Here is a 114,070-nt window from a genome sequence, read left to right on the forward strand (position 1 = left end):
TCAAAAATGCCGAAGCTGACCAGTTGATGCATCCGATTGAGGCGCTGACCGTGCCACCCGAAGAGGGAACCACCACCTCGGGTACACCGATCTACAATCTGCAATGGCACTACTATGAGGCGACGGCGGGGATGAACGCGAAGTCCGCCTGGTTGCAGCTCGACAGCACAGACCCGGTGGTGAATGTCGCGGTGCTGGATACCGGTATCCTGCCCCATCCTGATCTGACGGGTAACTACAGCGGTGGTGCCGATATGATCGCTGATACTTATATCTCCAACGATGGCGATGGCCGGGACAGCGACCCTTCTGATCCGGGTGACTGGAATGCGGTTAACTATTGTGGTGGTGGCTCACGTGCTAACGACAGCAGTTGGCATGGTACCCATGTTGCTGGCACCATCAATGCGGCTACTCATAACCAGCAGGGCGTGGCCGGGGTTGGCTACAATCACCTGAACGTAGTGCCGGTCAGGGTGCTGGGGCAGTGCGGTGGTTATGTGTCGGATATAGCCGATGGCATCATCTGGGCTGCGCAGGGGTTAAATGGCTGGCCAAATCCCAATCCGGCGAAAGTCATCAATATGAGTCTCGGCGGAAGCGGTGCGTGTGGTTCTACTTACCAGCAGGCGATCGATACTGCGGTCGCAGCAGGAACCACCGTCGTAGTAGCTGCAGGCAACTCCGGTACTGACGCCGGGGGATTCCGTCCTGCTAACTGTGACAATGTGATTACCGTAGCAGCCACCGGACGCAGTGGTTCCCGGGCGTATTATTCCAATTACGGTGATGTGGTAGATCTGGCTGCGCCGGGTGGTGAGATGAATACTTCCGGTGCGAACGGCGTGCTTTCTACCCTGAATGACGGGACGACTGATCCCGGTAATCATATCTACGCCTATTCTCAGGGAACCAGCATGGCGACCCCGCATGTAGCTGCGGCGGCTGGCCTGCTTTATGTGAAAGACCCTAATCTGACACCGGCGGAGGTGGAAACACTGCTGACCGGAACGGCCCGTAGCTTCCCCGGAACCTGCACCAACTGCGGTAGCGGTTTGCTCGATGCCGGAGCTGCTTTAGCGGCTCTGGACGGGGGAACGCCTCCGCCACCGCCGGTTGAAGAGACTGTGCCGGATGCCCCCGGAAGCTTCAGCGGAACAGCCGGGGCCGGTGTAATCGATCTGACGTGGCTGGATAACAGCGACAATGAAACCAGTTTTTACATCGAACGACGCAAGAAAAACCGTAAAAAATGGTCTGGCTTTGGTTCCGGAATCAGCGTAGCGGCGGACGCTACCAGTTATCAGGATACCGGCCTCGACGGTACCTACCAGTATCGGATTCGCTCCCAGAACAGCGCAGGCGTTTCTGCCTGGGTAGTCAGTGGTGAAATTGCCGTGAGCAGCGGAGGTGACTCTGGCGGCGGTGATCCGGGTGGTTGTAAAGGCGGCTGGAAGAAATGTGGCAGTTAGTCGCTTGAATACGCTGGCCTGACAGCCGGAAGAAGATATCAGAAAGCCCCGTTTTTACGGGGCTTTTTGGTGTCGTTTATTGGTGCCATACCATCATCACTGACGGATCCTTGCGGATGAATCAGTAGTGGGTCAGATCATACAGTTCTTCAGGTGCGCAGCTTATCTGTCCGTGGCGATGATTTTTCATCAGCGCCTGAAACTGCTCCCGTTTCAGGTGGATAAGGCTGCGGTGATCGCCGGCTTCAATGTAGAGATCCTCATCTTCATTCAACGCGTCATCCCAGATTACATCCAGCCCATAGGCCTGTCCCAGCGCAGGAACGGCACCGGTTTCACAATCGCCAAAGATACGCTTAATTTCGGATTCCTTCGCCAGCACCGTACGGCAGCCGGTTATCTGCTCAAGCTGAGGCAGCATCACTTTATTCATCGCCGGCACTGCGGCCAGCATATAGTGGTTGTGATCGTGTACCACTACAGCTTTGACCATCTGTTTCATCGGCACCGCAGAGAGCAGCGCGGCTTCGCTGGCTGTGGAAGAAAAGGTATGACTGAGCGTATCGTAGGCACAGGATTTATTTTGTAGATAGCTGTTTAAGGTTGCAGGTACTGACATAGCCGAGCCCTCCGAATGCATTCATACTCTAAGTTTAGCCGTGCCTGCCAGGCTTAACTTGAAAACATCGCAACCCGGGGCGAGAACCGTTCTGTCTGGATAGCCCGAACGATCAACCCGGACAGAGCTGCTTCTGTTCAACTTCGCTTCATCTTTCCTGCGTCATACTGATGCAGGCAATCAGATTAAGAAACAGCGGGAGATCGGGTAATGGAGAGAATGATCGTGGTGCTGCTGGCCGGATTGTTATTGCTCTGCAGTTATCAGTTACACGCCTCACCCTCGGGGGTCGATGATTCCCGGCGACAGAGTTACCGCCACCTGCCTCAGAGTGCGATCGCCGTTAAACTGAATGGTATTCACTTCTGGCTGGTGAATGGTTTTTACTATCGCCACTCCGGGGATCGTTATGTGGCGGTTCGTTTCCCCGCAGGCAGTCGGATTCCGGCTCTACCCTCCGGCAGTACGCGGGTGGTCATTCAGGGTGAGGACTACTATCGCCATGGTGGCGTTTTCTACCGCTGGTTGCCACGGCTGCGTGCTTATCAGGTCGTGAACCTGAAACCGGAGCATGACAACCGGGTGCGCAGAAAGGTGTTGCAGCATGGCTGGGTCGGCAAGGAAAGAGGTCCGGTGTATCTGCAGTCAGAACAGGGCCATGAGTGGAACAATGGTGTCAGCCGCATTCGGGTAGGGAAGACGACTCTGACACCGATTACTTACCCAGGGCGAGCCAGAGACCGACACCGATCATCAGACTACCGGCGATCCTATTCATCAGACGTACGTTGTTTCGCTCCATCAAAAGATGCCGCAGTAACTTGCCGCCACTGGCATAAATAATCAGGCAGATAAATTCCAGCAGCAGAATCATGGCGACCAGCATCGCCAGTTGCGGTGCCATAGGCAGGCTCTGATCAATAAACGGGGGCAGTAGTGTGACAAAAAATGCCCAGCCTTTGGGGTTGGCGACAGCCGTCATAAAACCGTTCATTGCTAACTGCAGTGCAGAGACTTCGGTTTCGGTTTCACCGGGCTCCGTTATCACCAGTTTGCCCCGGGAGCGAAACATCTCATATCCCAGCCAGCACAGATAAGCCCCGCCTGCGAGTTTTAGAATCACAAAAGCTTCCGGGTACTGCAACATCAGGGTGGCAACCCCCAGTGCGGCTGCCGAAGCCACCAGACCCACGCCGATCAGTTCACCCCACATCATATGCAGACTGCGTTTAACCCCGATGGAGATACCCAGACTCAGAGCCAGGGTCATGCACATGCCCGGCGTAATTGAGACGATAAAAAAGGTGGGGATAAACAGCGAGAGCAGGGTTAACGACATGGCAGATACTCGGCTCGACTCATTCTGAAAAAGGGCAAACAGAATTACTACAGAGCGTTGTGCTTTGGCAAATAAAATGTTTCGTTGTGGGCAGTTATCAGATTGGGGATAAAAAACAACCAGTCTCTGCATGGCCAGTAAATACGGGGTTTGTGGCGGATACCCATAATCAATCTACAATCTTATCCACAGAATGCGGGGGTAAGTTTTTTCCGTATAGTGAGCAAAAAAAGATCAAATTGGTATAAAAAACAGACAAAAAAATAATTATCCACTTTTTCCGCGAAAGGGGTTGATTTATGCCTGTGAACAGTTATCCGGTGGACAAGGTTAAAAATTGAGCGCATTTCTGAAACCCTTTGTTTATCGGGCTCAGGGGAGATGTTAATAATAAATGCACAGGCTTATGCACAGAAACTGGGGAGAACGATCAGAATCCACAGGCAGGAGCTCCAGCGGGTTGCAGAGGGCGGGTTTCAAGTACCATGGATCAGCAGACGGAGCTCGTGCAGGGGGCGAGAAGTTCTGATTCTCTGAGCTGTCAGTTTACTGAACTGACTCAGGAGCTGAATCAGAAACCTGCTGTTTCGTGACCTGATAGCTATCCTGTGTGAACCAGAGCAAAAAGCAGCCAGTTGCTGCAACGTCAGCAGTGACGGGCGCTGCCTTAGCTACCCAGAATCAATATACAGAGTTGCCCACAGAATATGGGGACAACTTTTCGTGATGAGGAATTATGCGGATCGCTACAGGTCTAACCGACAACCGAGCGTGTAAGGGGGGACGATGATGGGCAGGTGGTCAAGTGTGTATGTGTTGTTACTCGGGTTGAGTCTGGCTGCCTGTGATAATCGCTTTCGGCAACAGATTGATCAGCAATTCTATCTGCTGGATACCCAACGTGGTCTGCTGTGTCTTGAGCAGAGTACCGATTGCTACCCGCTGAGTCTGGTGGAGCCCTCGTTTGCAGAGGCGATCATTGCCAGAGGGTATGGTCTGACGGGAGGAGCGTATAGCTGGAGCGCGGCGGAGCTGCAAAACCTGATGCTTAACCCGCCGGATGAGCTCTACCCGATAGAGCCTCTGGCGAAGGGCGTCTATCGCCTGCCACCGGTGTTTGCAGTGCACAGTGTCTGGGATGTACTGGCGAATGAGCATTATCAGCTTTATGACCGCGATGATGACCGGTACGGCACCCCGGGTATCAGTAAACCGCTACAGCGACGCTACTGAGCGGCTTTAGTCAGAAAAGTTACTGAGCAGTTTCAGCGCATTGCCCTCAAAATCTTCTTCGCGCAACTGTTTGAGTGCCTTATCAAAATCGGTTTTCCGGTTGACCCAGCCCGAATTGGAGGACAGGCCGACAAACAGGTCGACCTGGTTGCCGGGCTTAAACAGGGCTTTGTCGATCTGGTTGTTCAGCCCGCGGCTACTGAGTTCGTAGTCGGCCTGACAGTCAGTGCCAATAAAGCTGTCGATGCGCCCTTCAAGCAACAGGTTAGGCAGTACTGCTTCCTGCTTGGCTGATTTTTTGTTGATCATCGAATCCTGATCAAAGTCCGGATAATAGGCCGAACCGCCTACCATGCCTATGTTCATACCATGCAGGTCGCGGTGTCTGGTAATCCGCCGTGACATGCCTTTCAGGACATAAAGCCGGGTGCTGCAGCTATAGTAGTGCGGTGCGGTGTAGGTAATATATTCCGCCCGCTCGGCTCGCCAGGCAAGGCCGCTCATCGCGTCTATCTTGCCGGATTCCATCATTTTCAGGCAGCGCTTCCAGGGGCAGCGCAGATACTCGACTTTGAACCCCATACGTTGGCTGAGCAGAGTCCATAGCTCATGGTCAATGCCTGACACAGAGGTTTCGGTGACAAACCGGAAAGGGGGCCAGGCATCCACTCCCACGATCAGCGTCTCAGCCCGGGGCGTGGTGGCGATACACAGTGGCAGAAGCAGCAGGAGTAATTTAGCCCGGATAGTGTTGATCAAAATGTATGCCCTAAATAACGGGGAACATTCCCTTGCTCCGGTGGATTTCTTTTACAGTATAGAAATAACTTCGGGGCATTTAAAACTCAACTCAGTTGGGTCTGGAAAAACTCCAGCGTTCTGCTCCATGCCAGCTCAGCGGCAGCTTCGTTGTAGCGGCCGGTTGAGTCGTTATGGAAGCCGTGATTGACCCCCGGATACATATGCATGGTGAATTTCTGGCCGTTGGCCCGCAGATCCGCTTCATACTCCGGCCAGGTGGCGTTTACACGTTTATCCAGCTCGGCGAGGTGGATCAGCAACGGGGCTTTAATATGGGCACGGATCTCCCTGGCTGGGGGGGTACCGTAAAAAGGCACACCGGCATTAACCAGATCCGGCACAGCCGCACTGAGCATATTGGTGATATAACCGCCAAAACAGAACCCGACAACGCCCAGCTTACCGCTGCTCATCGTGTGATTTTTCAGGAACTGAGCCGCAGCGATGAAGTCCTGCTCTATCTTGCTGCGATCCATAGATTTCTGCATCGCCCGGCCTTTGTCATCGTTGCCGGGGTAGCCGCCCAGAGGGTAAAGGGCATCGGGAGCGAAGGCAATAAAGCCCGCCTTAGCCGCGCGCCGGGCCACATCTTCGATATAGGGATTGAGGCCACGGTTTTCATGCACCACCAGAACGACCGGAGCGGTGCCTTGCAGCCCTTTGGGGATCACCAGATAGCCGCGCCCTTCACCATGACCTTCAGGCGAAGGGAAGGTTAGGTACTCGGCGCTGATCTCCGGGTCATTAAATGAAACCTGTTCGGCCAGTGCATAGTCAGGCGTCAGGGCGGCGGTCAGGGCGCTCATGCTCACGCCGACCGCTGTCAGGGTTGCGAGGCGGGCGAGAAACTCCCGACGGGTTATGTCGCCGTGGGCGTATTCGTCGTACCAGTCAAAGGCTTCCTGGGGGATCGGGTGTTGTGGTTGATTCGGCATGGCTCGCACTCCTGCTTTGATATGACTACTGATACGTCAGCAGCAGGATTCAGACTAGTTCAGCTCAGAATAAACACAACATGGCAGCGGCGCTTTTCAAGGGACTACATTGGGCTGAGGGATACCACGAATCAGATGGTTGATTGTAACCTGACGGAAAAACTCATCAGCGGCGTTCCATTCTTCCTGATACTTAAGAAAGGTCAGTAAAGTGGATTCGGTCAGCATGGTATTGATCCTGGCGATCACTTTCTGGCCGAAGTCGGTATTCCGGCAGGAAACGTAGATCTGTTTATAGAGGTTATGTTCCTGCAGGCGGTAACTGATAAATTCATCAGGCAGGTTCTGAATACGTTTCTGTGAAGTGATGGTGTTGGGGTAGCCGAGGGTATAGTCGGCCCGGCCCCGTTTCAGCAGTTGCAGGTTAATTTCATTGCGTGAACCTTCGTACTGCACCAGATTAGGTTTGCCGATGTAGGGTTTAAGGTAGGTATGAAGCACCGGATAACGCGAGTGCTTTTCATTTTTCCCGATATAGACTGGCACGGTCAGTAAGCGTAGCTGCGGATCTTGTAACAGCGTTTGCAGGGAGAGTACAGAGCCCGGCACCCCCAGACGTGGCTGCATCCGCTGATGTGCTATCAGTACATGGGGCGCCGTGAATGTGTAGGGTCGGGAGAGCAGGCTGGTGTCTTTAAAGAAATCTCCCCAGACATGAGGCGTGCAGTGATTCGGGCGTTGTGATTCCACATTCCAGCGATTGACGTTGGTCCAGACAATTTCATGTTTATATTCGGGCATACGCTCTATGAAAAACGCCAGAAACTTATCGGCATAGCCCTGCCCTTTGAGCGGGCCCTGGGGGATGAATTCCGGACTCAGTTCCCAGACCAGCCAACGCAGGGTTGGTTTTTCGGAGATCTCATCAGCGATCGCTGCTGTTGCCATCGCCGTACTGAGAAGGAGTGTTAAAAATAGCCGGCATATCATCAGGGAGTCTGCATCCGGAAAAGGCCAGAGTAAGTGGAAAGACCCTATGATAGACAAATGCCGGCCCTAAATGTACCGCGAAGTCGTCCCCCTGACCCGATTTCAGGAGAGCCCTCGGGTCGGGGGGAATCCGGGAGCCTGATCAGTCCAGACTGGCCAGCAGGGTATCGGTCTGGGTGACTTCGGCATAGCCGAACTGCAGCGCAGCCATAAAACAGGCATGCACATCTTCCGCAGCCACTTTGCGGCCGTTAAACTCCTGATCCAGCGTGGTGCAGGCATCCTCGGCAACGGAAACCGTGTAACCCATATCGGCAGCGGCGCGTACCACGGCATCGATACAGATATGGCTCATCGCACCGACCACCACCAGATCCGTAATTTCCAGCTCATCCAGTACCTGTCTGAGGTTAGTATCTCGGAAAGAGTTGATCTGATTTTTCAGGATCACTGTCTCGCTTTCCAGAGGCGCTACGGAGCTGTGGATATGGGCACCTTCAGAGCCCGGCGCAAAAAAAGGGGCATCGGCTGAGGCCGCTTCATGCCGGACATGAATCACGGTCCTGGCCTGATCACGGAATTTTGCCAGCAGTTTTGCTGCATTGGCAGCCGCTTTATCGGTGTTACGCAGAACCCATTTTCCGCCTTCAAAATAATCGTTTTGCAGGTCGATCAGCAGCAGGGCTGTTTTACTCATCTGTATGACTCCTGTTTAGTGATGAACTCTGCTGACTATTATTTTCCAGTCTGGCCGATTACACTAAGGGCGGAAATGGCATAAAAGAGGGTGTAACTGACAATGAGCAGGCTAAAGATCGGTATTGTTCACTATCCGGGCTCATTGCTTTCGGCGGTTCAGGGGCTGTCAGAACAGTTTTATCTGGCCAACCACATCTGTCAGCAGCAAGGTATGGAAGCAGTTTTCAGCACCCAGATCTGCGACAGCCAGAGTATTCCGGGCTGGTGTGAGGATGGGCTCAACGGGCTGAATGTAGTGATCCTGCCGCCCTGTCTTGATGACAGCTATTATGCAAACCCGGACCCGGCCCTGTTGGGGTGGTTGCAGGCGCAGCACCGGCAGGGAGCCATTATCTGTTCGGTCTGCGCCGGTGCTTTTGTCCTCGCCTGTGCGGGCCTGCTGGATGGACGGAAAGTGACAACGCACTGGGCGCTGAGTGATCGTTTTGTGTCGGCATTTCCTCAAATTGAACTGGATACCAATAAACTGCTGATCAACGATGGCGATATCATCACGGCCGGAGGCCTGATGAGCTGGGTTGATCTCGGACTGGAGCTGGTGGCGCAGTTCAGTAACAGCCAGATTATGCGCAAGCTGGGACGTTATCTGATTGTTGATACCGGCCCGCGGGAGCAGAGCTATTACCAGAGCTTTACCCCGAAACTGGACCATGGCGATCAGGCGATTCTCAAAGCCCAGCACCAGTTGCAGCGGGAGTTCCAGCAAACCGTGGTAATCCGCCATCTGGCGGAACTGACTCATCTGACTGAGCGAACTTTCCTGCGCCGTTTTGTTAAAGCCACCGGGCTGAAACCGACCCAGTATCTGCAGCAGCTACGCATCCGCAAAGCCTGCGAACTGATCGAAAGCGGCAGCGGCTCCATGGAGAAAATAGCCAGCGAAGTGGGCTATGAAGACCTCAGTGCGTTCCGCAAAACCTTCCATAAAATTACCGGCCAGACCCCGCGGGAGTTTAAGAAACGCTTTGTTCGATAGGGGTGAAGTGCCTGTGGCTGTAGGTTGCCAGAGCGCTTCGCTGCTGGAAAGGGCTTGTGGTTTGAAGGCAGCCGGTAGGGTGCAATAGCTCCGCGTATTGCACCAATCTCCCTGCGTATTGCATCAATCCCTCTAACCTACCTTCCTGCGGTATTCATCCGGGGTCATATCCAGCAGGCGGCGGAACATGGCGATAAACGCCGATGCGGTGCTGTATCCCAGATCCAGCGCGATCGTTTCTACTGTAGCGCCCGCCTGCAACTGCTGCATGGCACGAATCACTTTCAGGCGCTGGCGCCATTCACTCAGGGGCATGCCGAGGTCGCGCTGGGCTTTTCGCGCCAGAGTGCGTTCTGTGCTGCCGAACTGTTCGGCCAGTTGTTTTAAGGGCTGGTTATTACCGGGATTCTGTTCCAGAAAAGCCAGCAGATTGGCGAGTTGCGGATCGGCAGAGTCAGGCAGATAACTGCCGGCGCTGGGGGCTGTGATCAACTGATCGAGCATCACCTCCAGTAGCCGGCTTTCTTCTGCTGAGTAGGGGGGGCGGGGCGGGCTCAGCCGCAGATGATTGAGCATCGCCCGTAACATTGTGTTGATTGTCAGGGCGCAGGTACTGGCAGGCATCCCCTTTGTGCGAGCCAGTTCAGCATCGATATACAGCGAACAATGGAAAGAGGCATAACGGTTAACCCCTTTATGTTCGGTTTCAGGCGGTAGCCAGAGGCCGAAGTTAGGCGGCACCCTGAATTCAGCGCCTTCAGCCTGAAGTTCCAGTACGCCGCTGAAGGAATAGACAAACTCCCCCCAGTGGTGCCCATGGGGTGGGTAGATTGTATCCTCAGGCATGGTCCGTTCCAGATAAAAAACCGGTTCCGGGAGGTGCGTCATGGACAAAGGGGTGTGAATAAAAGGTTGGCGACTCATCTCTGGCTGACGGATCTGTGCTATCGATTGTCTGATTGTAGCTATATGTATTGATTCAGACAAAAGATAATGTCTGGCTTTCTGATTCTAGCTGAGGAGCCGGTATGGGAACCCGTCAATCACTCGATCTGTTTGCCTTCGGCTGTATGCTGCTGTTCTGTCTGGTTATGGCCTCCCAGCAGGTGGTGCTGAAAGCGGTGGTTGAGGATATCGCTCCGGTGTTCCAGATCGCCCTGCGCTACGGTATCGCAGCTACCCTGCTGTTACTGCTGATCCGCAGTAAGCGCTCAGAGGTGCGTCTGGCGCCGGAAAACCGTATGCCGGCGTTGTGGATCGGTATTCTGTTTACGCTGGAGTTTTTGTTTCTGGGGGAAGCGTTGCGTTTTACCAGTGCTTCCCACGCAACGGTTTTCCTTTACACCTCACCCATCTTCGCCGCGATTGGCCTGCACATTAAGATCCCGAACGAGCGTATGGCGCGTTTGCAATGGCTTGGTATTACACTGGCTTTTGGCGGAATGGCGCTGGCGTTTCTCGGCGGAGAGCCGGGTGCTGAACTGAACAGCGCTGTACTCTGGGGTGACTTTCTGGCCCTGCTGGCCGGCGCTTCCTGGGGGGCGACAACCGTGGTTGTGCGGGCCACCGGATTAGCCGCACTACCCGCTAAACAGACGCTGCTCTATCAGCTGTTAGTTGCTTTTGTGGTGCTCGGCGTATGGTCCCTGTGGAGTGGGCAGGCGCGGATCAATCCGACCCCTGAGGTAATGGCCAGTCTGGCCTTCCACGGTATTGGTGTCGCCTTTCTCGCGTTTCTGCTCTGGTTTTGGCTGCTGACCCGCTATAAAGCCTCGCAACTGGGTATCCTCTCCTTTATGACTCCGGTATTCGGCGTGCTGATGGGGAGCTGGTGGCTGGGCGAGCAGATTGATGCCAACTTTATTCTTGGCGCCTGTCTGATAATGGCGGGAGTGCTGCTGGTGAGCTGTCACGGCTGGCTGGTTTCCGTGTGCAAAGGGCGGGGGAGGATCAGAAACCCTGCCTGTGAGGAATGATGACTGCTCGTTTTACAAAAAAAAGCCCGGCACACAGTCCGGGCTTTTTACTGTCCCTTTCTGGTCACTCGCAGCGACGGAGTCGCGTGCTAGCGAGTGAAACGACCTAGTCGCTGGAAATCAAAGCGCTTACAGCGCTTCGATTTTCCCATACTGCTCTTTCAGTTTATCAAATGCAGCTTTGGAACCTGCCAGCTTCTCACGCTCTTTAGCGATAACGGCTTCCGGTGCGTTGGATACGAATTTCTCGTTGCCCAGCTTACCTTCAACGCGGCCGATCTCTTTCTGCAGTTTATCCAGCTCTTTCTGCAGACGGCTCAGTTCGGCGTCTTTATCGATCAGGCCGGCCATCGGTACCAGTACTTCCATATCGCCAACCAGCTGAGTTGCCGACATCGGTGCTTCATCGCCGGCATTGAGCCAGGTGATGCTGCTCAGGGAGGCCAGTTTGGAGAGGAAGTTGCGGTTCGCTTCCAGACGCTGCTGGTCCTGTACGTTGCCGTTCTGGAACAGTACGTCCAGTTCCTTCGCCGGGGAGATACCCATCTCGCCGCGGATGTTACGCACGCCGGTGATCACACCCTGCAGCCAGACGATATCGGCTTCGGCTTCGGCATCCAGCTTGTCGTTGTTGGCGATCGGGTAAGCCTGAGTCATGATGGTGTCGCCTTCAACACCGGCCAGCCCTTTCACCTGCTGCCAGATCTCTTCGGTGATGTACGGCATAATCGGGTGGGCCAGACGCAGGATCACTTCCAGCACGCGAACCAGTGTGCGACGGGTGCCGCGCTTGGCTTCAGCGGAGGCGTTGTCGTCCCAGAGTACCGGCTTGGACAGCTCAAGGTACCATGCACAGTAATCGTTCCAGATGAAGTCATAGAGTGTTTTGGACGCCATATCGAAACGGTATTCGTCGAAGTGTCTGGTGACTTCGGTTTCTACGCGCTGCAGTTTGCTGGCGATCCAGCGGTCTGCCAGAGACAGTTCGACCTCGCTTCCGTTCTGGCCGCAGTCTTCGCCTTCGGTATTCATCAGCACGTAACGTGCAGCGTTCCAGATTTTGTTACAGAAGTTACGGTAACCTTCCAGACGCTTCATGTCCCAGTTGATGTCGCGACCGGTGGATGCCAGCGCTGCCAGAGTGAAACGCAGGGCGTCGGTACCGTGGGCGGAGATCCCTTCAGGGAACTCTTTCTGGGTCCGTTTACCGATCTTTTCAGCCAGTTGCGGCTGCATCATGTTACCGGTACGTTTCTCCAGCAAATCTTCCAGCGCGATGCCGTCGATCATATCCAGCGGGTCGAGTACGTTACCCTTGGATTTGGACATCTTGTCACCGTTTTCATCACGGATCAGACCGGTCACGTAAACGGTGTGGAACGGTACCTGCGGTTTGTCGTTTTCATCTTTGCAGAAGTGCATGGTCATCATGATCATGCGCGCGACCCAGAAGAAGATGATGTCGAAACCGGTCACCAGTACATCGGTCGGGTGGAAGGTTTTCAGACGCTCAGTGTTTTCCGGCCAGCCCAGAGTACCAAAGGTCCACAGGGCGGAGCTGAACCAGGTGTCGAGTACGTCGTCGTCCTGACGCAGTTCCAGTTCAGGGTCCAGACCGTACTTGCTGCGGGCGGTGTCTTTATCGGCTGCAACGTAAACATTGCCTTCGTTATCGTAGAAGGCCGGGATGCGGTGACCCCACCACAACTGACGGGAGATACACCAGTCCTGGATATCGCGCATCCAGGCGAAGTACATGTTTTCGTACTGCTGAGGAACAAATTTGATGTCGCCGTTTTCGACCGCTTCAATCGCCGGTTTTGCCAGCGTTTTGGCATCGGCAAACCACTGATCGGTCAGCATTGGCTCGATGACCACGCCGCCACGGTCACCGTAAGGCACGGTCATATCGTTCTCTTCGATCTTAACCAGCAGACCGGCTTCTTCCATATCGGCAACGATCGCTTTACGCGCGGCAAAACGTTCCATGCCACGGTATTTTTCCGGGATAAAACCGCTGATCTCGTTGTTGACACTGCCATCGGTGTTGAAGGTCTGTGCTTCATCACGGATATCGGCGTTCAGGGTCAGGACGTTGATCATTGGCAGGTTGCAACGCTTGCCTACTTCGTTATCGTTGAAGTCGTGCGCCGGGGTGATTTTTACACAGCCGGTGCCTTTCTCCATGTCGGCGTGCTCGTCGCCAACGATCGGGATACGACGACCTACCAGCGGCAGCTCGATAAACTTACCAATCAGGTCTTTGTAGCGCTCATCTTCCGGGTTGACTGCCACACCGGTGTCACCCAGCATGGTTTCCGGACGGGTGGTACCGACAACGATGTGGTCATCACCTGCTGCGGTAGTCTGGCCGTCTGCCAGCGGATAGCGCAGGTACCACATTTTGCCCTTAACCTCTTTGTTCTCTACTTCGAGGTCAGAGATGGCGGTGTGCAGTTTCGGGTCCCAGTTGACCAGACGCTTACCACGATAGACCAGACCATCATCGTACAGGCGGATAAAGACTTCCTGTACCGCTTTGTAAAAGCCTGAGTCCATGGTGAAGCGTTCGTTGGCCCAGTCTACGGAGTTGCCCAGACGGCGCATCTGGCGGGTAATCGTGCCGCCGGATTCCTCTTTCCACTCCCAGATCTTTTCGATGAACGCATCGCGGCCCAGATCGTGGCGGGATTGCTGTTGTTCTGCAGCCAGTTTGCGCTCAACCACCATCTGGGTGGCGATACCGGCGTGGTCGGTGCCGACCTGCCACAGGGTGTTTTTACCCTGCATGCGTTTGTAACGGGTCAGGGCGTCCATGATGGTGTGCTGGAACGCATGGCCCATGTGCAGGCTGCCGGTGACGTTCGGCGGCGGAATCATGATGCAGTATGAGTCACCTTCGCCATTCGGGGCGAAGTAGTTGTTTTCTTCCCAGGTTTTGTACCAGGACTTCTCAATCTCATGCGGCTGGTAAGTGGTTTCCATTGCGCTCTCTGTCACCGAATTCTTGTCAAAAATACTGGCTGCCCGGGCTATTGGGGCAACGCGGATAAACCGGGAATTATACAGCTTTTCGGCTACGGCTGGCGAGTAGTTTACTCGCCGGATTCAGCAGCGGGTGAGTTCCTCAGAGCTGCAGGAAACTGAACGAACTGTTGGCTTTGTTGTCTACCGGAGTCTGGCGGGCTAAGTGGACATGTAACTATGCTGATAAAGGAGTTTATCCCATGAAAGCGAATACTGTAGCGACAGCAACGCTTATTGTTTCCCTTCTGCTTATTCAGGGTTGTTCCGCCGTGGTGGTGGCCGGTGCGGGTGCAGCCGCAGGCTATCTGGCCCATGAAAATGGTTACCGGGTGCAAACTCCGGTTAAAAAATCTGGCGAGTAAACGATTCCTTCCCGCTGTTGCGGGCTGACGTCCTATCCGGAAGGTTCGGCCCGCACCCTCCAGCAGATCATCACTATACTGAGTGATATCTCTGTATACGGAGGGGCGAACATGAAACTCTGTTACGCCAACCGCGGTTTTTTGCCTTGTGTTGATCCTGCCACTGAACTGGAGCTGGGTGAATCGTACCGGGTACTGGACCGCCTCGGCCATATGTTGCCAAGCCTGCTGCTGGAGCCGGATGCACGGAACTACCTGCGCGGGGCTCATATTCCTGAATGGCCCTACGTGAATATTCCCGGCGACCTCTGGCCTCAGGCATGCCTCTATTATCTGCGCCTGGGGTTTATCGCATCGGGTTATATTAATCAGATTGGTCAGCCGTCCTGTCACTCTCTGCCTGCCAATCTGGCACGTCCGCTGTGTAAAATCGCTGCTTTGCTGGAGCGTCCGCCGATACTCAGCTACGACGGTTATGCCCTGTATAACTGGCGTCGGTTTGATCCGCAGAAGCCGGTGGCGCTGGGAAATATCGATACGCTGCAGAACTTTGTCCATCTTTACGATGAGCACTGGTTTATTCTGGTGCATGTAGAGATTGAAGCGAAAGCTGCGCAGATTTTAAAAGCGGTGCTGGAATTGGGGGGTAAGCCCGGGCCGTTTCAGGTGGATGAGGCACTGGATCAGATCGCTTCAGCGCTGGGTGAGATCATTCAGGTTCTTGAGCGAATACCGGAGAAAATGTCGGATGAGCTGTATTTCTCCCGCTTTCGTCCCTATATCGGCCAGTTTCATGATGTGGTTTACGAGAGTGTAAAGATGGAGCCGATCAGCTTTCGGGGAGAAACCGGCGCGCAAAGCTCAGTCATGCCGTTGCTTACGGAGCTGATGAAAATTCCGCATCAGGATAACCGGCTCACCCGCCATCTGCTGGATATGCGTCAGTATATGCCGAAGCCGCATCGGTTATTGCTGGAGCAGGTCAAGGCCATGCCGGATCTCCGACCGATTGCTAAAGCGCAAAAGTATGATGCCGTACTGGAGCTGATGGCAAACTTCCGTGAAGTGCATTATCACTGGGCCATTAAATACATAGCAAGGCGCAGTAATGATCAGCAGGGTACCGGTGGCACGCCTTATCTGCGTTGGCTGAAGTTCCTGATTGATGAAACCCGGGGGTATAAGAAAGAAAGGGGCTAGAGCGCCTTCGGCTGCTGGGGGCCAGACGCTTCGCTTGCTAGAGTGCCGGTCTGCCGGTGGATTGGGGCTTGGATTGGGTACAAGGAGGTGCCTGTGAGTTATGAAAATCTGGAAGTATGGAAACGCTCCTGTCGGCTAAGTTGTCAGTTGTATCTGGAGTTGGCTCATTGTCGGGATTACGGTTTTAAGGATCAGGTAACCCGCAGTGGTTTATCGATTCCCAGTAATATTGCGGAGGGATATGAGCGAGGAGGTCGCAAAGAAAAGCGGCAATTTCTGCTGTACGCCCGAGGTTCAGGAGCAGAACTGAAAACTCAAATACAGATAGGTAAGCGGGTTGGGTTTATCCCGGATGAGACGGCAGGCTTATGGCTTGAAGAGATTACTCAGATTCAAAAAATGTTGGGTGCCCTTATAAAGCGAGTGTCAGGGTAGATGCAGACTTGCCAGGAGCCAGACGCTTCGCTGGCCAGAACATGCTTATGGCTTCAAGGCCGTTCACACAGACTGTTAGCCCCTGGCCCGTAGGGTGCAATAGCGCAGCGTATTGCACCGCCCCCACTCCCAGGCTATCGCTTACGCATATCGTGCATATCGACGGGGATATTCTGGCTCTGATAGCGTTTGTAGTTAGCACGGGTGGCGCTGAGTACGTCGTCTGTCTGCACAACGACTTCGAGAATCCGGTCGAACTGCAGAGCATCTTCGGGGATTTCGAGGTTGAGATTTACAAACACATCCTGATGCGAAGGGCGTTGTTCGGCCCAGCCGATCTCTACTTCTGCGGCCGGCTGTTCCCCCACCATTGCGTGGGGGATGAACGCATCCGGTCGAAACTCCCAGAGCAACTGATCCAGTCGTCTGGCTTCCGGTTCATCGGCTGCCTGGATGTAAATCTTATGTTCCAGTGCACGAATCCTCTCTACCAGTCGGCAGAGAAAGCGACCCCGGGCATCGGGATCGCTGGAAGGCAGAACGTAGAAGTCAGCTTTACTGGTCACGCCTGATTATTCCTCTTCAGCGGCCTGATTCAGCAGGTACTGGGTCAGCATCGGTACGCAGCGACCGGTGGCGCCTTTCTCTTTACCACCGCTGTTCCAGGCAACGCCGGCAATATCCAGATGCGCCCAGCGGTACTCTTTGGTGAAACGGGAGAGGAAGCAGGCTGCGGTAATGGTGCCGGCCGGGCGACCGCCGATGTTGGCGATGTCGGCAAAGTTGGAATCCAACTGTTCCTGGAACTCATCCCACAGCGGTAGCTGCCAGCCTTTATCTTCGGCCTGCTCGCCAGCCTGAATCAGTTCTGCTGCCAGCTCGTCATTGTTGGCAAGGATGCCGGTTGCATGATGACCCAGTGCGATAATGCAGGCGCCGGTGAGGGTCGCGATATCCACAACAGAAGCCGGTTCAAATTTGCCGGCATAGGTGAGGGCGTCGCAGAGTACCAGACGGCCTTCGGCGTCAGTGTTGAGGATCTCAACTGTCTGACCGGACATGGTAGTCACAATGTCGCCCGGCTTGGTGGCGTGGCCGCTTGGCATGTTTTCCGCAGCGGCTACGATGCCGACCACGTTGATTGGCAGGGCCATTTCACAGATAGCGGTCATGGCGCCAAACACGCTGGCGGCACCGCACATGTCATACTTCATCTCGTCCATGCCGGCACCCGGTTTCAGCGAGATGCCGCCGGTGTCAAAGGTGATCCCTTTACCGACCAGTACGTGGGGTTTGTCACCTTCTTCGCCGCCTTTGTACTCCATAACGATCAGCTTAGATGGCTGTTCGCTGCCGTTGCCTACGGAGAGCAGGCAGTGCATACCCAGCTCAGCCATCTCCTCTTCGTCAACGATGGTGGTGGTCAGATCGTCGAACTCGTCATCCAGTTCCAGTGCCTGCTCAGCCAGATAGGTCGGGGTGCAGATGTTGCCGGGCAGGTTCCCCAGATCACGGGCAATGCTGGTGCCATTAACAATGGCGGTGCCGTCCAGTAGGGCGGTTTCGGCGAGGTCTGAATCGTTTTCGCTGACATGAATCGCAATCTGTTCCAGTTTCAGCGGATCCGCTTTTTTACTTTTAGTTTCGTCGTAGTTGTAGAGTTCGTTACCGGACCACTCCACCAGATGACGCAGTTCACGGTACAGATCGGCATCGTCTGTCAGGCGCGCGTCCAGAGCAAAAGTGACGCTGCTGATACCGGTGCTTTTAACCACGCCCATCGCAGACTTGATGATTTTGCGGAAGTTGCGGTTGTTACGGTCGTCCTCTTTACCGACGCCGAGCAGCAGTACCCGTTTTGCTGTCAGTCCCGGTACCTTGTGCAGTAGCAGAGTCTGAGCGGTTTTACCGCTGATATCGCCGCCATTGAGAATTTCACTGAGGTAGCCGTTACTGGCTTGATCCGCAGCGGTTGCGGCCGGGGACAACGCACCATCCGCTTCGATGGCTACTACCAGACATTCAGTTTCCAGAGAGGGAATATCACCGCTGACGATTTCAAAATCCATGTTAGCTCCAAACTCGGGCCCGTGGCCCTATAAACGAGACAAAGGTGGCGGATTCAAGGATAATGCCGGTATGTTTTATGTCGATATAACCCGGCACCTGGTTTTACACTGGCTGATCCGCTGTAAGGCTGAATAATATAAACCATTTTGCTGCCGGTAACAGTTTTCGCAAGGATATAGTGTGATCGTTTTTCGCTATTTAGCGCGGGAAGTCCTGCTCAGTATGCTGGCAGTGAGTTCGGTGTTGCTGGTCATCATTATGAGCGGCCGTTTTGTTAAATACCTCAGTCAGGCTGCCGCGGGTGAACTCGACCCGAATGTGCTGATGGCCATTATGGGCTACCGCCTGCCGGGGTTTCTTGAGCTGATCCTGCCACTGGGTCTGTTTCTCGGGTTTCTGCTGGGTTACGGCCGTCTCTACCTCGAGAGTGAGATGACGGTGCTGGAAGCCTGCGGCATGAGTCAGAAACGTTTGCTGGCTTATTCCATGGGGCCGGCCCTGCTGGTGGCGATCGTGGTAGGGATACTGTCGGTTTACCTCGCACCCTATGGCGCGGCCCAGACCAATCTGATTTTTGATCAGCAGGAAAGTCGCAGTGAGCTTGAAAGTCTGGTGCCGGGGCGCTTTCAGCAAAAAGAGAATAGCTCCCGTGTCACCTATACCGATGAGGTCAGTGCCGGTGGTCAGTTGGGGCTGGTGTTTATGGCGGATCGGAATAAATCCACGAAGCGTCTGCAGATTACTCTGGCTGAAACGGGCTCTACCATGCTGGATACTGAGCGTGAGCAGCGCTTTCTGGTACTGGAAAACGGCTACCGGTACGAAGGTGTTCCGGGGCTGGCGGACTATCAGGAACTGGGCTTTGAACGCTACGGCACTGAAATTGAGCGGCGTAATCAGGCGATTCGCTATGACAAGATTGAAGCACTGCCCACCGCGGCGCTCTGGGTCTCTGATCAGCCAGGTCACCGGGCGCAGTTGAACTGGCGTTTGTCATTGCCGGTGCTGGCGCTGGTGGTGACGCTGCTGGCGGTGCCGCTGAGCCGGGTCAATCCACGGCAGGGGCGCTTTGCCCGGCTGGTGCCTTCTATCTTGATCTACCTCACCTACCTGACGCTGCTGAGTAATACCACCAGTCAGGTCAGTGAGGGGGAGAGTTCGCCCATGGCGATCTGGATGATACATCTGCTGTTTGCCGCGCTGGCGGTCAATATGATTCTGTTCGGGCGTTTCTGGAGCCGCCTCTATAACCAGATTCCTATGCCGACCTTACGGCTGCGACTGCCGGGGAGAAAGTCCTCATGAAGCTGCTTGATCTTTATGTTGCCCGTCATGTACTCGGCGGTTTTCTGGTGGTTCTGCTGGTGGTGGCAGGGCTGGATATGCTGTTTGCGCTGGTTGAAGAACTTAAAGATGTGCAGGGCGATTACACCTTTGCTGCTGCGGTTAAATATGTACTGCTGACACTGCCACGCCGGCTGTATGAATTTATTCCTCTGTCGAGCCTGATCGGTTGTCTGCTGGGGCTGGGGATTCTGGCTTCCAGTTCTGAGTTAACGGTGATGCGGGCCGCGGGTGTGTCGACGCTGGGCATCGTGGTGTCTGTGATGAAACCGGTGCTGCTGATTATCGTTCTGGCTCTGGGGCTGGGGGAGTTTGTGGTACCTCACACCGAACAACAGGCACAGAGTCATCGTCAGGTGATGCGAACCGGGAATGCCGCGATCCACAATGCGAGTAAGGTCTGGCATCGGGATAATATGACCTTCCTGCATATCAATGCGGTGATACCGGATGGTTCAGTGCGGGGTATCACCCGTTATGAGTTTAATGAGGATCTGAGTCTGGCGCGTTCCAGCTTTGCTCGCAGTGGACATTACGAAAATGGTGAGTGGGTGCTTACTGATATTCGTGAAACCCGTTTCCCTGAAGTGCGTGGGGCGGCGGATCCGGCGGCAGAGGCGATCCGCACGGCTCAGGTTGAGCGTGAAGTCTGGCAGAGTGGTCTGACACCGGAGTTGCTGCGGGTGGTGATGGTTAAGCCCGGTAATCTCTCAATCAGCGGTTTGCTGGCGTACAGTGATTATCTGACTGAGCAGGGGCTGGCATCGGCTCAGTACCGGGTCGCATTCTGGACCAAGGTGCTGTTGCCGCTGGCGATTTTTGCGCTGGTGCTGGTGGCCGTTTCCTTTATTTTCGGTCCGTTGCGCAGTGTAACCCTGGGGCAGCGTCTGATTACCGGGATTATTGTCGGACTGGCATTCAAACTCAGTCAGGATATTCTCGGGCCGACCAGTACCGTATTCGGCTTCTCACCTTTTATTGCGGTGTTGATTCCGATACTCGTCTGTATCGGGGTCGGGTTCTGGTTACTCAATCGTGCCCGGTAATATGTGAGTCATAAAAAAGCCCCTCTGAGAGGGGTTTTTTTATTCAAGAATCTTAGCGTTTTTGGGTAGTTGCACGACGTGAGTACCTGAGGCCCGGTCATGCCAGGTCATCTTCTGCTTATCAATAAACATCCAGAGAAAGCCGGCAGCACAGGGGATCAGCGAAATAATGCCGACCAGATAACGCAGCAGGCACTGGGTGAAGTTCAGGCGCTGTCCTTCCGTGGTCTGCACCCGCAAACGCCACGCCAGCATGCCCAGCGTCTGCCCATTACGCATCCAGAAATAGGCAAGGTATAGGTAGACCAGAATAAAAAGAGCGGACTGATACAGTGCAAAGTAGCCGCTTTTATCCATCGCTTCGCCATCATTCAGGGTCAGCATCAACCCGGAGGAGACCATCAGCAGGGCGATGATCAGTAACATGTCATAAACAAAGGCACCGACACGACGCAGTGGGGAAGCAATCTGGATATCGTCGTAGGTTTCTTTAAAGGATCGGTTCATAGGTAACAAGGTTTTCAGTCGGGGTTTGGGTGAATATCAGCACGGCAGGCCGGTTATCTGACCCTCGGTTATCTGAACCGGGGTGTTTGCTGTCGGGCGTTCAGTTAAGTGCTGAATCGGATGCTGTGCAGGGCCGATATTACTATCAAACACGGAGTTAACGCCAGAATCGCGAGATCTGTCCGGCCGGGCAACAAAAAAGGCGACCTGATGATCGCCTTTAGTAAGCTGATGCTGCTGGATTACTGGCCAACGTAAGTCTGGCGGTACTCCTCAGCCAGTGCTTTGGCGCTGTCCAACTGAGCCGCGTCGAGTTTCATGACCAGCCGCTTCTCGATGGCAATGGCGGTTGGGTTACCCAGCAGGGCGGCATTGTGCATCCACGCATAAGCGAGGATGTTGGTGTCCTGATCTTGCTGGCTGCCATGGTTGTTGGAATAGAGTGTGCCGAGGAAGAACATGGCATCGGTATGACCTTTTTTGGCGGCCTTACGGTACCACTCTTCAGCAGCGCTGAAATCCTGTGCTACGCCAGTGCCGAAGTTGTAGCAGCGGCCGATGTTGTGCTCAGCAGCAACGTATCCCTGCTCTGCGGCTTTCTGGTACCACTGGAAAGCCTGATTCGGGTCACGCTGCATGCCGTAACCGAATTCAGCCATCTCGCCAAGACGGTTCTGTGCCTGAGCGTCGCCGGATTCGGCGGCCGGGCGCACGGTTTCCAGTTCAACCCTGTAGCCTTTGTCTTTATAAACACGGAGACTGTTTACGCTGCCTAAATGACCCATGGACGCGCCACGGTTATAGAAACGAACCGCTTTTTCCTCATCTTTATCAACGCCCCAGCCATTTTCGTACATCTGCCCGACCAGGTTCAGCGCATCCGGATCACCCTCTTTTGCCAGTGGGTTCAGCTCTTTAAATGCGGTGGCATAATCCTGTTTATCGAAGGCGGCACTACCTTTTCCCAGATTAGCGGCCATCAGGTTGGTTGCGCTGACGCTGAGCATCAGGCTTGCTGCAAAAAGAATCTGTTTCTTCATCGAGTAACGCCCATTAAATGAGTTAGGGTTCGAGAGAGGCCGACGATTATAACTAAATCGGACGATAAATGTTCACTCTCTGAACGATTAATCCGCAGTATCAGAAGGTTTGTTTATCTTGTTAATTTAGGTTTATCTAAATTAGCAGTTTCATTCTATCCGATGTGCCGGTGCCGGCACTAGCCAATGTCCGCTTCTTTTGCGGTGGGTCAATTTTACATAAGATGCATAATAAATACACCTATTGCCCCGCCATCGCGGGGCGGGGCATGAGTCAGGCTTTGGGGCGTGGATCGGGATTGACCTGGTACCAGTCGATCTGGCGGGTGGCGAGCATGCACAGGGTCAGACAGGAGAAGATCAGGAAAGATCCCATCAGCAGAGCAAACCCTTCGGCAGAGATGATCATATAAAGCAGGCCATACAGGGCGGCCAGACCTGTTGCAAAGCCGCAGCCACGCCACAGGCTCTTCAGCACTGCGCTCAGATAGACCGCCAGCAATCCGCAGCAGGCCAGCGTTGCGATCAGGTAAGCCTGATAAAACGCAATGTGTTCGCTCAGCGAGATCAGGAGCAGGTAGAACAGGGCCAGCGCCAGCCCCACCATGCCGTACTGGATGGGGTGGATCGGCAGTTTTTTTAGTACCTCAAAAAGAAAGAACAACATAAAGCTGACGGCAATAAACAGCAGTCCGTATTTTAGTGAGCGCTCAGCCTGCGCATACATATCCACAGGGTCGATGAACTCAGCTCCGACCGACTGGCTGCTGAGGTCGCAATAGTTCTCCTGGGAGCAAGCGTTCAGCACGCTGCGCAGGTCAGCGGAAAAAGGTGATGTTTGCCACAGGGCTGTGAAGCCATTGTCGTCAACTTCATAAGATTCGGGCAGATGGCGTCCGCTAAAACTGGGGTGAGGCCAGTCTGATTGCATCTTAATGGTGCTGTTTGCCGCCGTAGGGGTCAGCAGAAGCTGTTCCATTCCGCGCAGAGACAGGCTCAGTTCCAGCTCTCCGGTCAGATCGGTAACCGGTAGTTCGGTATGAATACCCTGTGTGGCGGCTTTCATCCCGCTGCCCGCGCTGAACTGCAAGGGGGTGCCTTGCCAGGTAGCCGTGGGCTGGCTGGTGATGCCTCGCATATCGGAGATCAGCAACAACAGTTCTGGCGTCCCCCAGGTAAGCTGGCCCTGATATTTCTTCTCAAGTTGTGCCTGATGTTGCTGTAGTTCGGCAGCGGAAAAGGCCGCACTCATCTGCACATCTCCGCGGTATACCGGTATCTGATAAATACCGCGGTGGCGGGTGCTGTTGCTGATCACGGCTTCGCTGCTGAGCTGTTCAGGCAGCAGCAGGTACTGGCCATGCAGGGTTTTCCGGTGCTGCAGGTTCTGTTGGTTTTTGTCATCCCAGCTGGTTTCAAGATAACTGAGCTGCCAGGGGATCCGGATGACCGGGCCGGAAAGGGTCTGCTGACCGGTCCATTTGCTGGCGATATCCCGGGTCACCTGAGCGCGATAATCCATGCGCTCATAGATTACATTCTGCACCAGTAGCAGAGGTATCCAGAGGAACAGGGCAAGGATGCCGATGAGGATAAGTTTCAGTGTGATACGTTTTGACATAAGCGGGCTCCAATCGAATTTCCTTCAGGCTAACCCGCGATTGTGTGTGCTCAGTGTGGTGAATGTGTGTTTTCTGTGTGAAATTGCAGACAGGCCTGAACGCCACCGCCGGGCTGGTTCCTGAGGCTGATATCGGCACTGTGAAGTTGTGCAATCTGCTGTACGAAGCTCAGTCCGAGCCCGGTACTTTTCTGTCCGCTATCCGGACGAGGCAGTGAGTAAAAGCGTTGCCAGATGCGAGGCAGGGCATAATCCGGAATGCCACTGCCCTGATCACTGATGATCAGTTGCGGGCCCTGATCGTTCTGTTTCAGTTGCAACTGAATTTCACTGTGCCGGGGGCTGAAGTCCAGCGCATTCTCAAGCAGGCTCCGGATCGCCTGAGCCAGCAGCAGCGGATCACCCTGAACGGGCCTGACCGGGCTCAGGCTCTGTTGCAGGCGGATCGCTTGCTGCTGTAAACGGATGCTCAGTTGCTCAGACTCCTGTCGCACGAGCGTCTCCAGTTGAATCGGCACCGCTTGCTGCAGGCGGTGCTGGTTTTCCAGCCGGGCCAGCGCCAGAACCTGATCTACCAGTGCCCGTAAGCGTTCCGTTTGTTGCTGAATATTGCTGGCCAGTTGCTGGCGCATAGGTTCATCTGTGGCGAGTGTGATCAGTTCGGCAGCGCCCTGAAGCGCGGTCAGGGGGCTTTTCAGCTCATGGGTCAGGGTCAGGGTGTAATCTTCAATATACTCTTTTCCGTCGAGGGCCCGACGCATCTCCTCCATGGCGCTGGCCAGTCGGGCCAGATCAGGGTCGCTAAGTTTCGGGGCTTTGCCGGGGTCACCGCGACTCACCTTGCGGGCATACTCCACCAGACGATGAATGTTCAGGCTAAGCCAGGTGGCCAAAAGCGCACCGGCGATGGCAGCAATCAACAGCAGCCATAACCCTTTTGAGCGCAGGTTATCCCGCGCCAGTTGCCAGAACGGTTCAACACTCACATTGGGTTTGCCGACACTGAGAACCCCGACCAGTGTTTTCTGGCCATCCTGCTGGCTGTATATCGGGGCTCCTATATACATGACGGTGCTGAACTTATTATTCGGGTCTTCCTGCGTGCTGCGTGCTCCGTACTGCCCCTTCAGGGTGAGGTACACATCGTTCCATTGGGAGTAATCCGCGCCGGGATCGCGGTTTTCAGAATCGTAGATCACCCGGCCGAGGCGATTGGTGATATAGATCCGCAGCTCTGTCTGTTGCTGCTTGTGACTCCAGATGGTGGCGTTGATTGGGCGCTGCAGGGTATTGCTGACCGCAGGCTGTAACCGTTCTATCCGGATCGGCTGGTCGGCACTCGGTGGGGCTACCAGTTCGGCCAGCAGGTTTGCACTGTCGATCAGGGCGGTTTCCATCGATTGCCGCAGAACCGGTTTGATCTCCAGCAGCATAGAGTTAAGAAAAAAATAGACACCGAGGCCGAGGATGGCGAAGTAGGCGAGAAATAGCTTCAGGCCGAATTTCACTCCGGTTGCTCCAGGCTGTAACCCAGACCGCGATGGGTTTTGATCGGCGACTGTTCAGGGATAACGGCTTTAAGTTTGGCGCGCAGGGCTTTTATATGGGTATCGACTGCCCGCTCCAGACTGTGCTCCGGGTGATCCCAGGCTGCACGCATCAGTTGTTCACGGCTGAATACCTGTTCAGGGTGTCTGATCATCAGGCTCAGCAACAGGTATTCGATCCGGGTCAGATCGAGTTTTTGCTGATGGTAATAAATGCCTGCCCGACGTGGGTCATGCCATAAGGCGCCCCGGCCAGCGGGATTTCCGTTACTGCCGACCCGTCGCAAAATGGCTTTTACCCGGGTGCTGAGTTCCCTTGGACTGAACGGCTTGGTGACATAGTCATCGGCGCCGAGTTCCAGCCCCAGAATGCGGTCTACTTCGTCACCCCTTGCGGTAAGGAAAATAATCGGAATATCTGAAAACTGGCGAATCTGGCGGCACAGATCAAAGCCACTGAAATCCGGCAGGCCGACATCAATAATAGCCAGATCGGCCGGCTGCTGTCTCAGAGCGTTCAGTGCGTCAGCAGCGAGCAGGTGATGCTGGCTGCTGAAGCCGTCAAGCTGAAGCGCGAAAACGATATTGTCGGCAATACTGGGTTCGTCTTCGACCACCAGAATATGGCCTTGCGAGTGAGACACGTCGCTTAATCGTTGCGCTTGGTGCCGAGCAGTTCGATCATATAACCGTCCGGGTCTTTAACAAAAGCGAGCACGGTGTTGCCATGTTTCATTGGGCCGGCTTCACGTACCACTTCGCCGTTCTTTGCTTTGATCGCATCACAGGCGGCGTAGACGTCGTCTACCTCGATGGCGATATGGCCATACGCATTGCCGAGATCATAATGATCAGTGTCCCAGTTGTGGGTCAGCTCCAGAGCGGTGTTTTCTGATTCGTCACCGTAACCCAGAAAAGCCAGAGTGAAGCGGCCTTCCGGATAGTCTTTACGTCGCAGCAGTTGCATGCCCATGAGCTGGGTATAAAACTCAATCGATTGCTCCAGGTCAGTCACGCGAAGCATTGTGTGTAAAAGGCGCATCTTTAAGCATCCTTGGAATCAGTTTTTGGTATCATTGCGTTCTGCTTTGCCATTGCCGTGGCAGCGTGCTCTATTATAATGATACTGATCAAGAAATCCTGCAGATGCCCGGAAATGAGTCGGGTGGAGATCCCGGGTGCGAGGGAAGGTGGTGACTATGTTCCAAGATATGAATAAAAAAATAACGGATTCTATGGGGCCTTTCAAAGAGCTGGTAAATATTCAGACCAAGATGCTGGAGGAGCTGACGCGACAGCAGATGGCGTGTACAAAATCCTGCATTGAAGCGACCATTCAGCAGACCAAAGAGATGCAGAAGTGCCAGTCCGCGAGTGATCTGATTGAGCTGCAGCGCAGCTATGCCAAAGAGCTGGAAGATACCCTGAAAAATACCAGTGAACAGAATTTAAAAGCGTTGCAGGATGCGCGGGCGGAGATTGAAGATATGGCTCACTCCACCTTCGATGCATTTAATAAGTAAGTATCATGTTTGTTAAAAAGCAGCCGGTGGCTGCTTTTTTTTGTGTCTCTGGAATTGTGGAATGATTGCACCAATAGGTTTGTTTTATGGCTCGACAACGGGGAATACGGAAGCCGTTGGCGAGCTGATTGCCGAAAAGATCGGCTTTGACCGGGTACAGCGAATCGATGTTGCGGCCGATGGTGTCGGCGATATTGAGAGTTATGATTACCTGATCCTCGGTATTCCGACCTGGGACTTTGGCGAGTTGCAGGAAGATTGGGCGGATCTCTGGGATCAGTTGGATCAACTGGATTTGCAGGGCAAGCCTTGTGCGCTGTTCGGTCTGGGAGACCAGATTGGCTATGCCGAGTGGTTTCTGGATGCGATGGGGCTGTTGCACGATAAACTGCAGGCCCGTGGTGCTCAGCTTAAAGGCTACTGGCCGGTTGCGGGCTACAATTTTGAAGCGTCCAAAGCGCTGACGGCGGACCATCAGCAGTTTGTGGGTCTGGCGATCGACGAAGATTGTCAGCGTAGCGAAACAGATGAGCGGGTTGAAAAATGGTGTCAGCAGGTGATGCAGGAGTTTGGTATTAATTGACCGTACTTCCCGGTGTGACCTGTTGAGGTGGCGATGCCCGCGGCTGACTTCGGGCATCAGTGGCCGGGCCCTGAGCCGTTTTATCTTGCTCAGTTGAAAACGCTACTCTCTTTTACTTACCTTCAGACACCTTAAGGCGCCCTCAGGCAACCGCGATTGCCTCCACCCCGGGAGGCTGAAAGGCGGCGCTGCAATCCGTGAATTCTGAATGTTTTCTGATCCATCCGTGTCTGGTCGGCCCCTTCTGTAATGAGCCCCTTTGCCGGAATCTGCGGCACGGAATTAACTCAGGATATCTGGTTAAACTGGTAGTGTTATGGGCGTAATTTCGCTAAAATACTGCCCTTTTTCTAACAGCCAGCTACCGATCTTATATCATGGAAATTAATCCGATTCTCAACGCCCTGAAAGACATCAGTGAGCGCACCGAAGCACTACGTGGTTTTCTCGATTACGAAGGCAAGCAGGAACGCCTCGAAGAGGTGACCCGAGAGCTGGAAGATCCGGCTGTCTGGGATAACCCTGAATATGCACAGCAACTGGGTAAAGAACGCTCCACACTGGAGGGCGTTGTCGGCACGATTGATGAGCTGACCGCCGGGGTTGAAGACACTCGTGACCTGCTGGATATGGCGGTGGAAGAGGACGATGCCGACACCGTAGCCGAGGTGGAAGCGGATGTGGCGAAAATGGTCGAGAAGCTTCAGCAGCTCGAGTTCCGTCGCATGTTTGCCGGCGAAGCGGATCCGAACAATGCGTTTCTGGATATTCAGGCGGGTTCCGGCGGTACTGAGGCACAGGACTGGGCCGAGATGATGCTGCGTATGTATCTGCGCTGGGGTGAAAGCAAAGGTTTCAAAACCGAGCTGCTGGAATGTTCAGCCGGTGATGTGGCGGGTATTAAATCAGCAACGATCCGGTTTGAAGGTGAGTACGCGTTTGGCTGGTTACGCACTGAGACCGGGGTTCACCGTCTGGTACGTAAATCACCGTTTGACTCAGGTGGTCGTCGTCATACCTCCTTCTCTTCCGTGTTTGTCTCTCCAGAGATCGATGACAACGTTGAGATCGAGATCAACCCGGCGGATCTGCGTGTCGATGTTTACCGTGCTTCCGGTGCCGGTGGTCAGCACGTCAACCGAACCGAATCTGCGGTACGTATTACCCATGAGCCGTCCGGCATTGTGGTGCAGAGTCAGAGTCAGCGTTCTCAGCATCAGAACAAAGATACCTGTATGAAGCAACTGCGCGCGAAACTCTATGAGATGGAGATGCTGAAGCGCAGCGAAGCGGCACAGGAGCTGGAAGATTCTAAAGCTGATATTGGTTGGGGCAGCCAGATTCGTTCCTACGTTCTGGACGATCAGCGGATCAAGGATCTGCGTACCAATGTGCAGAGCTCCAACTGCGATAAGGTTCTGGATGGCGATCTGGACCTGTTTATTGAGGCCAGCCTGAAAGCGGGCCTGTAAGAATTTCACAAACTAAAGGTTTACCACACCGATGTCTGATAACACTCAGAAACAAGATGATAACCGCCTGATTGCGGAGCGCCGGGAAAAACTGAGCGCCCTGCGTGAAGAGGGTAACGCGTTCCCGAATACTTTCCGTCGTGACAGCTATGCCCAGGACCTGCAGGCAGAATATGGCGATAAGAGTAAGGAAGAGCTGGAAGCTGCGGCTATCAAGGTAAGCATCGCCGGACGTGTGATGCTGAACCGCGGTGCCTTTGGTGTCATTCAGGATATGACCGGCCGGGTTCAGTTCTATGTGAACAAAGAAGCGCGCAAGTTTGCGAAAAGCCTGGATCTGGGCGATATCATCGGTGTTACCGGTGTGCTGCACAAGTCCGGCAAAGGCGACCTGTACGTTGATATGGGTGAATACCAGCTACTGACCAAAAACCTGCGCCCGCTGCCAGATAAGCATAAGGGTCTGCAGGACACTGAGATCCGTTATCGCCAGCGTTATGTTGATCTGATCACCAATGACGAATCACGTAAGGTTTTTGAAACCCGTTCCCGGATTGTCTCCGGTATTCGCAGCTACCTGACTGAGCGTCGCTTCATCGAGGCAGAAACCCCGATGCTGCAGGTGATTCCCGGTGGTGCATCTGCGCGTCCGTTTATCACTCACCACAATGCGCTGGACCGCGATATGTACCTGCGTATTGCGCCTGAGCTGTACCTGAAGCGTCTTGTGGTCGGTGGCTTTGAGCGCGTGTTCGAGATCAACCGTAACTTCCGTAATGAAGGTTTGTCGACTCGTCACAATCCTGAGTTTACGATGATCGAGTTCTACCAGGCTTACGCCGATTACCGTGATCTGATGGATCTGACCGAAGATATGCTGCGCACGGTTGCACAGGATGTTCTGGGTACCACTACGATCGTTAACACCGTGCGTAACGAAGCGGGCGATGTGCTGGAAACCTTCGAATACGATCTTTCTAAGCCGTTCCTGCGTCTGAGTGTGTTCGATTCTATTCTTCACTTTAACGAAGATATCACGGCTGAAGCACTGGCTGATGAGCACGCCGCGCGACAGATTGCGCAACGTCTGGATATCGATGTTAAGGATAGCTGGGGGCTGGGCAAGGTGCAGATTGAGATCTTCGAGAAGACCGTTGAGCATCGTCTGCAGCAGCCGACTTTTATCACCGAATACCCGACCGAAGTCTCTCCGCTGGCGCGTCGCAGCGACGATAACCCGTTCGTAACTGACCGCTTTGAGTTCTTTGTTGGTGGTCGTGAACTGGCGAACGGTTTCTCCGAGTTGAACGACTCTGAAGATCAGGCGGAACGTTTCCAGCAGCAGGTTGCTGAAAAGGATGCGGGTGATGATGAAGCGATGCACTACGATGCCGACTACATCAACGCACTGGAATACGGTCTGCCACCGACCGCTGGTGAAGGTATTGGTATCGACCGTCTGGTAATGCTGTTTACTGATTCTCCGTCGATCCGTGACGTCATTCTGTTCCCGGCGATGCGCCCGCGCGGTTAATCCGCCATTTACTCTCGTCGCCCCGTCGGGGCGGCGAGCGTTCCAACCGATCATCCTCTCCTCGATTCATCTTTCCCTTTTCGGGTAAATCTGTTTCTTTTTTGTTCATATCTTCAAATTTATCTCTCTGAATTTATTAATTTTTATATCTGTTTGGTACCAAACAGGGCTTGTTCTTTGTTTGAAAATTGCAGGGAAGGAGTAGACATACCTAATACAAGGACTATAATTTTTTGCAGTTATTTGGCTTTTGTTTTTAATGGCTGCGCCAACAATCCATTAAGTCAGATAGTAAAAGTTGTTTATCTGAGGTAACTGGCTTATGTCTCAACTCCTGCCTTCTACGGAATCTTATGAAGCTCAAAGACTGATCGAGTTACAGCGTCTTGAAATACTCGATACCCCGCCTGAAGAGTGCTTCGATAATCTCACTGAACTGGCCTCAGGCATCTTTGATATGCCAACTGCGCTGGTGTCTCTGGTTGATGATGACCGGCTCTGGTTTAAGTCGCGTTTTGGTCTGGAGATCAGTCAGGCGGGGCGACATCTCTCGTTCTGTTCCTATGTGGTGGCGACCGCTGAACCATTGATTGTAGAGAATGCGCAACTTGACTGGCGCTTCAGGGATAGCTCACTGGTAACGGATGAGCCCTGCATACGCTTTTATGCAGGTATACCCCTTTGCTCACCTAAAGGGTATGTGCTGGGAACCTTGAATGTTATTGATTACCAGCCGCGGACTCTGTCTGATGCAGCGCTGGAGCACCTGAAGATGCTGGCAAAGCAAGCCGAGCAGATGTTGTTGATGCATGGACAGAGGCAGCAGTTATTGAAGGATATGGAGGGTAAATTTCGCAGCAGTGCCCGGTATAGGGCGATTATTGAAGGGGCCGGTGCGGGAATTATCAGGACGAACTTTGCGGGGATTATGCTGGAGGTCAACCCGTCGGTTGAGACGCTGCTGGGGTACAAACCCGAAGAGCTGATCGGGCGCCGAATAGAGATGCTCATGCCTGAAAAGTGGGCCTGTGAGCACGCCCGTTATATGAACAGTTATATGAAAACCGGCCGGGCCCGGGTTATCGGGAAAGGTCGGGAGGTTTCTGCGCTGCATCGGGAAGGGTATGAAATACCGGTGCATCTGGCGGTGAGTGAGGTGGTGTACCCGAGTGGGCAGAAGCAGAAGGAGAGCCGGGAATTTATCGGCATTCTGTCAGATCTCCGGGATGTATACAGCGCCCGCGAGCGGGAGCATAAGGAGCGTGCCCTGCTGCGTGTGCTGCATCAGGGACTGACAGATTATCATGCGTTGTTGTCAGGAAACACTTTATGGGGGTTTCTTAAAAATGCGCTGGTCGAACTGACTGGTAGTCAGTATGCCCTGATCGGCGAAGTGCAGAGCAGGGAGGGGCAGCCGACTCTGAAGGTTCATGCAGTGACTGATCTGTCATGGAATGAGGAATCCAAACAGCTTATGGCGAAGCTGGTGAGCGGTGATATGCAGCTTACCAATCCGGAGAGCATGCTGGGACGGGTCTTTGCCGGTGGTGAGGTGGTTCTGAGCAATGACCTGCTGAATGACGCCAAACAGGGTGATATGCCGCCGGGCCATCCCGTGTTAAACCGCTATATCGGGGTGCCGATCATTGATCGTGGCGAGGTGATTGGGATGTATGCAGTGGCCAACGCAGATGAGGATTATGACCTTTCAATGGTGGAGTGGTTGCAACCGTTTACATCGACCTGTGCACTGCTGATCAATCTTTATCGGCAGTTAAATCATCAGGCTGAATTTATGCAGGGTCTCGAGGGAGCGCGTGAACAGGCTGAGCAGGCGAATAAGGCGAAAACCGAGTTTCTTTCCTCCATGAGCCATGAGTTGCGTACACCCCTGAACTCGATTCTTGGTTTTGCGCAGTTGCTGCAGTTTGGCAAAGACCCCCTTGCGCAGCCGCAGCTATGTCAGGTTGAGCAGATCCGGCAAAGCGGGCAGCACCTGCTGGATCTGATTAATGAAGTGCTGGATCTGGCCTCAATTGAGTCAGGTTATATGCATCTGTCTCCGCAGTCGATCGAGGTCAACAAGATCTGTGCCGAAGTCTGTGAGCTGCTGCAGCCCATGGCAGAGCAGTATCAGGTAACGCTGGTTGCTCACCCGTGCCTGAACGAACGGCTGATATTTGCGGATTACATCCGGGTTAAGCAGATACTCCTGAATCTGGGGAGCAACGGGATCAAATATAACCGCCTCGGCGGGGAGGTGAGCTTCTCCTGCGAAGAGAGGGGTAAACAGCTCAGGATTAAGGTTCAGGATACTGGTGTGGGAATACCCGAGGAAAAGCTCAATCTGCTTTTTCAGCCCTTTAATCGTCTTGGCGCGGAGTCCGGCCCGATCGAGGGCACGGGCGTCGGGCTGGCCCTGACTCATAAACTGGTAACCCTGATGGGCGGTGATATTGGCGTTAAAGCGAACCCGGAAGGGGGCAGTGAGTTCTGGTTTGAACTGCCGGGGACGGATCATCTGTGTGCCCTGCAGGAAGCTGCGGAGATGCCGGAAAGTGCGCTGACTGCAGATGTAGAAGGCGTACACCGGGTTCTGTATATCGAAGATAATCCTGCCAACCGAAGCCTGATGGAGGCAGTGTTTGCCGAGCTGGATTATTGCGCATTGTGCTGTGCCCCTGACGCGGAGCAGGGAATTGAAAAGGCGCTGGAACAGCCGCCTGCGCTGATATTAATGGATATTGATCTGCCGGGTATGTGTGGAATCAGCGCGCAAACGATCCTGAAAAATAACCCTTTGACTGAGCATGTGCCCATTGTTGCCGTGACTGCAGGCGTAACAGAACAGGAGCGCCGGCAGGCCAGTACGGCAGGTTTTGCCGCGTACCTGACTAAGCCGCTGGATATCACCCGGTTGACCCGGACCATCCGCCACCTGTTATCCGGGAGCGCGCAGCAATGAACGTTACGGCTTCAACCTGCATGACTGCCGCCATTATGATCGTGGACGATAATCCGGTTAATGTGCAGTTGTTGCAGGTATTACTGGAAGATGAGGGGTACCGGAAGATCGAAGGGATCACCCAGCCTCTGCAGGTGGAACAGCGGGTGATTGAAAACCGGCCGGATCTGATCCTGCTGGATGTGCGGATGCCGCGGCTCAATGGTCTGGAACTGATGAAAAGGTTAATGCAGTCACTGGGTGCTGATATGCCGCCGGTGATCTTTCTGACGGCCCAGATAGATGAGGATACCCGTCATCAGGCTCTGTCTCTGGGGGCGCATGACTTTCTGACGAAACCGTTTAATCATCAGGAAGTGATGCAGCGCATCCGGAATATACTTCAGCGGAATTCGCTGAAAATGGAATACCGGGCGCGGGCTGAACTGATGGAGACGCTAGTACGCCAGCGCACGGTGGAGCTGGAGAAGCTTTCACGGCAGGATCCTGCAACGGCCTTACCCAATCGGCGGGCGCTGCTCGAAATGCTGCAACAGACCCGGCAGAACCGGCAACCTGTCGTTGTCTACATGATCTCGGTGCAGGGGGTGGAACAGGCCGCCATGTTGCATGGGCTTTCAGCCGCGGAGGAGCTGGTCAACCTGATCTCTGAGCGCCTGAACCGGCAGGTGAACGGGAGTGATCTGCTTGGGGTCTGGAGTAGTTCAGATTGGGTGCTGGTCGATCAGAGCCAGGTGAATGGTGACGCTGAGCAACGTTCGCAGCAGTTACTGCAGCAGTTTAATAAACCCTTCTGGGTGCAGAGCCGGCAACTGCATGTTCAGGTCAAAATTGGTATCGCTCATTCCCGTGGTGATCATTCTCCGGAGCAACTGATGAGAATGGCTGCCCTGGCTTTGCCTGAACAGCAGGGGCGCAGCCGGGAATATGCACTGGAAATTGATCATGCCTTAACCCGCTCAGGGCGGGTGCATGAAGCCCTGAAGCAGGCGGTGGCCCGGCGGGAACTGAGCCTGATGTTTCAGCCTAAGGTGGATCTGAACAGTGGCTATATGGTTGGGGCAGAGGTGTTACTGCGTTGGAACAGCGCCGAGTTTAGCTGGGTTTCACCGGCTGAGTTTATTCCTCTGGCAGAATCCGGTGGCGAGATTATTGAGCTGGGAAATTGGGTCATTCAGCAGGCATTGGGTTGCCTGAGCCGTTGGCGCAGTAAGCGTTTGGTTCCCGAGGATTTTTCACTGGCCATTAATGTGTCTGCCAATCAACTGATGCAGGAGGATTTTGCAATCCGCCTAGAAGAACAGATCGTTCGCTTCGGAATACCCGCTGAAAGGGTTGAAGTTGAGGTGACCGAATCCGGTCTGATGAAAAACATGCAGATGGCCTCTGACCAGTTGAGCCAGCTCAATCGCGCGGGAGTCGGCATCGCCATTGATGATTTTGGTACAGGCTACTCTTCCCTGTCGTACCTGAAAGCGTTGCCGGTCTCGGTGTTGAAGATAGACCGGTCGTTTGTGCGTGAATTGCATAACAGTTTGCAGGATCAGCGTCTGGTCGAAACCGTAATATCTATGGCCGGTCATTTTGGCTTTAAAACGGTCGCCGAAGGGGTTGAGCAAGCCGCTCAGCTGGAGCTTCTGCGGCGGATCGGTTGTCACCTGATTCAGGGGTACTTCCTCTCGCCCCCGCTGGTCGAAGATGAACTGCATAATCGGGTTTTTACGCCGTTATACAGCTCTTTGGTCAGTTAACCGAACCGCGCATGGTTGTTGGACATCATTTGTCGCTACAATAGGGTGATGAATAGGTTGTTCACTATCGAAAAGCGCGAGATACCTCATAAACGCTGGTTGAGTATCAGCCTGCGCACGCTTCACCTGATCGGCATGGCTGGCCTCGCGGGTGCGCACCTCTATAAGCAACCGCCGGAGAGCTGGTTGCCCTTCCTTCTGCTGACGATTATCAGCGGGTTGCTGATGGCTGCCATGGAGATTTACAGTCATCCGATATGGTTAATTCAGATGCGTGGCACCGCGATCGGCATCAAATTGCTGCTGCTGTCGACGCTGATCTGGTGGTTTGATCAGCCCAATGCGGTGATCTATCTTCTGGCGATTATCATTTCCGCTATCGTCTCCCATGCCCCGGGCCGACTGAGGTATTATTCCCTCTGGCATCGCCGGGTAATTCTCGATCCTGTTGAGTTAATGCCCGGTGAAATAAAGGATTGTGGCGGATAAGGTCAACGATGGCACTAGAACACGCACCCGACTGGCAGGCAGCGCTGGCGGAACAGTTTGAGCAGCCCTACATGCAGCAGCTCGAGGCTTTTCTGCAACAGCAGAAAGCAGAGCGCAAGATTATTTATCCGCCCTCGGATAACTGGTTTCGTGCACTGGAAGTAACACCGCTGGATCAGGTCAGGGTGGTCATTCTTGGGCAGGATCCCTATCACCAGCCGGGGCAGGCACATGGTTTGTGCTTCTCGGTGTTGCCCGGGATAAAAGTTCCCCCCTCGCTGGTTAATATCTACAAAGAGCTTAAAGCTGATCTGGATATTGAACCGGTCAGTCACGGTTATCTGGAGAGCTGGGCAAGGCAGGGCGTGTTGCTGCTGAACAGTGTGCTTACCGTTGAGCAGAGTCAGGCCGGGTCACATCAGGGTAAAGGCTGGGAGCTGTTTACCGATCAGGTGATCAGTCTGATTAACCGGCATTGTGAGCATGTGGTGTTTATGCTCTGGGGGAGTTACGCCCAGAAAAAAGGCGCCACGATCGACGCTGACCGGCATCTGGTTCTGAAAGCTCCGCACCCCTCTCCGTTATCCGCGCATCGTGGTTTTTTGGGCTGTCAGCACTTCAGTCAGGCTAATCAGTACCTGCAAAGTGTCGGCCGGGAACCGATTCAGTGGCAGTTACCCGCGCAGCCTGATTCTGAATAGCTCAGTAGGGAAAAGCAGAGCTGAATACCGGCACAGTGACTACAGCGCCGGTATTCTGTGGTGCTCGATTATTTCGGCTCAAACAGTTTGGGGTCGAGCGGGTAGGGCAGGGTTTGCAGTTCCAGCGCGGCGCTGCCAATCTGCAGATCACCTGCTTCTGCCAGTGTCTTGGTGATGACCGCCAGCAGGCGATAACGATTTTCTCCGCAGGGAGCTGCCATGACGACCAGACCGGCGTTGGGTTTGTCCGGGCTGCTGATGGCTGTGCCGGGTAACGGGCGTTTGTCGCTGCTGATCTCTGCCAGATACATCGGTTTCTTGAGCTGGCCACGATGCTGCAGCCGGGTCACAATCTCCTGACCGGTATAGCAGCCCTTATTGAAGCTGACACCACGCAGCGCCTGGAAGTTGGTCATCTGCGGGATAAACGCTTCCTGAGTCGCGCTGTAGAGATCGGGAATTGCCGCATCGATTTCGCTCAGCAGCCAGTTATCCGTAGCGCCGATGGCGACTTCGTCAGGCAGGTGTCTGAGGATTTCGCAAAGGCTTTCGCTCTCCATCCAGATTTCAAACCGATTGCCCGGAACCCGGACTACCCGGCCATTGCTCAGTGAAAGGGTGCCATCATCTTCACTGGGGGCCCGGTCGAACAGTTTCTCGATTAAGGCTTCTGCACCCGGGCCGGTAATGCCTACGCCGCTGAGTGTGTCGGAGACTTCAGTTGCTTCGGCTTTGGAGAAGATAATGTACTTCTTCAGGTTGTTAACCGCTGTGTCAAAGATCTCGTGGTTCATACGTAGCCAGACGGCATCGTCAGCGGCTTTGATTACACGGAACAGGCTCAGCATATGGCCCTTAATATTACAGTGGGCGCCAAGGCAGCTGCCACGGCTGAATACCTGCTGCATATCGCAGGTCAACTGACCCTGAAGAAATTTCTCCGTATCGGGGCCTTTTACAGAAAGTACGCGCTGGTGAATCAGCGGGATGACCTGAGTGGTGCGGTTGCTGTGGCTCAGCACTGCGTTTTTTTCAGGGTTGAGGGTAATACCTTGTTCTTCTAGCAGGTTAATCAGAGTGCTCATTGTTTTTCTTCGTACCTACTTCAGGGATCCGCAGGGCGACGGTATCGCCCGGCGGACAGTATGAGGTTATCAGTCAGCAGAGGTCGGGGTGGTGGCCGGGCTGGCAATCGACTCACCCAGACGGACCGGACTGCAGGCTTGTAACTGATCGTCCCAGTTAATCCGGTTGTTCGCAAACAACAGAATAACCGTAGAGCCCAGTTTAAAGCGACCCATTTCAGCGCCCTTCTCTAACACGACGGGCTCGGCTGTCTGATTATTAAATGGGGTGTGAATCGGTTTTTTCAAGCGCGGAGCTTCTTGTCCGCCCCAGACGGTTTCAATACCGGCAACGATCATGGCACCGACCAGAATCATGGCCATGGGGCCGTGTTCGGTATCGAAGTAGGCAATCAGACGTTCGTTACGCGCAAACAACTGCTCAACGCCCTCTGCCGTGGTCTGGTTCACGGAGAATAGATCGCCGGGAACGTAGGTGGTATGGGTCAGGGTGCCCGTCAGTGGCATATGAACCCGGTGGTAATCACGCGGTGACAGATAGATGGTGGCAAAATTACCGTTGATGAACTGAGTTGCCCGCTCCTGATCGCCACCGAGCAGTGTACTGAGTCCGTAGCCACGGCTTTTTGCCTGGAAAACGCGGCCGTGTTCAATCGCGCCTAACTGGCTGATTGCACCATCGGCCGGGCTGACAACGGCGCCGGGTGTGTTGCAGACAGGGCGTGCATCATCCTTCAGCTCGCGGGTGAAAAAGGCGTTGAAGCTCGGGTAGTTGGTCGCAATGGGTTCCCGGGCTTCAGTCATGTTGATCTGATACTTTTTGGCGAACCAGCGAATAAATGTGTTTTTTACCCAGGGGTTAGTGCAGTCTGCGATCCGTCCTACCAGACGGGAAAGCAGGTGCTGCGGAACCATATGCTGGAACAGGATAAACAGGTTGTCTTTAACGTTTTTCATTATTTCTCTACCGGCGTATCGGGCAGGTTGCCCCACTCAAACCAGGAACCGTCATAGCAACGGATATCTTCGAAGCCCAGATGACGGGCGACCAGATAGGTAAGCCCGGAGCGTCTGTGGGTCTGGCAGTGGGTGATGGTCAGTTTTTCCGGGTTGAGGCCGGACTGTTTCAGCGCTTCGAGCAGATCCTCCGCAGGCTTCAGGCGCAGGTCATCTTCGCTGATCAGGCAGTCGGTCCATTCCAGCAACCGGGCGCCGGGGATGTGCCCGCCTTTCCGGGCGTTGATAATCTTCTCACCCCGGTACTCTTCCGGGCTGCGGGCGTCCCAGATCTGAACCTGAGGATCCTGCAGGTGTTGCTGAATAAAGTCGGCATCAGCTACGTAGCGTGTATCGATGGATACTTCATAGTTGCCCGGGGTGGCGGTGTTAGCCTGTTGCTCCAGAGGCAGGCCGGCGTTGCGCCAGGCGTTAAGTTGTCCGTTGAGTACGGAGCAGCGGTCGAAGCCAGCGATATTCAGGCTCCAAAGCAGTCGTCCCGCCCAGGGGCCTTTCTGATCATCGTAGGCAACAACCTGACTGTTTTCGGTTAAGCCAATATCGCGACAAAGGTCAGCCAACTGCTCATCAGTAGGGCGCTTATTCGGAATGGGAGCCTGACCACAAAGAAGGCGGCTGGCGGGGAGATGAATCGCTCCCGGGATATGCCCCTTCAGGTAATTCTCTTCACTGGACAGATCGATGATGATCAGGTCCGGGTTCTGAAGCTGTTGTTTCAGTTCGGCTGCTTCTATCAGCAGGGGTAACGTCATTGGATGAGCTCCGGGGAATACAGGTTGGCAGATGATACTGGGTTCTTAAGTGGCTGTAAAAACTGCCTGAGCGCTTACCTGATCATGGTTTGGTCAGTTTTTTCAGTCCCAGACTGGCCGCAGAACAGAGGTAACGGAAGCGCTCATGGTGAAACTCACTGATCTCGCTGCCGTGGCTGCCGTAATCGGCATGGATGATCGCAATCGGGGTTTTACCGAGAAACAGCGACATCAGCAGGTAGCCGTTTTCGCAGCACCAGTTCTGGTAGATCTCCGGCAGCATGTGCTGCATCTGTTCCTGATTGGCGGGTTTAACCCAGATGCAGCCGGGCCGCTCACGCAGTTTTTTGAACAGGCTGGGTATTTCCAGATCATATTCAAACTGAATAATGGGGTGGGTCTCTTCAAAGCCAGCGGAAAAAGCGGTCTTCATCCGATGACTCTTGCCATTAATCAGGTACATGCAAACCCGCTCAAAGCCGAGGCCGCGATTGAGGCCCTGAATCAGCCCCTGCAGCACATGCTTAGGACGGGTATAGAGGTTGTAACCTTTCAGGAAGCGCTCCGAGATCTGATCAAACAGGGCCTGATCCAGATAATCCGGCTTGATTTCAGCGGGTGGGGTTTCGTCTGCTTCCTCGGGTTCGATAACTGGGGCGATTATCTGGACCGGTTTCTCCACCGCCGGGTGTTTGTCTTGTAGCTGGGCCCGCTCTTTTTCCGAGAGTTTGAAGTTGATCATCAACTCGGAGGGGAGCATCAGCATCTCGGCGGCCGGGGCCAGAGTGCCGGCCACGTGGAAGCTGCGCGAGGCGCTGGCACAATTCACGTGCAGCATGGCGATGGTTTCAGAGATCTCGCCTTTGAGAAAATCATTGATAATATCGATGATCTTCATGGTCTTAGTCTGTTGCCAGCCAAGGTTGGCGGTCAGGGCGATCCAGTTGGCCAGTTTGACCGGGAAAAACTTTTCCTGAACCAGATGGTTGATCTCGCGAAGGTCCTGATCACTCAGGCGTGGATCTCCCAGCGCCCGCTGATGTAGCTGGGATAACGTTTTTTTGTTGGGTGAGGTCTCATGTTCCAGACTGACGACGGCGAGTTCGGATATGCCCCAGTCCGCGATCAACCGTTGTGAGATCTCCTGAACCGTGCAGCCTAGTACATCATTTTCGGCCAGGACTACATCGGTCTGCTGTTCGCGAATTTTACTTTGGATCTCGCTCATGTGCAGGGCGGCATGCTGCCACAGCAGCCAATGCCCGACACCATAAAACAGGGTGGCAAGATAGGTCTCATCAATAAAGGGAGCCTTGCGCTTCTGTAGCCAGTCGGTTGCCTGAACCGCCGCATGATGACTGACCGAGATATAACGGAAGTACATTTTCTGGGCTACGCTGGACGGGTTCAGGCGTAACGGAGTGGCTTCCTTGAGCACCGCCTGAATGTTGTCGAGGCCAAGGGAATTAATGGCGTGGTCGATGCTTTTAACTTTGGAATCAAACTTGTCGTGCAGCTCGGAGGCTTTACGCACCACATGCAGGCTGAGAACCGGGTCGGATTGTATGGTGCGGTTCAGAGAACGCAGCGGAACATTAGGGTCCTGTAACTGCTTCTGCAGTCGGCGAAGAACGCTGTTGCGCACCGGCAGGGGCCGCTCTTTTAAGTATTCTACCCAAGCCTCCACGCCATAGATGGGGGAGTTACTCTGTTCTTCGACTGCTTGCATCGTTAGTGACTTCAGCCTTTATCTGTTAACTGTTCTGCTCTTCTATGGAGCAGAGAATATGTTTGTAGCTCAGCCAGCGTTGCTCGCTGATGCTGCCCTCTTCTACGGCGCTTTTCAGGGCGCAGCCCGGTTCCTGTTCATGCTGACAGTCACGGAACCGGCATAAACCGGCAAGGGGCTGTAACTCTTTGAATCCTTTAATAACATCCTCTGGGGCAATATGCCATAGCCCAAATTCCCTGATCCCCGGTGAGTCGATGAGATCGCCGCCATCGGGAAAGTGAAACAGACGTGCCGTTGTAGTAGTGTGTCGGCCTTTTCGCGTTTGAGTTGAGAGTTCGCCTACTTTCAGGTCAACACCGGGTAGCAGGGCATTGATCAGGGAGGATTTGCCAACCCCCGACTGACCGACAAAAACGCTGATACGTTGATCCAGCAGGGCCTTCAGGTCCGCCAGTCCCTCCTCCGACTCGCTGGAGGCAAGCAGCACCTGATAGCCGATCTCCCGATAACGCGTCAGCATAGTGTCAATCGTTTCCCGGTTGTCGTCGTTCAACAGGTCTGTTTTGTTGAGCAGAATCACCGGTTCGATGCCGCTGATCTCGGAGGCAACAAGGTAGCGGTCTATCAGGTTGGCGTGCGGGGTTGGTTCTACCGCCACTGTGATGACGATGAAATCGATATTGGCAGCGACCGGTTTCATGTCGCCATAAGGGTTCGGCCGGAGCAGTTCACTTTTTCGCTCCAGTTTGGCAACCACTACGCCACTCTCTTTACCGCGTCGCCAGATAACCCGGTCTCCGGTGACCAACTGACCAAGGTTGGTGCGCATATGGCAGCGAATGATCTCGCCGGCTTCGCTTCCATCGGTAGCTTCCACGTCGACGCTGCGGCCATAGTGGGAGATGATCAGGCCGTGTTCTTCCGGGCCCAGATCACTGCTGTCGAGCTGCTGCTCGATGGCGGCATCTTTTTTCGACGCACGGGCCGTGCGCTCTTCCTGAATTTTCTGAATGCGCCAGTTTTGACGGCGGGTCAGTTTACGTTTCGCCATAGTTTGTGAGCGAAGGCCTGAGCTATCGCCGGTTATCCCCGTTATTATCGAAGCAAGATGGATGCAGGTAGGGTATTCTAAGGGAAATAGTAGTGCCTGCGTCAAATTTGGAGGGCAGAAGTGGTAAATAAAGATAATTTAATCTGGCTTGATCTGGAAATGACCGGTCTGGAGCCGGAAACAGATTTGATTATTGAGATTGCAACCATCGTTACCGATAAGGATCTGAACGTGCTTGCTGAGGGCCCCAGTATGGTGGTTCATCAGAGTGACGCTGCGTTGGATGCGATGGATGAATGGTGCACCAATCAACATGGTAAATCCGGCCTGACGCAGCGGGTAAAAGAGAGTGTGATTACTGAGGCTGAGGCCGAACAGGCGACACTGGCCTTTGTGCGTCAGTATCTGGAGCCGGGCGCATCGCCGATGTGCGGTAACAGTATTGGCCAGGATCGACGTTTCCTGCACAAATATATGCCCGAACTGGAAGCGTTCTTTCACTACCGGAATCTGGATGTGAGTACGCTGAAAGAGCTGGCAAAACGCTGGAAACCAGAGGTAGCAGCCGGCGTGGTTAAACAGGGTTCGCATCTTGCGCTGGATGATATTCGTGATTCCATCAACGAACTGAAACATTATCGCGAGCACTTCATAAAGCTCTGATCAGAACTGTATTTTTCTCCGGCGAGGGTGCTGCTGTATCGGCAGCGTCGCTTGTTGTCCACGGGAGAGGTTGTCCAGTGCCCACTGGCAATGCTCTCTGACCAGCTCTGAAGGATGTTGCAGCTTCTCCTTCAGGGCGTTTTCCACCGCTTCGCCGCCACGGCTGTTCCCCAGCGCAACCGCTATATTGCGCAGCCAGCCTTCATGGCCGGTACGACGTATCGCCGAGCCGGCGGTCTTTTCCAGAAACGTCTCTTCACTCCACGAAAACAGCGTCAGCAGATCGGCCCGGTCCAGCTTCCGGCGCGGATGAAAGTCTGCTTCGGCGGTGATCTTTGCGAAACGGTTCCAGGGGCAGATCAGTTGGCAATCATCACAGCCGAAAATTCGGTTGCCCATCAGTGGGCGTAACTCAACAGGAATCGCGCCTTTCAGTTCAATCGTCAGGTAGGAGATACAGCGCCGTGCGTCCAGCAGGTGAGGTTGTGGAAACGCTTGCGTCGGGCAGACATCGATACAGGCGGTACATTTGCCACAGTGCTCCTCGTCGGTCGGCGGATCAACCGGTAGTGGCAGATCAATAAACAGTTCGCCAAGAAAGAACAGCGAACCGGCCTCACGGTTCAGCACCAGCGTGTGTTTCCCGCGCCAGCCAATACCGGCCTTCTCGGCGAGAGGGCGTTCCAGTACCGGAGCACTGTCGACAAACGCGCGAAATACCCGTTCGCCGGTTTCAGCGTTGATGCGATCACCCAGTTGACTGAGGCGTTTACGAATCAGTTTGTGGTAATCCCGGCCCAGCGTATAGCGCGAGACATAGGCTTTGCCGTCGCTGTCCAGAACCTCAAGCGGGCGGGTGTCCGGAGGCAGGTAATCCATGCGCACGCAGATAATACGTTGGGCGCCGGGTACCAACTGGGCGGCATCAAAACGCTTATCCATATGGTTGCTGAGATAACTCATTTCGCCATGGAAATGCTGTGTCAGCCAGGCCTCATAGTGTGCCCGTTCCGCCTCCAGATCGCAGTCAGTAATACCGCACTGCTGAAAGCCCAGTTCGAGGGCCCAGCGTTTGATGTTATCGGCCAGTCCGGCCAGCGCTTCGGGTGATAGGTCCGGCATAGTTTTCAGGCTTGCCCAGGAAGGGGCGGATTCCTCATAATGGCAGAAAAAGCGATGAGTAGAGCAGATGTCGGTTAACAGAGCTGCGCTTCCGGCCCCATTATACACGGCTGAACAAACCCGCGTGCTGGATCGGACCGCAATTGAACAGTTTTCTATTCCCGGTATCCGTCTGATGCAGCGGGCCGGGCATGCCGTTTTTGCTGAAATACTGGAACGATTTCCCGGTATACGGCATCTGACGATCCTCTGTGGCGGCGGCAATAACGGAGGGGATGGTTTTGTGGTCGCCCGATTGGCGAGGCAACGCAATCTGCGTGTGCAGGTGATTTGTGTTGGCGGGGAGCGTTTTGCTGAGCGTCTGCAAGGGGAGGCCCTGCAGGCGTGGCAGGAGCTGGAGGCCGCAGCGCCGGGGTTCGAGTGCTATCACCCCGGTGTGGAGCTTAAAGGCGAATTGTTGGTGGATGCGCTGCTGGGAACCGGCCTGACCGGCGATGTACGTGGTGATTATGCCACCCTGATCAGGCAGATCAACGCCAGCCATAAGCCGGTTTTTGCAGTGGATATCCCCTCAGGGCTGTGCGCCGACAGCGGGCGGATACTGGGCTGCGCGGTGCGTGCCCGGTTCACGCTGAGTTTTATCGGCCTGAAGCGAGGCCTGTTTACCGCTCAGGCGGTGGATTGCTGTGGTCAGATTTTATTTGATGATCTGAAAGTGCCGGATGAAGTCTACGACCCGATTCCGGTCAGTGCTTTCCGTACAACAGACGAAGATCTGCGCGAGTGCATGCCCCCCCGTTCACGGAATTCACATAAGGGCCGTTTCGGGCATCTGCTGGTGGTTGGCGGTAATCGCGGTATGGGCGGCGCCGCACTGCTGACTGCCGAGGCTGCACTGCGCAGTGGTGCCGGGCTGGTCTCTCTGGCAACCCGGCAGGAGCATGTGGCTGCCTCTCTGTGCCGTTGCCCTGAGGTGATGGTGCACGCCGTTGAAAGTGGTGGGCAGTTGCCGGATCTGCTGGAAAAGGCGGATGTGATTGTCATAGGTCCGGGTCTTGGGCAGAATGCCTGGGCAGAACAGATGCTCAGGGCTGTGCTGGCGGCGAAGAAGCCGCTTCTGGTTGATGCGGACGGACTAAACCTGCTCTGTGCTAACGGCGGTTTTCCTTTCAGCGGGCCGGAGCGGACTATCGTTACACCCCATCCGGGGGAAGCGGCCCGAATCCTGAATTGTTCAGTGGCAGAGCTGGAAGCGGATCGCTTTGCTGCGGTTGAGCGATTGCAGCGCCGGTGTGGTGGAGCCGTTGTGCTCAAAGGTGCGGGTAGTCTGGTCAACGCCGGAGAGGTGAGTTTTCTTTGTGATGCCGGTAATCCGGGGATGTCCGTCGGTGGTATGGGCGATTTGCTGTCCGGGATTTGTGGTGCCCTGCTGGCGCAGGGGCTGAGCCCGGAAGATGCGGCTCGCATCGGGGTTTATATCCATGCGACAGCGGCAGACCGGGTAGCCGCCAAACGGGGGGAGATCGGTATGTTGCCCTCAGATCTGTTAGTCGAAATACCGGGAGTAATTAATAAAGTTTATGAGTGATCAGAATCAGATCAGTTTGCCGGATGAAGCGGCCATGGTGGCTTTTGGTGGCCAGATTGCGGTGGCCAGCGGTGGTCAGGGCGTTGTGTTTCTGCTGGGCGACCTGGGCATGGGGAAAACCACCCTGAGCCGGGGAATTCTGCAGGGGTTCGGGCATCAAGGTGCGGTTAAGAGTCCGACCTATACGCTGGTCGAGCCTTATGAGATAGGCACGCAGCGGGTTTACCATTTTGATCTGTATCGACTGGCCGACCCGGAAGAACTCGAGTATCTGGGAATTCGAGATTATTTCGATGCTGAGTCCCTCTGTCTGGTTGAGTGGCCAGAGCGTGGTCGCGGCATACTGCCGGAACCCGATCTGGTTTTAAGGATTGAACTTGAGGGCCGTGGCCGCCGTCTCAATTGGGAAGCAAAAACTGAAACTGGCCGGACAATGGCCGATAAACTGTTACAAGCCAAAGCCGCTGGATGAAGGGGAAAGCTAAGGCTCTATGCAGAAGATAACGACGAGAATTTTTCACGTCTGGCTGTGTTTTTTCGGACTGCTGTTCAGCAGTTCGCTGTTGCAGGCGGCTGAGATTAAGAACGTGCGGATGTGGTTGGCACCGGATCATGCGCGTCTGGTATTTGATATGACCGGCGCGGCGACCCATAAAGTGTTTACTCTGGATAACCCGAACCGCATCGTGCTGGATGTTGAGCAGGCATCGCTGAATGCGTCGCTGACGAATCTGGGGTTGGATAAAAGCCCGGTGAAACAGGTGCGTTCAGGTAAAAACGGAAAAACCCTGCGTCTGGTGCTGGATCTGAAGCGGCCGGTAAGGCCGAAAAGTTTTGCCCTGAAGCCTAACCAGAAATACGGCCATCGGCTGGTGCTGGATCTCTATGAAAAAGAAACCCTTGTAAAAGCCAAAAAGAGTGCGGAGCCTAAAGCTGTATCCGGGCGGGATATTGTCGTAGCGATTGATGCCGGTCATGGTGGTGAAGACCCCGGTGCCATCGGCCCCGGGCGCGTGCGTGAGAAAGATGTGGTTCTGGCAATCGCTAAAGAGCTTAAGCGTCGATTGGATGCAACACCCGGCTATCAGGGCAAGCTGACCCGGACCGGCGATTACTACATCAGCCTGCGTGGCCGAACCAAGGCTGCACGTAAGCAGAATGCTGATCTGTTTGTGTCGATACATGCGGATGCGTTTCGTGATCCCCGTGCCCGTGGTGCCTCCGTCTGGGTATTGTCATCCCGTGGCGCGAGTAGCGAAATGGGCCGCTGGCTGGCACGAAAAGAGAACAGCGCTGACCTGATCGGTGGTGTCGGTAGTGTCAGTCTGGAAGATAAAGATGATGTACTGGCCAGTGTGCTGCTGGATATGTCGATGACAGCCAGTCGCGAAGACAGTCGTTCAATCGCCCGCCAGATTCATGGCAACATCAAACGGTTTGCGAAAATGCATAAAGCGCATGTGGAGCAGGCCGGGTTTGTTGTACTGAAATCGCCGGATATTCCGTCGATTCTGGTGGAGACGGGCTTTATCTCTAATCCCGGTGAGGCTGCGAAGCTGAAAACCCGGGGTTATCAGAAGAAGATGGCGGAGGCTGTCTTCAAAGGGATAACCCAGCATTTCGAACGTAAACCGCCGGCGATGACCTATATCGCCCAGCGTAAAGCAGCAGATAACCGAACCTACAAGGTGGTCAAGGGGGATACCCTCTCCGTGATCGCCTCCCGAAACGGTGTATCATTAGCGGCTTTGCGCAAAGCTAATAACCTGCAGCATGATCGTATCCGGATCGGCCAGGTTCTGCGTATCCCGACCAGCTAACCCAAAGGTAGATTCATGCCCAAGATTCATCTGCTCTCGCCGCGGCTTGCCAACCAGATCGCGGCGGGTGAAGTTGTTGAACGCCCTGCTTCTGTTATCAAAGAAATTCTCGAAAATAGTCTGGATGCGGGCTCGACCAAAATCGATGTGGATGTGGAGCAGGGCGGCGTCAAACTGATGCGGATCCGTGATAACGGGTCGGGTATTGATAAAGAGGATCTGCCGCTGGCCCTGAGCCGTCATGCAACCTCAAAGATCCGTGCGCTGGAAGATCTTGAAGCGGTGGGCAGTCTTGGCTTTCGTGGTGAGGCGCTGGCGAGTATCAGTTCGGTCTCGCGGTTAACACTGACCTCACGTCAGGCCGATCAGGAGAGTGCCTGGCAGGTGCTGACAGAAGGGCGCGATATGGAAGCGCAACTGCAGCCTGCTGCGCATCCCGAAGGCACGACGGTGGAGGTTAAAGATCTGTTCTTTAATACCCCGGCGCGACGCAAGTTTCTTAAAACCGAAAAAACTGAGTTTCGACATCTCGATGAAGTGGTGAAACGCCTGGCGCTGAGCCGCTTTGATGTGGCATTTCAACTGCGCCATAACGGGAAAGTGATCCATCAGTTACGGCAGGCTGACAGCGAACTGGAGCGCGAGCGTCGTGTAGCCAGCATCTGCAGTTCGGCATTCATTGATAATGCCCTGAAAGCGGATGTGGTGGCAGAAGCTTCGGGTCTGCGTTTGTGGGGCTGGGTAGGGTTGCCGACCTTTTCGCGCAGCCAGCCGGATCTGCAGTATTTCTTTGTTAACGGGCGCATGATCCGGGATAAGGTGGTAACGCATGCGGTGCGTCAGGCCTATGCCGATGTGCTCTATCATGGCCGACATCCTGCCTATGTGCTCTATCTGGAACTGGATCCGGCGCTGGTGGATGTAAACGTCCATCCGACCAAACATGAAGTGCGTTTCCGTGAAAGTCGTCTGGTGCATGATTTTCTGTTCCGAACCCTGCATCGCCTGATTGCAGATATGCGTCCTCAGGATCAGCTTACGGAGGTTGCCCAGAGTGAAGGGGCGCCGGTCATGGCGCGTCCGGAACAGCCGCAGCAACAGCATTATGAACAGAGCCGTATGGCGTTTAGGCCCGGTTCCGGGAGTCAGTATTCTGCACCGTCCACGGGCTCGGGTTATGTTGCACCGTCTGCGCCGGGTGCCGGTCAGGTTCGGGAGCAGATTGGTGCTTATGCCGCGTTGCATCCTGCTGAACCTGCACCGTCAGGCATGCCTGCCGCAGAGCCGGAGCGTGAGCAGTGCCCGCCGATGGGTTATGCCATTGCGCAGCTGCACGGGATCTATATTCTGGCGGAAAATGAGCAGGGGCTGATCGTTGTGGATATGCATGCGGCTCACGAGAGAATCGTCTACGAGCGGATGAAACAGTCCTATGAACAGGACGTGGTGCGTTCGCAGCCTTTGCTGGTGCCGCTGAGTCTGGCGGTCAGTCAGCGTGAGGCCGACTGTGCTGAAGAGCAGGCCGCTACTTTTGGTCGGCTTGGATTTGAACTGGCGCGGATGGGTGAGGAAACACTGGTGGTGCGTCAGGTTCCGGTTTCTCTGGCAAAGGGGAATGTTGAGCAACTGATCCGGGATGTGCTCTCCGATATGCTGGTTTATGGCGAAAGTAAGCGGATTGAACAGCACATCAATGAATTGTTGGCGACTATGGCCTGTCACGGGGCGGTACGTGCCAACCGGCAACTGACAGTACCTGAGATGAATGCGTTGTTGCGTGATATGGAGCAGACTGAGCGCAGTGGCCAGTGTAACCATGGGCGGCCGACCTGGAGTCAGATGACGCTGGTTGATCTGGATAAGCTATTTATGCGCGGGCAGTAGGAACAAAGATTGAGTAACTTACCGGTAGTTTTTTTGATGGGGCCGACCGCCTCGGGTAAAACCGCGTTGGCGATGCAATTGTTTGATGCGATGCCCTGTGAAATCATCAGTGTCGATTCGGCCATGATCTATCGGGGCATGGATATAGGCACGGCCAAGCCGGATGCGTTAACACTGGCTCAGTACCCTCACCGGCTGATCGATATCCGTGATCCGGCGGAGAGTTATTCAGCGGCGGAGTTCCGGGAGGATGCGCTGGCGCAGATTGCAGAGGTGCATGCGGCGGGTAAAGTCCCGATTCTGACCGGTGGCACCATGCTCTATTTTCATGCGCTGAAGAACGGTCTGGCGAACCTTCCCGAAGCGGATCCTGAGGTTCGGGAAAGGTTGCTGCGCGAGGCAGAAGAGAAAGGCTGGGCGGCCATCCATGCCCGGCTCGCCGAGGTCGATCCCGAGTCTGCTGCTCGTCTCAACCCCAATGATGCGCAGCGTTTGCAGCGGGCGCTGGAGGTTTATGAGATCACCGGACGCAGTATGACTGAACTTTGGGCTGAACAGGCCTCTTCGAAACTGCAGTTTACTCTGATCTCGCTGGCGGTGATGCCGCAGGAGCGGGCGGAATTGCATGAGCGTATTGCGCAGCGTTTCGATCTGATGCTCGAACAGGGCTTCGAGGAAGAGGTGCAGCGCTTATGGGAACGGGGAGATCTGAATCTGCAGATGCCGTCTGTGCGTTGTGTGGGGTATCGGCAGATGTGGGAATATTTTGCCGGAAACTGGGATTACGACACCATGAAGTACAAAGGTGTGGTGGCGACCCGGCAGTTGGCGAAGCGACAGGTCACCTGGCTGAGAAGCTGGGAAAATCTGCACTGGATGGACACCCATGACAGAAAACTATTAGCTAATGCCTTGAAATTAATAGAGGGTAGCATTATATAATGTCATGCTGGGCTGCAAAAAAGCTATATACTCAGTGTTTATATAGCTGAAGCGGGGTTTATTGTGCGCCGCCAGCCATACAATAACGACAAATTATAAAATTTTTTTCGGGAAGGAGTTTGCACATGTCAAAAGGGCAGTCATTACAAGACCCTTATCTGAATGCGTTGCGTAAAGAGCGTATTCCGGTATCTATTTTCTTGGTAAACGGTATCAAACTGCAGGGTCAGATTGAGTCATTCGATCAGTTTGTTATCCTGCTGAAAAATACGGTCAGCCAGATGGTTTACAAGCATGCGATTTCTACGGTTGTGCCTGCACGTCCGGTTAAATTGCCATCTGCTGATGAAGCTAAGTCAGAGGACTGATAATCATTGTTCTTTGAGCGTCCCAAGAGCGGTGAGCGTGCCGTTCTAGTCCATATGAATCTGGCTGCTGAAGCCGATCAGGAAAGTCCAAAAGAGCTCGAAGAGCTGGCCCTATCTGCAGGAGCTGACCCGGTTGAATTCCTCACCGGGTCGCTCGCTCATCCCAATCCAAAATTCTTCATCGGTCAGGGTAAGCTGGAAGAGCTGCGTGATCTGGTGAATATGCACGATGCGCAACTGGTCATTTTTAACCATGCCCTGAGTCCTGCTCAGGAGCGCAATGTTGAACGCGAAATTCAGTGCAGGGTTCTGGATCGCACCGGATTGATTCTGGATATCTTTGCCCAGCGGGCACGTACCCATGAAGGTAAGTTGCAGGTGGAGCTGGCGCAGCTCGATCATATGTCTACGCGTCTGGTGCGTGGCTGGACTCACCTTGAGCGCCAGAAAGGTGGTATAGGTCTGCGTGGCCCGGGTGAGACTCAGCTTGAGACCGACCGCCGGTTATTGCGGGCGCGGATGAAATCAATCTACAAACGTCTGGAAAAGGTGCGTAAGCAGCGTGATCAGGGGCGTCGTTCGCGGAAACGGGCGGAAGTTCCTACGCTGTCGCTGGTGGGTTATACCAATGCTGGCAAATCGACCCTCTTCAATTCACTGACGACCTCTGAGGTGTACGCTGCGGATCAGCTGTTTGCCACGCTGGATCCAACCCTGCGCCGGATAGAAGTCGAAGATGTGGGTCAGGCTATTCTGGCGGATACGGTAGGATTTATCCGTCATCTGCCGCATAAACTGGTTGAGGCGTTTCGTGCCACGCTGCAGGAAACCATTGAGGCAACGCTGTTGCTGCATGTGATTGATTGTCATGATGACGACCGGCATGACCATATCGCGGAAGTGGAGCATGTGTTGCGCGAGATCGGTGCTGATGAGGTGCCGGTGCTTGAGGTATACAACAAAATTGATCTGATCGAAGGGCGTCAGCCGCGGATCGACCGGGATGAAGAGGGGCAGCCTGTCCGGGTTTGGTTATCGGCCGTGAGTGGTGAAGGGCACGACCTGCTGTTTCAGGCGGTAAGCGAGCTACTGGCAGATGATGTTTTTCATGATAACGTGACGCTGCAGCCCCATGAGGGTCAGTTTCGGGCCCGGCTCTATGAGAGCGGCGCTGTGCTTTCGGAACATGTCGATGAAAAAGGATCTATTATTCTTGAAGTACGTATGCAGAAGAAAGATATGCTGCAGTTACTGAGCCGGTTATCGATGCCGCGGGATCGCTGTTTCCCGGTTGATGTTAACCCCTGGTAGGGGTGGAAAATCGACCGGTCTGGCCGAAAGGATCGATTTTAGTTAATTTATGAGTAATATCTGACGAATAATAGTTTTCGCAGATGTGTGTTTTAATCAGCCCAATAGTTGTTTTTAACGGAGTGACGTATGGCTTGGAATGAGCCTGGTGGTAATGGTGATAACCAGGACCCTTGGGGCGGTGGTAATAAGAACCGCGGAGGGAAAGGTGGCGATCAGGGGCCGCCGGATCTGGATGAGGCGCTGCGTAAGCTGCAGGATAAACTGAACGCAATCTTCGGTGGTGCAGGTAAGCGCACCAGTGGAGGATTTGGTGGCGATGGTGATGGCTCCGGCTCATCTGCCGGCATGGGCTTTTTCTGGATTATTCTGCTGATTGCGCTGCTGATCTGGGCCGGTATGGGTGTTTATACCGTAGACCAGCAGGAGCGTGGCGTTGTGCTGCGTCTGGGTAAATACCACGAAACGGTGGGGCCGGGTCTGCAGTGGAACCCGCCGCTGCTGGACACCGTTTTCCCGGTGAATGTAACCCGTCTGCGTACCCGTGATCATCGGGCGCTGATGCTGACTGAAGATGAAAATATCGTTGATGTGGAAATGACGATTCAGTACATCATCTCAGAAGGTATGGTGCGTGACTTTGTGCTTAATGTGCGCGACCCCGAGGCCAGCCTCTCGCATGCGGCTGAATCGGCACTGCGTCATATTGTGGGTTCAACCGATATGCACTCTATCCTGACTCAGGGGCGTGAAGCGCTCTCGGTTCAGGTGCAGAACCGACTGCAGCGCTATATGGATGAGTATGCAACCGGCTTGCAGATCTCCAAGGTGAACATCAAAGAAGCGAAAGCGCCGAATCAGGTGCAGAACGCATTTGATGACGTGATCAAGGCGCGTGAGGACGAGCAGCGAGTTAAGAACGAAGCGGAATCCTATGCCAACGGTATTATTCCGGAAGCACGTGGTCTGGCTCAGCGTATGCTGGAGGAAGCCAGTGCCTACCGTGAACAGGTTATTGCCCGTTCAGAGGGTGATGCTCACCGTTTTACTGCACTGTTGAAAGAGTATGAGAAGGCGCCGGAAGTTACGCGTGAGCGTCTCTACCTGGATACGATGCAGGAAGTGTTGTCACAGAATCCAAAAGTGCTGGTTGACGTTGAAGGTGGAAATAACATGATGTACCTGCCGCTGGATAAATTGATGCAGAATCGTCCTGTTGGCGTTGATTCAGGCCGGGGAGTGCAACTGGACAGTCAGAGTCTGCGTGAGGTGACCGATCAGGTGGTTGATCAGTTGCGTCAGCGTCAGAGCACGCGTCGGGAGGGTCGATAATGCAATCTAAATCTTTTGTATTGATTATTGCCTTTGCGGTGCTGGTACTGGTTGGTCAGAGTTCACTGTATATCGTTAAGGAAACTGAGCGTGCGGTACTGCTGAAATTTGGTGAGGTGGCTGAAGCTGACGTTAAGCCAGGCCTGCACTTTAAAATTCCGGTGGTTAACAAGGTGCGCAAGTTTGATTCACGAGTGCTGACGCTTGATGCGGATCCTCAGGCTTACCTGACGCTGGAGAAGAAACGACTGATCGTGGACTCCTTTGTTAAGTGGCGTGTTGCGGATGTTCAGAAGTACTACACCGCGACATCCGGTAGCGAGTTCACCGCGTCCCGTCTGCTTTCTGACCGGGTCGATGCTGAGCTGCGTAACCAGTTCGGTGGTCGTACCGTGACAGAGGTGGTTTCCGGTGAGCGTGAAGAGCTGATGAAGGAGCTGGTTTCTGCCATCAGTGAAGATGTCATCAAGAAATACGGTGTTGAAGTCATTGACGTGCGTGTTAAGCGAATCGATCTGCCGCAGGAAGTCTCTGAATCGGTCTATGATCGTATGCGCACCGAGCGTGAGCGTGAGGCTCGTGAGCTGCGTTCTCGCGGTAAAGAGCTGGCCGAGGGTATTCGCGCCGATGCTGATCGACAGAAGACAGTTATCGAAGCGGAGGCTTACCGAGAGTCAGAGCAGATTCGAGGTGAGGGTGATGCCATTGCTGCGAATAATTATGCAGAGGCTTATTCCCGTAACCCTGAATTCTACTCTTTCTACCGTAGTCTGCAGGCGTACCGTGAATCCTTCAGCAAGAATGGCGACGTTCTGGTTCTGAAGCCGGACAGTGATTTCTTCAAGTACCTGGCGAAACCTAAGGCTGAGTAATTGCTCTGGCGTTAAAATGAACAAAAAAGCGGTTCAGGGGAGGGCATTCCCCTGAAACCGTGGTAGAATATATCAACCGGGTTCACGCCCGGTTTTTTTGTGGTAATAGGATTTGGAAAACCGGGTTTGAGGGATGTCGTCAGAACTGCTTCATGAATTGGCGATTGGCTTCTGCCTGATGCTTATCCTCGAAGGAATTATTCCATTTTTGTACCCGCAGCGCTGGCGTAATCTGGTTCAGCAACTGGCCCTGATCAGTGATTCATCATTAAGAATGATCGGGCTGGCAAGTATGCTGCTGGGTGTTGTTACCCTTTACATAGTGAACTGATAACGGGCCATTCCGGCTGGTTGTCTGGATTAGATTTAACGGAGTACCGCATGGCATTGGCAGATCGTTGGCTGCTACCGGAGGGCGTGCAGGAGCTGCTTCCACCGCAGGCCCGTCGCGTTGAACTGTTACGTAGACGTCTATTGGATCTGTATGAGCATTGGGGCTATGACCTGGTCATGCCGCCGGTACTTGAACATCTGGAATCACTGCTGACGGGTGTCGGCCATGATCTGGATCTGAATACCATTAAAGTGACTGATCAGTTAAGCGGTCATACGCTGGGTGTACGTGCGGATATTACTCCGCAGGTGGCGCGTATCGATGCGCATCGCCTGCGTCAGTCTGGTGTAACCCGGCTTTGTTACTGCGGTTCTGTAGTGCATGCCCTGCCGGCTCAGCCGCTGGCTTCGCGTAACCCGATGCAGCTGGGTGCAGAGCTTTACGGTCACTCCGGTGTTGAGAGTGATGTCGAAGTGATCTCGCTCATGGTTGAGACCATGCATGCCGCAGGGGTGAATCAGGAGCTGAGCATCGACCTCGGTCATGTCGGTGTCTTCACAGGCCTGATGCAGATTGCAGAACTCAGCGAAGCAGAAAAAGAAACCTATCTGGATATGTTGCAGCGTAAAGCGCTGCCTGAGCTGGAAGGTTTTGTGGCTGCGCTGGATGTGGCTGAACGCGTACGCCCGATGCTGGCTGCGCTGCCAACCCTGAACGGTGGGGTTGAAGTACTTAACAAGGCACGACAGCTATTTGTTGAGGCGCCTGCTCAGGTTATTGAGGCTATCGATTATCTGCAGCAGCTCTCAGAGCGTATCGCGCTGCGTTTCCCGGAGCTGGATCAGTATTTCGATCTGAGCGAGCTGCGTGGTTATAACTACCATACCGGTGTCGTTTTTGCGGCCTATACCCCGGCGTTCGGGCAGGCGATTGCAAAAGGTGGCCGGTATGATGAAATTGGACGTGATTTTGGTCGCGCGCGCCCGGCAACCGGGTTCAGTGCCGATCTTAAAACACTGGTTGAGCTCTCCTCCGATGTAGTACAGAACGCTCAGCAGGTGTTGGCACCCGCCGAGGAAGATGCAAAGTTGCTGGCCAAAGTGCAGCAGCTTCGTGCTGAAGGTGTGCGGGTGATTTATGCGTTGCCGGGCGCGGAACCGGCAAATGAGTGTACCGCTGAGCTGGTACTGCGTGATGGTGAATGGGTCACGGTTGACCTGTAACCGGTAAAATTTCTTTAAAGTAATCTCAAGTAGGCAACAATGGGCAAAAACGTAGTTGTTCTGGGTACCCAGTGGGGTGATGAAGGTAAAGGCAAGATCGTAGATCTGCTGACTGATCAGGCTTCAGCTGTGGCGCGCTTTCAGGGCGGTCACAATGCCGGTCACACACTGGTTATTGATGGCGAAAAAACTGTTTTGCACCTGATCCCTTCAGGTATTCTGCGCGAAAATGTCGTGTGCATGATCGGTAACGGGGTGGTGCTTTCTCCTGAAGCGCTGCTGAAAGAGATTAAAGGTCTGGAAGAAGCGGGTGTGCCGGTGCGTGAGCGTCTGCGCCTGAGTCCTTCCTGTCCGCTGATTCTGCCATATCATGTTGCACTGGATCAGGCGCGCGAAGCGGCGCGTGGTGAAGCTAAGATTGGTACGACCGGTCGCGGCATCGGCCCCGCTTACGAAGATAAAGTGGCGCGTCGTGGTCTGCGTCTGGCTGATCTGCTGGATAAAGAGCGTTTTGCTGCCAAGCTGAAAGAGGTGATGGAATATCACAACTTCCAGTTGGTGAACTTCTACAAAGCTGAAGCGGTTGATTATCAGACAGTGCTGGATGAAGCGCTGGCGATGGGTGAAAATCTGGCGCCGATGGTTGCTGATGTGACTGCAATGCTTCATGACCTGCGTAAAGCGGGTAAGAACATTATGTTTGAGGGTGCGCAGGGTTCCCTGCTGGATATCGATCACGGTACCTACCCTTATGTAACCTCTTCAAATACCACGGCAGGCGGTACGTCTACGGGTAGTGGGTTTGGTCCTCTGTATCTGGATTACATTCTGGGTATTACCAAAGCGTACACCACGCGTGTCGGTGGCGGTCCGTTCCCGACTGAGCTGCATTGTTCTGTGGGTCAGGGTCTGGCTGAGCGTGGTCACGAGTTTGGTTCTACTACGGGCCGTGCGCGTCGTTGCGGCTGGTTTGATGCGGTAGCGCTTAAGCACGCAATTCAGATCAACTCGGTTTCCGGTCTCTGCCTGACTAAGCTGGATGTGCTGGATGGCATGGAAGAGATCAGCATCTGTGTAGGCTACAAAGATGCGGCGGGCAATGTAGTGACTTCTCTGAGTGGCAGTGAAGATTACGAAGCGGTAGAGCCTGTATATGAAACCATGCCTGGCTGGACAGCTTCTACTGTAGGCGCTAAGTCAATTGAGGAGCTGCCTGCAGAGGCGGTTGCTTACATCAAGCGTCTGGAAGAGCTGGTTGAAGCCCCCGTGGATATTATCTCTACCGGTCCTGACCGTGTAGAAACGATCGTGCTGCGCAACCCTTACGAAGCGTAAGGGTCTGCAGGAGATAAAAAAACCGGCTCAGGCCGGTTTTTTTGTGACTGAATTTTGTGTGCTGCTTACTTAAGGTCTTCTGTCAGTGAGGACTGCAGGCCTTTAAGTAGTGCTTTGAACATTTTCGGGTTGCCGGCGATCAGGCTGCCGCTCTGGCGGAAGCTGTTGCCGCCCATGAAGTCGCCAACCAGTCCGCCTGCTTCCTGAACCAGCAGAATGCCGGCTTCCATCTCCCATGGATTGAGTCCCATCTGGTAGAAACCATCGATGCGTCCGGCAGCGGTGTAAGCCAGATTCAGCGCAGGAGAGCCGCCATTGTAGATGGTGCCGCCTGTCAGGGTCATGTCACGGAAGACGTTCAGGTAAACTTCCAGATGCGCTTTGTCGCTCGGGCGGTTGAAGAAGCCTGTGCCGATCAGGGAGTTGTCGATAGTCTTGTGGTTGCTGACGCGAAGGCGCTTGCCGTTAAGCTGTGCACCGTTGCCCCGGCTGGCAGTGAATTCTTCGCCGGTGATCGGATTCAGGATCAGGGCGTGTTCAGTGCGACCATTGCTCTGGCCTGCCATGCTGATGGCAAAGACCGGAAGACCGTTGGAGAAATTGGAGATGCTGTCGATCGGGTTAACCGTCCATCTGAACTCGGGTCCTTCGCTCAATGGTGCGTGTTCACCAGTGTATTCGCCGGTCACCGTGTGGCTTGGGTAAGCCTTCTGGATGGTGTGAACAATGCTCAGCTCTGCCTTCTGGCAAGTGTCGCTGAGAAGTTTAGCGACATCCGCCTGTTCTGATTTAACCAGATCAAGGCGCTCAACTGCGCGAACGATCTGCTCACCTGCAACGCGTGCAGCGCGCAGAGCAATATTAACCATGGGTTGCATCTGTAAGAAACCTGAAGAGAGTTCGTGGAAATTTAAAGCGGAATTATACCTGAGGATAGGGTGGGCTGTGAATAAGTCGCTCAACACTAGTTGCGTGCTCTGATAGAATAGCGCGCTTTATAGGTCGGGCAGGCGCGTAAATGACAGCAAATATTCGTATTGTTCTGGTTAATACCACTCATCCGGGCAACATTGGTGGAGTGGCCCGGGCAATGAAAAATATGAATTTCACCGAGCTGCATCTTGTGGCGCCAAAGAAATTTCCGCATGCCGAAGCCACGGCCCGTTCATCAGGTGCAACGGATCTGCTGGAGCGTGCGGTCGTCCATGCAACACTGGAAGAGGCTATCGCGGATTGTCAGTTGGTGGTGGGTACCAGTGCGCGGGGGCGGCATATTCCCTGGCCGGTGGTTGATCCGCGAGAGCTGGCGGCGATTGTTGCGCCGGCGTTGGTCACTGAGCAGTCTGAGGGGAAAAAAATTGCCATTGTCTTTGGCCGTGAAGATCGCGGGTTGACCAATGAGGAGTTGCATCTCTGTCACCATCACGTGCATATACCGTCCAACCCTGAATTCAGTTCTCTGAATCTGGCGGCGGCGGTACAGGTTTTGACCTACGAACTGCGCATGGCCGAATTGTATAGCGATGCAAATGCAGAGCATAAGCCGCAGTGGGGAACGGACTGGGATATTGAGCTGGCAGAAAGTGCAGAGCTTGAGCGTCTGTTTGAGCATCTGGAGCAAACCTTAATTGATATCCGTTTTCTTGACCCGGACAATCCCCGCCAGCTGATGCCGCGCCTGCGACGGCTGTATCTTCGCGCATTGCCTGACAAAGTTGAGGTTAATGTGCTCAGGGGGATACTGACCGCGACACAGAAGCGCCTAAAAGAGCACGAATAAGGCGTTGGGGCTGGGGTCTGCCATTTTTCATGTTAAAATCCACGCACTAATTTCAAGAAAGACCTACAATAGAGGTAGGTTATTTAATTGACCTTTTTAGTCGGGTATTGCATAATGCCCGCCAAGTGCTAAAACGCATCAGGGTGAAAATTATGCGACTGACAACAAAAGGGCGGTATGCCGTCACAGCGATGCTGGACCTGGCGCTCCATGAGGGTAGAGGGCCGATCAGTCTGGCCGACATTTCTGAGCGGCAGGGCATATCATTGTCTTATCTTGAGCAATTGTTTGCCAAGTTACGCCGTAACGAGCTGGTTCGCAGTGTCCGTGGCCCGGGTGGTGGTTACCAGCTGAACCGGGAGCAGGCCGGCATTAATGTGGCTGAAGTCATAGATGCTGTGAATGAATCTGTGGATGCTACAGGCTGCAATCGTCAGGGCGACTGCCAGGCGGGCGATACCTGTCTGACGCACCATCTCTGGTGTGATCTGAGCGATCAGATTCATGGCTTTTTGAGTAGTATTTCCCTCGCCGACCTTGTTGCGCGTAAAGATGTGCAAAAGATCTCTGAACGTCAGGACCGGATCCACGTTGATCAGGTCATTATGGGCACAGAGCGAATCGCCGGAAGTAAAGAAGCGGCTGTCTGAAGCACGCTGGAGAAATTGAATGAAAACACCTATTTATCTGGATTATTCTGCCACTACACCTGTTGATCCGCGTGTCGCCGAAAAAATGGTTGCATGCATGACTATGGATGGCAATTTTGGTAACCCGGCATCACGTTCTCACCTGTTTGGCTGGAAAGCTGAGGAAGCGGTAGAGAATGCCCGTCGTCAGGTTGCTGATCTGATCAATGCCGACCCACGTGAAATTGTCTGGACCTCCGGTGCGACCGAGTCTGACAATCTGGCGATCAAAGGTGCTGCACACTTCTACCAGAAAAAAGGCAAGCACATCATTACCTCCAAAATTGAACATAAGGCGGTACTCGATACTTGCCGTCAGTTGGAGCGTGAAGGTTTTGAGGTTACTTATCTGACGCCTGGTTCTGATGGTCTGATTGGGCCGCAGGCGGTAGCTGAAGCCATTCGTGAAGACACGATTGTTGTGTCTCTGATGCATGTGAATAACGAGATCGGAACCATCACTGATATTGAAGCTATCGGTGAGCTGACCCGCTCTAAGGGCATCATCTTCCACGTTGATGCAGCGCAGAGTGCCGGCAAGATCGATATCGATCTGAGCAAAGCTAAAGTCGACCTGATGTCACTGTCAGGCCACAAGATGTACGGACCAAAAGGTATCGGTGCACTGTTTGTACGTCGTAAGCCACGTGTTCGTCTGGAAGCTCAGATTCACGGTGGTGGTCATGAGCGCGGTATGCGTTCCGGTACGCTGGCAACTCACCAGATTGTTGGTATGGGTGAAGCGGCGCGGATCTGTAAGGAAGAGCTGGCAGAAGAGACCAAGCGTATTATCGCTCTGCGTGACCGCTTTCTGGCGGGCATGGGCGATATGGAAGAGGTATACATCAACGGTTCTACTGAGCAGCGGGTGCCCGGCAACCTGAACATCAGCTTCGCCTTTGTTGAAGGTGAATCCCTGCTGATGTCACTGAAGGATCTGGCGGTATCTTCTGGTTCAGCCTGTACCTCAGCGAGCCTGGAGCCTTCCTATGTGTTGCGTGCTCTGGGTCTGAATGATGAGCTGGCGCACAGCTCGATCCGTTTCTCATTTGGTCGTTTTACGACAGATGAAGAAGTTGATTACGCGGCTTCGCAGATTCAGGAAGCTGTAGGCAAGTTACGTGAGCTCTCACCGCTGTGGGATATGTTTAAAGACGGTGTCGATCTGAGCAAGGTTGAGTGGGTTCACCACTAACCCGGCACTAAGAGTATTTGGAGGTCGTCATGGCTTATAGTGAAAAAGTAATCGATCATTACGAGAATCCGCGTAATGTCGGCAAAATGAATGATAAAGATGCCAACGTGGGTACGGGTATGGTTGGAGCGCCAGCCTGTGGTGACGTTATGCGCCTGCAGATCAAGGTAAGTGACGAGGGTATCATCGAAGATGCCAAGTTTAAGACCTATGGCTGCGGTTCTGCGATTGCATCCAGTTCACTGATCACTGAGTGGGTTAAAGGGATGTCGCTCGATGAAGCGGCAGAACTGAAAAACACAGCGATTGCCGAAGAGTTGGCGTTGCCGCCGGTGAAAATCCACTGTTCTGTTCTGGCAGAAGATGCGATTAAAGCTGCAGTGGCGGATTACAAAGAGAAACAGGGCAAGTAAGCGATCGCTTACTTGCCGGGAGAAGGCAGGCGTTTATGGCAATTACCATGACTCATGCGGCGGCGGATCACGTCGCCCGCTATCTGGAAAAACGTGGCCATGGCGAAGGAATTCGTCTGGGTGTACGTACATCGGGCTGCTCTGGTATGGCTTATGTTCTTGAATTTGTTGATGAAGTTCAGGAAGAGGATGAGATCTTTACCGGGCCACAGGATGTTAAGATCATTATCGATCCGAAAAGCCTGCTTTATCTGGATGGTACAGAACTGGATTTCGTCAAAGAGGGACTGAACGAAGGGTTTAAATTCAATAACCCGAATGTCTCCAGCGAATGCGGTTGTGGTGAAAGCTTTAACGTCTGATAGCTTCGGCAGATAGATGGATATCAATAAGAACTATTTTGAGTTTATCGGTCTGCCGATCTCATTTCATATCGATCAGGCCGAGCTGTCTGATCGTTCCCGGGAGTTGCAGAAAACTTTGCACCCGGATCGTTATGCGCACCAGTCTGAGCGAGAGCAGCGTATCGCTGTTCAGTACATGGCTCATTTGAATGAAGGTGTTGCAACACTGAAATCCCCGCTGCTGCGTGCTCAGTATCTGTTACAACTGCAGGGCATTGATACGACTGTAGAGTCGTCCACGCCGATCGATCCGATGTTTCTGATGCAGCAGATGGAGCTGCGTGAAGAGCTGGAGGAGATCCCGGAAAGCGATGATCCCTATGCGGCACTCGAAACGCTGCTTGAAGAGGTGAATGGCTTGCTTCGGCAGTTGCGGGAACAGTTTGCACAGACCTTTGAGGCAGCCGATCTGGATGCTGCCACCGCTGCTGTGCGTAAAATGCAATTTTTAGAAAAGCTTGTGCTCGAGATTGAACGTCTTGAAGATAAGCTGGATGGCTGACGCAAACTATGGCGCTGTTACAGATAGCTGAACCGGGGCAGAGCCAGGCTCCGCACCAACATAAACTGGCAGTAGGAATTGACCTGGGTACTACCAACTCACTGGTGGCATCGGTAAAAAGCGGTGAGGCGGTAACCTTGCCAGATCTGGACGGGGAGCATCTGTTACCTTCCGTCGTGCGCTACATGCCTTGTGGCTCCAGTCAGGTCGGTTACGAAGCCCGCAAACATGCCGCTGAAGACCCTTACAATACCATTATTTCCGTCAAGCGCCTGATGGGGCGCGGCGTTGAAGATGTTAAAAGTCTGGGCGATGAGGCGCCTTATCACTTCGAAAGCAGTGAGAGCGGCATGCCTTATATCAAAACGGCTGCGGGTCGAAAAAGCCCGGTCCAGGTGTCTGCTGATATTCTTGAATCATTGCTGCATCGGGCTGAAGAAGCGTTGGGTGGTGAACTGGTAGGGGCTGTTATTACGGTTCCGGCCTATTTCGATGATGCCCAGCGTCAGGCGACAAAGGATGCAGCCAAAATCGCCAATATTAAGGTTCTGCGCCTTTTAAATGAGCCGACGGCCGCTGCGGTCGCTTATGGTCTGGATCAGGGCAGAGAAGGTGTTATTGCTGTTTATGATCTGGGTGGTGGTACCTTCGATGTATCTATCCTGCGTCTGAATAAAGGTGTATTCGAAGTACTTTCTACTGGTGGTGACAGTGCACTGGGCGGTGATGATCTCGATCTGGCGCTGGCTACCTGGTTCGCAGAACAGGTTGGTTTGTCCGATATTACAGGATCTGTATCCCGTTATCTGACCGAAAAAGCACGTGCAACCAAAGAGCTGTTAAGTGCTCAGGATCAGGTTGCTGTTGTGCTGGAGCTTGATTCCGGTTGTCACGAGCTGACCATTTCGCGTGAGCAGTTCGATGCGCTGGTGCTGCCACTGGTCAAGCGCACTATCCGTTCCTGTCGTCGCGCCCTGAAAGATGCGGGTGTGGAGGCAGATGAGGTGCTTGAGGTTGTCATGGTAGGCGGTTCTACGCGCGTCCCGCTGGTGCGGAATGAAGTAGAAGCGTTTTTTGGCCGCAAACCACATATTGATATCGACCCTGATCGTGTTGTTGCCGTCGGTGCAGCGATACAGGCGGATGTGCTGGCGGGTAATAAGCCTGACAGCGATATGCTGCTGCTGGATGTCATTCCTCTCTCATTGGGTCTGGAAACCATGGGTGGCCTGACCGAAAAAATCATTCATCGTAACACCTCTATTCCGGTTGCCCGGGCGCAGGAGTTTACCACCTATCAGGATGGGCAGACTGCGATGGCGATCCATGTGGTTCAGGGGGAGCGTGAACTGGTTCAGGACTGTCGTTCCCTGGCGCGCTTTGTGCTCCGTGGAATTCCGCCGATGGCAGCAGGTGCTGCGAAAATCCGGGTCACCTTCCAGGTGGATGCGGATGGTCTGCTTGGGGTGCACGCAAAGGAACTGACCTCGGGAGTAGAAAGTAGTATTCAGGTTAAGCCATCGTACGGCCTTGAGGATTCCGAGATCGCAGAGATGCTGAAATCTTCTTACCTCAACGCCGCAGAAGATAAAGATGCTCGTCTGTTGCGGGAGCAGCAGGTTGAAGCGGATCGTTTGATCGTCTCACTGCAGGAGGCGTTAGCTGCAGATGGTGAATTGTTGCTCAGTGATGCGGAGCGAGAGAGCCTGCGCGCTGAGATTGATAAACTGGTTTCACTGCGACAGGGCAGTGATGCAGGCGCCATAGAAGAGGGGATTAAAGTGCTCTCTAAGGCGTCTGATGATTACGCTGCAAAGCGGATGGATTTTAATATTCAGAAAGCGTTGCAGGGGCATAGTGTTGAAGAGCTGGGGGAGCGTGAGTAATGCCGCAGATTATTTTTCTGCCACATGATGAGTTATGTCCTGAGGGCAAGGTGATTGAAGCTGAGCCTGGTGTGACTGTCTGCGATGCGGCACTGGCCAATGGTATTGATATTGAACATGCCTGCGAGAAATCCTGTGCCTGCACAACCTGTCACGTGATTGTGCGTGAAGGCTTTGATTCCCTCGAGGAGTCGGATGAGCTGGAAGACGATATGCTGGATAAGGCCTGGGGCCTTGAGCCGGAGTCGCGCCTGAGTTGTCAGGCGGTTGTGGCTGACGACGATCTGGTTGTAGAGATTCCGCGCTACACTATCAATCAGGTATCTGAGCGACACTAAGGAGGCATTTATGAGCCTGAAATGGGTTGATGTGCTGGATATTGCGATTGAGCTTTCGGAAAAATTCCCTGAGCAGGATCCAATGACCATCAGCTTTCCTGACCTTTACCAGAAAGTGATGGAGCTGGATGAGTTCGATGACGATCCGGATCGCTGTGGTGAAAAGATCCTTGAAGGTATCCAGATGGCCTGGATCGAGGAGATGGATTAAACCCCTCTTTCAAGGCAAATAAACCCGGCACTGCCGGGTTTTGTTGTTTAAACGACCTACTGTTTTCTGTCATCACTCTGGCGTATAATTGCGCGCTTGATTTCAGGAGCTATCCGAAAGCCTAATTGCAGATCCCGGTATCCCGTGTGGGGCGCTGAGTTTAAGTGGATCTGAGAGGTTTTCAGATAACTCTTTTTTTAATTTATTTTGGAGCTTAGAAAATGGCCCTTGAACGTACGTTCTCCATCATTAAACCCGATGCAGTTGCTAAAAACGTTATTGGTAAAATCGTTTCTCGTTTTGAATCCAACGGTCTGAAAATCGTTGAGATGCAGATGAAGCAGCTGACTCAGGCAGAAGCTGAAGGTTTCTACGCTGAGCACAAAGAGCGTCCATTCTTTGGTGATCTGGTTAAATTCATGACGTCTGGCCCTGTTGTTGTACAGGTACTGGAAGGTGAAAACGCAATCGCGCTGAACCGTGAACTGATGGGTGCGACTAACCCACAGGAAGCGGCTGAAGGCACTATCCGTCGTGATTTCGCAGAGTCTATCGATGCGAACGCTGTTCACGGTTCGGATTCCCCTGCTTCTGCTGAGCGCGAAATCGCTTACTTCTTCGGTAACTAATTACCGTCCAGGCCGCCGGTAACCTAAACTGGTTACTGGTGGTCTACTGATTGACCCAAGTTTTGAGTACCCGTCATCCATGACTGAATCCGTTAAAAAAGTAAATTTGCTGGGCCTGTCGCCGGCTAAAATGGCCGCTTTCTTTGAAGAGATTGGCGAGAAGAAATTTCGCGCAACTCAGGTGCTGAAATGGATTCATCAGCTGGGTGCAACCAGCTTTGATGAGATGACAAACATCAGCAAAGGCCTGCGTCAGAAACTCGCTGAAGTGGCGGAGATTCGTGAGCCGGAAGTCCTGCTTGAAAAAACATCCAAAGATGGCACCCGTAAATGGGTGATGCGTACAGAGAGTGGATCGAGTGTTGAAGCCGTATTGATTCCCGACGGGGATCGCAAAACACTCTGTGTCTCTTCTCAGGTGGGCTGCTCGCTTGATTGCAGTTTCTGTTCAACCGGCAAGCAGGGTTTTAACAGTAACCTGACGACCGCTGAAATTATTGGTCAGTTACGGATCGCTATCCGCTCCTATGGTGATTACAACACGACTTCACAGCGTGTGGTAACCAATGTCGTGCTCATGGGTATGGGCGAGCCACTGATGAACTTCGACAATGTGGTCGACGCGATTACCCTGATGATGGAAGATAACGCTTATTGTCTTTCCAAGCGCCGTGTCACGCTGTCTACTGCAGGGGTTGTGCCTGCGATCGACAAGCTGCGTGAGGTCACTGATGTGTCTCTGGCGATCTCGCTGCATGCACCGAATGATGACCTGCGCGATATCCTGGTGCCGATTAACCGCCGTTATCCAATTAAAGAGCTGGTTGCAGCCTGTAACCGCTACCTCGATAATCTGAACGATAAGCGGGTTATCACTGTCGAGTACACCCTGATTAATGGGGTTAACGACAAGCCTGAACATGCGAAAGAGCTGGTGAAGATTCTGCGGAAGATGCCTTCCAAGCTGAACCTTATTCCGTTCAACCCGTTTCCTAATTCCGGATATGAGCGGCCGTCAGAAGAAAGAATTCTGGCGTTTAAAGAAATTATCGTTCATGGTGGCATTGTGACTACTGTCCGGCGCACCCGGGGCGATGAAATTGACGCAGCCTGTGGCCAGTTGGTCGGACAGGTGGCGGACCGGACACGACGTAGCCAAAAATATATCCCTGTTGCCCAGGCAGAGCCGCAGCAGGAGTCGCAAACAACGCATTAAGAGGGATTAAGCGTGAGAGGAATCAAACTGGTACTTACTTTGTCACTGGTGCTGGTCGTTGCAGGGTGTGCAACAAAAGGTTCCTCCAGCGTAGGGGATAAAACCCCCGCCTTCGAAGCGTACTCCCGTTTGGGGTTTGAGTATCTCCAGACCGGTGATACCAGTAATGCCAAGACCTCCTTTCAGCGTGCTATTGAGCTCAACAGCGATTACGCAGAACCGCACAATGGTCTGGCACTGGCATTCCAGTTAGAAGGGGATGATCAACTGGCCGAGCAGTATTACCGCAAGGCCACGGCTCTGGCACCAGACTCCGCTATGATGCATAACAACTTCGGTGCGTTCCTGTTTGCGAACAAACGCTATGCTGAGGCTTGTCAGGAACTGGCCCGGGCGACCGAAGATCCTTTCTATAACCGGCGTTCCCAGGCGTTTGAAAACTTAGGCCGTTGTTACCGTCTGCTGAACCGGAATGATGCCGCGAAACATGCGTTTCAGCGCTCGCTTCAGGTGACAGGGAACCGGCCTGTCGCACTGGTTGAACTTTCCGAACTCTATCTTCTCGAATCGAATTACCCGGAAGCTGAAAAATACTTTGATCGCTTCCTTGTCATGGTAGAGAATCGACGTATAGAACATTACGCAAAAAGCCTGTGGGTCGGAATCCGGCTCGCGCGTCACAGCGGTAACACTAACCGCTCCGCAGCTTATGCCCTGATACTGAAAAATCTATATCCTGAGTCTGATGAATACCGGGAATATGAGGAGTCCGCTCGTTGAGTACAGAAGAACAAGAATGTCAGCCTGAACTGCTGGCCGAGGAGTGGGGTGCACGCCTGACAACTGCACGAGAAAGTCTTTCCATCAGCATAGAGCAAGCCTCCGCTGATCTTAATCTGCCAGTCGATTACCTGCGTAAACTTGAACGCGGTGAACTCAAGGGTCTGCCAAGTATGGTATTTGCCCGGGGTTACATCCGTTCCTATGCCAAGTTATTACACCTGAACGACAGTGAACTGGTCTGCGAGTACGAGCGGATTCATGGAGAAACCGGTAAAGGTCAGATTCGTCCGGTCAGCCGTGTGCGTCAGCAGGTGCGTATGGGTGATCCGGTGATGAAACTGTTTAGCTGGATCTTCTTTCTGGCGATTATCGGGGTGTCTGTATGGTGGTGGCAGACTCAGTATGGGGGTGATCTGTCATTGGGCGATGCCGAACAGTCAGCGCCCGAAGGGGCTGATCAGCCTTCGCAAACAACCGCCCCCGGTGTCGTAGAGATGGAAGATGGCAGTGCTCAACTGGTGCTGCCAAAGCTGGATGATACGCCGGCGGACAGTGCTCCGGCAGAGGCGGGAGCGGAGAAGCCGGAGAGCGCGGAAGAGCCGGAATATCTGTCGGATGATGAGATACAAAAATTGCAGCAGGCCATTGATAGCAATGCCGGCTCTGATTCTGCAGCCGCAGTGGAAGAAACGGCGGCCGCTCAGGATATCGCGCCTGCAGCAACGGAGCAGGCTGCGAGCCCGTCCGTTGCCGATGGCGAGGTGAGTGTAACGGCTGATTTTATTGCTGAATGCTGGGTATCGATCAAAGATGCGAACGGCAAAACACTCTTTAACAATCTTCGAGGTAAAGGACAGAGCCTCAGTGTTACCGGGCAGGGGCCATTGAATGTGCTGATCGGGGCTGCTGATGCTGTTGGTCGGTTCAGTTATAACGGCTCAGAGCTTGATCTGTCTGAGCATAGCCGTAAGAATATCGTCCGCATTAGTTTGCCCATCGCAGAATAATTTTTTGATTTTTTAAGGTTGCAGTTTTGGCCAAGATAAAAGCCATTCGCGGGATGAATGACATCCTGCCTGAACAGACGCCGGTCTGGCAGTATCTGGAAAACACCGTTAAAGATGTACTGTCGGTCTACGGTTACAGTGAAATCCGTATGCCGGTTGTAGAGCAAACCAATCTGTTTAAACGCTCTATCGGGGAAGTAACCGATATTGTTGAAAAAGAGATGTACACCTTTGAGGATCGTAATGGTGAGAGCCTCACCCTGCGACCTGAAGGGACAGCAAGCTGCGTCAGGGCGGCAGAAGAGCATGGTCTGCTGTTTAATCAGATGCAGCGGTTCTGGTATCAGGGGCCGATGTTCCGCTATGAACGCCCGCAAAAAGGCCGTTATCGTCAGTTTCACCAGATTGGTGTAGAAACCTTTGGTATGGCCAACGCGGATATTGATGCAGAGGTTATCCTGCTCAGTGCGCGCCTCTGGAAGCGTCTGGGTTTGCTCGATTCCGTTACCCTTCAGCTTAACTCTCTGGGCAGCAATGAAGCCCGCGCTGAATATAAAGCGGCTCTGGTTGAGTATCTTGAGCAGCGCAAAGATCAGTTGGATGAAGACAGTCAGCGCCGTCTGGAAACCAACCCTTTGCGTATTCTTGATAGCAAAGACGAAAAAACACAGTCTTTGTTGGATGGTGCGCCGGTTCTCAGCGACTATCTTGATGAGGAATCCCGTGAGCATTTCGCTGAACTGACCGCAACACTGGATGCAGCGGGTCTCAGCTATGAGATCAACCCTCGTCTGGTGCGTGGCCTCGATTATTACTGCAAAACCGTTTTTGAGTGGGTGACTGATAAGCTGGGTGCTCAGGGAACCGTCTGTGCCGGTGGTCGTTATGATGGCCTGGTGAAACAGTTGGGCGGACGACCAACCCCGGCTGTGGGTTTCGCTATGGGTGTAGAGCGCCTGATTCTGATGCTGGAAACCCTGAACCTGATCCCTGAAGCAGTGCGTCAGCCTTTTGATGTTTATCTGGCGGCTGATCAAAAAGGTATTCAGTCGAAACTGGTGCTGTTTGCCGATCAGCTACGTGACCGTTTTCCGGGATTGAGAGTACGTATTCACTGCGGTGGCCTGAAAAATATCAGCCAGAAAGCACAGCAAACCGGCGCCCCGGTTGTTCTGTTGATGAAAGAGGACGATAATCAGTCGCTTTGTGGCTCATTGTGGTATCAGGGTGAGCCTGCGTTTGATCTCGAAATTGCACAGATTGAGGAGAAAATCGCCTCAGTCTGGCAGGCAAAGTAACGTATTTAGGTCTATTGGGTACAGGAGATTAAGGTGGCAGAACTACGCACCGATGAAGAACAGGTTCAGGCACTGAAGTCTTGGTGGAAAGAAAACGGCAAATCGCTGCTTCTGGGTGTTGCTGTTGCACTGGCCGCAGTACTGGGCTGGAAAGGCTGGCAGGATCAGCAGGCTGCGAAAGCACAGAATGCATCGATTCTCTATCAGAATCTGCTTGATGCTGTGGTTGGCGCTATCGGTCCTAAGCAGGATGAGGCGCAATTTGCCACCGCAAACCACCTGAGTGAACAGCTTAAAGATGAGTATGAAGGCAGCAGTTACGCGAGCTATGCGGCACTGATTATGGCCCGCGTTGCTGTTGACCAGAATGAACTCGCCAAAGCGCGACAGGAGCTGGACTGGGTGCTGGCAAATCAGCCAAATGAGTCCATCTTCATCCTGGCCTCTTTGCGTAAGGCGCGGATTCTTGCTGCCGAAGGTGATGTTGATCAGGCACTGACGCTGGTGAATCAGGTACCGGTTGGTGGCTACAAGAGCAGTATTGAAGAGTTGAAGGGAGACTTGTACCTGGCGCAGGGTGATCAGGAGCGCGCGCGCAGTGCTTATCAGGCAGCGGTCGATGCGGCTCAGGCAAACACTCGCCCGGTACTTGAAATGAAACTGAATGATCTGGCGGCAGAGGACAGCTAAATGATTAAGATCTACCGGACAATCGCTGCAGGGCTGATTACTGCCCTGGTAGCGGGTTGTGGATTCTGGGGTGATGATGGTGAAGAGGTCGTACCGTCGCCTCTGGTCTCTTTTGATGCCGAGAAAAAGGTGAAAACCCTGTGGTCAGTATCGATCGGTTCAGGCATGGGAGAAAAATTCCATCAGTTCACACCGGCCATCGATGACAACAGAATCTTTGCGGTAGATCAGGAAGGTACCGTCGTCGCGGTGGACCGCACAACCGGCAGCAAACTATGGCAGGTTGAGCTGGAAGTTCCGGTTGTCGGCGGTGTTGGTAGCGGTTTTGGTAAAGTGGCTGTCGCCAGCGAAGAAGGTATGTTGTATGTACTCTCGGCTGAAGACGGCAGTGAGCTCTGGCGCGCTAACGTCAGCTCTGAAGTCACAGCGCCCGCGCAGTTTAATACCGAGCTGGCCGTATTCCAGTTGATCAATGGTAAGGTTGTGGCTTTTGAAGCCAGCACCGGAAATCGTCGCTGGACCTTTGATGCTCAGGTTCCCCGTCTGACACTGCGCGGCACCAGTGCACCGATCGTCGCCAGTGATGTGACGTTCGCGGCGTTTGCCAGCGGTAAGCTGGTTGCCATTGATAACGTAAAAGGCACCACCATCTGGGAAAACCGGGTGGCGTTGCCGGAAGGTCGTTCAGAGCTGGAGCGTATGGTCGATATTGATGGTCGACCATTGCTGGTTGATCGGACTCTCTATGTGAGTAGCTATCAGGGACGTCTGGTCTCGATTAACCCGTTCCGTGCGCAGATCGTCTGGGCGCAGGATGTATCGAGTTACCACTCTCTGGCGGCCGGTTTCGGTAATGTCTACGTGAGTGAAGCCGATGATGCGGTACAGGCGTTTGATCGCAGCTCAGGTGCGAGCGTCTGGCGTCAGTCAAAGCTGGAAAATCGTGCGATCAGCGCGCCGGCAGCGCTGGGCACTGCAGTCGCGGTAGCTGACTTTGAAGGCTATATTCATTTTATGTCTCAGACCGATGGCCACTTTGTCGCGCGTGGCAGAGTGGATTCCTCCGGGGTCTATGGCGATATGGTAGTTAAAGACGATGTGCTTTACCTGCTGACCAATAATGGTCGTCTGGCTGCAGTAACGCTGCAGTAAACGAATTAAATTCTTCGGGCGGCTACCTGCTATGCAGCTAGCCGCCGTTTTTGTTTTTACCTGCCTGTATGCAGGGGTGATATTTAAATGCTTCCGGTAATTGCACTCGTAGGTCGGCCTAATGTCGGCAAATCAACACTCTTTAACCGTCTGACTCGCTCCAGAGATGCGCTTGTTGCTGATCTGCCGGGGCTGACCCGCGACCGTAAATACGGTGAAGGTCGTCTGGCCAATGAAGAGCAGGACTATATCGTGGTAGATACCGGTGGTATCACCGGCGATGAGCAGGGTATCGACTATGAGATGGCCCGGCAGTCATTACAGGCAGTCGAAGAAGCGGATGTTGTTCTGTTTCTGGTAGACGGTCGGGCGGGTATTAATCCTGCTGACGAGATGATTGCAAACTACCTGCGCCGGAGTGAGAAGCCCTACTATCTGGTTGTCAACAAAACCGACGGTCTGAACCCGGATATTGTAGTCAGTGATTTCTATGAATTGGGTATGGGGCACCCCTATGCCATTGCGGCTTCACACGGGCGGGGTGTAACGGCACTTATCGAAATGGTGCTGGAAGCGCTTCCGGATCTGGAAACGGAATCCGAAGAAACGCTGGAAGAGGTATCTAAGAGCATCAAGATTGCGGTCTGCGGCAGACCCAATGTAGGCAAGTCCACCCTGGTAAACCGTATGTTGGGTGAAGACCGGGTTGTGGTGTTTGATAAGGCCGGCACTACCCGTGACAGCGTATATATCCCTTATGAACGTGATGGTAAAAACTACACGCTGATTGATACCGCAGGTATTCGCCGACGCAAGAATATTACCGAAGCGGCTGAGAAGTTTTCTATCGTCAAAACCCTGCAGGCAGTAAAAGATGCCCATGTGGTTGTGATGGTGCTGGATGCCCGGGAAGGTGTAACTGAGCAGGATATGCACATGCTCAGCTTTGTTATCGACACTGGCCGTTCAATGGTTATCGCCCTGAATAAATGGGATGGTATGAACGGTGAAGAGAAAGAACGGGTTAAAGAACAGATCGAGCGTAAACTGGAGTTCGCTGATTTTGCCCGTATGCATTTTATCTCTGCGCTGCATGGCAGTGGTGTGGGTAATATGTATGATTCAGTCGATGAGGCATATGGCTTTGCCATGGCGAAATGGTCTACCAGTAAACTGACTCGCCTGCTGGAAGATATCGTAGCTGATCACCAGCCTCCTATGGTAAAGGGACGCCGAATTAAACTGCGATATGCACATCAGGGTGGATCCAACCCGCCGATTATCGTTGTTCATGGTAACCAGACCAATGCCCTACCGGGGTCATATAAACGTTACCTCGAAAACAAGTTTATCTCTGTACTGGGGATTATGGGCACGCCGATCCGGTTTGAGTTCAAATCCAGCGAAAACCCGTTCGAAGGTAAAAAGAACCCTCTGACAACACGCCAGCTCGCAAAGAAAGAGCGCTTCCGTGATCATATTCGCCAGATTAAGAAAGCGAATAAGAAAAAGAAAAGTAAAAAATAATGCGTAACAACCTGCCTATAGGTGTATTTGATTCAGGTGTAGGCGGGTTAACCGTCCTTAATGCGATTAAGGACCTGTTACCGGGTGAAGATCTCGTTTACCTCGGAGATACCGCCCGCGTCCCATACGGCACCAAAAGTGCGGCCTCAGTCATCCGCTATGCGGAACAGGCTGCCGCTGCACTCACCTCCCGTGATATTAAGCTGCTGGTCATTGCCTGTAATACGGCCTCGGCCGTGGCTGTAGAGCACCTTCAGCAACTAAATCCGGGCATTGCTGTCTTTGGCGTTATCGAGCCGGGCGCGCAAGCCAGTATTGCTGCCACAACCAATAACCATATAGCGGTTATTGCTACAGAGGGCACTGTAAATAATCAGGCCTACCAAACCGCAATATTAAAGCATAATCCGGATGCATCAGTCGTAGCGCAGCCGTGCTCCCTTTTTGTCGCGTTGGCAGAGGAAGGCTGGCATAACGGTGAGCTGGTTGAAGCGATCGTCAGTGAATGCCTACGGCCGGTGCTTCGTGCTGACTGTCAGAGCAAAATAGACACTCTGGTACTGGGTTGCACACATTTCCCTGCACTGAAACAGAGTATCGCCAAAGTAGTGGGTGATCAGGTTACCCTGGTAGATTCTGCGCAAACTACGGCTGCAGCGGTCAGGCAATTCCTGATTGAAAAGGAATTGCTTAATAAGCAGGAAAGGGGTGAAGTCTGTTTTCTGGTTACGGATGATCCGGGTCGCTTCGCTCGTGTAGCTAAGCACTTTTATACGGGGCAGATAAGGGAAGGCGAGATTCAGCAGATTGATATACAGCATTTCTCCCCGATTGGGTGACACCAATTGATCAGACTTTAAGGCGCCGTCAGGCGCCTTTTCTGTTTCTGCCCGCCGTAAAACGACCCGCTCTGTACAGATAACGAACAGCGCTGATTGTTTAGTGATCAAAAAAGGCCGTAATGACACTTTTTTACGGTTTTTTTCAGTTTTTTTACGACAGGGTGTTGACCCTTTTTCAGAACGCTGTAGAATTCGCCGTCCTTGCTTAGGGAGGCCGCCGAAACGGGGCTGATTGAACTAAGCAAGGTGCTTAGTAAGTGCTTGAATCCATTGGATTTTGACGGTGCTTACGGAGCAGGATTCAAAGTCCGGTTGCTGAGTAAAAAATTTTACAAAATTGCAAAATAAACGGTTGACTTTGAATGAGCGCAAAGTAGAATATGCGCCTCGCTTGAGACGAAACATCAAGCAACGCTCTTTAACAATTTGATCAGATAATTCGTGTGGGCGCTTGTTGAGACAACGCAACATTTACTTGTCTAGACAAGCAACCAAGTGAATTCATTTAAGCGATTTACAAATAGGTTTAACGTTCTTAAGAATGTTATCCGGTTGTTTAGTACTAGAGCCCGTTACCACATTCCTGGTAACACATATGATTTAAACTGAAGAGTTTGATCATGGCTCAGATTGAACGCTGGCGGCAGGCCTAACACATGCAAGTCGAACGGTAACAGGACTAGCTTGCTAGTTGCTGACGAGTGGCGGACGGGTGAGTAACGCGTAGGAATCTACCAAGTAGTGGGGGATAAGCCAGAGAAATTTGGTCTAATACCGCATACGTCCTTCGGGAGAAAGCAGGGGCTCTTCGGACCTTGTGCTATTTGATGAGCCTGCGTGAGATTAGCTTGTTGGTGAGGTAATGGCTCACCAAGGCAACGATCTCTAGCTGGTCTGAGAGGATGATCAGCCACACTGGGACTGAGACACGGCCCAGACTCCTACGGGAGGCAGCAGTGGGGAATATTGCACAATGGGCGCAAGCCTGATGCAGCCATGCCGCGTGTGTGAAGAAGGCCCTAGGGTTGTAAAGCACTTTCAGCAGTGAGGAAAGGGGTGTAGTTAATACCTGCATCCTGTGACGTTAACTGCAGAAGAAGCACCGGCTAACTCCGTGCCAGCAGCCGCGGTAATACGGAGGGTGCGAGCGTTAATCGGAATTACTGGGCGTAAAGCGCGCGTAGGTGGATTGGTCAGTCAGATGTGAAAGCCCCGGGCTCAACCTGGGAACTGCACCTGATACTGCCAGTCTAGAGTACGGTAGAGGGTAGTGGAATTTCCTGTGTAGCGGTGAAATGCGTAGATATAGGAAGGAACACCAGTGGCGAAGGCGACTACCTGGACCGATACTGACACTGAGGTGCGAAAGCGTGGGGAGCAAACAGGATTAGATACCCTGGTAGTCCACGCCGTAAACGATGTCTACTAGCCGTTGGGGGACTTGATCTTTTAGTGGCGCAGCTAACGCGATAAGTAGACCGCCTGGGGAGTACGGCCGCAAGGTTAAAACTCAAATGAATTGACGGGGGCCCGCACAAGCGGTGGAGCATGTGGTTTAATTCGAAGCAACGCGAAGAACCTTACCAACTCTTGACATCCTGCGAACTTGCTAGAGATAGCTTGGTGCCTTCGGGAACGCAGAGACAGGTGCTGCATGGCTGTCGTCAGCTCGTGTTGTGAAATGTTGGGTTAAGTCCCGTAACGAGCGCAACCCTTGTCCTTATTTGCCAGCACGTAATGGTGGGAACTCTAAGGAGACTGCCGGTGACAAACCGGAGGAAGGTGGGGACGACGTCAAGTCATCATGGCCCTTACGAGTTGGGCTACACACGTGCTACAATGGCCGGTACAGAGGGCCGCGAACCTGCGAGGGTAAGCTAATCTCAGAAAACCGGTCGTAGTCCGGATTGGAGTCTGCAACTCGACTCCATGAAGTCGGAATCGCTAGTAATCGCGAATCAGAATGTCGCGGTGAATACGTTCCCGGGCCTTGTACACACCGCCCGTCACACCATGGGAGTGGATTGCACCAGAAGTAGCTAGCTTAACCTTCGGGAGGGCGGTTACCACGGTGTGGTTCATGACTGGGGTGAAGTCGTAACAAGGTAGCCCTAGGGGAACCTGGGGCTGGATCACCTCCTTAACGAATGCCGCGTCTCGGCAAGCGTTCACACGAATTATCTGATCAGAAAGTGAAGAGAGCGGAAAGGTAGCTACTAAGTCTGTAGGCTAAGTGGTTTATTTGCCTGGATTTTTGCGAAGAGCAAGGCGCGGGCTGAGCGAATGAGGGAGTGTACATAAGTACATGACCGAATGAGCGAAGGCAGCAACGCCGCACTGCGTAAAAAGACACGCAAAGAAATAGGCTTGTAGCTCAGCTGGTTAGAGCGCACCCCTGATAAGGGTGAGGTCGGTGGTTCAAGTCCACTCAGGCCTACCAAATTTCCACAATGCTGCGTTGTGGCACGACTCGCATAGTACACTATGCTTCGCCGTCCCACGCCTTGTCTTGTGAAAATTACGCTGTATGGGGCTATAGCTCAGCTGGGAGAGCGCCTGCTTTGCACGCAGGAGGTCTGCGGTTCGATCCCGCATAGCTCCACCATTACTCTTAAGAGTTTTAAAACATAACGCATACTGATGCCTTATCTTTTAAAGCTTTTGCTTTAAACGCTCTTTAACAATTTGGATTTGATTCATTTGATTTAGATTTGACATGTAGATTTTCTACATGCGCCAATTCGGCGAAATCTATCGTTACTTTTACAAGTTACTGTGATCCAGACGCCTTCGGGTTATATGGTCAAGTGACTAAGCGTGCACGGTGGATGCCTTGGCAGTCAGAGGCGATGAAGGACGTTGTAGCCTGCGATAAGGCTAGGGGAGTCGGCAAACAGGCTTTGATCCTAGCATTTCCGAATGGGGAAACCCACCTGTTTACAGGTATCTTATAGCTGAATACATAGGCTATAGGAGGCGAACCCGGGGAACTGAAACATCTAAGTACCCGGAGGAAAAGAAATCAACCGAGATTCCCTAAGTAGCGGCGAGCGAACGGGGACCAGCCCTTAAGCGGTATTGTAGTTAGCAGAACACTCTGGAAAGTGTGGCCATAGTGGGTGATAGCCCCGTATGCGAAAACTTATATACCGTGAAATCGAGTAGGACGGCGCACGTGAAACGCTGTCTGAATATGGGGGGACCATCCTCCAAGGCTAAATACTCCTGACTGACCGATAGTGAACCAGTACCGTGAGGGAAAGGCGAAAAGAACCCCTGTGAGGGGAGTGAAATAGACCCTGAAACCGTGTACGTACAAGCAGTGGGAGCCGTTTTCGGACGGTGACTGCGTACCTTTTGTATAATGGGTCAGCGACTTACTTTTAGTGGCAAGGTTAAGCGTTTGCGGAGCCGTAGGGAAACCGAGTCTTAATAGGGCGTCCAGTCGCTAGGAGTAGACCCGAAACCGAGTGATCTATCCATGGGCAGGTTGAAGATGCGGTAACACGCATTGGAGGACCGAACCGACTGTCGTTGAAAAGCCAGCGGATGACTTGTGGATAGGAGTGAAAGGCTAATCAAACTCGGAGATAGCTGGTTCTCCTCGAAAACTATTTAGGTAGTGCCTCATGTCTCACCATTGGGGGTAGAGCACTGTTTCGGCTAGGGGGTCATCCCGACTTACCAACCCGATGCAAACTCCGAATACCAATGAGTGCAATCATGGGAGACACACGGCGGGTGCTAACGTCCGTCGTGGAAAGGGAAACAACCCAGACCGCCAGCTAAGGTCCCAAAGTTCATACTAAGTGGGAAACGATGTGGGAAGGCTTAGACAGCTAGGAGGTTGGCTTAGAAGCAGCCACCCTTTAAAGAAAGCGTAATAGCTCACTAGTCGAGTCGGCCCGCGCGGAAGATATAACGGGGCTAAGTATGACACCGAAGCTGCGGATGCCATTTATGGCATGGTAGAGGAGCGTTCTGTAAGCCGTTGAAGCTCAAGCCGTAAGGCAGGGTGGAGGTATCAGAAGTGCGAATGCTGACATGAGTAACGATAAGGGAGGTGAAAACCCTCCCCGCCGGAAGACCAAGGGTTCCTATCCAACGCTATTCGAGGTAGGGTGAGTCGGCCCCTAAGGCGAGGCTGAAGAGCGTAGCCGATGGGAAACAGGTTAATATTCCTGTACTGCTCACAACTGCGATGGGGGGACGGAGAAGGCTAGGCCAGCGCGGCGTTGGTTGTCCGCGTTTAAGGTAGTAGGTTGAGTGCTTAGGTAAATCCGGGCGCTTAAGACCGAGAACTGATGACGAGGTCCCATGTGGACTGAAGTGGTTGATGCCATGCTTCCAGGAAAAGCCTCTAAGCTTCAGGTTGTGACTAACCGTACCCTAAACCGACACAGGTGGTCAGGTAGAGAATACTAAGGCGTATGAGAAAACTCGGGTGAAGGAACTAGGCAAAATGGCACCGTAACTTCGGGAGAAGGTGCGCCGCTGATGGTGATGAGACTTGCTCTCTAAGCTGTTGGCGGTCGAAGATACCAGGTGGCTGCGACTGTTTATTAAAAACATAGCACTCTGCAAACTCGAAAGAGGACGTATAGGGTGTGACGCCTGCCCGGTGCCGGAAGGTTAATTGATGGGGTTAGCGTAAGCGAAGCTCTTGATCGAAGCCCCGGTAAACGGCGGCCGTAACTATAACGGTCCTAAGGTAGCGAAATTCCTTGTCGGGTAAGTTCCGACCTGCACGAATGGCGTAACGATGGCCACACTGTCTCCACCCGAGACTCAGTGAAATTGAAATAGCTGTTAAGATGCAGTTTACCCGCGGCTAGACGGAAAGACCCCGTGAACCTTTACTACAGCTTCACAGTGGACTTTGATATTACTTGTGTAGGATAGCTGGGAGGCTTTGAAACCTTGTCGCCAGATAAGGTGGAGCCAATCTTGAAATACCAGCCTGGTAATATTGAGGTTCTAACCCAGGTCCCTAAGCGGGATCGGGGACATTGTGTGGTGGGTAGTTTGACTGGGGCGGTCTCCTCCCAAAGAGTAACGGAGGAGCACGAAGGTACCCTCAGCATGGTCGGAAATCATGCAATGAGCGCAAGAGTAGAAGGGTGCTTGACTGCGAGACAGACACGTCGAGCAGGTACGAAAGTAGGTTCTAGTGATCCGGTGGTTCTGTATGGAAGGGCCATCGCTCAACGGATAAAAGGTACTCCGGGGATAACAGGCTGATACCGCCCAAGAGTTCACATCGACGGCGGTGTTTGGCACCTCGATGTCGGCTCATCACATCCTGGGGCTGAAGCCGGTCCCAAGGGTATGGCTGTTCGCCATTTAAAGTGGTACGCGAGCTGGGTTTAGAACGTCGTGAGACAGTTCGGTCCCTATCTGCCGTGGGCGTTTGAGATTTGAGAAGAGTTGCTCCTAGTACGAGAGGACCGGAGTGAACGAACCTCTGGTGTTCCGGTTGTGATGCCAATTGCATTGCCGGGTAGCTATGTTCGGACGGGATAACCGCTGAAAGCATCTAAGCGGGAAGCCTCCTTCAAGATGAGATCTCACTGGGACCTTGAGTCCCCTAAAGGGCCGTTTAAGACTAAGACGTTGATAGGCGGGGTGTGGAAGCGCTGTGAGGCGTTGAGCTAACCCGTACTAATTGCCCGTGAGGCTTGACCATATAACGCCCAAGGCGTTTGGCAAGTGACTTGTAAGTGCGAAAGCACGACGATAGAGAGTAACGAATTGACGGTATGTAGAAAGCAGTCAAAACTCTAAATCAAATACTAAGAAGAATCAGATCCGAGTTGTAACAGTTTTGCTTGGCGACCATAGAGTTGTGGAACCACCTGATTCCATCCCGAACTCAGACGTGAAACGCAACATCGCCGATGGTAGTGTGGGGTCTCCCCATGTGAGAGTAGGTCATCGCCAAGCATCTAATTACGAAGAACCCCTATCGCTTACGCGGTAGGGGTTTTTTCGTTATTGGCCCGCGTTATCTTCGGTCACTACAACGGCGCCCGCAGGGTCAGAAACCGGTTTCTGATCATGGTAGGTCATCACAGACAGCCCACCTGCGAAACACCGGGTAACCCAGCCTAACGCGTTAACAGACTCCGTAGGGTGCCAATAGCGAAGCGTATTGCACCGATAACACCGATTCTTGCCAACCCTACCGACAAAGCACCGGCTTACGCTACGCTAACCTAGCCCACGTAGTTAACAGACTCCGTAGGGTGCGAATAGCGAAGCGTATTGCACCGATAGTTCCCATTCCTGCCAACGCCACCGACGAAACGCCGGGTTACGCTGCGCTAACCCAGCCTACGTAGTTAACAGGCTCCGTAGGGTGTGAATAGCGCAGCGTATTGCACCATGTTTCGTGCTTGTTGTTATTGGTGTAGCGCGAGGCTATTAACAATGTCTTCTTTCAGGTCGGCATAGTCAAAATCGCTGATGCCAAGGAAGCTGAGGATTGGGCTCAGGTTAAGAAGGGGGGCTTTGTTATCAGGTATGCGCCAGAAATGGCGATATACGTCACTGATGTCTCTGGCTAACAGTAGCAGGCAGAGGCGCAGGCGCATCTCTTCGCTTTCGTCGGGGGGCTCTGCAAACGTCTGCTCATAGTAAGGCTGACGGCGGATCGCTTCTGCTGTACTTTCGCTGATGTGCCATTTTTTAGCCAGGTTTGCACTAAGTTCGTAATGGCTGATGTCATAACGCTCGATTTCCCGGTTATGGATTTCGGTCAGGCTGCAGCCATTCATGCCCCGCAGGAAGTCTTTAAAATCAGGTCTGGCCTGCATAAGGATCGGGATACCGCTATCGTGAAGCATGCCCAGAGTGTAGGCTTCATCCCGGTCAAGATTCGTGAACTGCAGTGACAGTGCGGAACTGATCTGAGCGACCTCCGTTGCGGTGTCCCAGAAACGCTCAATCGTGCCTAATTTGTTCAAGCTGTTTTTCAGCGTGGCCAGACGTATGATGGTGAACACCCGCTTGATGCCAAGCAGTGATACCGCCCGTTCGACCGATGTGACCTCGCTGCTGATTCCGAAATAGGAAGAATTCACAGTAGCGATCACTGAGGTGTAGAGAGCAACATCTTGTTTGATCAGATCGCAGATGCGCTGAATGTCGGGTTCTGTGGCTCTGAGCGCTTCAGTGATGCCGATCAGTACCTCGGGACGAGCCGGGATGGCATAGCTTACGGATGTGGCTGGAATAGACGGCATACAACAATTCCAAATAGCTGATAAGATAGAACGTGCCGCATTATACAATGTCTGACACTTTGTAATTCTATTATCTCGGTGTAGTTTCACAAGCCGATCAAGGTATAAGATTGTTTCCGGTCAATGCCGCCGACTATTGGGATTTCCTGATGCTAAAGATAGGTACTTTTACATTTAACTATGACTCTGTTGAGGATCGCATCCTCCTGGTTGGCAACCTGCATAACGAATCCCCGCGAATCGATTTCTGGCTTACCCGCAAGCTGGTACTTCGTTTGCTGTCTGCGGCGCCTGAGCTGATTGAAAAAACCTCTTCTGAGATAGCGGATGTGCCACAACAGCATCGTGCACAATTAGCTCAGTTTCATCATGAAAATGCCCGGCAAACGCTGCAAGGGATGCAAGAGGACGGCGCGTTGGTTGCGACTACACATGATCTGCTCAGTCGCCTCGATATCAGTCACCGGGATGGAATGTACCGGCTTACCTTTTTTACCGGCTCTGATGACCCGGTTGCTGTCAGTACGTTGCGTTACGATGAGTTGCATCAGGTCCTTCATCTGTTGCATCAGGGGGCTAAGGCGCTTGACTGGGGGGTAGCACCTGCGCTCTTTGAATCATCTCAGCACAGTCAGACTCTGCAATAACCATGAGTAAGCCTTTTGTTGCCCGCGGTTCGCGGGTGGATCGCTGTGCGGGCTGTCTGCTGGCAAAACGTGTTTGTATCTGCAGTTATAAACTGAGTTATCAGTCACGTGCCGGGTTTCTGTTGCTGATGCACCATAATGAAACTTTTAAGCCGACCAATACCGGTCGTCTCATTGAGGACTGTATTGCCGGTACTGAGCGTCATACCTGGTCACGCACAGAGCCTTCACAGGCGTTACTTTCGGCGATTAATGATCCTGCTGCGGATCCTTATATTGTTTTTCCGGAAGGCGTTGGCTACGAGTCCCGGATGGTGCCATTTGTGGATAAGCCGGGGAAACGGCCCCTGTTTATTGTGCTCGATGGTACCTGGCGACAGGCGCGACGTATGTTCAGGCATAGCCGGTATCTCGAACATCTGCCGGTGATTCAGCCGGTATCCGAACAGGCATCCGGTTACCGGTTACGAAAAGCGGCAGTTGAGGGGCAGTTATGCACCGCTGAGGTAGCGGCAGAGATGTTGCGTATGGCGGGTGACCAGGCGGGTGGGGATATACTGGCTGCCTATTTCTCGATCTTTAATGAGCATTATCGGGCAGCCAGATTGACCCGCCCGCTGATTGAGGATACTGAGGCTAAACAGCTTATCAGGGCGTACCAGCAGGCCTTCTGAGGTTGGCGTCGCTCTCACTCATCTAGCTTTCCAGCCAGAAGGTTACCGGGCCATCATTAACGAGGGATACCTGCATATCGGCAGCAAAGCGACCGCAGGCAATGTCTGGATGGAGTAAGCGGGCCTGACTGACAAAATAATCATAGAGTTCTTCCCCCAGCGCGGGTGGTGCTCCTGAGGAAAAGCTGGGTCTCAGCCCTTTGCGGGTATCCGCGACCAGAGTGAATTGAGACACAATCAGCAGGCCGCCATTAACCTGTTGCAGATTCAGGTTCATTTTGCCCTCCGAATCAGCGAAGATCCGGTAGCCGAGTATTTTCTTCAGCAGCTTATCCGCAGCGGCTTCGTCATCACCCTTTTCCACGCCTAACAGCAGAAGAATTCCCTGATTGATTGCACCGGTAATTTCACCCTCAACCTCTACCGAGGCGGATTTCACGCGCTGAATTAATGCCTTCATAACTTGCCTTGTCTCAGGGTTATTTATTTCGGCGGCATTATGCCAGCGACAGGGCGAAGTTGTCTGTAGCGCGGATCAGATTATCGGTGATCCCTTTCTCGAAGGCCGAATGTCCAGCGTCGCGAACAATATGCAGCTCAGATTCCGGTAAGGCATCATAGAGTGCTAATGCCTGTTCAATCGGGCAGACCATGTCGTAGCGTCCATGGACGATGGTGGTCTTCAGATGGCTTATTTTATGACAGTCATCAATGATCTGATTGGGTTTGATAAACGCCTGATTAATAAAATAGTGGGCTTCAATACGTGCCATGGCGAGGGCGAAATGCGGATCTGCAAAATGATCAACAATATCGTGATTCGGCGCCAGTGTAGAGCAGCGTCCCTCCCAGACCGACCAGGCCTTGGCTGCTGACATGCGGGCAATCTCGTTGTCGGCGGTCAGGCGTTTGTAGAAGGCTCTGAGCATATCTCCCCGTTCACTTGCCGGGATCACCTGTTCGTACTCTTTCCAGTAATCGGGGAATATGGCACTGGCGCCACGCTGATAGAACCACTGAATATCCTGATCTCTGCAGAGGAAGATACCGCGCAGTATCATGCCCAGTACCCGTTCCGGGTGTGCCTGAGCGTAAAGCAGAGCCAGGGTTGATCCCCATGAGCCGCCAAAAAGCAGCCACTGATCAACATTGAGGGCTTCTCTGATCTTTTCCATGTCGGCGATCAGGTGATCTGTGCTGTTTTCTTTCAGTGAGGAATGGGGCGTTGACCGACCACAGCCGCGTTGATCGAATAGAATGATGCGGTATTTTTCCGGATCGAAGAAGCTGCGGTGAGCAGGCGCTGTACCGCCCCCCGGGCCACCATGAATAAATACGACAGGTATGCCTTTCGGGTTACCGCTTTCTTCTACATAGAGGCTATGCAGATCGGAAACCTGAAGCTGAAATTCATGATAGGGGTGGATGTCGGGATAGGGTACGCGCATAGAGCCTCCGCTGCCGCATGGGTGACCTGAACGCTGACTAGTATAAAGAGCAATGCGGGGGCAGGCTATAAGATGCAGGCAGAAAAAAGGCAGCCATCTGGCTGCCTTTCGGGGTTTGCTTAGCTCTTCTTGGCGCGCTTACGCTCGTTTTCTTTGAGCAGTTTCTTACGCAGACGGATATGGTTCGGCGTTACTTCAACCAGCTCGTCGTCTTCAATAAAGTCCAGCGCCTGCTCCAGAGTGAAGCGAATAGGCGGTGTTAGCTGGATGTTTTCGTCAGAGCCGGAGGCACGAACGTTGGTCAGCTGCTTACCTTTGGTTGGGTTAACTGCCAGGTCGTTGTTGCGGCTGTGAATACCCAGAATCATGCCTTCGTAGACTTCGATGTTTGGATCGATCGCCAGACGGCCACGGTCCTGCAGGTTCCACAGGGCATAGCCCAGTGCTTTACCGGTAACCATGGAAACCAGTACGCCGTTGATACGGCTGACCACATCACCCTCTTTAACCGGACCGTAGTGGTCGAAGATAGAGGTCATGATGCCGGTGCCGGAAGTCATGGTCAGGAACAGGGAGCGGAAACCGATCAGGCCGCGGGAAGGAATCATAAAGGTCAGGCGAACCCGGCCTTTGCCATCCACTTCCATATTGGTCATGTCGCCCTTACGTTTACCCAGCTCTTCGATAACGGAGCCCTGGTGTTCCTCTTCGACATCGATCATCACCAGTTCATATGGTTCCTGGATTTCGCCATCGATCTCTTTCTGGATTACTTCCGGACGGGATACGCCCAGTTCGAAACCTTCACGACGCATGGTTTCGATCAGTACGGAAAGGTGCAGCTCACCACGGCCGGAAACCTTGAATTTCTCAGGGGTTTCGCCATCTTCAACGCGCAGCGCCACGTTGTGGATCAGTTCGCGTTCGAGACGGTCTTTAATGTTGCGGCTGGTGATGAATTTACCGTCCTGACCTGCGAACGGAGAATCGTTTACCTGGAAGGTCATGGAAACGGTTGGCTCATCGACGCTCAGCGCAGGCAGTGCTTCAACTTTTTCCGGATCACACAGGGTATCGGAGATGTTCAGTTCATCGATACCGGTAATACAGATAATGTCGCCAGCGGTAGCGCTGTCTACATCAATTCGTTCCAGACCGTGGTAGCCCATGATTTTCAGTACACGGCCATTACGGACAGCACCTTCACGGTCAATCACTTTAACCTGAGTGTTGGTTGCAACGCTGCCGCGAGTTACCCGGCCAACACCGATTACACCCACGTAGCTGTTGTAATCCAGTGCGGAGATCTGCATCTGGAAAGGACCGTCCAGATCAACCTGCGGTGCCTCAACATGTTCTACTATTGCCTCAAAAAGGGGCGTCATGTCTTCTGACATCTCTTCCGGATCCAGTCCGGCGATACCGTTCAGTGCAGATGCGTAAACGATCGGGAAATCCAACTGTTCATCGGTCGCGCCGAGGCTGTCGAACAGATCAAATACCTGATCGATTACCCAGTCAGGGCGGGCACCCGGACGGTCGATCTTGTTGATTACCACGATTGGGCGCAGGCCCTGGTCGAAGGCTTTCTGGGTTACGAAGCGGGTTTGCGGCATCGGGCCGTCCACGGCGTCAACCAGCAGGCATACACAGTCGACCATGGACAGTACGCGCTCAACCTCGCCACCAAAGTCAGCGTGTCCCGGAGTGTCTACGATGTTGATACGGTAGTCATTCCAGCGGATAGCGGTGTTTTTAGCGAGAATAGTAATGCCGCGCTCTTTCTCCTGATCATTGGAGTCCATGATGCGCTCAGTGCCTTCATCACGACGGCCCAGAGTACCGGACTGCTGCAGAAGCTTGTCGACCAGAGTGGTTTTACCGTGGTCAACGTGCGCGATGATAGCGATATTTCTTAGCTTTTCGATCACGTGTGTATACCTGTGAGATATTTTTGCGAATGCGGAATTATACGTGTTTGGTGGGAAATTACTGCATATTTCTTAAGCAATTTGCGGATTGGCCTGGTGCTGATTTGTCTGCGAACGACATGCATCTTGATCTGGCTACGTCTTAAGTCGAAAACGCTGCATTGCGGTAGGCGTTTGGCGAAATCATGGAGTATTATGTTTAGCGCGATGGCGGTAGTAGACCTGAAAAGCTCTTCTATGCACTGTTGTGGTGCACTCTAAAGAGTCATGTTCTGTTTTGGTGCATTCTGGTGATTAGGATTAATCTGCAGGGCCTGTTTTTTCAGGGCTTTAGCGTAAAAGGTTATCTGGCATGGTAGTTGCTATCCATATCACCGACAAATAATTTCGATTTCTCAGGGTTGTGCATGACACAGCCTGGTAATTACAAAGTGGAGAAAGCAAATGTCAGAGAAGACTCTGAATCTGATCAAAGAAAGCAACGCTAAATGGGTTGACCTGCGTTTCACCGATTCTCACGGTAAAGAGCAGCACGTAACGATCCCTGTTTCTGACATGGGCGATGACTTCTTTGAAGAAGGCAAAATGTTCGATGGTTCTTCTATCGCTGGTTGGAAAGGTATCAACGAGTCTGACATGATTCTGATGCCTGACGACAGTGCTACTCTGCTGGACCCATTCGCTGAAGCAACAACCGTTATCGTTCGTTGTGACATCGTTGAGCCAGCTACCGGTCAGGGTTATGAGCGTGATCCACGTTCTGTTGCCAAGCGTGCTGAAGAGTACCTGAAGTCTACTGGCATTGCTGATACTGCTATGTTCGGTCCTGAGCCTGAGTTCTTCGTATTTGACGAAGTTCAGTGGCACGCTGATATCAGTGGTTGTGGTTACACCATCGCCTCTGAAGAAGCTTCCTGGGCTTCCAGCCACAAAATTGAAGGCGGTAACACTGGTCACCGTCCACGCGTGAAAGGCGGTTACTTCCCTGTACCACCAATCGATTCCCTGCACGACCTGCGTGGCGCAATGTGTGACGCAATGGAAGCAATGGATCTGGTTGTAGAAGTACACCACCACGAAGTAGCCACTGCAGGTCAGTGTGAAATCGGTGTTGGTCCTAACACCCTGACTGCAAAAGCAGACGAAGTTCAGGTTCTGAAATACTGCGTACACAACGTTGCTCACGCTTACGGCAAAACCGCTACTTTCATGCCTAAGCCGCTGGTAGGTGATAACGGTTCCGGTATGCACGTTCACATGTCTCTGTCTAAAGACGGCGTTAACCTGTTCTCCGGCGATGCTTACGCAGGCATGTCTGAAACGGCTCTGTACTACATCGGTGGTATCATCAAGCACGCTAAAGCTCTGAACGCGCTGACTAACTCTTCTACTAACGCTTACAAGCGTCTGGTACCAGGCTTCGAAGCACCGGTAATGCTGGCTTACTCTGCACGTAACCGTTCTGCGTCTATCCGTATTCCTTACGTGACTAACCCGAAAGCACGCCGTGTAGAAACCCGTTTCCCTGATCCATCTGCTAACCCATACCTGTGCTTCGCTGCACTGATGATGGCAGGTCTGGACGGTATCCAGAACAAGATCCACCCTGGCGATGCGGCTGACAAAGATCTGTACGATCTGCCTGCTGAAGAAGCGGCTGAGATCCCAACAGTTGCCGGTTCACTGGAAGAAGCACTGGATGCTCTGGAAGCTGACCGTGACTTCCTGACTAAAGGTGGCGTATTCACTGACGACATGCTGGATGCGTTCATCGGTCTGAAGCGTGAAGAAGTTGCTAAAGTGAACATGACTACTCACCCGGTTGAGTTTGACCTGTACTACTCTGTATAAGTCGCGACTTAACTGAAGAAAAGCCTCCCTTGTGGAGGCTTTTTTTTGCTTTGCTGACAGGTTTTGGCTGAGAGGCTGCACCAGAATCGTGAAAGTGAGCGGGATAAGATTGTGCGTGGCGCACCATAATGGTGCGATCGTCTTTTCGAGCAGCTACACTGAACAGAGGCAAGCCCAGTAATACCGCTGGTTTGATAAAACTGGCGCGGCTTCAGAAAATTGGTTTGCTTTTTGCAGAAACAGGGCAGGGATAAAGAGAGCAGCCAGATGCCAAGAATAGAACTATACAAACAGATATTGGAAAACCTCTCTACGGCTGTGGTGCTGCTGGATGCCAGCATGCAGGTGGAGTACGCCAACCCCGCAGCGGAAATGTTACTTGAGGCCAGTCTGCGACGTCTGGCTCAGGTGCCCGTGTCGGAGTGGTTTTTGCCCGATGAAACAGGTTTTGCGGATCTGCAGGCCTGCCTGAAAAACAGTCATCCATATACCCGTCGCGAAGCCAAGCTGGTAACTCAGAGCGGTAATCATCTCACCGTGGATTACAGTATCAATCCACTGTTCATCTCCTCAGGACGACAACTGCTGATAGAGATTGAAGCGCGGGACCGCTTGATGCGTATTGAGCGGGAAGAAGATCTGTTATCGCAACATGAGACGGCCAGATCACTGGTCCGTGGTATGGCACATGAGATCAAAAACCCGCTGGGGGGGATTCGCGGCGCTGCGCAGTTGCTGGAGCGTGAACTTGAAGACCCCGCGTTGCATGACTACACCCGGGTGATCATTGAAGAGGCGGACCGGCTGAGAAATCTCGTCGATCGCCTGCTGGGACCAAGAACTCTGCCGAAAATGGAGGATGTGAATATCCACGCCATTCTGGAGCGGGTGTGTCACCTGATTCAGGCGGAAACCAAAGGGGCGGTGGCGCTCGTGCGGGATTATGACCCCAGTATCCCGGAATTTATTGGTGACTCAGAGCAACTGATTCAGGCCATTCTGAATATTTTGCGCAACAGTATGCAGGCGATGCAGGCGGCTGAAACTCCCCGACCGGAAATTCAGATCAAAACCCGGGCGCTGCGACAGATAACCCTGGGCGCCGAAAAGCACCGGCTGGCCTGTTGTGTTGAGATCACTGATAACGGTCCGGGGATTCCGGAAGATATCCTCAGCAAAATATTCTATCCGATGGTGAGTGGGCGAGCCGAAGGTACCGGGCTTGGGCTTTCCATCGCTCAATCCATTATTAATCAACACCGGGGACTGATCGAATGTGATACCCGTCCCGGTGAAACAAGATTTCAATTATTTATACCGCTGGAGCTGAACAATGAATCTGTCAGGTAAAATCTGGGTAGTCGACGATGACCGTTCGATCCGCTGGGTACTGGAAAAAACCCTGTCTGCCGAGGGGCTGATTACTGACGTTTTCGATAGCGCAGACAGTCTCTTATTGCGTCTCGAGCACGATGCTCCGGATGTGATCATCAGTGATATCCGGATGCCCGGGACTGACGGTTTACAGCTGCTGGATAAGATTCAGACCAGCCATCCTCAGGTTCCGATCATCATTATGACTGCCCACTCGGATCTCGATTCGGCGGTAGCGTCTTATCAGGGCGGTGCTTTTGAATACCTGCCCAAACCGTTTGATGTAGACGAAGCCGTGGCGCTGGTTAAACGTGCGCTCGCACATGCTATGGAGCAGCGTGAGCAGGTCGTTGAGCAGGTCATGGAGGAGAGCACTGAAATCATCGGCGAAGCCCCGGCGATGCAGGAAGTGTTCCGAGCCATCGGCCGCCTCTCCCAGTCCAATATTACCGTGTTGATTAATGGTGAGTCAGGAACCGGTAAGGAGCTGGTTGCCCACGCGTTGCACAAACACAGCCCGCGTCGTGACCGGCCGTTTATCCCGCTTAATATGGCGGCGATTCCCCATGACCTGATCGAGTCAGAGCTGTTTGGCCATGAGAAAGGGGCCTTTACCGGTGCAGCGGCAGCCCGCCGTGGTCGCTTTGAACAGGCGGATGGCGGCACCCTGTTTCTGGATGAGATCGGGGATATGCCGGCCGACGCTCAAACCCGTTTGTTAAGGGTGCTGGCGGATAGTGAGTTCTATCGTGTTGGTGGCCATACAGCGGTAAAGGTCGATGTGCGGATTATTGCAGCGACCCACCAGAATCTGGAAAAGCTGGTGCAGGAAGGGCGTTTTCGTGAGGATTTATTTCACCGCCTGAATGTGATTCGGGTACATCTGCCGAAACTCTCTGAGCGACGCGAAGATATTCCCCGTCTGGCGCGGCATTTCCTCAACTCTTCAGCCGAAGAGCTGAATGTAGAGACCAAAGTGCTGGCAGCGGATACTGAAAACTATATCTGTAACCTGGCCTGGCCGGGTAATGTGCGCCAGCTGGAAAACACCTGTCGCTGGCTGACAGTCATGGCCACTGGCCGTGAGGTGTTGATCGATGATCTTCCTCCTGAACTGATGGAACAATCCGGCAGTGAGGTGGTGGCCAGTGGTAACTGGGAGCAGTCACTGCGCAACTGGGCGGATCAGCAGCTCAGTCTGGGCCAGCGTTCACTGCTGGATAGTGCGGTGCCTGCCTTCGAGAAGATCATGATTGAAGTGGCACTGAAACACACCGCCGGACGTCGGCGTGATGCGGCAGAGCTACTGGGCTGGGGGCGAAATACCCTGACCCGTAAAATCAAAGAGCTGGGAATGGATGAAGGCAAAGCGGAGGATCACGAAGTGGCATGATTCGCTGCCTCGGGTTCCTGCTTTTCCTATATAATCCCTGCAGCTAGCGTTGCAGGGATTTTTTTATGTTACACGTCGTACTTTTCGAGCCGGAGATTCCGCCGAATACCGGGAATATTATCCGTCTGTGTGCCAATACCGGGTTTCAGTTACATCTGGTTGAGCCGCTTGGTTTTGATTTTGATGATAAGCGGCTCCGGCGGGCGGGGCTGGATTATCGCGAATTTGCGGCGGTTCAGATTCATCCTGACCTGAATCACTGCATTGAGGCGGTGGCGCCGCGCAAGGTCTGGGCGCTGACGACCAAAGGCACGCGTGGGCATACCGAGGCCGACTTTCAGGCCGGAGATATGCTGCTGTTCGGCCCGGAGACCCGGGGGTTGCCAGAGCGTGTGCGGGCGGAATTTCCATCTGAGCAGTGGCTGCGTTTACCGATGTGTGCTGACAGCCGCAGTCTTAACCTGTCCAACGCCTGTGCCGTGGTGGTGTATGAGGCCTGGCGGCAGTTGGACTTTGCTGGCGCAGCGCAACCCTGAGCCGCTATAGTAAAGCGGATTGGACAGAGGTACCTGAATGCAACATGCACTGATTATTTGCCGGATAGAGTCCTTTACTGCGGAGCAGGGCGGTGAATTACTCTGCCTCAATGCGGAAGATCACAAACAGCGTAGTATCACCCTTCAGGGGTATGCGGGTCAGCAGGTGAATGTGCAGACGCTGAAAAATCAGCAACTGCCTCTGGTTTTGCTGGCGGATAAACTGATCCGGGTAAGTGAGTCCCGACTCACGGTTCCGCCCACTGCACTGGTGAGTATTGTCCCGCTGCCGGCGGCGTCAATCGGAGAAATTCTGGATGCGGGCCGGGGTGGAGAGATTCTCGACAGCCTCGCGCTGAAAGAGTGTTAAAATCAGCGCCTCATTAAATTGTTGTTTCGATCAGGGGACGGGGCTCTCTGTGATACCCAAAAAGCTAATAAATCTGCTCTCAATCGGCCTTCTGGGCGTGATGCCCTGGTGTGTTTCTGCAGCGGAGCTGCATCCGGAAGTCAGGCAGATCTGCCAGCAGATTGGAAAAAAACTGGCCAGTGTTTCACCCGATGAGTGTCTCAGTCATCAATACGTTGCCCCCAGGTTTCACTCCGTTCGGGGACAGCCGATTCTGGAAACGCATTTCCCGGCCCGGAAGGGGAGTGAGGAAAGGGTGCCGCGGGTGCTGTTTATTGGCGGTATTCACGGTGATGAGTACTCCAGCGTCAGTGTGACGTTTAAGTGGCTGAATACTCTGAAAGCCCATCACTCCGGCGCGTTTGACTGGCACTTTGTTCCCTTGCTGAATCCGGACGGTCTGCTGCAGCGCAAATCGACAAGGGTCAACGCTAACCGGGTCGATTTGAACCGCAATTTTCTCCCTGCGCCGGAATTCCCGGAGCCTCTTGAACACTGGCAGAAACGCGCAAAGAAGCGTTTGCGCTATTTTCCCGGTCACGCGCCACTGAGTGAGCCTGAAAGCCAGGTGATTCATCAGTTGATTGATGAATACCAACCCACGGTAATCGTATCGGTTCATGCTCCTCATGGCATTCTGGATTTTGACGGGGGTATTCAGCCACCGAGAAAGCTGGGTCCCCTGCAACTACGTCAGTTGGGCACCTATCCCGGATCGTTGGGCAATTACGGCTGGTTTGTGAAGAATATTCCGGTAGTGACGATTGAGTTGCCGCACGCAGGCATCATGCCTGAGACGCGCGATATCGATCGTATGTGGACTGATCTGGTGCGCTGGTTAAATTATAAAGCCCGGGGGATGAGTAAGGTGGCTCAGGCCGGGGTAGTGAATTAGCAGACATAAAAAAACGGAGCCGGGCTCCGTTTTTTTATCGGTTCTCAGCGCGATTAGTGCTGCGCTTCTTCTGCGGCTTGCTGCTGCATCTGGCTCATCTGCTGAGCGTACAGAGCATCGAAGTTAACCGGAGACAGCATCAGTGCAGGGAAGCTTGCCTTAACAACCATGCTGTCGATCGCTTCACGTGCGTACGGGAACAGAATGCTTGGGCAGAACGCGCCCAGAGTGTGGTGCATCTCCTGCTCGCCGAGGCCGGAGATAGCGAAGATACCGGCTTGCTGCAGCTCAACCAGAAACGCGGTTTTATCTTCGTTTTTAACGGTTACGGTCAGGGTCAGTACCACTTCGAAAGCTGACTCACCGACCTGGTTAGTCTGGGTGTTCATCTCCAGGCCAACTTCAGGCTGCCATGGGCTCATGAAGATTTCAGGTGAGTTCGGGGATTCGAAAGAAGCATCTTTAATGTAGACGCGCTGAACCGCAAACTGAGGGCCCTGCTGCGCTTCCTGAGATGCAGTGTTCTGATCGTTCTCGGACATGACTTATCCTTATTTTTTAAATTTAGTTGGCGCTTAGCAGCTCATCCAGTTTGCCCTGGTGCTCCAGAGCAAACATCTCATCACAGCCGCCGATAGGGGTTCCACCGATAAAAATCTGCGGCACAGTATGGCCACCACTGAGGCGGGTCATCTCCTGGCGCTTGCTCAGGTCGCCGTCGACTTTGATCTCGGTGTACTCAACCTGTTTGTGATCCAGCAGCATCTTGGCGCGGATGCAGTAGGGGCACCAGGTTGTGGTGTAAATAATAATCTCTTGCATAGTATTTACTTAATGATGGGCAGGCTCTGGCCTTTCCATTCGGTCATGCCACCGGAAAGACGTACAGCCTTTTCGAAGCCGGCCGCCTTAAGCTTACGTGTCGCGGTACCGGCAGCCTGACCCAGATTGCAAACCACAATAATCGGACGCTCTTTGAACTTGGTCAGTTCATCCATGCGGCGGTCCAGATCGGACAGAGGGATATGTTTGGCATTGGTGATATGCCCGGTCGCCCACTCTTTTTTCGGACGGATATCAACAATGATCGCATCGTCTTTGTTGATCAGTTGGGTGGCCTGAGCAGGGGTAACTGCTTTGCCGGCTTTACTGCGTTCGAACAGGAGGAACATCACCAGGGTCAGTACCCAGGCGGCAACCATGAATGGGTGGTTGCTGATAAACTCGATATATTGATCCATTGCTAATCCAGATTAGGCCGAAATGGGCCGCTATAAATGCTTACAAAGGCGGACTAGTATACCTTGCGATTTTTGACGGGATAAGGGGAAAACCGCTCTAAAATTCTTAAATTGGTGGTTTTCTTTGTAACATGTCGGCAATGGTTAGCCTTGCCCTGCCTTTCCAAGTAAAATCCTCGGTTATTCATTTATCGGTTAAAGACAGAATCCTCTCGTTATGACAGCAAAGCGCGCAACCAAAGCTCTGATCATCCTTGATGGTTACGGTGTAGAAACTTCAGAATCCTCCGCTATTCAGGCTGCCAGTACTCCCGTCTGGGATAAGCTGCTGGCAGAGAACCCGAATTCCCGGATACAGACCTCCGGTATGGCGGTAGGTCTGCCCGAAGGGCAGATGGGGAACTCGGAAGTGGGGCACATGAATATCGGTGCGGGGCGTACTGTTTATCAGAACTTTACCCGCATCTCCAAAGCGATTGATGACGGTGATTTCTTTACCAATCCGGTACTGCTGGAAGCGATTGATGCGGCGGTCGCTGCAGATAAAGCGGTTCACGTAATGGGCCTGCTTTCTCCGGGTGGTGTTCACAGCCATGAAGAGCATATCTTTGCGCTGCTGGAACTGGCGGTGAAGCGCGGTGCGAAAAAACTTTATGTCCATGGGATTCTGGATGGACGTGATATGCCGCCGCGCTCTGCTGAGCCATCGATCCGGCGTACAGAAGAAAAGCTGGCAGAACTGGGCACAGGTGCGATCGCCACGCTGGCAGGTCGCTACTTTACCATGGATCGTGACAACCGCTGGGATCGGGTTCAGTTAAGCTACGACGCGATGACTCAGGGCAAAGCGCCTTGTCAGTCGGCTTCTGCATTGGAGGCTTTAGAGCAGGCCTACGGACGAGATGAAAACGATGAGTTTGTTCAGGCAACGGTTATCACCGATGCCAATGGGCAGGTACAGGGAACGCTGGCTGAGGGTGATGCGCTGATCTGTGCGAACTTCCGTCCTGACCGGGCTCGTGAAATCACCCGTGCTTTCACTGAGGGTGACAGCTTTGATGGCTTTAACCGGGAACAGCGTCCCTCTCTGCACTATGTGATGATGACGCAGTATGCAGCAGATATTGAAGCGGCCTGCGCGTACCCGCCGCAGCCGATCAGAAATGATCTGGGTGAATACCTCTCCTCGTTGGGTAAGACTCAGCTACGCATTGCAGAAACAGAAAAATATGCTCATGTAACATTCTTCTTTAACGGTGGTCAGGAAGAGGTGTATGCCGGTGAAGACCGGATTCTGGTACCTTCGCCGGATGTGGCTACCTACGACCTGAAGCCTGAAATGAGCGCGCCGGAAGTGACCGGAAAGCTGGTGGAAGCTATCCACAGCGGTAAATACGACCTGATCGTATGTAACTTTGCCAATGGCGATATGGTAGGACACACCGGTAAGTTCGATGCGGCCGTTAAAGCCTGTGAAGTGGTGGACGACAGTCTGCGTCAGGTGCTGGCGGCGATCAGAGAGGCAGGTGGCGAAGCATTGATCACGGCGGACCACGGCAATGTTGAGCTGATGGTGAACCCGGAAACCGGGCAGCCGCATACCTCTCACACGAACTGGCCGGTCGCTTTGATCTATGAAGGCTACCGAAATGAATCCATCAAATTGAGAGATGGTGCTCTCTGTGACCTGGCGCCCACCCTGCTGGCGCTGATGGAGCTGGAGAAGCCGGCAGAAATGAGCGGCTCTTCACTGGCCAACTGGTAACACAACAGATAAAAAGGGATAACATGTTATCCCTTTTTTCTTGATGCCATTTTCTATGTTAATTAATCGAGTGCTTTCAATCGGTTGTCTGCTGCTGATGCTTGTCAGCGGCCCACTGCTGGCTGCGGATAAGCAGCGCATGACCGAGAAAGAGCTGAAACAACTGAACGGGCGCATCAGCGCCCTGCAGAAAGACCTGCGCAAGCAGGAGGGCGAATCCCGCAGTCTGAGCAAGCAGTTGCGTGACAGTGAGCTGAAGATCGGCCGTCTGGCAAAGCAGATTAAAGCGCTGGACAAACAACTGGGCGGACTAACCAGCCACGCGGGGGAGCTTGAAGCAAAGCGTGATCAACTGAAGCTTGACCTGAAAAAACGAGCGGGGCTGATAGAGAAACAGATCGCCCAGCAATATCAGATGGGCAATCAGGCGCGTCTGCAACTGTTACTGACTCAGCGAGACCCTGAGCTGCTCGACCGGCAACTGCGCTACTATGACTTTGTAAATGATGCCCTGCGTCAGGATATGCAGCGCTTCCGCCAGAAGCTGACGGAACTCAGTGGTACTGAGCGAGAACTGAGTGCCACAGAGCAGAAGATGGTTGAAAAGCGGGCCCAGTTGAGACAGGAGGTCGCTGCTCTGCAGGGCTCGCAGAAAAAGCGTAAAGCGACTCTGGCGCAGTTGAAGAAGACCCTGTCTACTGATGAGAAGCAACTGCGGCAACTGAAACTCGACCAGAAACGTCTGCAGGCGGTGCTGAAAGAGATCGAGCAGAGCCTTAACTTCGCGACGCTGGTACCTGACAGTAAAGGCTTTAATCAGCTAAAAGGTAAGCTGCCCTGGCCGTTAAAAGGACGAATTAAACAGAATTTTGGTACCGTGCAAAATAATATCCGTTATGATGGAATCTGGATCGCTGCCCGGGAAGCGGCGCCGGTACGTGCGGTACATCACGGTCAGGTGGTTTTCGCTGACTGGTTAAGAGGATATGGTCTGGTGCTGATTATCGACCATGGCGCCGGGTATATGAGCCTCTATGGTTATAACCAGAGCCTGCTGCTGGAAGCCGGTGACTGGGTTTCTGCCGGAGATACGGTGGCGACTGTGGGCAGCAGTGGTGGTCGGGATCAGAGTGGTCTCTACTTTGCCGTACGCTACAAAGGCAAGCCCAGCAATCCGAAAAGCTGGTTGAAAAGATAACAAGGAATAGGAATCGTTTATGAAGTCATTCACTGGATTGGGCCGGGTGCAGCAAACAATGCTGGCTATCGCATTGGGGGCATCATTCACGGTTTCTGTTCATGCCACCCCGGAGCTTCAGGCTGAGGAAGCCCCGCTTCAGGAGAAAACCCTGCCGCTGGATGAACTGCGCTTGTTTACGGAGGTTTTTCAGCGGATCAAAACAGCCTATGTTGAGCCCGTGGATGACGCGACCCTCCTCGAGGATGCTTTACGTGGCATGATTGCCGGTCTTGATCCTCACTCCGCCTATCTGGAACCGGATGAGTTCGAAAATCTTCAGGCGCACACCAGTGGTGAGTTTGGTGGTCTGGGTATTGAAGTGGGTGTCGAGGATGGCTTTGTCCGGGTGATAACGCCGATTGACGATACGCCTGCCCAGCGGGCCGGCGTCAGAGCCGGCGATTTGATTACCAAACTGGACGATCGACCGGTGCAGGGGATGAGCCTGAACGAAGCGGTTGATCTGATGCGTGGCAAGCCCGGCAGTAAAATTGTGCTGACAATTGTCCGTCAGGGCGAAGAGAAACCACTCGAGATCGAAGTGGTAAGGGATATTATTCATGTGGCCAGCGTTCGCAGCCGGATGCTGGATGAGCAGTTTGCTTACCTCCGGGTCTCGCAATTTCAGGTGGATTCCGGCAGTGAGGTGAAAAAGCACCTGCAGCGTCTGCTGGAGAAAAATCCGCAGGGTCTGGTACTGGATCTGCGAAACAATCCGGGCGGTGTACTTCAGGCTGCGGTGGATATCAGTGATGCATTTCTCAATGAAGGGCTGATCGTCTACACCAAGGGACGTCTGGCAGAGTCTGAGCAGCGCTTCAGTGCCAACCCGGAAACGCTGGTACCTGAACTGCCGCTGGTGGTGCTGATCAATGGTGGTTCTGCCTCGGCTTCGGAAATTGTGGCCGGTGCACTGCAGGATCACAAACGCGCTGTGATCATGGGGCTGGATAGCTTTGGCAAAGGGTCGGTACAGACCGTACTGCCCCTGACCAAAGAGCGTGCCCTGAAACTGACCACCGCGCGATACTACACGCCGAACGGACGTTCTATTCAAGCTCAGGGGATTAAGCCCGATATAGAAGTTAATCAGGCGGAGCTGACTCTGTTGCAGGATCAACCTGCATTTATCAAAGAGCGTGATCTGAGCGGGCATCTTGAGAATGGTGACGAAGAGGCCGCGTTGAATGATTCCGGCAGCAGTAATCTGGCTTCCCGTGATTACCAGCTATATGAAGCTTTGAATCTGTTAAAAGCGCTGGTTATCGTTAAACGCTAGGAGCTTTTCATGCGTCAGGCACTCAACAGGATAGGTTTGCTGCTCGGCTTGCTGTTTGGCGTTGTCCTGCCTGCTGCTGCCTATGATGCTCCGTTGCTGGCGATTGTGATTGATGATCTGGGTGATAACCGGGCGCGGGGTATGGCTGCGGTGAACCTGCCCGGGGCCATTACCTATGCGGTTCTGCCACATACGCCGCATGCCCGCGAGCTGGCAATACGGGCACATCAACTCGGTAAAGAGGTGATACTGCATGCCCCGATGGAGAATAAATCCGGCCTGAGGCTGGGGCCGGGAGCGCTGACCCGGGGGCAGAGTCCGGCGGAGCTGCAGCATGTGCTTAATGGCAATCTTGATGTGATTCCCTACGTGGTAGGCATGAACAACCATATGGGCAGTATGCTGACCGAGCAGCGTGGCAAGATGGATCCGATCATGCAGGTGGTCAAGCAGCGTAACCTGTTTTTTCTCGACAGTGTGACAACATCCGATACCGTGGCCTGGAAGGTAGCGCATGAGTACGGGATTCCCTATCTGGTGCGTGACGTCTTCCTCGATAACCAGCGTAATCAGGCGTACATTCATAACCAGTTCAAGCAGGCGCTGTCGCTGGCGGTGAATCGCGGTCATGCAGTACTGATCGGTCACCCTTATCCGGAAACGGTGGCGTATCTGAATAAAGTCATCCCGATTCTGCAGCAGCTCGGGGTACGTCTGGTGACTGCGTCGGAACTGCTGAACCAGCGTTCGCGTACCCAGTTAATTCTGGCGCAGCCGACGCTTGATCCCTGCGATCATGCAGAAGGGCATTGTGATTCTCTGCCCGTGGCGGCTAAACGCTAGTCAGTATCTGCAGGCCATCCCCGATCAGTTTGATACCGACCATGACCGTGAGGGTTTCAAAGGCCCGTTTGACCAGCTTACTCCCCTGTTTTATGGCCAGATGGGCGCCCAGATAGGAGCCCAGTGTCGCACCCGCAAGCAGGGCCGGTAACCAATCCCAGCGGGGCGGTTGCTGCAGGGCAACGGTCAGCGCTCCGGTGGAGTTCCAGAACAGGCCAACCAGTATGAGTACATAGGTAACAGCGGTTTTGTAATCCAGACCAAACCAGCGCACCAGCCACAGGGTCACAAACAGGCCGGTACCAGACGTCAGGGAGCCGTTCAGCGCGCCGATCAGGAGCAGTACCAATCCACCGATAATCATGCCACGGCGATCCCGGTTACGGGGTTCCGCTTCTATGCCCAGGGTCTTTTTTCGGAATGAGTAGAGGCCAAGGCCGCTGGTGAGTATGCCAAGGCAGAACAGAGTCCAGCCCTCAGGGATACTCAGAATAATATCCGCACCCAGCACAACGCCGGGTAATCCACAGGCAAGAATATAACCGCAGAAGCGGTAATCCAGTTTCCCCTCCCGCCAGTGGCGCAGAGTGGCGCCTATGCCCAGTGCGACACTGGCAATCTTATGTGTAGCCAGTGCGGTGCTGAAGCTGAGGCCAAGAAATAAGAGAACGGGTAACTGAAGAAGCCCGGCGCCGCCGCCGGCCATCGCTGAAAGGCCGTTGGCAAACAGTGACAGGATAAAAAGGCCCAGATGTTCAGCAATCAGATCCATGGGGTAGTGTCTTCGTAAAGCAGGGAGAGTGGAGGGGGAGGCCCCTCCGGATGAGATCAGGCCTGACGGAAAACGCCGCTGGCCAGGCGCGGCCACTGGTCAGCCCACTGTTCAGTCGGCTTGCGGCGAAACTCAGTGCGTACAAACTGGCGGATGCGGCCTTCAGCAACGGCCAGCATCAGGTTAGCCGAAGCGCCAGCTGTAGTTTCGGTGCGTAAACCATCGCGCACTTCGGCCTCGCGCAGAATCTGTTTGAGTTGGGTTTCCAGTCGCTCAAAGAACTGGTTGATCCGCTGACGCAGGCGGTCGGTTTCGCCCGCCAGGGCATCACCGGTGAGAATGCGTGCCATGCCCGGGTTGCGCTCGACAAAGGCAAGCAGCAGAGTGAGCACCTGCTCACACTGTTTGATGCCGTCAGACTCCACCTGAGTGATCGCACTGACGCGGCTGAAGATCGTATCTTCAATAAAACCGATAAGCCCTTCAAACATCCGTGCTTTACTGGGGAAGTGCCGATACAGCGCGGCTTCAGAAACACCGACCTCTTTGGCCAGCGCAGCCGTAGTAATCCGCTGGCCCGGATTGACTTCAAGCATCTGGGCCAGTGATTGCAGAATCTGTTCCCGGCGGGACAGCTTTTCTTTTTCGCTCATTAATATCGATCCTTAAGCGCGACTGTTGGTGATCAGGGTGCCGACACCCTCATCGGTAAAGATTTCCAGCAGGCAGGAGTGTTCTACCCGACCATCGATAATGTGTGCGCTGACGACGCCGCTTTTTACCGCGCTCAGGGCGCAGTCAATTTTCGGCAGCATACCGCCGTAGATTGTGCCGTCTGCGATCAGTGAGTCCACTTGCTGTGTGGTCAGGCCGGTCAGGACGTTGCCCTCTTTATCCAGCAGACCTTCGATGTTGGTCAGCAGAATCAGTTTTTCTGCCTGCAGCACTTCAGCGACTTTACCGGCTACCAGATCGGCGTTGATGTTGTAGGAAGCGCCGTCTGTGCCTACACCGATTGGAGCAATCACCGGGATAATGTCGGAGTTGACCAGCATATCGAGTACTTTGACATTCACGCTGGCGACTTCGCCTACATGACCGATATCGATAATCTCAGGGGCTTCCATATCCGGCGTTTTGTGTTCTACGCGGAGTTTCTTCGCCTGCAGAAGCTGGCCATCTTTACCGGTCAGGCCAATTGCCTGACCGCCGTTGTTGTTGATCAGGCCGACGATCTGCTTATTGACCGCGCCGCCCAGTACCATCTCTACCACATCCATGGTTTTAGAATCGGTGACGCGCATGCCGTTGATAAAGTGGGACTCAATCTTCAGGTCGTTGAGAAGCTGGCCGATCTGCGGCCCACCGCCGTGGACGACGATCGGGTTGATACCGATCAGCTTCATCATCACGATATCGCGGGCAAAACTGTTCTGCAGTTTTTCATCAATCATGGCGTTGCCGCCGTATTTGATGATGATCGTCTTGCCAACGAATTTCTGAATGTACGGCATGGCTTCGCTCAGCACATGCGCTGTGGTCATCGCTTCTTTACGTGTTAAAGGCATCTTCTTTCCTTGTAACTTTATAACCCCCGCCCTGTTTCAGGCAGGGGTGTGATTATTCGTGGGGGATCGTCAGGCTGCTGTCGACTTCATGCAGTTTCTCTGCAAACTGATCCCGGATTCGCTGCAGGGCAGCCTCGGTTTCGGCCTCAAAACGCAGAACCAGTACCGGGGTGGTATTTGAGGCGCGTACCAGACCCCAGCCATCCGGGTAATCTACACGGACACCGTCAATATGGTTAGCTTCACCGCCGCTGAAGGTCTTCGCCTGTAATGCTTCAACGATTTCGAATTTGCTCTCATCGGTGACGCTGATGTTCAGCTCCGGAGTGCTGACATCTTCAGGATAGCGGTCAAAAAGCTCGCCGGCGGTGTCCTGAACTCCGGCCAGAATTTCGAGCAGGCGTGCGGCACTGTAAAGGGCATCGTCAAAACCATACCAGCGCTCCTTGAAGAAGATATGGCCGCTCATCTCGCCGCCGAGCAGTGCGCCACTCTGTTTGATCTTCTGTTTGATCAGAGAGTGGCCGGTGCGCCACATGGTGGCTTTGCCGCCTGCTTCGCGGATTACCTTGGCCAGAAGTCGGGAGCATTTAACGTCAAAGATGATTTCGGCGCCCGGATTACGGGAGAGGATATCTTCAGCAAACAGCATCATGACCCGATCAGGGTAGACGATAGCGCCCTGCTCGGTGATCACACCGACCCGGTCGCCATCGCCATCAAAGGCCAGACCGAGATCGGCGCCGCAGGCTTTGACTTTGGCGATCGCGTCCTGCAGGTTTTTGGGCTTGCCCGGATCAGGGTGGTGGTTCGGGAAGGTGCCATCGACGTCACAGTAGAGCGGGATGACTTCGCAGCCGAGTTTGTCGATCAGTTGCGGGGCCAGTTTGCCGGGAATGCCGTTACCGCAATCCACCACGACTTTCAGCGGACGTGTGAGTCTGACATCGCCCAAAATCCGATCCAGATAGGTCTGGCTGATATCCAGTTCGCTGTGGGCACCCTCGCCACTGCTGTAGTTCTGCTCAATAATTCGCAGCTTCAGTGCCTGAATATCATCTCCGGACAGAGTATGGCCGGCGAGCATCATCTTGAATCCATTGTAATCAGCAGGGTTATGGCTGCCGGTAATCATGACGCCGCTGCACTGCTGATCCTGATGAGCAGCAAAATAGAGGGTGGGCGTGGGGACAAAGCCCACATCGACCACATCACAGCCGCCATCGCTGAGGCCTTCACTGAAAATCTGTTTCAGTTCAGGGCTGGAAAGACGGCCGTCTGCAGCCACATGGACCCGGTTAACCTGTTGCGACTGTGCTTCGGCAGCAAAGGCCCGGCCCAGATGGTAAACGGTGTCGTCGGTCAGCGCGGTGCCGACGATGCCGCGCACGTCATAAGCGCGAAAAATAGCATGATCAAGCGTGCTCAGAGGGTAGCGCATGGGAATCCTTATGCTTGCAAAATTATTCGGTCAGGTCGCTGGTGGTTAAGCTGGCCTGATACTGGGCGGCGATTCTTTCGATCAGGCGAACCGCCAGTTGCCGCTTAGAGGCCTGTGGCAGAGTGTCTGCTTCCGTTGCCGAGATTACAGTGACGGCGTTTTCGTCGCTGTTAAAACCAATATCGCTGCGAGATACATCGTTGGCGATGATCAGATCGAGCTTCTTGCGCTCCAGTTTGCCGCGGGCATAGGCCAGTACGTCCTGAGTCTCAGCGGCGAACCCAACGGTGAAGGGTTTATCTTCAAGGCCGGCTACCGTCGCGACAATATCCGGGTTCTTCACCAGATGCAGCTCCATAATCTCTTCAGAGCCTTTTTTGATCTTGTGCTCGGCGACCGCAGTGGGGCGGTAATCTGCGACGGCTGCAGCCGCAATAAAGATATCGCACTGCTCAATGTCCTTCAGTGATGCCTGTAACATCTCTTCGGCGCTTTCAACTGACACCCGATCCACCCGTGCCGGGGCTGGCAGATTGACCGGGCCGCTGATCAGTTTCACCCGGGCACCGGCTTCAATAGCCGCTTCGGCGAGGGCATAGCCCATCTTGCCGGAGCTGTGATTAGAGATGTAGCGAACCGGATCGAGGGCTTCCCGGGTTGGGCCGGCGGTGATGTACACCGTTTTACCGGTCAGGCTATGGGAGCTGAACTGGTTGGCGGTGAGCCGGGCCAGCTCAGTGGGCTCCAGCATGCGTCCGGGGCCGGTATCGCCACAGGCCTGCTCACCGCTGCCGGGGCCAAAAATACTAATGGCGCGCTGTTGCAGTCTGGCGACGTTCTCCTGAGTGCCCGTGTCACGCCACATCGCCTGATTCATGGCAGGAGCCAGACAGATCGGTGCGTCGGTCGCCAGACACAGGGTCGTCAGCAGGTCGTTACCCTGACCGGAGGCCATACGGGCAATAAAATTGGCACTGGCGGGTGCGATCAGGATCAGATCGGCCCATTTGGCCAGCTCAATATGTCCCATGCCGGCTTCAGATTCCGGATCCAGCAGGTGCTGGTGGACCGGATGGCCGGATAGTGCCTGAAGAGTCAGGGGGGTAATAAATTCAGTAGCCGAGGCGGTCATGACCACCCGTACATCCGCGCCTGCTGTTTTCAGCAGCCGGGTCAGTTCGGCACTTTTATAGGCAGCAATACCACCGGTAATGCCGAGAATGATCTGTTTGTTAGTAAGTCTCTGCATACTTGCTGGCGACTGTATTCTCAGTGGTTGAGGGGTGATCCCTGCGGGAAGTTAAGGATCGCTACCATACCATTTTCGGGTGCGGTTTCGAAGATTTCTGCGTGCTAAAATTAGCGCTGTTTTCAAGGATGAAAATAATTAAGAGAGGGAAATCTATGTCTATATCTCACTGGCCGGAAGCGGAGCGGCCCAGGGAAAAGTTACTTTTGCAGGGCGCGCAGGCGCTTTCTGATGCTGAGTTGCTGGCGATCTTTTTACGTACCGGCGTGCAGGGGAAAAGTGCTGTTGATCTGGCCCGCGAACTGCTGCATCGATTTGGTAGTTTAAGAGCGTTGCTGGAGAGCGATCAGCAGGGGTTCTGCGCCGCGCGGGGCTTAGGGCAGGCGAAGTACGCCCAGCTTCAGGCGGTGCTGGAGATGGGGCGCCGTCATCTTTTCTCGCAGTTGCTGAAAGGGGAGGCGATGACCCGGCCGCAGCAGGTTAAGGCTTATCTGACTGCGCGTTTAAGGCACCATTCCCGAGAGGTGTTTGGTTGTCTGTTTCTCGATAACCAGCACCAGGTTATCTGCTTTGAAGAGCTGTTTCAGGGCTCGCTGACGGCGGCGGCTGTTTATCCGCGTGAAGTGGTTGTCAGGGCGCTGGCGCATAATGCCGCAGCGTTGATTCTGGCCCATAATCATCCGTCCGGGGTGGCAGAGCCGAGTCAGTCAGATCTGGGGATTACCGAACGCTTGCAGAAAGCACTGGCGCTGGTGGAGGTTCGTGTGCTGGATCATATGGTGGTCGGCGATGCCGAAGTGGTTTCGTTTGCCGAACGGGGGTTGCTGTAGAATACAGCAGAAAAAGAACTGGTGAAATAAAAGTCAGTTGTGTATAATCCGCGACCTTCTATCCACACTCCGGTTCGGTTTCTTGTCTAGTTACGGGACGCTCCGCCTGAGGAATGGTAGGGAATCTGGAGAGTGCAGATGTCAATTCCCGCAGCTATTCCAATAAATAAAGAAAGGATAGATTCGTAACCCTTAATTTCAGAAGGCTATTAATATGTCTAAAGTTTGTATGGTAACTGGCAAGCGTCCGGTTACTGGGAACAACGTTTCCCACTCACAGCGTAAAACTCGCCGTCGTTTTCTGCCAAACCTGCACTGGCACCGTTTCTGGGTAGAAAGTGAGAGCAAATTCGTACGCCTGCGTGTTTCTTCTAAAGGCATGCGCATCATCGATAAAAAAGGTATCGACGCAGTTCTGGCTGAAGTTCGTGCCAACGGCATCAAAGTTTAAGGAGCTGAATCATGGCTAAAGGCGCACGCGAAAAGATCAAGCTGGTTTCATCTGCTGGCACAGGTCACTTCTACACTACTGATAAGAACAAGCGTAACACCCCAGACAAAATGGTGTTCAAAAAGTACGATCCAGTAGTTCGTAAGCACGTTGAATACAAAGAATCTAAAATCAAATAAGATTTTGTTTCTATTAAAAAACCCGGCCTTAGCCGGGTTTTTTATTGCCTGAAAAAGACCGGTTGCAGCGCCTAATTGGCTTCTGCAACCTGCTCCTTTTTGTAGCCGATCAGTTGCAGACTTTCCTCTGCAAAACCCAGACCCGCTTCGCTGTAGAAGTTGAACACTTTATCGATGCCGCCTTCGACCAGTTGTTGGTGTTCATCCGGGTAACGGGCGATAGCAGCCAGTTCTCCGCGATAGTTGGCACATTGCAGTTGTTCGGCAATATTCAGGCTGTCCTCGATTGAGGGCAGGGCAAGCAGGACCAGCTTAATATCCTGAGTATCCAGGTTGGTCCAGAGGTCGGCGTCCTCACCATCCCCGCAGAATACATTCATACCTTTTTGCTGGAAGCGCTTGATGCGGCTGAGATCTGCATCCATCCCCCAGACCCGGTTACCGACGATACCATGCAGGGCTTTGAATGCGCCTTTGCCGACCCGACCAAGACCAATCACCAGAATTTCTGAATCTTTTGGCTGGATGAAGATATCGCTGGCCAGCGGGGTGTTGCTCTCGTAGCTCTTAATCTGATCTTTATATTTCAGATAGAGGCTATGCGCAGAGCGGTAAACAATGCTGGTGAGGACAAAGGAGATGGATACTGCCAGGGCCAGTATTACCAGCCACTCTTTGCTCAGCCAGCCGTTGTCGACACAGAGGTAGGCGACGATGAGGCCAAACTCACTGAAGTTGCTCAGTGCCAGTGCACAGAGGTAAGAGGTGCGGCCGCGCAGGTTCAGACGGGTAAAGATCGCGAAAAACATGATGTATTTCAGCGGTATCAGCAGGGCCAGAATGCTGGCCATGCCGAGCATCGACCAGGTCGGCAGTGCAGTGAAACCGATCGACAGGAAAAAGCCAATCAGGAACAGGTCCTTGAAGCTCAGCAGAGATTTTGTCAGTTCGCTGGCTTTCGGGTGCGAGCTCAGCAGCATGCCAAAGATCAGCGCCCCAAGATCGCCCTTAACGCCGACCAGCGTGAACAGTTCATAGCCTCCCAACGCGAGGAAAAAGCCGGCCAGAGGAAGCAGTTCGCCGTGACCGGCACGCATCAGCATATGGTTGAGCAGCGGGCGGATCAGAATCAGTCCAAACAGGCCAATGGCCCAGATCGAAGGAATCTTGCCGGTGGCAGCCACCAGAAACAGAACCGCTGCAATATCCTGCATTACCAGTACTCCGATCGCTAACTGGCCATGCCGGGTTTTCATCTCCCCGCTCTCTTCCAGCAGTTTAACGATACAGACGGTGCTGCTGAAACTGAGGGCAAAGCCGATCAGGGCTGCGGATTTAAAGTCCAGATCGGTGAAATAGGGGATCGACAGGCTGGACAGCAGCAGAAACAGTGAGCCGATCAGTAGCGTCCAGATACCCATATGCGACAGGGTGCCACCCCAGACCTCGGGGCGCAGCAGGTCTTTAATATTCAGTTTCAGGCCGATTGTGAACAGCATCAGAGTAATGCCCAGATCAGCCAGAGTGTCCAGGCTGGCAACCGGTTCAATCTGCATGAAATGGAGGATGAAACCGGCCAGAAGGTAACCGATCAGCGGCGGCATATTGATGAGGCGACAGCTATAGCCGCAGACAAAGGCGAATAAAATCCAGATAAAATCCATAGTCGCTAAGGTCTTCCTGATAGGGTGGATGCAGAATGTAGCATAGCTTCAGTTAGGTCGGGACTGGTCGTAAGGTTTAATTTAGCTTTTTTATGGTACCCTGCGGGTAGACCTGTTTTTTTGTATGTGTGAGCCTGACTGTATTCATGCCTGAATTACCTGAAGTCGAAACCACCTGTCGTGGTATTCGTCCCCATATCGATCAGCGAACTCTGGTTGCTCTGAAAGTCCGTAACCCTAACCTGCGCTGGCCAGTACCGGATTTCCTAGCCGGGCAGTTAGCCGGTAAGCAGATTCAGGGTGTTGACCGTCGGGGTAAGTATATTCTGTTACAGACCGATTGTGGTGAGGTGATGCTGCATTTAGGTATGTCAGGCAGCCTGCGGATTGTCGACCCGGAGGTGCCCCCGCAAAAGCATGACCATGTGGATTTCTGTTTTGATAATGGAACGGTGCTGCGGCTGACGGATCCGAGACGCTTTGGTTCTGTGCTGTGGCAGCCGGCAGGTGAGCATCATGAGCTGCTGTATCATCTGGGGCCGGAGCCATTGGGTGATGCCTTTAATGCTGACTATCTGAAGCAGCGCTGCAAAGGCCGGAAAACGGCGATCAAGCAAGTGATTATGGACAGTAAGGTGGTCGTGGGGGTGGGTAATATCTACGCGACTGAAGCCCTGTTTGCTGCAGGTATCGACCCGAGACGCGGTGCCGGAAACATCTCGCTTGAGCGTTTGCAGAGATTGGTCACCGAAATTAAGCGGGTACTGGCTGCCGCCATAGAACAGGGGGGGACTACCCTGAAAGATTTTGTCGGCGGTGATGGCAAGCCCGGGTACTTTAAGCAGAAACTGAGTGTGTACGGACGGGGTGGAGAGCCCTGCGTGAATTGTATGGCGCCACTCGCTGAGGTGCGTCTGGGGCAGCGTGCAACTGTCTATTGTAAACATTGTCAGCGCTGAGGGAGACCGTTATGAATGTGCCGATCAGACCACCATTGTTACGCCAGGAAAACTGTGAGTTTCGCCACCTGTTGCGGGATAAGCTTGGCCTGCACGATTACCTGCAAGAACGTACCGCCTTTTGTGTAGGTGAGCACAGCCTGCACTGTGAACTCTACGAACACAGCCCTGATGCGCCGACAATCCTGTTCCTGCCGGGAATCGGAACGTACACAGAACTCTATGCCGAATTGCTCTGTAAGCTGTCACGTCAGGGGTATAACCTGGTGGGGATTGATCCGCTGGGACACGGATACTCCGGTGGCGAGCGTGGTCATTATACCGTTGAGCAGATGTGTGCTGCGGTCAGTGAACTACTCGACGTTCTGCAGCAGCGTTACTCAGGCCCGTTTGGTATTTATGGTTATTCTATTGGTGCATTGCTGGCGGTGGCGGCGGCTGAAAATGATCCGCGTCTGTCAGCGGTACTTTGTGGAACGCTGCTGGTGCCGGATCTGGCGCCTGATTTTGCCTATCGAATGGGCTGGAACTGGACCTGGGCTTCTTCCCTTTTTCTGCCGGGTTTCAAATTGCCACTGGGTTCCCTGATCGATTTTGAACAGTTACTTGAGGGGCACCCCGCGGGCGCCGAGATCAAAAAAGATCCGTTGGTTGTGTTTGATTATCCGTTAAAAACCCTCTCCAGCCTGTTTACCCATAGCTGTAATATCGTCAATCAGGAGTATGCATTCGCCTCGGCTATTATGCATGGTGATCAGGATGAAGTGCTGCCGGTCAGCTATTCTAAAAGACTGGTGCATTACTGTGCCCAGCCATTGGAGCTGCTGGTGTTGGAGCGGCAGGGGCATATGGTGCCATTTCTCAAGCCGGATCTGGTGGTGACAATGGCCGCCCAGTGGTTTGAGCAGCAGTTCAGTCGGGAAATGGCTGACGCTCTGATCTGATCAGGCCGCAGTGGATGTAACATAACTGTCAATCAGCATTCACCGGAATGTCACCTGGTTCACCCATCATTGGAAAAATGATGAGAACCGGAGGCGTGCCGACCATGAGTGCCTTAAAGATTCTGACCACATTTGATCTGTTTGCTTTTAACTGGTGCCTTGGCTTGCCCAGCGCGCCACAACTGGCCAGAGTCAGTCGTCAGGTCTCCCGGCTGGGGGATGGCGGTTTCTATCTTCTGGTTGGCCTGATACTGGCGGTCTACGAACCGCAATTTGGTTTGTTGTTTCTGCTGACCGGGTTGCTGGCCTACACATTTGAACTGCCTCTCTACCTGCTGCTGAAAAATACCATCAAGCGTGACCGGCCCTGTGATTCTCTGCCGGTCGATGCCTATATTGTACCTTCCGATAAATTCAGCTTTCCCTCCGGCCATGCCGCGGCTGCGTTTGTTTTTGCTGGACTGGTAGCGCATTTCTATCCGGGCTTTACTGAGCTGGCCTATTCTCTGGCAGTTATGGTCGGTATTTCGCGAATTCTTCTGGGCGTGCATTATCCCACCGATATTGCGGCGGGCGCCGCTCTGGGCACGGTCAGTACAATGCTGGCGATAGATAATTTTCCTCATTTGCAGGCGCTTATCGGCGTATGAAAGTCCTTTACGGTGTGCAGGCCACAGGAAATGGCCATATCACTCGTGCCCGGGTGATGGCGCCAGCCCTTGAGCGTGCGGGAATTGAAGTGGATTATCTCTTCAGTGGGCGGGAGCCGGAAAAGCTCTTCAATATGGAGCCATTTGGCGACTATCGCTGTCGTCAGGGGATGACTTTCTATATGAAGGGTAGCCGGGTGGACTACGTTAAAACCCTCACTGCCAATAACCCGGTTCGTCTGATCAGAGATATCTGTGCGCTGGACCTGAGTGGCTACGATCTGGTGATCACCGATTTTGAACCGGTTACCGCCTGGGCTGCTAAACTCCGGGGAGTGCCCAGTCTGGGGATTGCGCATCAGTATGCTTTTCTGCACAAACTGCCCGATAGCAAAACCGGTTGGCTTCTTAAGCAGCAGATCAGCAGCTTTGCTCCGGCAAAAACTGCGTTAGGCTTGCACTGGCACCATTTTGATAAACCTATCTGTCCGCCGTTGATTCAGCCGCCGCTGTTTGAACCGAGCCAATCTGACAGAAAAGTGCTGGTTTATCTGCCGCATGATCCGCCGGATCAGATTGAAGCGGCTTTATCCGCTTATCCGGACTATGAGTTTTATATCTACTCAGGGTTAGATCAGCCTGAGGATAAGGGAAATATGCACCTGCGGCCGTTTTCCCGGGAAGGTTTTCACCGCGATCTTGCGAGCTGTGCCGGGGTTATCTGTAATTCCGGGTTCGGACTGCTCAGTGAAGCGGTTCAGTACGGTAAAAAGGTACTGACCCTGCCGCAGAAAGGGCAGGTTGAGCAGGAGTCCAATGCGGAGATTCTGGAGCTGCTGGGCATGGGTCTGGTGATCAATAAGCTCTCTGAACATGCGAAACTTGCAGACTGGCTTGAAATGAGTTCGCCGGAGCCGCAGATCTATCCTGATCTGGCGAGCGTGTTGGCGCAGTGGATTGCATCCGGTTGTCAGCAGCCGGTGGAGGCGTTAGTTCAGCAGGTGTGGCAGTTAAGTCCTGAAGCCGAAGCGGTTGTTATTTGACTGAAAGCGTAACAGCAAATCCGGAAGCCCAGGGGTAATAAGCTGGGTTTTTTTGTGTCTGGTAGTAGGGAGCGGGCTGTTGCTAAGAGGAATTACTGGAGAATTGATTGCTGACGTGGCTGGTTGGGGATGAGGGGGTCGCCTCTGTCCTTGAAACAACCCCGTCGCTGGCTCCGTAATCCTTGCGGTCTTTGTCCTGGGGCATCAATGCCATCCGTTCCGCTTATCGAGGCCATCCTTGTTATTCGTTCCATGAACAGGAGATCCACGAAATCCATTATGGCTTTTCCCGTTGAGAAAGATATAAGAAAAATTCCTAATTTTTCCTATATCTGCTCTTCTGAGGCAATAAAAAACGCCTCATTCCGTGAGGCGCTTTTTGCTGGCATTCCCTATTCCCTGCGGCGTGTGAGCCTGTCCTGGCAATGGCATCCTGCCGTCCGTTCCGCTTACAAGGCCATCCTTAGAAGTTCTTTCCATGAACAGGAGATCCATGAACCTAATTTAGTTCAGAATTCCTGAGAAAAATATAAGAAAAATTCCTAATTTTAATGGAAGCTGAATATTTTACATGACCGTTACGCCGAGGGTGTCTGGACAGGCGGGTGCAGGCCACTTACACTAGCGCTTTGTCTTGGTCGGGGTGCCCTTAAGGGCTGAGAGTATACCCGTTGAACCTGATCCGGTTTGTTCCGGCGTAGGAAATCGAGATAGGTATCTTATGAGAAGAGCTGTATCCCTTTACCCGGCCACGTTAATTAACGGAGGCTGTGGTGTCTGATTTTTCCTCTACTGTTGCCAATGCACTGACGATTGCCGGTTCTGATTCCGGTGGTGGTGCGGGCATTCAGGCCGATCTTAAAGCGTTTTCAGCACTCGGTGTTTATGGTGCATCAGTTATTACTGCGCTGACCGCACAGAATACCCGGGAAGTCCGTGCGGTCTTTCCTGTTACGCCAGCGTTTGTCATTGAGCAATTACAGACGGTTTTTGATGATATCCGGATCGATGCGGTTAAAACCGGCATGCTCGGTGATGCGGATATGGTCAGGGCCGTTGCCGGATTTCTGCGCGAGCGCCAGGTCAGGCTGGTGGTTGACCCGGTGATGATCTCGAAAAGCGGAAATGCACTACTGAGTCCCGATGCTGTTTCTACACTGGTGGACGAATTGTTGCCGCTGGCCGATCTGATTACTCCGAACCTGCCTGAAGCAGCGGCGATTCTCGGGCAAAGTGAGCCAGAGGATATTGAGGATATGAAATCACTGGCGCGGGCGCTGCACAAACTGGGGCCGCGGGCGGTATTGCTCAAGGGTGGGCATCTGTCGGGCAGTGAGTGTCCTGACCTGCTGTTTGACGGCACGGCGTTTCAACTGTTTGAAACCCCCCGAATCGAAACTCAGAATACCCATGGGACAGGTTGTACGCTGGCTTCGGCCATTACGGCGTTGCTGGCCCGGGGATTCAGTGAACTGGAAGCAGTGACTCAGGCTAAAGGTTATATCACAGCCGCCATTGCGCATGCAGATCAATTAAATGTGGGTGCAGGACATGGCCCGGTGAACCACTTTCATGGGTTCTGGCAGCCCTAGCGGCCAGTGCGTGTGAGGCAGACATTATAATAAAGGTTGAAAGATGGTAGATAATACAAAACAGAGCAAAGCACTGAGCCAGACAGCCACGGTTGACCGTGATTCTGTACAGCCGTTTCCCAAGTCACGTAAGGTCTATGTTGAAGGCAGCCGTCCGGATATCCGGGTTCCGATGCGTGAGATCTCACTGGACGACACGCCGACCGGTTTTGGCGGTGAGAAAAATGACCCGCTGTATGTATACGATACGTCCGGCCCTTATACCGATCCTGATGTCAGCATCGATGTGCGTAAAGGTCTGGCTCCTCTGCGTGAGGCCTGGATTCTCGAACGTGAAGATACTGAACAGTTGGCTGGCCTGACTTCCGAATATGGTCGTGCCCGCGAAGCCGATCTGCGTCTGGACGATCTGCGTTTTGATCTGCAGCGTAAACCCCGTCGTGCGAAGGCCGGTAAGAACGTCAGTCAAATGCACTATGCCCGTCAGGGGATTGTTACGCCAGAGATGGAATATATCGCCATCCGTGAAAACATGAAGCTGGCTAAAGCGCGTGCGGAAGGCAATGTGGTTGCCGAGCAGCATCCGGGATTCAGCTTTGGTGCTAATCTGCCGGCTGAAATTACGCCTGAATTTGTCCGTCAGGAAGTTGCCGAAGGTCGTGCGATCATCCCTGCAAACATCAACCACCCTGAGCTGGAACCGATGATCATCGGCCGTAACTTCCTGGTGAAGATTAACGGTAATATCGGTAACTCGGCAGTGACCTCTTCGATCGAAGAAGAGGTGGAGAAGATGACCTGGGGTACCCGCTGGGGTGCGGATACCATCATGGACCTCTCTACCGGTAAAAATATTCATGAAACCCGTGAATGGATTTTGCGTAACTCTCCGGTGCCGATCGGTACTGTGCCGATCTATCAGGCGCTGGAGAAGGTGAACGGCGTAGCCGAAGATCTGAACTGGGAGGTGTTCCGTGACACGCTGATCGAGCAGGCGGAACAGGGTGTGGATTACTTCACCATTCATGCGGGTGTGCTGCTGCGTTACGTGCCGATGACGGCTAAGCGTATGACCGGTATTGTGTCCCGTGGCGGCTCTATCATGGCGAAGTGGTGTCTGGCGCACCACCAGGAAAACTTCCTCTACACTCATTTCCGTGAGATCTGTGAGATCTGTAAAGCTTATGACGTTTCCTTCTCGCTGGGTGATGGTCTGCGTCCGGGCTCTGTTTACGATGCCAATGATGAGGCACAGTTTGCCGAACTGGAAACTCTGGGTGAGCTGACCAAGATCGCCTGGGAGTACGATGTTCAGGTGATGATCGAAGGTCCGGGTCACGTGCCGATGCACATGATCAAGGAGAACATGGATAAGCAGTTGAAAGAGTGTCACGAAGCGCCTTTCTATACGCTGGGCCCATTGACGACGGATATTGCGCCGGGCTATGACCACATTACTTCCGGTATCGGTGCGGCGATGATCGGCTGGTATGGTTGTGCCATGCTCTGCTACGTAACACCAAAAGAGCATTTAGGCCTGCCGAACAAGGCGGACGTAAAAGAGGGGATTATCACGTATAAAATTGCGGCTCATGCGGCGGATCTGGCGAAAGGTCATCCGGGTGCGCAGATTCGTGATAATGCCATGTCCAAGGCGCGTTTTGAGTTCCGTTGGGAAGATCAGTTTAATATTGGTCTGGATCCGGATACGGCGCGTGCTTATCATGATGAAACTCTGCCTAAAGAATCCTCTAAGGTGGCGCACTTCTGCTCAATGTGCGGACCTAAGTTCTGTTCCATGAAGATCTCTCAGGAGGTGCGTGAACTGGACGATGCAGAGGTGGCGGCGATTAATGCCCATGCTGATCAGGGGATGCAGGAGAAGTCTGCAGAGTTTAAGGAATCCGGTTCAGAGATCTACCATAAGGTGTAAGGTCTGAACTACATGCAAAGCCGCCGTTACCGGCGGCTTTTTTATGTACGTTGACCCGTAGCTGGAGAGTAATAACGATGAGTGACGAACTGCTGAAATACCTGCTGGTGGTCTTGCTGGTGATCTTTGCGTTTACACCGGTGACCCTGAACGCATTGCGTCGCCGACGCGAAAACCCGCCACCAATGGCGGCGAATGATCGTAAACTGTATCGCTTGTGGCGTTCAGACCCTGAGGCCTATGCGCGTCAGTATGGCGAGATGGATAAGCAGTATCTGGCCGCTCAGGAAAAGAAAAAAAACTCGGATCAGGCCTGAGGGTTCAAAAAACGCTGATCTGGTGATCCCAGAACGTTTCCAGACGTTTCAGTTGTGAGCGCAGGCTGTTGAGTTCTTCGCCTGCCAGTAGTTGCTCTGCACTGATCTGTTCCAGTTGCTGGTCGAACAGTTCTGAGATCAGGTTGTGAATGGCCAGACCTTTCTGGCTTAATTTTATTCTCACCGAACGCAGGTCGTGTTCGGAGCGCTCCTGACGGATGTAGCCGTTGCCGACCATTTTTTTCAGATTGTAGGAGACGTTAGATCCCAGATAGTAGCCTCGGGTGCGCAGCTCCCCGGCGGTCATTTCACGGTCGCCGATATTATGCAGCAGCAGCGCCTGAACGCTGTTGATATCGGTATAGCCCAGCGCTTCCAGCCGGAACTTGAGTATATCG

Annotated in this window: 108 protein-coding genes, 2 tRNA genes, 3 rRNA genes, 1 pseudogene and 1 riboswitch (2 of these 115 running past the window's edge); of the genes and pseudogenes, 77 read left to right on the forward strand and 37 right to left on the reverse strand. The window is 53.4% G+C overall.

Annotation, left to right across the window (positions count from 1 at the left end; genetic code table 11):
* Positions 1-1,472, forward strand: the 3' portion of a protein-coding gene (locus tag QUD59_RS10705; RefSeq protein WP_286236969.1) for a S8 family serine peptidase. It extends 292 nt beyond the left edge of the window; only the last 1,472 of its 1,764 coding nucleotides appear in the window; its start codon lies beyond the left edge, outside the window; its stop codon occupies positions 1,470-1,472.
* A 121-nt stretch (positions 1,473-1,593) separates the two neighbouring features.
* On the opposite strand, the gene QUD59_RS10710 is transcribed toward QUD59_RS10705, so the two are convergent.
* Positions 1,594-2,091, reverse strand: a complete 498-nt coding sequence (locus QUD59_RS10710) for an aminoacyl-tRNA deacylase (protein WP_286236970.1) — start codon at positions 2,089-2,091, stop codon at positions 1,594-1,596.
* A gap of 219 nt (positions 2,092-2,310) precedes the next feature.
* Between QUD59_RS10710 and QUD59_RS19250 the strand changes: the two are divergent.
* Positions 2,311-2,592: pseudogene (locus QUD59_RS19250) on the forward strand (DUF6515 family protein); the annotation flags it as partial.
* A 214-nt stretch (positions 2,593-2,806) separates the two neighbouring features.
* Here the strand turns inward: QUD59_RS19250 and QUD59_RS10715 are convergent.
* Positions 2,807-3,430 carry a LysE family translocator gene (locus QUD59_RS10715; protein ID WP_286236973.1) on the reverse strand — a complete coding sequence of 208 codons (624 nt, stop codon included), beginning with the start codon at positions 3,428-3,430 and terminating at the stop codon, positions 2,807-2,809.
* Between the two features lie 807 nt (positions 3,431-4,237).
* Between QUD59_RS10715 and QUD59_RS10720 the strand changes: the two genes are divergently transcribed.
* Complete coding sequence (locus QUD59_RS10720; RefSeq protein ID WP_286236974.1) at positions 4,238-4,663, forward strand: hypothetical protein; 426 nt, start codon at positions 4,238-4,240, stop codon at positions 4,661-4,663.
* A gap of 6 nt (positions 4,664-4,669) precedes the next feature.
* On the opposite strand, the gene QUD59_RS10725 is transcribed toward QUD59_RS10720, so the two are convergent.
* From QUD59_RS10725 to QUD59_RS10740, 4 genes are all read right to left on the reverse strand, one after another.
* Positions 4,670-5,422, reverse strand: coding sequence for a substrate-binding periplasmic protein (locus QUD59_RS10725; RefSeq protein ID WP_286236976.1), 753 nt, complete (start codon positions 5,420-5,422; stop codon positions 4,670-4,672).
* Between the two features lie 86 nt (positions 5,423-5,508).
* The gene (locus QUD59_RS10730) at positions 5,509-6,399 is read right to left on the reverse strand and encodes a dienelactone hydrolase family protein (protein ID WP_286236977.1); all 891 of its coding nucleotides are present in this window, start codon (positions 6,397-6,399) and stop codon (positions 5,509-5,511) included.
* Between the two features lie 96 nt (positions 6,400-6,495).
* Positions 6,496-7,347 (reverse strand): hypothetical protein, encoded by an 852-nt coding sequence (locus QUD59_RS10735; RefSeq protein ID WP_286236978.1) that lies wholly within the window; start codon positions 7,345-7,347, stop codon positions 6,496-6,498.
* 184 nt (positions 7,348-7,531) lie between these two features.
* A complete protein-coding gene (locus QUD59_RS10740) occupies positions 7,532-8,086 on the reverse strand; it encodes a cysteine hydrolase family protein (RefSeq protein ID WP_286236980.1) in 555 nt (184 codons plus the stop codon).
* A gap of 102 nt (positions 8,087-8,188) precedes the next feature.
* Between QUD59_RS10740 and QUD59_RS10745 the strand changes: the two genes are divergently transcribed.
* Entirely contained in the window at positions 8,189-9,124 is a 936-nt protein-coding gene (locus tag QUD59_RS10745) for a GlxA family transcriptional regulator (RefSeq protein WP_286236982.1), read from the forward strand.
* Positions 9,125-9,256: 132 nt separating this feature from the next.
* On the opposite strand, the gene QUD59_RS10750 is transcribed toward QUD59_RS10745, so the two are convergent.
* Positions 9,257-9,970 (reverse strand): AraC family transcriptional regulator, encoded by a 714-nt coding sequence (locus QUD59_RS10750; RefSeq protein ID WP_286236984.1) that lies wholly within the window; start codon positions 9,968-9,970, stop codon positions 9,257-9,259.
* A 182-nt stretch (positions 9,971-10,152) separates the two neighbouring features.
* Between QUD59_RS10750 and QUD59_RS10755 the strand changes: the two genes are divergently transcribed.
* Positions 10,153-11,100, forward strand: a complete 948-nt coding sequence (locus QUD59_RS10755; protein WP_286236985.1) for a DMT family transporter — start codon at positions 10,153-10,155, stop codon at positions 11,098-11,100.
* Positions 11,101-11,229: 129 nt separating this feature from the next.
* Here QUD59_RS10755 and QUD59_RS10760 read toward each other — a convergent pair whose 3' ends face one another.
* Complete coding sequence (locus tag QUD59_RS10760) at positions 11,230-14,085, reverse strand: valine--tRNA ligase (RefSeq protein ID WP_286236986.1); 2,856 nt, start codon at positions 14,083-14,085, stop codon at positions 11,230-11,232.
* A gap of 242 nt (positions 14,086-14,327) precedes the next feature.
* Between QUD59_RS10760 and QUD59_RS10765 the strand changes: the two genes are divergently transcribed.
* From QUD59_RS10765 to QUD59_RS10775, 3 genes are all read left to right on the forward strand, one after another.
* Entirely contained in the window at positions 14,328-14,489 is a 162-nt protein-coding gene (locus tag QUD59_RS10765; protein ID WP_286236987.1) for a hypothetical protein, read from the forward strand.
* Positions 14,490-14,600: 111 nt separating this feature from the next.
* Entirely contained in the window at positions 14,601-15,689 is a 1,089-nt protein-coding gene (locus QUD59_RS10770; RefSeq protein ID WP_286236988.1) for a PrnB family protein, read from the forward strand.
* Positions 15,690-15,782: 93 nt separating this feature from the next.
* On the forward strand, positions 15,783-16,124 hold the full coding sequence (locus QUD59_RS10775; protein ID WP_286236989.1) for a four helix bundle protein: 342 nt from the start codon (positions 15,783-15,785) through the stop codon (positions 16,122-16,124).
* A gap of 134 nt (positions 16,125-16,258) precedes the next feature.
* Here the strand turns inward: QUD59_RS10775 and QUD59_RS10780 are convergent, their stop codons facing one another.
* On the reverse strand, positions 16,259-16,690 hold the full coding sequence (locus QUD59_RS10780) for a DNA polymerase III subunit chi (protein ID WP_286236990.1): 432 nt from the start codon (positions 16,688-16,690) through the stop codon (positions 16,259-16,261).
* Between the two features lie 6 nt (positions 16,691-16,696).
* Entirely contained in the window at positions 16,697-18,193 is a 1,497-nt protein-coding gene (locus tag QUD59_RS10785) for a leucyl aminopeptidase (RefSeq protein ID WP_286236991.1), read from the reverse strand.
* 181 nt (positions 18,194-18,374) lie between these two features.
* On the opposite strand from QUD59_RS10785, the gene lptF reads away from it, so the two are divergent.
* Both lptF and lptG read left to right on the forward strand, forming a co-directional pair.
* On the forward strand, positions 18,375-19,499 hold the full coding sequence (gene lptF / locus QUD59_RS10790) for an LPS export ABC transporter permease LptF (RefSeq protein ID WP_286236992.1): 1,125 nt from the start codon (positions 18,375-18,377) through the stop codon (positions 19,497-19,499).
* Positions 19,496-20,584, forward strand: a complete 1,089-nt coding sequence (lptG, locus tag QUD59_RS10795; protein WP_286236993.1) for an LPS export ABC transporter permease LptG — start codon at positions 19,496-19,498, stop codon at positions 20,582-20,584. Before lptF ends, lptG begins: the two co-directional genes overlap by 4 nt.
* Positions 20,585-20,623: 39 nt before the next feature.
* On the opposite strand, the gene QUD59_RS10800 is transcribed toward lptG, so the two are convergent.
* From QUD59_RS10800 to gloA, 6 genes are all read right to left on the reverse strand, one after another.
* Positions 20,624-21,091 carry an RDD family protein gene (locus QUD59_RS10800; protein WP_286236994.1) on the reverse strand — a complete coding sequence of 156 codons (468 nt, stop codon included), beginning with the start codon at positions 21,089-21,091 and terminating at the stop codon, positions 20,624-20,626.
* Positions 21,092-21,333: 242 nt separating this feature from the next.
* On the reverse strand, positions 21,334-22,131 hold the full coding sequence (locus QUD59_RS10805; protein ID WP_286236995.1) for a tetratricopeptide repeat protein: 798 nt from the start codon (positions 22,129-22,131) through the stop codon (positions 21,334-21,336).
* 274 nt (positions 22,132-22,405) lie between these two features.
* Positions 22,406-23,752 carry a cell envelope integrity protein CreD gene (creD, locus tag QUD59_RS10810; RefSeq protein ID WP_286236996.1) on the reverse strand — a complete coding sequence of 449 codons (1,347 nt, stop codon included), beginning with the start codon at positions 23,750-23,752 and terminating at the stop codon, positions 22,406-22,408.
* Between the two features lie 50 nt (positions 23,753-23,802).
* Positions 23,803-25,260: a two-component system sensor histidine kinase CreC gene (gene creC / locus QUD59_RS10815; protein WP_286236997.1), complete on the reverse strand. Its 1,458-nt coding sequence runs from the start codon at positions 25,258-25,260 to the stop codon at positions 23,803-23,805.
* Complete coding sequence (gene creB, locus QUD59_RS10820) at positions 25,257-25,943, reverse strand: two-component system response regulator CreB (protein WP_286236998.1); 687 nt, start codon at positions 25,941-25,943, stop codon at positions 25,257-25,259. Before creB ends, creC begins: the two co-directional genes overlap by 4 nt.
* A gap of 5 nt (positions 25,944-25,948) precedes the next feature.
* A complete protein-coding gene (gloA, locus tag QUD59_RS10825; RefSeq protein ID WP_286236999.1) occupies positions 25,949-26,341 on the reverse strand; it encodes a lactoylglutathione lyase in 393 nt (130 codons plus the stop codon).
* Positions 26,342-26,498: 157 nt separating this feature from the next.
* On the opposite strand from gloA, the gene QUD59_RS10830 reads away from it, so the two are divergent.
* From QUD59_RS10830 to ung, 8 genes are all read left to right on the forward strand, one after another.
* Positions 26,499-26,822, forward strand: coding sequence for a phasin family protein (locus QUD59_RS10830; RefSeq protein ID WP_286237000.1), 324 nt, complete (start codon positions 26,499-26,501; stop codon positions 26,820-26,822).
* 61 nt (positions 26,823-26,883) lie between these two features.
* A complete protein-coding gene (gene fldB / locus QUD59_RS10835; protein ID WP_286237001.1) occupies positions 26,884-27,405 on the forward strand; it encodes a flavodoxin FldB in 522 nt (173 codons plus the stop codon).
* A gap of 377 nt (positions 27,406-27,782) precedes the next feature.
* Positions 27,783-28,877 carry a peptide chain release factor 2 gene (gene prfB / locus QUD59_RS10840; protein WP_286237002.1) on the forward strand — a complete coding sequence of 365 codons (1,095 nt, stop codon included), beginning with the start codon at positions 27,783-27,785 and terminating at the stop codon, positions 28,875-28,877.
* A 31-nt stretch (positions 28,878-28,908) separates the two neighbouring features.
* Complete coding sequence (gene lysS / locus QUD59_RS10845; protein WP_286237004.1) at positions 28,909-30,411, forward strand: lysine--tRNA ligase; 1,503 nt, start codon at positions 28,909-28,911, stop codon at positions 30,409-30,411.
* Positions 30,412-30,733: 322 nt separating this feature from the next.
* Positions 30,734-33,376 carry a GAF domain-containing protein gene (locus tag QUD59_RS10850; protein ID WP_286237005.1) on the forward strand — a complete coding sequence of 881 codons (2,643 nt, stop codon included), beginning with the start codon at positions 30,734-30,736 and terminating at the stop codon, positions 33,374-33,376.
* Positions 33,373-35,127, forward strand: coding sequence for a putative bifunctional diguanylate cyclase/phosphodiesterase (locus QUD59_RS10855; RefSeq protein ID WP_286237006.1), 1,755 nt, complete (start codon positions 33,373-33,375; stop codon positions 35,125-35,127). The genes QUD59_RS10850 and QUD59_RS10855 overlap by 4 nt, the downstream gene beginning before the upstream one ends.
* Positions 35,128-35,175: 48 nt before the next feature.
* Complete coding sequence (locus QUD59_RS10860) at positions 35,176-35,616, forward strand: hypothetical protein (RefSeq protein WP_286237007.1); 441 nt, start codon at positions 35,176-35,178, stop codon at positions 35,614-35,616.
* 8 nt (positions 35,617-35,624) lie between these two features.
* Complete coding sequence (gene ung, locus QUD59_RS10865) at positions 35,625-36,317, forward strand: uracil-DNA glycosylase (RefSeq protein ID WP_286237008.1); 693 nt, start codon at positions 35,625-35,627, stop codon at positions 36,315-36,317.
* A gap of 68 nt (positions 36,318-36,385) precedes the next feature.
* Here ung and ygfZ read toward each other — a convergent pair whose 3' ends face one another.
* The 5 genes from ygfZ to rsgA form a co-directional block, all read right to left on the reverse strand.
* Positions 36,386-37,402 carry a CAF17-like 4Fe-4S cluster assembly/insertion protein YgfZ gene (gene ygfZ, locus QUD59_RS10870; protein WP_286237009.1) on the reverse strand — a complete coding sequence of 339 codons (1,017 nt, stop codon included), beginning with the start codon at positions 37,400-37,402 and terminating at the stop codon, positions 36,386-36,388.
* Positions 37,403-37,471: 69 nt separating this feature from the next.
* Positions 37,472-38,359 carry an archaetidylserine decarboxylase gene (asd, locus tag QUD59_RS10875; RefSeq protein WP_286237010.1) on the reverse strand — a complete coding sequence of 296 codons (888 nt, stop codon included), beginning with the start codon at positions 38,357-38,359 and terminating at the stop codon, positions 37,472-37,474.
* Positions 38,359-39,171, reverse strand: a complete 813-nt coding sequence (locus QUD59_RS10880; RefSeq protein ID WP_286237011.1) for a sulfurtransferase — start codon at positions 39,169-39,171, stop codon at positions 38,359-38,361. Before QUD59_RS10880 ends, asd begins: the two co-directional genes overlap by 1 nt.
* An 82-nt stretch (positions 39,172-39,253) precedes the next feature.
* On the reverse strand, positions 39,254-40,900 hold the full coding sequence (locus tag QUD59_RS10885) for an HDOD domain-containing protein (protein ID WP_286237012.1): 1,647 nt from the start codon (positions 40,898-40,900) through the stop codon (positions 39,254-39,256).
* A gap of 25 nt (positions 40,901-40,925) precedes the next feature.
* Positions 40,926-41,954 carry a small ribosomal subunit biogenesis GTPase RsgA gene (gene rsgA / locus QUD59_RS10890; RefSeq protein WP_286237013.1) on the reverse strand — a complete coding sequence of 343 codons (1,029 nt, stop codon included), beginning with the start codon at positions 41,952-41,954 and terminating at the stop codon, positions 40,926-40,928.
* A 159-nt stretch (positions 41,955-42,113) separates the two neighbouring features.
* Here rsgA and orn point away from each other — a divergent pair, with 159 nt between their 5' ends.
* Positions 42,114-42,617, forward strand: a complete 504-nt coding sequence (gene orn / locus QUD59_RS10895; protein WP_434025557.1) for an oligoribonuclease — start codon at positions 42,114-42,116, stop codon at positions 42,615-42,617.
* Here the strand turns inward: orn and queG are convergent, their stop codons facing one another.
* Positions 42,618-43,739, reverse strand: coding sequence for a tRNA epoxyqueuosine(34) reductase QueG (gene queG, locus QUD59_RS10900; RefSeq protein WP_286237015.1), 1,122 nt, complete (start codon positions 43,737-43,739; stop codon positions 42,618-42,620).
* A 67-nt stretch (positions 43,740-43,806) separates the two neighbouring features.
* Here queG and QUD59_RS10905 point away from each other — a divergent pair, with 67 nt between their 5' ends.
* The 12 genes from QUD59_RS10905 to QUD59_RS10960 all read left to right on the forward strand — a co-directional run bounded on the left by QUD59_RS10905 (position 43,807) and on the right by QUD59_RS10960 (position 56,748).
* Positions 43,807-45,327 (forward strand): NAD(P)H-hydrate dehydratase, encoded by a 1,521-nt coding sequence (locus QUD59_RS10905; RefSeq protein WP_286237017.1) that lies wholly within the window; start codon positions 43,807-43,809, stop codon positions 45,325-45,327.
* Positions 45,320-45,799: a tRNA (adenosine(37)-N6)-threonylcarbamoyltransferase complex ATPase subunit type 1 TsaE gene (gene tsaE, locus QUD59_RS10910; protein WP_286237018.1), complete on the forward strand. Its 480-nt coding sequence runs from the start codon at positions 45,320-45,322 to the stop codon at positions 45,797-45,799. Before QUD59_RS10905 ends, tsaE begins: the two co-directional genes overlap by 8 nt.
* Positions 45,800-45,818: 19 nt before the next feature.
* Positions 45,819-47,147, forward strand: a complete 1,329-nt coding sequence (locus QUD59_RS10915) for an N-acetylmuramoyl-L-alanine amidase (protein WP_286237020.1) — start codon at positions 45,819-45,821, stop codon at positions 47,145-47,147.
* A 15-nt stretch (positions 47,148-47,162) separates the two neighbouring features.
* Positions 47,163-49,031 carry a DNA mismatch repair endonuclease MutL gene (gene mutL / locus QUD59_RS10920; protein ID WP_286237022.1) on the forward strand — a complete coding sequence of 623 codons (1,869 nt, stop codon included), beginning with the start codon at positions 47,163-47,165 and terminating at the stop codon, positions 49,029-49,031.
* A gap of 36 nt (positions 49,032-49,067) precedes the next feature.
* Positions 49,068-49,973, forward strand: coding sequence for a tRNA (adenosine(37)-N6)-dimethylallyltransferase MiaA (miaA, locus tag QUD59_RS10925; protein ID WP_286241023.1), 906 nt, complete (start codon positions 49,068-49,070; stop codon positions 49,971-49,973).
* Positions 49,974-50,098: 125 nt separating this feature from the next.
* Positions 50,099-50,341, forward strand: a complete 243-nt coding sequence (gene hfq / locus QUD59_RS10930; protein WP_286237023.1) for an RNA chaperone Hfq — start codon at positions 50,099-50,101, stop codon at positions 50,339-50,341.
* A gap of 6 nt (positions 50,342-50,347) precedes the next feature.
* A complete protein-coding gene (gene hflX, locus QUD59_RS10935) occupies positions 50,348-51,652 on the forward strand; it encodes a ribosome rescue GTPase HflX (protein ID WP_286237024.1) in 1,305 nt (434 codons plus the stop codon).
* Positions 51,653-51,781: 129 nt separating this feature from the next.
* Positions 51,782-52,984: an FtsH protease activity modulator HflK gene (gene hflK / locus QUD59_RS10940; protein ID WP_286237026.1), complete on the forward strand. Its 1,203-nt coding sequence runs from the start codon at positions 51,782-51,784 to the stop codon at positions 52,982-52,984.
* Positions 52,984-53,856, forward strand: a complete 873-nt coding sequence (gene hflC / locus QUD59_RS10945; RefSeq protein WP_286237027.1) for a protease modulator HflC — start codon at positions 52,984-52,986, stop codon at positions 53,854-53,856. Before hflK ends, hflC begins: the two co-directional genes overlap by 1 nt.
* Before the next feature lie 133 nt (positions 53,857-53,989).
* Positions 53,990-54,187 carry a DUF2065 domain-containing protein gene (locus QUD59_RS10950; protein WP_286237029.1) on the forward strand — a complete coding sequence of 66 codons (198 nt, stop codon included), beginning with the start codon at positions 53,990-53,992 and terminating at the stop codon, positions 54,185-54,187.
* 50 nt (positions 54,188-54,237) lie between these two features.
* Positions 54,238-55,413 carry an ATP phosphoribosyltransferase regulatory subunit gene (locus QUD59_RS10955; RefSeq protein ID WP_286237030.1) on the forward strand — a complete coding sequence of 392 codons (1,176 nt, stop codon included), beginning with the start codon at positions 54,238-54,240 and terminating at the stop codon, positions 55,411-55,413.
* A 39-nt stretch (positions 55,414-55,452) separates the two neighbouring features.
* Complete coding sequence (locus QUD59_RS10960; protein WP_286237031.1) at positions 55,453-56,748, forward strand: adenylosuccinate synthase; 1,296 nt, start codon at positions 55,453-55,455, stop codon at positions 56,746-56,748.
* Positions 56,749-56,813: 65 nt separating this feature from the next.
* Here the strand turns inward: QUD59_RS10960 and QUD59_RS10965 are convergent, their stop codons facing one another.
* The gene (locus QUD59_RS10965) at positions 56,814-57,626 is read right to left on the reverse strand and encodes an inositol monophosphatase family protein (RefSeq protein ID WP_286237033.1); all 813 of its coding nucleotides are present in this window, start codon (positions 57,624-57,626) and stop codon (positions 56,814-56,816) included.
* A gap of 140 nt (positions 57,627-57,766) precedes the next feature.
* On the opposite strand from QUD59_RS10965, the gene QUD59_RS10970 reads away from it, so the two are divergent.
* The 23 genes from QUD59_RS10970 (at position 57,767) to rrf (ending at position 79,253) form a co-directional block, all read left to right on the forward strand.
* Positions 57,767-58,528 (forward strand): RNA methyltransferase, encoded by a 762-nt coding sequence (locus QUD59_RS10970; protein ID WP_286237034.1) that lies wholly within the window; start codon positions 57,767-57,769, stop codon positions 58,526-58,528.
* Positions 58,529-58,680: 152 nt separating this feature from the next.
* The gene (gene iscR / locus QUD59_RS10975) at positions 58,681-59,178 is read left to right on the forward strand and encodes a Fe-S cluster assembly transcriptional regulator IscR (protein WP_286237035.1); all 498 of its coding nucleotides are present in this window, start codon (positions 58,681-58,683) and stop codon (positions 59,176-59,178) included.
* A gap of 19 nt (positions 59,179-59,197) precedes the next feature.
* A complete protein-coding gene (locus QUD59_RS10980) occupies positions 59,198-60,412 on the forward strand; it encodes an IscS subfamily cysteine desulfurase (RefSeq protein ID WP_286237037.1) in 1,215 nt (404 codons plus the stop codon).
* A 29-nt stretch (positions 60,413-60,441) separates the two neighbouring features.
* A complete protein-coding gene (gene iscU / locus QUD59_RS10985) occupies positions 60,442-60,825 on the forward strand; it encodes a Fe-S cluster assembly scaffold IscU (protein WP_286237038.1) in 384 nt (127 codons plus the stop codon).
* Positions 60,826-60,860: 35 nt separating this feature from the next.
* Positions 60,861-61,187 carry an iron-sulfur cluster assembly protein IscA gene (gene iscA / locus QUD59_RS10990; RefSeq protein ID WP_286237039.1) on the forward strand — a complete coding sequence of 109 codons (327 nt, stop codon included), beginning with the start codon at positions 60,861-60,863 and terminating at the stop codon, positions 61,185-61,187.
* A 16-nt stretch (positions 61,188-61,203) separates the two neighbouring features.
* Positions 61,204-61,731 carry a Fe-S protein assembly co-chaperone HscB gene (gene hscB / locus QUD59_RS10995; RefSeq protein WP_286237040.1) on the forward strand — a complete coding sequence of 176 codons (528 nt, stop codon included), beginning with the start codon at positions 61,204-61,206 and terminating at the stop codon, positions 61,729-61,731.
* Positions 61,732-61,739: 8 nt separating this feature from the next.
* Positions 61,740-63,617 carry a Fe-S protein assembly chaperone HscA gene (hscA, locus tag QUD59_RS11000; RefSeq protein WP_286237042.1) on the forward strand — a complete coding sequence of 626 codons (1,878 nt, stop codon included), beginning with the start codon at positions 61,740-61,742 and terminating at the stop codon, positions 63,615-63,617.
* Positions 63,617-63,955 carry an ISC system 2Fe-2S type ferredoxin gene (gene fdx / locus QUD59_RS11005; protein ID WP_286237043.1) on the forward strand — a complete coding sequence of 113 codons (339 nt, stop codon included), beginning with the start codon at positions 63,617-63,619 and terminating at the stop codon, positions 63,953-63,955. The genes hscA and fdx overlap by 1 nt, the downstream gene beginning before the upstream one ends.
* A gap of 10 nt (positions 63,956-63,965) precedes the next feature.
* Entirely contained in the window at positions 63,966-64,166 is a 201-nt protein-coding gene (iscX, locus tag QUD59_RS11010; RefSeq protein ID WP_286237045.1) for a Fe-S cluster assembly protein IscX, read from the forward strand.
* Positions 64,167-64,387: 221 nt separating this feature from the next.
* Positions 64,388-64,795: a nucleoside-diphosphate kinase gene (gene ndk, locus QUD59_RS11015; RefSeq protein WP_286237046.1), complete on the forward strand. Its 408-nt coding sequence runs from the start codon at positions 64,388-64,390 to the stop codon at positions 64,793-64,795.
* A 79-nt stretch (positions 64,796-64,874) separates the two neighbouring features.
* Positions 64,875-66,011, forward strand: a complete 1,137-nt coding sequence (gene rlmN, locus QUD59_RS11020) for a dual-specificity RNA methyltransferase RlmN (protein ID WP_286237047.1) — start codon at positions 64,875-64,877, stop codon at positions 66,009-66,011.
* A 12-nt stretch (positions 66,012-66,023) separates the two neighbouring features.
* On the forward strand, positions 66,024-66,791 hold the full coding sequence (gene pilW / locus QUD59_RS11025) for a type IV pilus biogenesis/stability protein PilW (protein ID WP_286237048.1): 768 nt from the start codon (positions 66,024-66,026) through the stop codon (positions 66,789-66,791).
* Complete coding sequence (locus tag QUD59_RS11030) at positions 66,788-67,801, forward strand: RodZ domain-containing protein (RefSeq protein WP_286237049.1); 1,014 nt, start codon at positions 66,788-66,790, stop codon at positions 67,799-67,801. The genes pilW and QUD59_RS11030 overlap by 4 nt, the downstream gene beginning before the upstream one ends.
* Positions 67,802-67,827: 26 nt before the next feature.
* Entirely contained in the window at positions 67,828-69,099 is a 1,272-nt protein-coding gene (hisS, locus tag QUD59_RS11035) for a histidine--tRNA ligase (RefSeq protein ID WP_286237050.1), read from the forward strand.
* Between the two features lie 33 nt (positions 69,100-69,132).
* On the forward strand, positions 69,133-69,789 hold the full coding sequence (locus QUD59_RS11040; protein ID WP_286237051.1) for a YfgM family protein: 657 nt from the start codon (positions 69,133-69,135) through the stop codon (positions 69,787-69,789).
* Positions 69,790-70,941 (forward strand): outer membrane protein assembly factor BamB, encoded by a 1,152-nt coding sequence (gene bamB, locus QUD59_RS11045; protein WP_286237053.1) that lies wholly within the window; start codon positions 69,790-69,792, stop codon positions 70,939-70,941.
* Between the two features lie 87 nt (positions 70,942-71,028).
* Entirely contained in the window at positions 71,029-72,468 is a 1,440-nt protein-coding gene (gene der / locus QUD59_RS11050; RefSeq protein ID WP_286237055.1) for a ribosome biogenesis GTPase Der, read from the forward strand.
* Positions 72,468-73,307 (forward strand): glutamate racemase, encoded by an 840-nt coding sequence (murI, locus tag QUD59_RS11055; RefSeq protein ID WP_286237057.1) that lies wholly within the window; start codon positions 72,468-72,470, stop codon positions 73,305-73,307. The genes der and murI overlap by 1 nt, the downstream gene beginning before the upstream one ends.
* A 605-nt stretch (positions 73,308-73,912) precedes the next feature.
* Positions 73,913-75,453 (forward strand): 16S ribosomal RNA (locus tag QUD59_RS11060).
* A 220-nt stretch (positions 75,454-75,673) separates the two neighbouring features.
* Positions 75,674-75,750 (forward strand) — tRNA-Ile (locus QUD59_RS11065).
* Positions 75,751-75,839: 89 nt separating this feature from the next.
* Positions 75,840-75,915, forward strand: a tRNA-Ala gene (locus QUD59_RS11070).
* A gap of 196 nt (positions 75,916-76,111) precedes the next feature.
* Positions 76,112-78,996, forward strand: a 23S ribosomal RNA gene (locus QUD59_RS11075).
* 141 nt (positions 78,997-79,137) lie between these two features.
* Positions 79,138-79,253, forward strand: a 5S ribosomal RNA gene (rrf, locus tag QUD59_RS11080).
* Together the 16S, 23S and 5S rRNA genes with 2 tRNA genes alongside form the textbook arrangement of a ribosomal RNA operon.
* Before the next feature lie 458 nt (positions 79,254-79,711).
* Here the strand turns inward: rrf and QUD59_RS11085 are convergent.
* Positions 79,712-80,554 carry an HDOD domain-containing protein gene (locus QUD59_RS11085; protein ID WP_286237058.1) on the reverse strand — a complete coding sequence of 281 codons (843 nt, stop codon included), beginning with the start codon at positions 80,552-80,554 and terminating at the stop codon, positions 79,712-79,714.
* 149 nt (positions 80,555-80,703) lie between these two features.
* Between QUD59_RS11085 and QUD59_RS11090 the strand changes: the two genes are divergently transcribed.
* Both QUD59_RS11090 and QUD59_RS11095 read left to right on the forward strand, forming a co-directional pair.
* Positions 80,704-81,201: a hypothetical protein gene (locus QUD59_RS11090; protein WP_286237059.1), complete on the forward strand. Its 498-nt coding sequence runs from the start codon at positions 80,704-80,706 to the stop codon at positions 81,199-81,201.
* A gap of 2 nt (positions 81,202-81,203) precedes the next feature.
* Positions 81,204-81,875 (forward strand): tRNA-uridine aminocarboxypropyltransferase, encoded by a 672-nt coding sequence (locus tag QUD59_RS11095; protein ID WP_286237060.1) that lies wholly within the window; start codon positions 81,204-81,206, stop codon positions 81,873-81,875.
* Positions 81,876-81,897: 22 nt separating this feature from the next.
* On the opposite strand, the gene dtd is transcribed toward QUD59_RS11095, so the two are convergent.
* The 3 genes from dtd to typA all read right to left on the reverse strand — a co-directional run bounded on the left by dtd (position 81,898) and on the right by typA (position 85,254).
* Positions 81,898-82,335 carry a D-aminoacyl-tRNA deacylase gene (dtd, locus tag QUD59_RS11100; RefSeq protein ID WP_286237061.1) on the reverse strand — a complete coding sequence of 146 codons (438 nt, stop codon included), beginning with the start codon at positions 82,333-82,335 and terminating at the stop codon, positions 81,898-81,900.
* A 37-nt stretch (positions 82,336-82,372) separates the two neighbouring features.
* On the reverse strand, positions 82,373-83,323 hold the full coding sequence (gene pip, locus QUD59_RS11105) for a prolyl aminopeptidase (RefSeq protein ID WP_286237063.1): 951 nt from the start codon (positions 83,321-83,323) through the stop codon (positions 82,373-82,375).
* Between the two features lie 119 nt (positions 83,324-83,442).
* Complete coding sequence (gene typA, locus QUD59_RS11110; RefSeq protein WP_286237064.1) at positions 83,443-85,254, reverse strand: translational GTPase TypA; 1,812 nt, start codon at positions 85,252-85,254, stop codon at positions 83,443-83,445.
* Positions 85,255-85,698: 444 nt separating this feature from the next.
* Between typA and glnA the strand changes: the two genes are divergently transcribed.
* From glnA to QUD59_RS11140, 6 genes are all read left to right on the forward strand, one after another.
* Entirely contained in the window at positions 85,699-87,105 is a 1,407-nt protein-coding gene (glnA, locus tag QUD59_RS11115) for a glutamate--ammonia ligase (protein ID WP_286237066.1), read from the forward strand.
* Between the two features lie 267 nt (positions 87,106-87,372).
* On the forward strand, positions 87,373-88,455 hold the full coding sequence (glnL, locus tag QUD59_RS11120) for a nitrogen regulation protein NR(II) (RefSeq protein WP_286237068.1): 1,083 nt from the start codon (positions 87,373-87,375) through the stop codon (positions 88,453-88,455).
* Entirely contained in the window at positions 88,439-89,872 is a 1,434-nt protein-coding gene (gene glnG / locus QUD59_RS11125; protein WP_286237069.1) for a nitrogen regulation protein NR(I), read from the forward strand. The genes glnL and glnG overlap by 17 nt, the downstream gene beginning before the upstream one ends.
* A gap of 65 nt (positions 89,873-89,937) precedes the next feature.
* Positions 89,938-90,408, forward strand: coding sequence for a tRNA (uridine(34)/cytosine(34)/5-carboxymethylaminomethyluridine(34)-2'-O)-methyltransferase TrmL (trmL, locus tag QUD59_RS11130; RefSeq protein WP_286237070.1), 471 nt, complete (start codon positions 89,938-89,940; stop codon positions 90,406-90,408).
* A gap of 37 nt (positions 90,409-90,445) precedes the next feature.
* Positions 90,446-90,778: a hypothetical protein gene (locus QUD59_RS11135; RefSeq protein WP_286237071.1), complete on the forward strand. Its 333-nt coding sequence runs from the start codon at positions 90,446-90,448 to the stop codon at positions 90,776-90,778.
* Positions 90,779-90,827: 49 nt separating this feature from the next.
* Positions 90,828-91,712 carry a M14 family zinc carboxypeptidase gene (locus QUD59_RS11140; RefSeq protein ID WP_286237072.1) on the forward strand — a complete coding sequence of 295 codons (885 nt, stop codon included), beginning with the start codon at positions 90,828-90,830 and terminating at the stop codon, positions 91,710-91,712.
* 53 nt (positions 91,713-91,765) lie between these two features.
* Here the strand turns inward: QUD59_RS11140 and secB are convergent, their stop codons facing one another.
* The 3 genes from secB to QUD59_RS11155 are packed head-to-tail and all read right to left on the reverse strand — an operon-like array spanning position 91,766 to position 92,953.
* A complete protein-coding gene (gene secB, locus QUD59_RS11145) occupies positions 91,766-92,254 on the reverse strand; it encodes a protein-export chaperone SecB (RefSeq protein WP_286237073.1) in 489 nt (162 codons plus the stop codon).
* A 22-nt stretch (positions 92,255-92,276) separates the two neighbouring features.
* Positions 92,277-92,534 carry a glutaredoxin 3 gene (grxC, locus tag QUD59_RS11150; protein WP_286237074.1) on the reverse strand — a complete coding sequence of 86 codons (258 nt, stop codon included), beginning with the start codon at positions 92,532-92,534 and terminating at the stop codon, positions 92,277-92,279.
* 5 nt (positions 92,535-92,539) lie between these two features.
* Positions 92,540-92,953, reverse strand: a complete 414-nt coding sequence (locus QUD59_RS11155) for a rhodanese-like domain-containing protein (protein WP_286237075.1) — start codon at positions 92,951-92,953, stop codon at positions 92,540-92,542.
* 217 nt (positions 92,954-93,170) lie between these two features.
* Here QUD59_RS11155 and gpmI point away from each other — a divergent pair, with 217 nt between their 5' ends.
* From gpmI to QUD59_RS11175, 4 genes are read left to right on the forward strand one after another with little or no spacing between them, the layout of a single operon-like run.
* Positions 93,171-94,718, forward strand: a complete 1,548-nt coding sequence (gene gpmI, locus QUD59_RS11160) for a 2,3-bisphosphoglycerate-independent phosphoglycerate mutase (protein ID WP_286237076.1) — start codon at positions 93,171-93,173, stop codon at positions 94,716-94,718.
* Positions 94,719-94,773: 55 nt separating this feature from the next.
* Positions 94,774-95,916: a murein hydrolase activator EnvC family protein gene (locus QUD59_RS11165; protein WP_286237077.1), complete on the forward strand. Its 1,143-nt coding sequence runs from the start codon at positions 94,774-94,776 to the stop codon at positions 95,914-95,916.
* A 19-nt stretch (positions 95,917-95,935) separates the two neighbouring features.
* The gene (locus QUD59_RS11170) at positions 95,936-97,237 is read left to right on the forward strand and encodes a S41 family peptidase (protein ID WP_286237078.1); all 1,302 of its coding nucleotides are present in this window, start codon (positions 95,936-95,938) and stop codon (positions 97,235-97,237) included.
* A 9-nt stretch (positions 97,238-97,246) separates the two neighbouring features.
* Complete coding sequence (locus tag QUD59_RS11175) at positions 97,247-98,080, forward strand: divergent polysaccharide deacetylase family protein (protein WP_286237080.1); 834 nt, start codon at positions 97,247-97,249, stop codon at positions 98,078-98,080.
* Here QUD59_RS11175 and QUD59_RS11180 read toward each other — a convergent pair.
* From QUD59_RS11180 to coaBC, 5 genes are read right to left on the reverse strand one after another with little or no spacing between them, the layout of a single operon-like run.
* Positions 98,070-98,852 (reverse strand): sulfite exporter TauE/SafE family protein, encoded by a 783-nt coding sequence (locus tag QUD59_RS11180; RefSeq protein ID WP_286237081.1) that lies wholly within the window; start codon positions 98,850-98,852, stop codon positions 98,070-98,072. The genes QUD59_RS11175 and QUD59_RS11180 overlap by 11 nt on opposite strands.
* A 56-nt stretch (positions 98,853-98,908) precedes the next feature.
* Positions 98,909-99,505: a nucleoid occlusion factor SlmA gene (gene slmA / locus QUD59_RS11185; RefSeq protein WP_286237082.1), complete on the reverse strand. Its 597-nt coding sequence runs from the start codon at positions 99,503-99,505 to the stop codon at positions 98,909-98,911.
* A 12-nt stretch (positions 99,506-99,517) separates the two neighbouring features.
* Positions 99,518-100,420: an acetylglutamate kinase gene (gene argB / locus QUD59_RS11190; RefSeq protein WP_286237083.1), complete on the reverse strand. Its 903-nt coding sequence runs from the start codon at positions 100,418-100,420 to the stop codon at positions 99,518-99,520.
* Positions 100,421-100,472: 52 nt separating this feature from the next.
* Positions 100,473-101,861 (reverse strand): phosphomannomutase/phosphoglucomutase, encoded by a 1,389-nt coding sequence (locus QUD59_RS11195; RefSeq protein WP_286237084.1) that lies wholly within the window; start codon positions 101,859-101,861, stop codon positions 100,473-100,475.
* A 22-nt stretch (positions 101,862-101,883) separates the two neighbouring features.
* Positions 101,884-103,110, reverse strand: a complete 1,227-nt coding sequence (coaBC, locus tag QUD59_RS11200; protein WP_286237085.1) for a bifunctional phosphopantothenoylcysteine decarboxylase/phosphopantothenate--cysteine ligase CoaBC — start codon at positions 103,108-103,110, stop codon at positions 101,884-101,886.
* A 155-nt stretch (positions 103,111-103,265) separates the two neighbouring features.
* Between coaBC and radC the strand changes: the two genes are divergently transcribed.
* The 3 genes from radC (at position 103,266) to rpmG (ending at position 104,570) form a co-directional block, all read left to right on the forward strand.
* Positions 103,266-103,940: a RadC family protein gene (gene radC / locus QUD59_RS11205; RefSeq protein WP_286237087.1), complete on the forward strand. Its 675-nt coding sequence runs from the start codon at positions 103,266-103,268 to the stop codon at positions 103,938-103,940.
* A 214-nt stretch (positions 103,941-104,154) separates the two neighbouring features.
* Complete coding sequence (rpmB, locus tag QUD59_RS11210; RefSeq protein ID WP_286237089.1) at positions 104,155-104,391, forward strand: 50S ribosomal protein L28; 237 nt, start codon at positions 104,155-104,157, stop codon at positions 104,389-104,391.
* Between the two features lie 11 nt (positions 104,392-104,402).
* Positions 104,403-104,570: a 50S ribosomal protein L33 gene (gene rpmG, locus QUD59_RS11215; protein WP_286237090.1), complete on the forward strand. Its 168-nt coding sequence runs from the start codon at positions 104,403-104,405 to the stop codon at positions 104,568-104,570.
* 71 nt (positions 104,571-104,641) lie between these two features.
* Here rpmG and QUD59_RS11220 read toward each other — a convergent pair whose 3' ends face one another.
* Complete coding sequence (locus tag QUD59_RS11220; RefSeq protein WP_286237092.1) at positions 104,642-106,234, reverse strand: cation:proton antiporter family protein; 1,593 nt, start codon at positions 106,232-106,234, stop codon at positions 104,642-104,644.
* Positions 106,235-106,380: 146 nt separating this feature from the next.
* Here QUD59_RS11220 and mutM point away from each other — a divergent pair, with 146 nt between their 5' ends.
* The 8 genes from mutM (at position 106,381) to QUD59_RS11260 (ending at position 113,672) form a co-directional block, all read left to right on the forward strand.
* Complete coding sequence (gene mutM, locus QUD59_RS11225) at positions 106,381-107,193, forward strand: bifunctional DNA-formamidopyrimidine glycosylase/DNA-(apurinic or apyrimidinic site) lyase (RefSeq protein ID WP_286237093.1); 813 nt, start codon at positions 106,381-106,383, stop codon at positions 107,191-107,193.
* An 11-nt stretch (positions 107,194-107,204) separates the two neighbouring features.
* A complete protein-coding gene (locus QUD59_RS11230; RefSeq protein ID WP_286237094.1) occupies positions 107,205-108,137 on the forward strand; it encodes an alpha/beta hydrolase in 933 nt (310 codons plus the stop codon).
* Between the two features lie 104 nt (positions 108,138-108,241).
* The gene (locus tag QUD59_RS11235; protein ID WP_286237095.1) at positions 108,242-108,787 is read left to right on the forward strand and encodes a phosphatase PAP2 family protein; all 546 of its coding nucleotides are present in this window, start codon (positions 108,242-108,244) and stop codon (positions 108,785-108,787) included.
* Positions 108,784-109,830: an MJ1255/VC2487 family glycosyltransferase gene (locus QUD59_RS11240; RefSeq protein ID WP_286237097.1), complete on the forward strand. Its 1,047-nt coding sequence runs from the start codon at positions 108,784-108,786 to the stop codon at positions 109,828-109,830. The genes QUD59_RS11235 and QUD59_RS11240 overlap by 4 nt, the downstream gene beginning before the upstream one ends.
* A 279-nt stretch (positions 109,831-110,109) precedes the next feature.
* Complete coding sequence (locus QUD59_RS11245; RefSeq protein ID WP_286237098.1) at positions 110,110-110,352, forward strand: hypothetical protein; 243 nt, start codon at positions 110,110-110,112, stop codon at positions 110,350-110,352.
* A 107-nt stretch (positions 110,353-110,459) separates the two neighbouring features.
* Positions 110,460-110,551, forward strand: a riboswitch (TPP riboswitch).
* Positions 110,552-110,603: 52 nt separating this feature from the next.
* Complete coding sequence (thiD, locus tag QUD59_RS11250) at positions 110,604-111,422, forward strand: bifunctional hydroxymethylpyrimidine kinase/phosphomethylpyrimidine kinase (RefSeq protein WP_350227782.1); 819 nt, start codon at positions 110,604-110,606, stop codon at positions 111,420-111,422.
* A 43-nt stretch (positions 111,423-111,465) separates the two neighbouring features.
* Positions 111,466-113,355, forward strand: coding sequence for a phosphomethylpyrimidine synthase ThiC (gene thiC, locus QUD59_RS11255; protein WP_286237101.1), 1,890 nt, complete (start codon positions 111,466-111,468; stop codon positions 113,353-113,355).
* Between the two features lie 77 nt (positions 113,356-113,432).
* On the forward strand, positions 113,433-113,672 hold the full coding sequence (locus QUD59_RS11260; RefSeq protein ID WP_286237103.1) for a hypothetical protein: 240 nt from the start codon (positions 113,433-113,435) through the stop codon (positions 113,670-113,672).
* 4 nt (positions 113,673-113,676) lie between these two features.
* On the opposite strand, the gene QUD59_RS11265 is transcribed toward QUD59_RS11260, so the two are convergent.
* On the reverse strand, positions 113,677-114,070 hold the 3' portion of the coding sequence (locus QUD59_RS11265) for a MarR family winged helix-turn-helix transcriptional regulator (protein WP_286237104.1). Its footprint extends 92 nt past the window's final position; 394 of the gene's 486 nt are visible here — the last part of the coding sequence; its start codon lies off the right edge, out of view — the gene reads right to left on this strand; its stop codon occupies positions 113,677-113,679.

This window comes from Neptuniibacter halophilus (genome assembly GCF_030295765.1).
GTDB lineage: Bacteria > Pseudomonadota > Gammaproteobacteria > Pseudomonadales > Balneatricaceae > Neptuniibacter > Neptuniibacter halophilus.

What these genes read in the sequence shown, in the direction of transcription:
- QUD59_RS10710 (WP_286236970.1), bottom strand. Translation starts at nt 2,091, where the DNA reads ATGTCAGTACCTGCAACCTTAAACAGCTATCTACAAAATAAATCCTGT.
- QUD59_RS10715 (WP_286236973.1), bottom strand. Translation starts at nt 3,430, where the DNA reads ATGTCGTTAACCCTGCTCTCGCTGTTTATCCCCACCTTTTTTATCGTC.
- QUD59_RS10730 (WP_286236977.1), bottom strand. Translation starts at nt 6,399, where the DNA reads ATGCCGAATCAACCACAACACCCGATCCCCCAGGAAGCCTTTGACTGG.
- QUD59_RS10735 (WP_286236978.1), bottom strand. Translation starts at nt 7,347, where the DNA reads ATGGCAACAGCAGCGATCGCTGATGAGATCTCCGAAAAACCAACCCTG.
- QUD59_RS10740 (WP_286236980.1), bottom strand. Translation starts at nt 8,086, where the DNA reads ATGAGTAAAACAGCCCTGCTGCTGATCGACCTGCAAAACGATTATTTT.
- QUD59_RS10745 (WP_286236982.1), top strand. Translation starts at nt 8,189, where the DNA reads ATGAGCAGGCTAAAGATCGGTATTGTTCACTATCCGGGCTCATTGCTT.
- QUD59_RS10750 (WP_286236984.1), bottom strand. Translation starts at nt 9,970, where the DNA reads ATGCCTGAGGATACAATCTACCCACCCCATGGGCACCACTGGGGGGAG.
- QUD59_RS10755 (WP_286236985.1), top strand. Translation starts at nt 10,153, where the DNA reads ATGGGAACCCGTCAATCACTCGATCTGTTTGCCTTCGGCTGTATGCTG.
- QUD59_RS10760 (WP_286236986.1), bottom strand. Translation starts at nt 14,085, where the DNA reads ATGGAAACCACTTACCAGCCGCATGAGATTGAGAAGTCCTGGTACAAA.
- QUD59_RS10765 (WP_286236987.1), top strand. Translation starts at nt 14,328, where the DNA reads ATGAAAGCGAATACTGTAGCGACAGCAACGCTTATTGTTTCCCTTCTG.
- QUD59_RS10770 (WP_286236988.1), top strand. Translation starts at nt 14,601, where the DNA reads ATGAAACTCTGTTACGCCAACCGCGGTTTTTTGCCTTGTGTTGATCCT.
- QUD59_RS10785 (WP_286236991.1), bottom strand. Translation starts at nt 18,193, where the DNA reads ATGGATTTTGAAATCGTCAGCGGTGATATTCCCTCTCTGGAAACTGAA.
- lptG (WP_286236993.1), top strand. Translation starts at nt 19,496, where the DNA reads ATGAAGCTGCTTGATCTTTATGTTGCCCGTCATGTACTCGGCGGTTTT.
- QUD59_RS10800 (WP_286236994.1), bottom strand. Translation starts at nt 21,091, where the DNA reads ATGAACCGATCCTTTAAAGAAACCTACGACGATATCCAGATTGCTTCC.
- QUD59_RS10805 (WP_286236995.1), bottom strand. Translation starts at nt 22,131, where the DNA reads ATGAAGAAACAGATTCTTTTTGCAGCAAGCCTGATGCTCAGCGTCAGC.
- creD (WP_286236996.1), bottom strand. Translation starts at nt 23,752, where the DNA reads ATGTCAAAACGTATCACACTGAAACTTATCCTCATCGGCATCCTTGCC.
- gloA (WP_286236999.1), bottom strand. Translation starts at nt 26,341, where the DNA reads ATGCGCCTTTTACACACAATGCTTCGCGTGACTGACCTGGAGCAATCG.
- QUD59_RS10830 (WP_286237000.1), top strand. Translation starts at nt 26,499, where the DNA reads ATGTTCCAAGATATGAATAAAAAAATAACGGATTCTATGGGGCCTTTC.
- fldB (WP_286237001.1), top strand. Translation starts at nt 26,884, where the DNA reads ATGATTGCACCAATAGGTTTGTTTTATGGCTCGACAACGGGGAATACG.
- prfB (WP_286237002.1), top strand. Translation starts at nt 27,783, where the DNA reads ATGGAAATTAATCCGATTCTCAACGCCCTGAAAGACATCAGTGAGCGC.
- lysS (WP_286237004.1), top strand. Translation starts at nt 28,909, where the DNA reads ATGTCTGATAACACTCAGAAACAAGATGATAACCGCCTGATTGCGGAG.
- QUD59_RS10850 (WP_286237005.1), top strand. Translation starts at nt 30,734, where the DNA reads ATGTCTCAACTCCTGCCTTCTACGGAATCTTATGAAGCTCAAAGACTG.
- QUD59_RS10855 (WP_286237006.1), top strand. Translation starts at nt 33,373, where the DNA reads ATGAACGTTACGGCTTCAACCTGCATGACTGCCGCCATTATGATCGTG.
- QUD59_RS10860 (WP_286237007.1), top strand. Translation starts at nt 35,176, where the DNA reads ATGAATAGGTTGTTCACTATCGAAAAGCGCGAGATACCTCATAAACGC.
- ung (WP_286237008.1), top strand. Translation starts at nt 35,625, where the DNA reads ATGGCACTAGAACACGCACCCGACTGGCAGGCAGCGCTGGCGGAACAG.
- ygfZ (WP_286237009.1), bottom strand. Translation starts at nt 37,402, where the DNA reads ATGAGCACTCTGATTAACCTGCTAGAAGAACAAGGTATTACCCTCAAC.
- asd (WP_286237010.1), bottom strand. Translation starts at nt 38,359, where the DNA reads ATGAAAAACGTTAAAGACAACCTGTTTATCCTGTTCCAGCATATGGTT.
- QUD59_RS10880 (WP_286237011.1), bottom strand. Translation starts at nt 39,171, where the DNA reads ATGACGTTACCCCTGCTGATAGAAGCAGCCGAACTGAAACAACAGCTT.
- QUD59_RS10885 (WP_286237012.1), bottom strand. Translation starts at nt 40,900, where the DNA reads ATGCAAGCAGTCGAAGAACAGAGTAACTCCCCCATCTATGGCGTGGAG.
- rsgA (WP_286237013.1), bottom strand. Translation starts at nt 41,954, where the DNA reads ATGGCGAAACGTAAACTGACCCGCCGTCAAAACTGGCGCATTCAGAAA.
- orn (WP_434025557.1), top strand. Translation starts at nt 42,114, where the DNA reads ATGACCGGTCTGGAGCCGGAAACAGATTTGATTATTGAGATTGCAACC.
- queG (WP_286237015.1), bottom strand. Translation starts at nt 43,739, where the DNA reads ATGCCGGACCTATCACCCGAAGCGCTGGCCGGACTGGCCGATAACATC.
- QUD59_RS10905 (WP_286237017.1), top strand. Translation starts at nt 43,807, where the DNA reads ATGTCGGTTAACAGAGCTGCGCTTCCGGCCCCATTATACACGGCTGAA.
- tsaE (WP_286237018.1), top strand. Translation starts at nt 45,320, where the DNA reads ATGAGTGATCAGAATCAGATCAGTTTGCCGGATGAAGCGGCCATGGTG.
- QUD59_RS10915 (WP_286237020.1), top strand. Translation starts at nt 45,819, where the DNA reads ATGCAGAAGATAACGACGAGAATTTTTCACGTCTGGCTGTGTTTTTTC.
- mutL (WP_286237022.1), top strand. Translation starts at nt 47,163, where the DNA reads ATGCCCAAGATTCATCTGCTCTCGCCGCGGCTTGCCAACCAGATCGCG.
- miaA (WP_286241023.1), top strand. Translation starts at nt 49,068, where the DNA reads ATGGGGCCGACCGCCTCGGGTAAAACCGCGTTGGCGATGCAATTGTTT.
- hfq (WP_286237023.1), top strand. Translation starts at nt 50,099, where the DNA reads ATGTCAAAAGGGCAGTCATTACAAGACCCTTATCTGAATGCGTTGCGT.
- hflK (WP_286237026.1), top strand. Translation starts at nt 51,782, where the DNA reads ATGGCTTGGAATGAGCCTGGTGGTAATGGTGATAACCAGGACCCTTGG.
- hflC (WP_286237027.1), top strand. Translation starts at nt 52,984, where the DNA reads ATGCAATCTAAATCTTTTGTATTGATTATTGCCTTTGCGGTGCTGGTA.
- QUD59_RS10950 (WP_286237029.1), top strand. Translation starts at nt 53,990, where the DNA reads ATGTCGTCAGAACTGCTTCATGAATTGGCGATTGGCTTCTGCCTGATG.
- QUD59_RS10955 (WP_286237030.1), top strand. Translation starts at nt 54,238, where the DNA reads ATGGCATTGGCAGATCGTTGGCTGCTACCGGAGGGCGTGCAGGAGCTG.
- QUD59_RS10960 (WP_286237031.1), top strand. Translation starts at nt 55,453, where the DNA reads ATGGGCAAAAACGTAGTTGTTCTGGGTACCCAGTGGGGTGATGAAGGT.
- QUD59_RS10965 (WP_286237033.1), bottom strand. Translation starts at nt 57,626, where the DNA reads ATGCAACCCATGGTTAATATTGCTCTGCGCGCTGCACGCGTTGCAGGT.
- QUD59_RS10970 (WP_286237034.1), top strand. Translation starts at nt 57,767, where the DNA reads ATGACAGCAAATATTCGTATTGTTCTGGTTAATACCACTCATCCGGGC.
- iscR (WP_286237035.1), top strand. Translation starts at nt 58,681, where the DNA reads ATGCGACTGACAACAAAAGGGCGGTATGCCGTCACAGCGATGCTGGAC.
- QUD59_RS10980 (WP_286237037.1), top strand. Translation starts at nt 59,198, where the DNA reads ATGAAAACACCTATTTATCTGGATTATTCTGCCACTACACCTGTTGAT.
- iscU (WP_286237038.1), top strand. Translation starts at nt 60,442, where the DNA reads ATGGCTTATAGTGAAAAAGTAATCGATCATTACGAGAATCCGCGTAAT.
- iscA (WP_286237039.1), top strand. Translation starts at nt 60,861, where the DNA reads ATGGCAATTACCATGACTCATGCGGCGGCGGATCACGTCGCCCGCTAT.
- hscB (WP_286237040.1), top strand. Translation starts at nt 61,204, where the DNA reads ATGGATATCAATAAGAACTATTTTGAGTTTATCGGTCTGCCGATCTCA.
- hscA (WP_286237042.1), top strand. Translation starts at nt 61,740, where the DNA reads ATGGCGCTGTTACAGATAGCTGAACCGGGGCAGAGCCAGGCTCCGCAC.
- fdx (WP_286237043.1), top strand. Translation starts at nt 63,617, where the DNA reads ATGCCGCAGATTATTTTTCTGCCACATGATGAGTTATGTCCTGAGGGC.
- iscX (WP_286237045.1), top strand. Translation starts at nt 63,966, where the DNA reads ATGAGCCTGAAATGGGTTGATGTGCTGGATATTGCGATTGAGCTTTCG.
- ndk (WP_286237046.1), top strand. Translation starts at nt 64,388, where the DNA reads ATGGCCCTTGAACGTACGTTCTCCATCATTAAACCCGATGCAGTTGCT.
- rlmN (WP_286237047.1), top strand. Translation starts at nt 64,875, where the DNA reads ATGACTGAATCCGTTAAAAAAGTAAATTTGCTGGGCCTGTCGCCGGCT.
- bamB (WP_286237053.1), top strand. Translation starts at nt 69,790, where the DNA reads ATGATTAAGATCTACCGGACAATCGCTGCAGGGCTGATTACTGCCCTG.
- der (WP_286237055.1), top strand. Translation starts at nt 71,029, where the DNA reads ATGCTTCCGGTAATTGCACTCGTAGGTCGGCCTAATGTCGGCAAATCA.
- murI (WP_286237057.1), top strand. Translation starts at nt 72,468, where the DNA reads ATGCGTAACAACCTGCCTATAGGTGTATTTGATTCAGGTGTAGGCGGG.
- QUD59_RS11085 (WP_286237058.1), bottom strand. Translation starts at nt 80,554, where the DNA reads ATGCCGTCTATTCCAGCCACATCCGTAAGCTATGCCATCCCGGCTCGT.
- QUD59_RS11090 (WP_286237059.1), top strand. Translation starts at nt 80,704, where the DNA reads ATGCTAAAGATAGGTACTTTTACATTTAACTATGACTCTGTTGAGGAT.
- QUD59_RS11095 (WP_286237060.1), top strand. Translation starts at nt 81,204, where the DNA reads ATGAGTAAGCCTTTTGTTGCCCGCGGTTCGCGGGTGGATCGCTGTGCG.
- dtd (WP_286237061.1), bottom strand. Translation starts at nt 82,335, where the DNA reads ATGAAGGCATTAATTCAGCGCGTGAAATCCGCCTCGGTAGAGGTTGAG.
- pip (WP_286237063.1), bottom strand. Translation starts at nt 83,323, where the DNA reads ATGCGCGTACCCTATCCCGACATCCACCCCTATCATGAATTTCAGCTT.
- glnA (WP_286237066.1), top strand. Translation starts at nt 85,699, where the DNA reads ATGTCAGAGAAGACTCTGAATCTGATCAAAGAAAGCAACGCTAAATGG.
- glnL (WP_286237068.1), top strand. Translation starts at nt 87,373, where the DNA reads ATGCCAAGAATAGAACTATACAAACAGATATTGGAAAACCTCTCTACG.
- glnG (WP_286237069.1), top strand. Translation starts at nt 88,439, where the DNA reads ATGAATCTGTCAGGTAAAATCTGGGTAGTCGACGATGACCGTTCGATC.
- trmL (WP_286237070.1), top strand. Translation starts at nt 89,938, where the DNA reads ATGTTACACGTCGTACTTTTCGAGCCGGAGATTCCGCCGAATACCGGG.
- QUD59_RS11135 (WP_286237071.1), top strand. Translation starts at nt 90,446, where the DNA reads ATGCAACATGCACTGATTATTTGCCGGATAGAGTCCTTTACTGCGGAG.
- secB (WP_286237073.1), bottom strand. Translation starts at nt 92,254, where the DNA reads ATGTCCGAGAACGATCAGAACACTGCATCTCAGGAAGCGCAGCAGGGC.
- grxC (WP_286237074.1), bottom strand. Translation starts at nt 92,534, where the DNA reads ATGCAAGAGATTATTATTTACACCACAACCTGGTGCCCCTACTGCATC.
- QUD59_RS11155 (WP_286237075.1), bottom strand. Translation starts at nt 92,953, where the DNA reads ATGGATCAATATATCGAGTTTATCAGCAACCACCCATTCATGGTTGCC.
- gpmI (WP_286237076.1), top strand. Translation starts at nt 93,171, where the DNA reads ATGACAGCAAAGCGCGCAACCAAAGCTCTGATCATCCTTGATGGTTAC.
- QUD59_RS11165 (WP_286237077.1), top strand. Translation starts at nt 94,774, where the DNA reads ATGTTAATTAATCGAGTGCTTTCAATCGGTTGTCTGCTGCTGATGCTT.
- QUD59_RS11170 (WP_286237078.1), top strand. Translation starts at nt 95,936, where the DNA reads ATGAAGTCATTCACTGGATTGGGCCGGGTGCAGCAAACAATGCTGGCT.
- QUD59_RS11175 (WP_286237080.1), top strand. Translation starts at nt 97,247, where the DNA reads ATGCGTCAGGCACTCAACAGGATAGGTTTGCTGCTCGGCTTGCTGTTT.
- QUD59_RS11180 (WP_286237081.1), bottom strand. Translation starts at nt 98,852, where the DNA reads ATGGATCTGATTGCTGAACATCTGGGCCTTTTTATCCTGTCACTGTTT.
- slmA (WP_286237082.1), bottom strand. Translation starts at nt 99,505, where the DNA reads ATGAGCGAAAAAGAAAAGCTGTCCCGCCGGGAACAGATTCTGCAATCA.
- argB (WP_286237083.1), bottom strand. Translation starts at nt 100,420, where the DNA reads ATGCCTTTAACACGTAAAGAAGCGATGACCACAGCGCATGTGCTGAGC.
- QUD59_RS11195 (WP_286237084.1), bottom strand. Translation starts at nt 101,861, where the DNA reads ATGCGCTACCCTCTGAGCACGCTTGATCATGCTATTTTTCGCGCTTAT.
- coaBC (WP_286237085.1), bottom strand. Translation starts at nt 103,110, where the DNA reads ATGCAGAGACTTACTAACAAACAGATCATTCTCGGCATTACCGGTGGT.
- radC (WP_286237087.1), top strand. Translation starts at nt 103,266, where the DNA reads ATGTCTATATCTCACTGGCCGGAAGCGGAGCGGCCCAGGGAAAAGTTA.
- rpmB (WP_286237089.1), top strand. Translation starts at nt 104,155, where the DNA reads ATGTCTAAAGTTTGTATGGTAACTGGCAAGCGTCCGGTTACTGGGAAC.
- rpmG (WP_286237090.1), top strand. Translation starts at nt 104,403, where the DNA reads ATGGCTAAAGGCGCACGCGAAAAGATCAAGCTGGTTTCATCTGCTGGC.
- QUD59_RS11220 (WP_286237092.1), bottom strand. Translation starts at nt 106,234, where the DNA reads ATGGATTTTATCTGGATTTTATTCGCCTTTGTCTGCGGCTATAGCTGT.
- mutM (WP_286237093.1), top strand. Translation starts at nt 106,381, where the DNA reads ATGCCTGAATTACCTGAAGTCGAAACCACCTGTCGTGGTATTCGTCCC.
- QUD59_RS11230 (WP_286237094.1), top strand. Translation starts at nt 107,205, where the DNA reads ATGAATGTGCCGATCAGACCACCATTGTTACGCCAGGAAAACTGTGAG.
- QUD59_RS11235 (WP_286237095.1), top strand. Translation starts at nt 108,242, where the DNA reads ATGAGTGCCTTAAAGATTCTGACCACATTTGATCTGTTTGCTTTTAAC.
- QUD59_RS11240 (WP_286237097.1), top strand. Translation starts at nt 108,784, where the DNA reads ATGAAAGTCCTTTACGGTGTGCAGGCCACAGGAAATGGCCATATCACT.
- QUD59_RS11245 (WP_286237098.1), top strand. Translation starts at nt 110,110, where the DNA reads ATGGCTTTTCCCGTTGAGAAAGATATAAGAAAAATTCCTAATTTTTCC.
- thiC (WP_286237101.1), top strand. Translation starts at nt 111,466, where the DNA reads ATGGTAGATAATACAAAACAGAGCAAAGCACTGAGCCAGACAGCCACG.
- QUD59_RS11260 (WP_286237103.1), top strand. Translation starts at nt 113,433, where the DNA reads ATGAGTGACGAACTGCTGAAATACCTGCTGGTGGTCTTGCTGGTGATC.